Raw genomic sequence first — 115,343 nt, forward strand, 5'->3', positions numbered from 1 at the left:
TAATAAATGGTTATGTAAGAGATACTGTTACTACAAAAGAGTTTCAAACAGGTTTATTAGCAAAAGGAACTTGTCCTAGAAAATATATACCAGAACAAAATGCGCAAATGAATATACCTGTTGTTATTGATGGGGTTACTATAAATGAGGGTGATTATATTTATGCTGATCATGATGGAATTGTCGTTTCAAAAGAGAGTTTAGTATAATGTATCTTTTTGGATTTGGTTCACTTATAAACCTAAACAGTGCTCAAAAATCTTTTGAAAGAGAGCTTAGTTATGAGGATTTAATTCCTGTAACAATCAAAGGTTTTAAAAAAGTTTGGAATAGTATTGAGCATATACAGTTTGATGGAGTTGATGTAAATGGAGTATTTTTAAATCTTCAAAAAGATGAAAATACATCAACAAATGGAGTTATTGTGAAAATTACACCTCAAGAGTTTGAAGTTTTAAAACTTAGAGAAAAAAACTATTCTCAAGTTATTATAAAAGCTTGTGATGTAGTAGGTGCTTCACTTGATGAAGATGTAGTTGCTTTTATGACAACAAATGAAGAAAAAATTGCTAAAGTAGGGGATAAGAACTGTTTTATTCCTGCAAAATATATAGATATTCTTACGAATGCTTTTGAAAACTATGATGAAAGTTTTGTTAAGCAATTCAAAAAAGAGTGTTTAGAGAATTTGCCTTTTGAGTTAAAACAAGGAACTTATAGCTTTAGTGACCCAATGCAGCAAAAGCTTGCAAAACAAGGAATAAGAAAATAGATGGCTCAGAATTGTTGTAGTATTTTTACCTCAAAACTTTGTAATACAAAAAGACGAAGTATTGATGAAAACATAATTTCTAAACATAATAATGAACTTCATATAACTTTTTGCGAAAATGATAGTTTAGAAAAATTTGAAGAGGATTTAAACACTCTTACTGGAAACTCTTTTTTATATTTTTTAAAAAAAAGAGTTTCTAATACTTTTATTTCAATTGTTTCTGTTGTAGTTATCATGTTTGCACTGATATCTGCTTCTATTTATGAGGATTTATTAAAAAAAGTAATTTTTGAGCTTCCTTTTTCTTGGGAGGTTTCAGATACTGTTTCTATAATTTTTGTGATAATTTTCTTTTTAGGTTTGATGATGATGCCATCTATTTTAGATGGAGAGGGAAGTGAATTTAAAAGTATTTTAGCTTCTTGGTTTAATAAAGATATCAAAAAACTAAAAAGACTAAGACTAGCTTTTTCACTATTTGATAAAAAAATACCTATTCATATTTATAATCTGGATTTAGTAGATAAGAGGCATTGGGTTTTTAGGTTGTTATTGAAAGTTTTAGTAAAAAGATTTTCAAATCTAAATCTTTATATTAGAAATGATCAGATTAAAACTATCGAAAAAAGATTAAAGCAACTAGATGTTTTAAATATTGAAATTATAAAAGAAAAAAGAAAAAATAATACTTGTGATATTGATTTTCTTTTATCTTCAAAAGAACAAAGACTCTATTCTTTAATGCAATTAAGTTCAACTAATATTGTAAAAAGAAAAGATAATAAGATATTTGTATCTTTAGAGCTTTTCGAATATTGTGGTAGAAACTTTTTTGAAAATGAAAAAACTACTTCAAGTCAGCTTATTTCAGGTTTTCAAAACTTTGTAAATAGAAGTTTTGATGATTTTAGATTTTTAACACAAGAAAAATCTATGCAAATATATTTTACATCACAAGCAAAGATAAAAGAGCTTGAAGATGAACAAAGAAGACTTTCTTATTATCTTAGAAATCATATAGAAGAGTGTGTGAATTACTTTGATAATCCAATCTCACTACTTATTTTATACTATTATGTAAGAGATGTGGTTTTAGATGAAAAAAGAACAATCGCTATTTTAGAAAAATTTATTTTATCAGTATATAAAAAACAACAATATGAATTAATAGATGAGTTTTGGTTTCAAATAGCAGGGCAGATGTTTAATCCTTTAGATATAAACTCTTTTGAAATGTCAAATAATTCTTACTATAGAAAGCTTTCTATTGAGTCTTTAAATAAACTAATTTTCTTATTTGAAAGAAATGGACACTTTGAACAAGCTTTATTACTTGCTAAGTATTTATATGAAATTAATCCAAATAAATACTCTGTATCTATTTGTTCACTATATGAAAGAACAGGGCAGTTTGATAAAGCTTATAACTCATTACCAAAAAGCCTAAATATAGGGAAAAACAAAAAGCCAAGTGATATAGAAGTACGATATTTTCAAAGAAAAGCTTGGATTGTTGTAAGTCAAAGAAAAGATGACATTAAACAAGAAGGTTTAGATGCACTTCAAAGTCTACATGAGTTGATATTCTCTCATAATGATGATAATGAGCCTTTATGGTTATGGCACTATTATAATATAAAAGCTAACTATGAAGAATGGAATGAAAACTATTTAGGTGCAGTAAATAACTACAAAAAGTGTTTATCTATTCCAGCTTTAGGTGCATTTGAGTATGGTGCTACTTTTGTAAATATGGCAATAGCATATAGGTTTATGTACCTAACAGATAATACACAAAACTTTGATAATATTGATAAGTCTATTGAACTTGGAAAACTTGGAGTATTATTAAAAGAGTCAGTGGGAGATAGGGATGAAATGCCTGTTGTTCTTCACAATCAAGCCTTAAATGTTTTATATAAAATGAATTATAGTAGTATAGATGAAAAAGCATTGAAAGAGATTGTTTGTATAACTGATGATGCAATAAATATTTTAGATAGGACAAAATCTATAAAAAGACTTGGGATGCTTTTAATTGAAAATATTATTTCAAAACAGCTTTTAGGTTTGGACGTTTCATCTAATCTTGAAAGATTATCAAAACACTATTTATTAGTTGATGAGAATGAGTCTAAACAGATACAAAACCTATACAAAGAGTTTATAAAAACCAATAAGATAGCGAGAATTGAATTTTTAGATAATACATAATTAATAAAAGGAAAAAAATGGATTATATAAGGAATACTATTGATTTAAGCCAAGGTTCTGTTGAGGAAAAAAGAGAAGAGATAAAAAACTATTTTCTTCAAACTTATGAATTAGATGAAAAGTTGTTTGATTTGCTAAAAGATGAAAAAAGTATTTATGAACAACCAAATAGACTTAGACATCCATTGATTTTCTACTATGGACATACTGCTACATTTTTTATAAATAAATTAGTACTTGCTAATATCTTGTCAAATAGAGTAAATAAAGAGTATGAATCTATCTTTGCTATTGGTGTTGATGAAATGTCATGGGATGATTTAGAAGAGAAACACTATACTTGGCCAACACTTGAAGAAACAAAAGCTTATAGAGACAAAGTAAAACAAATAGTTTTAGATTTAATAGATAATATTGAGTTTACTATGCCTATTAACTGGGAGTCTCCTATGTGGATTATTTTGATGGGAATTGAACATGAAAATATTCATATAGAAACTTCATCTGTACTTTTAAGAGAACTTAAAATCAAATATATGAGTGATGATGAGCTTTTTGAGTATAAAAATGAAGAAAGCCATGACTATCCAACAAATGAGTTAGTTGGGGTAAAAGGTGGAGAAGTTGTACTTGAAAAAGATAGACAAAACCCTGTTTATTATGGTTGGGATAATGAGTTTTCATATCACAAAGCAAACATCAAAGATTTCAAAGCTTCAAAATATTTAGTATCAAATGGTGAGTTTTTAGAGTTTGTAAAAGAGGGTGGATATAATAAACCTGATTTATTTACAGAAGAAGGAAAAGAGTGGTTAGACTTCTCCCAAGCTAAACATCCTACTTTTTGGCTAAAAAAAGAGGGTAGATACTATCTTAGAGAAATAAATAGAGTTATACCTTTACCTTTAAACTATCCAGTTGATGTAAATGTTTATGAGGCAGAAGCGTTCTGTAAATACCTAAGTTCTAAACTTGGATATGAGGTAAGACTTCCAAGTGAAGATGAATACTACAGACTTTATGACTACACTAATGCAGGGCAAAAAGAAGCAAATATTGGACTTAAACAGTTTAATCAATCACCTGTAGATAAGTATAAGTTTGATGAGTTTTATGACGTGAAGGGAAATGTATGGCAATGGAGTATAACTCCTACATATCCTTATGATGATTTCCAAACACATCCTATTTATGATGATTTTACTACTCCTACTTTTGATGATAGACATGCTCTTATGAAAGGTGGGTCTTTTATCTCACTTGGAAATGAAACTCTAAAGAGTGCAAGATATGCTTTTAGAAAGCACTTCTTCCAACATGCAGGTTTTAGATATGTACAATCTGACAATGAATACAGAACAAAACTAAATGACAATGTATATGAAACAGATGATTTAATCTCTCAGTATTGTGAGTTCCACTATGGAGAAGAGAACTTTGGAGTTAAAAACTTCCCTAAAAACTCAGTGGATTTAATCAAGCCTTATTTAGATGGTGTAGATACAAAAAAAGCTATGGATTTAGGTTGTAGTGTAGGTAGAAGTACTTTTGAGTTAGCAAAAACTTTTGATGAAGTTCTAGGTATTGACTTTAGTGCAAACTTTATCAATGTAGGTGTAAAGCTTAAAAAGTATGACTCGCTTGTATTTAAAGTAAAAACAGAGGGTGAGCTTTTTGATGAAAAAAGCGTATCTTTAAAAGAGTTTGATTTAGAAGATACAAAAGAAAGAGTTACATTTATGCAAGGTGATGCTTGTAATCTAAAAGACTTATATACAGGATATGATTTAATATTTTGTTCAAATTTAATAGATAGACTTTATTATCCTCAAAAGTTCTTAGATGATGTACCAAATAGAGTAAATGACAATGGACTTTTAGTACTACTTTCACCATATACATGGCTAGAAGAGTACACACCAAAGAAAAACTGGCTTGGTGGATATATCAAAGACAATAAAGAAGTAAAAACACTTGACACACTAAAAGAAAACCTAGAAGATAGGTTCGAACTACTTGATACTATAGATGTTCCTTTTGTGATAAAAGAAACAAATAGAAAGTACCAACATACAGTATCTCAGATGAGTATCTGGAAAAAAAGATAGGAGTTTTCCTGTCTTTTTTAATATCTTAAATTTAAATACTTTTTCTGATCTATATGTAGTAAACTAATATAAATACAGTGGATTAATTGCTGTATAACAAAACTGTCAAATCAAAGCAATTAAATAAATATTTAAAATCAATAAAACAAAAAGATAAAGGTAAGGTCATGAATTTCCATTTTTAGAAAAATCAAATTCACAACTCAACACCTCGTATCTACATGATATAAAAACCACTATGAGATATATTTAAGCCTACTGATGAGAATTAAAAAAAATGTTTAGTTAGGTAGCAATATTTTTTAGTAACATTAATTATTTATTAGCTAATATATAATTTATTAAATTTTAGGATGTTATTTTGCAAAAACATAATGTTGAACATGGATTAGATTTTTCAAATGTAAATACTATTGCATTAGGAATTACAGAACTAAACACAGAATTAGAAATTAACTTTAACAAAAATATATTTTGTACACCAAGTGGTATAGCTATGTTTAGCTCTTTGGCTAATTATAAAAAAGATTTACTTGTATTTAATTATACTGATATTAAATTTATTCGATATCTATTAAGAAATAATTTCTTTTTAAATCTTAATATAGAGATTGAAGAAGATTTTAGAAGACATGATGCTACAGCTAATATGCTAGAATGTACAACAATTAAACAGGATGGTGACCCAGATTTAATAGATAGTAAATTAGAAAAAATATTAACAAGTCATATACATGGAAAAAAAAATTTGGTATTGGGTGTCTTATTGACAACATATGAAATAGTTGATAATATTTTAGAACATAGTATGGGAGATGACTTTGTTATTTCAAATAGATCACTTGATATTCCAGGTTATGTATCAGCTCAATACTATACTAAAAATAATATTGTAGAAATAGGAATATCAGATATGGGAAAGGGGATTGTAGATACAATGTCTTCAGAGTCTGAATATTTGCTTTTAGATAGAAAAGATATTTTGTTTAAAGCATTTGAATTAAATACTACAAGGCACAAGAAGATAATGCCTACAAGAGGAAATGGTTTAGCTAAATTAAAAGAATTTGTATTAGCGAGTAATGGAAGTATTCGTTGCAGAACAAATGAGTTTATAATATTTTTCAATAATGATTTTCCTGAAGGTAGAATACAATCAGTACAACCAGTACAAGGAACACATTTTGAGATTAAAATTGGTTGTAAGTGTGATATAGATACGAAACCAATTTTCAATACAGATATAAGTGATTATGAAGATAATGATGAGCTAGAAGATTTTTTTGATTAAAGGAAAGGTAATATAATGAAAACAATTTTTATGAAAGAATTTGCACCTTTAAATAGTCACCAAGTTGGAATAAAAATTCAAAATAAAATTATTGAGAATATAGAAAAGTCAGATGAAGTGATTATTTTAGATTTTAATGACGTTAACATTTGTACTGATTCTTTTTCTCAACAACTTACTACAATTTTAGCAACTAAAATAACATATAAAACTCTAAAAGAAAGAGTTAAATTTAGAAATTTAAATGATTTCTTAAAAGAATTAATAAAGGCTAACTTGATAAAAGCATCAAGAATATAAAATAAGTAAAATAAGGGTCAGGTCATCAGTTTCCACTAAAAAAATCAAATTAACAATTCAACACTTGACCTTCGTTCAATTAATATTAAGTTCATTCTTTAGTTCACAATAAAGTCTAATAAAATTTATTTAATAACACCCTGTCTTCCACAATAGAATTATTTTATTGAGTCTAAATTAGTTCATTTCTTAGTTCGTATAATAAAAAATCAATGGGTTGAAATTCTAATGCTCTCACAAAAAATTTAAGTATAAAATCAAAACTAAATAAATATATGTATAGAACAGATTTTCAAAAGATAAATTCTGATATAATATGTAATAAAAGTAATATTAAAGCTAAATAATCAATTTAATATGTAAAAAAGGTATAATTATGATTGAGTTTATGACTCCTTATGATATTATGGAAAAGTTTGTTGATATGATTGAAAATACAAGGGTTCAAAAAAATATGACTCAAGAAGAGTTGTATAAAGCTGCTGGTATGACTCAGCGATCTTATGCAAACTTTATCAAAACAAAAAGTACTAAGTTTGTGAATATCATAAATCTTCTAATTGCTCTTGATTTAACAGCAAAACTAGAAGAGCTTATTAAAAATGAATCATTTAATTCTCTTGATGAGATTAGAAAAAAGAACTCAAAAATTACAAAAAAAAGAGTTAGAAAATAAGGTGTAAAATATGAAAGAGATTGATGCTTATATCTATGGTAAAAAAATTGGGACTATGCTTGAATATGATGGTTTCATCTGGTTTGAGTATGATAAGAAGTTTAAACTTGATAGTTTAGAAATATCTCCTATTAAAATGCCAACAAAAAAGTTTTCTACACCTCAAACAAACCAAGAACATAAAGATTTATATAAAGGTATGTTTGGAGTTTTTTTTGACTCCTTGCCTGATAAACATGGTATGCCTTTTATAGATAGATACTTTGAAAAAAAAGATAAAAAACCTTACGAGATAAACTTATTAGATAAACTAGCTTTCATTGGCAATAGAGGAATGGGAGCTATAGAGTATATTCCTCAAGAAAAAGATGACACTATTTCATCTGATTTTATAGTAAACGCAAAAGAAGCATACGAACAAATGAAAGAAAATATACAGAGCAATAACTCTTCAATTCAATCTCTTATGAATATAAGAGATAATGTGTCTCCTATAGGTGGAGGAAGACCCAAAATGCTAATTCAATATAACTATAAAACAAATAAAATAAGACTAAATAGTTCTAATTTATATAAAGATTTCACAAGAGCTATTATAAAATTTGATGAGATATATGAAGGTGTAGGAAGTATTAGGCTTACTACTTTAGAGTATATTTTTATGACAATGGCAAAAAAAGCAGGTATCAACACAGCCCAATTTGAACTTATTTTTGAAAATAAAGCTAAACATCTTTTAGTAAAAAGATTTGATAGAGATGAAGATGATGAAAAAATACATATGTGTACAGCCTCAGGCTTAATGCATATTGACATAAGTATTCCCCAAGCAACATCGTATGAGTATTTATTTATACTTACTAGAAAGTTATGTAAAAATCAAAAAGATATAGAGGAACTTTATAAAAGAATGATATTTAATATCTTGATTTTTAACTTTGATGATCATGCTAAGAATTTTGCTTATTTGATGGATAAAGAAGGAAAATGGAGTTTATCTCCAGCTTATGATATTACATATTCAAAAGGACAAGCAAGACAACATCTTACTACTATTGCTGGCAAAGCTTTAGATATTACAAGGGCAGATGTATTAGAAATAGCAAAAAGACAAACTATAAGACTATCAATTGCAAAAAAGATTATTGATGATTGTATTGAAGTTGTGAAAACTTTTAAAGAGACTGCGCAAGCAGTAGGACTTGATGAAGAAGAGATTTCAAATTGTTGGCTAGATATACAAAGTCAAATTGAGTTGTTGAAGACAAAAAGTGAGTATTAGAATAAAATAGGATGTTAAGTGTATTTGTAAACAATAGCTTATGTATTGTAGTCTAATCTTTCAAGTTCATTCTTTAGTCCGTAAAAATGTCTACTATAATTTATTTTATAATACTTTAACTTCGATATTATAGGCATTTTCTTATAAAAAATAAGTTCATTTATTAGTTCGCATAATAGTGGAAAATTTATGTTTTTTTGTTATAATATCTAAAATAAAAAGGTTTTAATATGAACTTTACACCAATAATTCCTACAGAGCTTTCAACTAATGAAATTAAGCAAGAACTTTTAGTTCTAGCAGAAGAAGTTGTAATAAAAAGTGCAATGCTTGAAGCAAATTATAATCCAATTGTAATAAATGCTATTCGTGATATGTTAAGAAATGTTAATAGTTTTTATTCAAATCAAATTGAATCAGAAGGTACTCATCCTATAGATACAGAAAAAGCAATGAGAAAAGAGTACTCAAGTGATGATAAACAAAGAAAACTTCAAATGCTTTCTCTTTCACATATTAAAACACAAGAGTTATTAGAACAATCAATAAAAGATGGTGCTAATCCCCTTTCAAAAGAGTATATAAAAGATATTCATAAGGTGTTTTATACTCAAGAAGGAATGGAAGATTTTTTAACTGTATCGAATGAAAATAGGATAGTAGATATTGTTCCTGGTGAACTAAGGGATGATAATGTACAAGTTGGTGATCATATAGCACCAGTGTTTGAAGAAGTAGATTATTTAATGAATCAATTTGAAACTTTATATAAGGTCTATCCATATATGACTATTAGCCAAAAATTAATATATGTACTGTCTTCTCATCATAGATTAGTATGGGTACACCCTTTCTTAGATGGGAATGGTAGAGTTTCAAGACTTTTTTTAGATTCATTTTTAAATTATATTGGATTAAAAGGTTATGGTCTATGGAATATATCAAGAGGATTATCAAGGGATATAACTAATTATAAATTAAATCTAAAATACGCTGATATGACAAGGCAAGGTAGTCAGGATGGTAGAGGTTATCTTTCAAATAGAGGATTAGAGAATTTTGTTAAGTTTTTACTTAAAATAGCTTTAGATCAAGTTGACTATATGGGAACTTGTCTAAAATTAGATAGTTTATCTCAAAGAATTGAAAACTACTGCAATAGTGCTAATGCTACATTCTTAAGAATAGACCCATTACCTGAGGGTAGTGATAAACTATTTAAAGCTCTTTTGTTGAAAGGCGAGGTTCAAAGGGGCGAAGAAGTACAAGCTATAATTGGGAAGAAAAAAACTTATAGTTCAAAATTAGTTTCAGAATTATTAGATAGATATTATTTAACTTCTGATGGTCCTAGAAAACCTATAAAGTTAAAATTTAATGCACATTTCGCATCACAGTTATTTCCTGAATTAATGCCCCCTGAAAAGATATAATTAAAAATTATATTTTGAAGTTAGTGTTTAAGGGGAAGAGACTCTTTCCCTTTTTATTGATACTACTTAATCTCTACTGCTTCAAAGCCTGTAAAAGTTCAAGTTCTTCATGATTTTTTCTAAGCTCATTAACTTGTGCTTCATTTATAGTTTTATTTAGTTCATCGATATCATTTTGGGCTTTTTGGATTCTTTTTTGGAAGCCTGCTATATCTAAAGATATACTTTTACTCGTATCTGATTTATCCTCTTTTGAGATATTATTTACGTGTGAGTTTTCCATATCTATCACAGCTTCACCTTTTGCTCTTTTTTGAAGCTCTTTTATCATACGTTCTAATTTTTCCATCATAGAATCAATCTCTTTTATTTCATCAGAACTAAGTGGAGGTTTAGATTCTGAAACTTTCTTTTTTATTTCCTCAAGAAGTTTTTGAATCATTTCTAACTCTTCAACTGTAAGACCTGTTTTAAATAAAGACATAATATCCTTTAAAAGTTTATCAGCTATATCTTCCTCTTTCTTCTCTTCATTTGTTATTTCTGATGTGTTTTTTGTTTTTTCTAAATCTTTAGCAAAAGTTGAATTAGTTGGATTTTTTTCTTCAACAACTTCTTGTCCTGCTGCATTATAAGAGATAGTTTTAGTCTTATCAAAACTTACTTCCAAAATAAATCCTTTAAAATAAAATATTTATTATATTATCAATTATAGTTTTAGAGTTATATAAAAGGAAGAAAAATCTTCCTTTTTTTTAGTTATTATATATAATCATTAAGTTTGAGTTATCACTTTTCTTTTCTAAATAATCATCTATAAGTTTTGTATTACTATTATTTTTATTATCAAGAGCTAGTATTTCATTTCCTCCAAATTCTAAGGCAAAAGAGAAGTGAGTTCTATCTTTTGTAAGTAGAGTGTTGTTTTTTATAGTTCTTAATTGAAAAATTTCAAAGTATTTTTTAGAAGTACTGTTAAAAGCTTCATTTTTAAGAGTTTGGGGTTCATGCCACATTATCATAGTTGGGATACTTGCTAGGGCTAAAGACATTTTTTCATCACCAAGTTTTTCTATATATAGTCTTTCAAAAAAGTCATCAAGATTATCTTTTGACCAGTTTTGTATTTCTTTTATTTGAGATAGAACCTCATCATCTATTAGATTAAATTCATTTAAAATAAGCATTGAGTATGGTATATCTTTTTCTTCTAGTAGATTTGTATTTAAAAAATTTTCATAAGATTCAATTCCAAGTCTTGCTTTTTTCTTAGAAGAGGGAATATAAAATGACCAACATTTTCTTTTATGATTATCACTTACTAAACCTTCTTTTGTTTTTATAATATATGTAATATTATTGGCTTCTTTACTTAAGGGTATAGTAATTTCAGCTCTATATAGATAGCCAAACTTTAGATTTCCAAGTTTTTTGGCTTGTACTTGTTTTTCATCAAAAAAAACAGAGTATTTTTGGTTTGTTTTACTTAAAAAACACACAACATATTTATTATCATTTTCTAATGATAATAAAGGACCTAAAACTAGTTTTTCACTCATAAGGGCTCCTTTTGTGTTTTGTTAAAGCTAGAATTAAGATTATAGCATATAAGTTTGTTTTTGTATAATAATATTTATGATTATATACTATAAATATAAATACTATAATTATATAGTATTGACAACTTTTGTACTATCTGTGTTTTTTATAAATCTATCTATTGAGTATGCAAAATACCAAGAGTTAATCCATGAGGAAATTTATGAGTCAAAAGTTGAAGTTCAAAATATTTATGAAAAAGAAAACTATGATGTACTAAAATTGAAAAATAAAAATTTTACAATTTTTACAAATTTTGACAAAAATACACAAGTTTTGAAGTATGATATTTTAAATTTGGCGTTTATAACTATAGATATAACTTTTATAGATTTTTTAAAAGGTTTTTATGTAAAGAGTGTCTATTTTGATAAACTAGAAAAAAAAGATGGTTTTTCATCAAGACTTATAGACTATACAACTTCACAACATCATAACGAAATGATACAAGAACTCTTTTCTGCTTTGTTTTTTGCTAAGCCAATTTCAAAAGAGTTAAGAGAGGTTTGTACCAATTATGGTATTAGTCATCTCATCGCTCTGAGCGGTTTTCACCTTGCTGTTTTAAGTTTTATAATCTATGGTATTGTTTATTATCCTTATGCTTTTTTTCATTTAAGATATTTTCCGTATAGAAATAAAAGGTTTGATATATTGCTTATTACTTTAGCTTTACTATTTTTTTACCTCATCTTTACGGGTTTTGTGGCTTCTTTGACAAGAGCTTTTGTGATGATGGCTATGGGTATTTATCTTCTGCGGTGTAATATCAAGCTTTTTTCTTTTACTACCTTGTTTATAGTCTTAGCCTTTGTGCTTTCACTATTTCCTAAGTATATATTTTCACTTTCTTTATGGTTTTCTATTTTTGGAGTTTTTTATATCTTTTTGTATATACAGTATTTCAAAGATATAAAAAACAAACTTTTACATCTGCTTCTTTTTAATTTTTGGATTTATTTGGCTATGAATCCTTTGGTGCATTACTTTTTTCCTTTGACTACTTATGAGCAAATGCTTTCACCTTTTGTAACTATGGCTTTTACTTTATTTTATCCTTTGGAGCTTTTTGCTCACATCTTTTCTTTTGGTGGTTTTTTAGATGAGTATATTTTAATGTTTTTATCTTATGAATTTAAACCCTTTGATAAAATAACAAGCCTTTGGTTTTTGCTTATTTTTATGTTTTTTTCTTTTTACTCGATTTTTAATAAAAAGGCTTTTTATTTGTTAAATATTTTATTATTTGCTTTTACTGTGTATTTATATATCTAAGATATAATTTTACAAATCAAAAAAAGGCGAAACTTTGAAGATAGTTCATTTCTCAGATACTCACTTAGGTTACAATGATTTAGATATATTAGATGAAAATAATGTAAACCAAAGAGAAGCAGATTTTTATGATGCATTTACACAAGTAGTAGAGCAAATAAAACAAATAAAACCTGATTATATAATCCATACAGGAGATTTGTTTCATAGAGCAAGTCCTAGCAATAGAGCTATTACTTTTGCATTAGAAAAGATAAGAGAAATAAGCTCTTTAGATATACCTTTTGTTTTAATAGCAGGAAATCACTCAACACCTAGAACAAATCTAAGTAGTCCTATTTTAAAGATATTTGAAAACTATAAAAACATCTATGTTTCATATAATCAAAAGTATAAAAAAATAGAATTTGATGATATTGTATTTCACACCTTACCACACATGAACGATGAGACAATAGCCCAGAACCAAATAGAACTATGTGAGCAAAACATAGATGAAAATAGAAAAAATATCATGATGTTACACTGTAGTGTGGGAGCTTGGTATCTTATGCAAGAGTTTGGAGAGTGGGTATATCCTGCTTCAAAAGAGTATATCTTTGAAAAAATGGATTATGTAGCCCTTGGTCACTGGCATGGTTTTGGAAATGTTGGAAAACATGAAAATGTTTATTATAGTGGAAGTACAGAGAGAACTAGTCTAAATGACAAAAGAAACTCAAAAGGTTTTGTAGTAGTAACTTTAGAAGAGAAACTTCAAGTTGAATATAAAGAGATAAATATAAGATCAATTTTATCAAAACAGATTGATTGTACAAACTATGAGCAAAGTATAGAAAAACTTGATACAAGTGATATAAAAGACGCCATTGTAGAAGTAGTACTAAAAGATTTGACACCAATGCAGTCTATTGATATATCAAATAAAGATATAAAAGAGCTATTTAGTGAAGCTATGAGTGTAACTATAAAAAGAGAGTTTAAAAAAGATACAAATACACAAGACTTAGAAGAGATAGAAGCCATAAGCCTTGAAGAGTTTTTTATAGAACATATAAAAGAGGATAGTTTAGATGAGATAGAAAGTGATAGGCTCAAACAAAAAGTAAAAGAGTTATTTGCTAAGTATGAAGAAGAGGTAAGTGATGATATTAACTAAACTAAAACTAGAAAATTTTAAAAGATATGAGCAGTTTACCTTAGAGTTTAACCAAGGTTTAGTAGGAATAATAGGAAAAAATGGTAGTGGAAAATCTACTATCTTTGAAGCTATCTTCTTTGCTTTATATGGGGAGCTTAAAACAAAAGGTTATAAAGAAGTAGTAAGAAATGCAAACGCGACTTCAAAAGACCCAGTTGTAGTTGAGTTAGAGTTTGAGTATGAAAGTGTTGACTATAGTGTAAGAAGAGAGTTTAGAGGAAAGACCTTAAGTGCTAATGCTAAGTTTTTTAAAGCTGATGAGCTTATAACTTCTGGAGCAAAAGAAGTAACTACATCTATAGTAAATCTAATCAAGATGAGTAAAGATGCTTTTTTACATACACTATTTGCTTCACAAAAAGAGCTTACTAGTTTAAGTAGTCTAAAAAACGAAGATAGAAAAAAGATGATTAGAAAGCTTCTTGGTTTAGAAAAGATAGATTTTATTGAAAAAGAACTAATTGAAAAAAGCCGAGAGTTAAAAAGAGAGATAACTGCATTTGCTGAGTTTTTAATGCCACAAGATGAGGTAGAAGAAAAGAAAAAACAAAAAGAAGAGTATGAGCTTTTAGAAAAAGAGTTAAAACAAAAGCAAGATATAAAAATAAAACAGCTTGACGAAACTACTTTAAAAAGCCTTGATATTAAAAAAACTTTAGATTTCCTGCAAGAAACAAAAGATAAAAAACAAGATTTATTCTCTAAATGTGAGCTTTTAAAATCTACTATAAACTCACATATTCAAAACAGCAATAAACTAAAGCAAGAGTTAGATAACTTGGCTTTAAAACAAAAAGAGTTAAAGGGCTTAGAGTCTGTAAAACAAGAGTACACACAGCTTCATGAGGCTATTAAAATACAAGAAGAGTTAAAGTCTGCTAATATTAAAAAACAGTCACTTTTACAAGAACAAGAGAATTTAAGAGAGCACTATAAAAAATCAAGAGATACTATTTCAAGATTAGAGCATGAAACCTCTTCTTATGAGCAAGCAGTTGAAAAGCAAAAAAGTATGGAAACAACTTTAGAAGATTTATCTCAAAATATAAAGAAAAACCAACTAGAAATAAATAAACTAAGCTCACAAATAGCAGGGGAGCAAAAGTTAATAGAAGATATAAATAAAAAGATTGAAAAGATTCAGCTTTTAGGAAAAGACTCAGCTTGTCCTACTTGTACAAGACCTTTACTTGAAGAGTATGATTTGGTACTAAATTCACTTGAGCAAATAGTAAATAAAACTGAAAAAGAAAAGATTGATTTTTTAAAAGAGCAAAAAGACTTACTTGAAGCTCAGCTAAAAGAGTTTGATGAAGCTTATAAGAGTTTAAGTGAGGAAAATTTAGAACTTTCAAAAAAGATAAATCTTATGGAAAATCAAAAAAGAGATTTATTAAGTGAAAAAGAACATTTTGAGAAAGTAAAAGAGCAGGGCTTAAAAAATAAAGCACAGTTGGAAAAACTAGAAAACATAAACTATGTAGAAGAAGAACATAACTTATTACTTGAAAGACAAAAACTATTAAAACAAAAGTATGAGTATGTATTAAGTTTAGAAGCTATGCTTAAAAGAGTTGATAGTGTAAAAGAAGACTTGGCAAGTACAAATGAAAATATAAAAAAATATGAACTTGACTACAATGAAAAAGAGTTAGAATATAAAAGTGTAACCTATGATATAAAAGAGCATGAAGAGAAGAAAAAAGAGTATGAACAAATACTAAAATCAAAAGATGAGATTTCAAATGAGTTAAATGATATAAAAGTTCAAGTAGCTACTATCCAAGAACAAATAAAAAACATAAATCAAGCTTTAGATAACAATAATAAACAGTTAGAGAAACTAGGAACTAAACAAGATGATTTAAAAGATTATGACAAAATCAAAATAAGTCTAGCAAGTTTTAAAACAAAACTAAATGCAAAAGTAGCACCTAGAATTTCTGATATTGCTTCAAGTATGTATTCTCAAATCACAAAAGGAAAGTATCAGCATATAGAAGTGTCAAATGATTTTGATTTTTATATTTACGATGAAGGTAAAAAGTATCCTATTGAGAGGTTTAGTGGTGGGGAGGTTGATTTGGCAAACTTAGTTTTAAGAATAGCTATTTCAAAGACTTTGACTGAACTTAGTGGAAATAACTCAATAGGATTTTTAGCCTTTGATGAGGTGTTTGGAAGCCAAGATGAGAATAGAAGAATAGAAATACTAGAAGCTTTTCATACAATAAAAGAACAATATCGACAAATCTTTTTGATAAGTCATGAAATAGAAATAAAAGAAATGTTTGAAAATATTATAGAATTATAAATAAAAAACTTAAGAAGTACACAGCTTATAAACAAAGTTTTATTATAATTTGTTTATATTTTATTTAAAAAGGTATTTCCTTGTCAGCTAAAAAACTTACAGTTCAAGATTTATTAGATAAAAAAACAAGAATAATTTTATATTTATTCTCTTTGACATCATTGGCTTTTTTACAAACATTTTGTACTAATGTTTGTCCTTTTATTGATGGTTTGCAGCCAGAAAAACTATTTAGAAATTTATTCATTATTTTTCTTTTACATATAGTTTATAGAGAGTTTTTATATTATAAATTTAAAGAACCTAGGAAAAATATCTCTTTACCACGACAAGCTTATTATTTAAGTGTTATTTCTTGGGTTTTTGCAGGAATAACTGCTTTTTTTCTTCATAATTTTTTGTATCCAGATTTTCCTATATCAAGTCATTTAAAGATATTATCTAGTTATATTACTTTGGGTGCAGCTATTTTAGCCCAATTGGAATATATAATTTTTGAAAAAAGATATAAAAAAATCTGTAAAGAGTTACAATATACTATTTTTAATGAGAAGTTATCAAGAAGAATTATTGAGACGTTTTTGATTTTTACAATAGCACCAATTCTTACTCTTTTATTAGTAGTAAGAAGATTTAATTTAGATGGAGTAGTTGATAACCATGTAACATTAGAAGTATTTTATATAGGTGTGCTAATGCTTGTGTCATCAATAATTCTAGCAGTAGTCTTTGGTAGAGTTTTAAAAGAAGATACAAATATTATTATAAACAATATAAAATCAGTGCAAGAAGGCTCTTTTACAAATACTAAAACAATCAATAGACCTGATGAATTAGGTGAAATATCTTATGCTATAAAAGATATGTCAACTTCAATAAAAGAGGGGATAAATCAAATTGAGTCTTTAAATGATGAGATTACAAATACTCAAAAAGAAGTGATTTATACTATGGGTGAAATTGCTGAAACTAGAAGTAAAGAAACAGGGAACCATGTAAAAAGAGTTGCAGAATACTCAAAAGTGCTAGCTTTAAAATATGGTTTAGATGAAAAAGAAGCTGAACTATTAAAATTAGCTTCTCCTATGCACGATATAGGAAAGGTAGGAATTCCTGATAGTATTTTGAATAAACCAGGTAAATTAACATTTGATGAATTTGAGATTATGAAAACACACGCCCAGTTAGGTTATGATATGTTAAAGTATTCTTCAAAACCTATTTTAAAAGCAGCTTCTATAGTTGCATATTATCATCATGAAAAATATGATGGAAGTGGTTATCCACGGGGCTTAAAAGGTGAAGATATTCATATCTACGGAAGAATCACGGCAATTGCTGATGTTTTTGATGCTCTTGGAAGTGATAGAGTTTATAAAAAAGCTTGGGAAGATGAGCGAATATTTGAGTTATTTAAAGAAGAAAAAGGAAAACACTTTGATCCAAAATTAATAGATATTTTCTTTGAAAACTTAGATGAAATTTATAAAATAAGAAATATGTTTAAAGATATACAAAACTAAAAAAAGAGGCTTTTAAAAGCCTTTTTGCCTTTAACTTTTATTCAATATAATTACTATATAATAATATATAAATTGTATAAAGGTTTTTATGCTTACAACCCAAAATAATCCAGATTTTTTTAATGTTCTTACAGGTGCAAATGCTCATATAGTTGAGGCTTCAATAATAAGACTTTACTCTTCTTTGTATGGGAATGATTTTATTGTAGATGAAGTAATAGGTCGAAAAAAAGCAAGAGATATTATATACTCAGTTCTTCAAGAAAACCCTTGGCAAAATGATAATACTGATTCGAACTTTGACAATGAAAAAGATAAAGCTTCATATATTTTAAGAAGACTAAAAGATTGTGGTTGGATTGATTTTGTTATGGATAGAGCTTTATTAATCAAAACTTTTAATTTTACTAAAAATGGCAAAAAATTTGCTCAAACTTTATATGCAGCAAGTGATGAAGAGAATATTTCAACAAGACAAAGAAATGTAAGAGCTACAAAAGCCTCTTTAGAATCCTATAAAAAATCAGATGATCCAGCTGATTTAATTGATGCTATAAATTTCTCAAAATATATAGTTTCAGATTTAACTGATAATATAAATGATGTAAGGGAAGAAAAAAATCTTCTTATGAAGCTTGCCATGGAAGATGTAAAAGTTGCAGGTGGGAAGTTTATAGATTTTGTAAAAGAAAAGTTTGCTTCTGATATTGCTGTAAAGTTTGGTAAGGATTCAGCAAATAGATATATCTTAGATATTGAAGATATTGTAAGAGATTTAAGTATTGAAGGCTTAGAAAAAAGACAAAGAAAATTATTGGCTCACTTTCCTATGTACAAAAATAATCCAAATGCTTTAAAAAACATTTTAGATGCAATTGATTTTAGACTTAAAAATGCTTGTGATACGAAACTTCCTTTACTAAAGAGGGAAGTATCTTCTTATGTTCAAAGAGGAACTGTAATCTTTCGACAAACGAACTCTTTATTTTTTAACAAAAACAAAGAAATAAATGAAGTTGCTAAAATTATAAAAACTAAAAACAAGCAAGAAAAAGAGAAACTTTTAGAAGATATTGGAAAAGCAGTAAAATTCCCAAATCTAAAAATCTTAAATCTTTCAAATGTAAAAATCAGAAGAAAAGCTAAAAAAAATGAAATAGTAAGTTTTCTATCACCTGAGCTTACTATGCCAAAAGAAGCTTATATAAAAAGTACTTTTGAACAACAAAAACATTTAGCATTTTCATTTTCTCAAAAAGAAATAGATGAGTTTTTAAATAAGCACTTCAAAGAAGCAAATAAAACAAAAATATCAAATAATGCATTTGAAATAAATAGTGTAAAAGATTTACTTATTTCTTTATATGCAAGTGACATAATCAAACATGATAATGAAAAGTTTGAGGTAAGATATACAAAAAATAGAAGTAAAAACATATATTTTGAAACAGATGAATATATAATCACAAAAAAGGAAAATAGTGGCAAGTAGTATTTATAATGAATTTGTAGAGCTTATAAATGAAGCAGGACTTGATTTAGAAGATTTTCAAGATATTACATCATATCTTTTAGAAAATGGTGTGATTTGTAGAGAAGATTCGCAAAAAGAAGAGAAGTATTATGATAATTTTTTAAGATTAGAAAGTATTGTTAAAGACTATTTAAATCTTATAAATATAAATGTAGTACATGATGAAGATTTATTATCAATACGACTTTATGCTCCTGGTTCTGATTTTCCCCAATCTTATTTGGATGATGATATAAAATCAAATATGTCAATGTCTTTAAGTAGTGAAGAGAGTGCATATTTAATAGCTTTGGCAATTTTATATAATCAAAAATTCAATGAAGGACAAATAGAAGATGATGCAAGTGTAGAAGTAGAACTTGAAGAGTTTAATACAGCTTTAGCTTCATATCTTTCATATAGTGCAAATGAAAATAAATCTATAAGAGATGAGGCTTTAAGAACATTAAGAAGACTAAAGGTTCTAAACTATGCAAAAGGAGTTTTTGAAAGTGAAGACGCTCCTTTGATTATAAGACCATATATCAAACAAGTTATTTTACCTGATATGCTAAAACCTTTTTTAGAAGAAACAAAAATAGTAGAAGATAAGGATATCTCAAATGAAAATGAATAAATTAATTCTTGCTAATTGGTCAAATATTCCAAATAGAGAGTATGATTTATCTGATTTAGTTTTTTTAACAGGTGAAACAGGTGTAGGTAAAAGTACTATGCTTGATGCAATTCAAACTTTGATGACAGCTTCAAAAAATGGAATTGTAAAATACAATGCAGGGCAAGATGAAGCTCAAAATAAAAAGAGAAATAAAGAGTATAGAACTCTTCAAGGTTATTTTGCAGGTGAAGATAGGTTTAAATTTTCAAGACCAACTGGTTGTAGAAGTACTATTGCTTTGACTTTTCAAAACTCACCTAAAGAAGAAGAGGCTTGTTTTTCTGCTTTGATTACGGGAAGTGTAGATTTTGAAGAATCAAAGGGTGAAAAAAAACCAAAACTTGATAGTTTAAAGTTTTATATTATTAGAAATACTCAACTTGTAAAAGAAGATTTTTCAAATGAGAAAGGGCAGTTATTAAATCATACAGATTTATATAAAAGTCTTTGTAATAAATATGACAAAGACAATGTGATTCATTGTACAGATAAGATTGATTATTTAAATACTTTATATGGCACTTTATGGGGAAGATTAAAAACTATATCTTCACGGTCTACAAAAGCTGCAAAAGCTTTTGCTAATTTTATTCATGCAAGACCAGTTGAAAATATCAACAGTTTTGTAAGAAATGAGTTTTTATCTCCAAAAAATATGAAAGAAGAAGTAAACTCTTTATCAAATACTATTAGATCCTTAGATAAGTTAAAAAAAGATGCAAGAGAAATTGAAGACTCAATAGAGGTTTTAAATAAGTTGGACTCAAAGCTTTATGCTTTGGTTAAAAAATGGCAAGTTCTAGGGGAAGAGCATTTTACTTTTTGTCATTATGATGTTTTAAAACAGAAAAATAAGATTATACAAGATGAAAAAAAATATGAAAAACTTGAAAAACAAATCAAAAAATCCCAAAGAGCCTTAACTAAGCTAGATGAAGAACAAAAAAGTTTAGATGAAAAACTTATTGATTTAAATATCTCAAAACAAAGCAATGACAAGGTAAAAGAGCTTGAAAGTTTAGAGTTTAAACTTGATGAAGCACGAAAAAATTTCAATACAGCTTTTTCAAATAGCATGAGGCTTGTTGGAAAAATTGAGAGTATATCAAATGATATAAATATGGTTTTCAAAAATCCAGAACAGTTTGAAGAACTTTGTATTTTGTTATCTGAATTTAAAGTACTTTTAGAAGAGTTTGTTAATAACTCTTTTAATACATATTTCATAAATAGTAATATCGATACATCTGATATAAACTATGAAATCACGAACTTTAGAGTTATGCTTGAAAAATTAGAAGATAGTTATACAAGTTTAGTTGAATCTTTTGAGTTTAAAGAACAAAAAGAAAAACTAGAAGATGAGTATAAAAACCTTATTGTAAAAAATAATGACTTAGATGAAAAAATAACTACTTTAAAAAGTGAGATTAAGACACTAGAAGAAACAAGATATTATTGTCCTCAACATATTCAAAACTCAGTTGAAAACCTAAGAAAACTCCTTCCAAAAGCCAATGTTCATTTACTTTATGAATTTATTGAGCTTAAAGATGAAACTTGGAGAGAAGCTATAGAAGGTTATATAGCGAACAATAGGTTTGCAGTAATTGTATCAAGCCAATATGAAAGTCAAGCTATAGAAGTCGTAAAACAACATGATTTAAAACTTAAGATTATTCAAGGCAAAAAGGTTCTTGAGGAACTATCTTTTAGAGGAAAAGCTGTACATGAAGACTCTATAATTAATCTACTTGATGTATCAGATGAAAAAGCCTTAGCATATTTGATTTGTACATATTCAGAAGTTTTACAAGTAAATGACGCTTCTATTTTACCTATGATAAAAAGAGGAATTACACAAGATTGTAAGGCTGCTAGTTCTAATTTACTTTTTACTTGTAAGTTAAAAGATCAAAGATTTATTTTTGGACAAGAAGCCCAAAGAAAAACTCTTATGAAAATGAAAGATGAGTTAGAACTTTTAGAAAATGACTCGGATTCGATTACAAGTAAAATTGATATTTTAAATAAAGTAAAAAGAGTATTATCAACACTAAAAAGTGAGAATAAACTAGTAAATCTTGAAGATATTTCAAATATTTCTTACAATCATAAGATTTATCATGAAACAAAAGAGTTAAAAGCTTTAATAGATACTTCTGATTATGATGAAATAATAAAACAAATTCAAGAGTGTAATAAAAGAAAAGAGAGTATAAAGTACGAAATAAATGCTCTAAATCAAGAACTAGGAGCTAATACTAGGTCTTTAAATGAAAAAAATAGAGTAGAGCAAACAAACCAAAAAGATTTAGAAGATAAAATCAAAAAACTAGATGCTTCAAGATATATGTTTCAAATAATTTATAATAAATTAGTAGTAGAAACTAATATTGGTTTTGAAAATTATGAACAAAATATCTTAGATAAAATCGATATAAAAAATGATTATAATTTATCTGAAAATATTTCTGAGAGTTTAAAGAAATTACATCATAATTTTGATAACTATTTTACAAGTCAAAACCTGTTAGGAAAAGTGGCTTTACCCAAGCCTTTGAGTTTTGATGAACTTATAATTTGTGAAGAGCATTTTAATGAATTACTTACTTTTAGAAAAGATTTACTTGAAAAAATTGATGTTAAAAATAACTCTTTAACTTTTAAATATAAAAAAGATATTGAAAGTGCAGATAAGCAGTTTAAAAATATTTTTCTAAATGACTTTTGTAATGCTATTTATTCAAATATAAGACAAGGTGAGAATTCTATTGATAGGTTAAATGAAACTCTTAGAAAGCATAAGTTTGGAAATGAAACATACAAGATTAGAAGGTTTCCTGCTGATGAAGAGTTGAAGCAGTATGAAGAGTATTTTAAAGCAATTCATGAAACAAAAACTAATTTAGATGAAAACTCACTTTTTGAGGCTTTAGATAAGCAAGGCTTTGAACATATTTCAAAAGCACTTCTTGATAAGTTTATGGATAATGAAAAGCATATAAATGAGCTTATTAGAATTTCTGATTATAGAAACTATAACAATTATGATATTTACCAAGAAATAGATGGAAATAGTATTTCTTTAAGTAGAAATGGTAAAAATTCAGGTGGTCAAGGTGAAACTTCATACTATATAATCAGATCAATAAACCTACAATCTGCTTTAAAACCTTTTGAACCTGCAATTAGTTCTTTGGAGTCAATTATTATTGATGAGAGTTTTTTAAAATCAAATGAAAAAAGATCAAAAGAGATTTTAAGTTACTTAAATGAGAGTTTAGGTTTCCAAGTAATATGTGCAATGCCTACAAAAAATGTAGGGACTTTCTATGAAATAGAATCTACAAACTATCACTTTGTTCATCATCCAGGAAAATCAAATCCTTTAAGTGAACTTGATTATACAACTTACGCAGAGTTTAAAGTAAGAAATAATTCTATGGTAAAAAAGCTATTTGAAGAGGAAGAAAAAGACTTATTTGAAATAGCAAAACAAAAAGCAGAAAAAGTATATGAACAATAATCTTCTAAAAGCTTTTGAGAATCCACATATATCAAAAATACTAAATGAAGTTTTAGATAAGTTTGATAAACAAGCAAAAAGAGTAAAGAAAATTTCTTTTACTTTAGATGAGAAAAACTTTTTAGCTTTATATTTTCCTACTGAATTTAATGAAGATATTGATTTAGAATTTGATATAAAAGTTTTATTAGACAATGATATTTTTGAATTGAAAAATGCATCAAAAAAAGATGAATTTTTACCTTTAGTTGAAAAAAGAAATGCTAAATTAATTTTCAAAAATGAAAAAGAGGATTTACTAAGAGAGATTTATAAAAGACCAAAACTAAAGTCTCAAAAACAATTATGGAGTGAAGAGTTAAAAAACTATTTTGAAGAAAATAGTAGATTGTTTGAAATTTTAGAGAAGTCACCTTTTTTTATAAAGAAAAAAACAAATAAAGAAGTTTTAGAAAAACTAAAAGTTTGGGTAGAAACTAGGGATAAAACAAAACTTCAAAGACATGAATCAGCCAAATGTTTTTGGGGTATGTCAAAAATATTTGATAATAAAACAGATTTCTGTGAATATTTTGATTTAAAAGAAAAACCAGTCCTTCTTCAAGTTTTTGGAAAAAGTGTTAGTGCTTCAAAAATCCTTTTTATAGAAAACTTAGAAACTTTTACTACTTGTATAGAAAGCAAAAATAAAGTCTTTGATGAGTGTATTTTGATAAATGCCCATGGGTATAAAGCTACAGCTAAAAGGTTAAGAGTTCAAGATGGTTCAAAACTCTTTTTTAATAATGGTTGTAAATTAAACAAAGAAACAAAAGATGATTTTATATCTTGGTTTTATAGTAATCAAAATGATAAAGAGGTTTACTTTTGGGGAGATTTAGATTTTGAGGGTATTTCAATACTTGAAAAGCTTCAAAGAAACTTTACTTCTTTAAAAGCTTTTATTCCTGCTTATGATTTGATGATAAAAGAAGCTTTAGATGGAAACTCACACTTTTGTGAAGATACAAATAAACAAAATCAAAAGTTAGTTACAAGCACTTTATGTAAGTATACAAATGATGAGTTGATTCCATTTTTAAAAGAGAAAAAGCTATTTTTAGACCAAGAATTTATTGATGTCAATACTTTATAATAAATTATTTAATCATTTATTTGATAGTATGTATTTTTAATATTCTTAGAGTAAAGTGAGAAAATGATTTTTTATCCTAATTTAAAATCTTTAAAGCAAAAATTGAGAGTTAAACCTGTCAATACAGGTAAAAAATTCAACTATAGAGGGATTGAATATAGTGATATTGAAGGCTTATATGCTTTGGTAGGAATAAATGGTTGCTTACATTTTAAAAGTGGAATAAGTTTTGCTACGTTTCAATATAGAGGACAAATTGAGGATTTTGGAGTGTGTAATACAACTTTAGATAGGTGTAAATCAAATGCAGAACAGTTTTTAAGTATTTGTAGAACTATTGCATTTGAAGATATTTTAGAAGTGCATCCCTTTATAAAATATATTCAGTCGTTACCTCCGTTTGGTGAAAACTCTCTTTGTCTTAATCTTACAGGTCTTGCACAACACTACGAATTGCATACAAATTATCTAGATATTACAAATAGTTTTGATGTAGCTTCTTTTTTTGCTACATGCAAATATGTAGATGGAAAATATTATCCTATATTGAATTCTTCAAAACATGGAGTAATATATAGAATAAATGAGATGATGTTATCTCCTGCTATAAAAACCCTTGATAATGACATAGAACTAGAGTATTTAGGTTGGCAACCTTTGCCTAGACCAGAAGAACAAAAAGCAAGTGTTTTGAAATTGAGTAAAGGCACTAATTTAGATAATATTTTTGGAGTTGAAAAACATTATTTTAGACATTCCAGTAGCCAATCAAGAAAAATTTGGAAGCAATTTGATAAAGGTAAAGTTCTATTTCCAAATGATAGTGCGGCTGCTTTAGCAAATGAGTATAAAACTTTAACCTCTTTCACAGAAAATCAACTGAAAAAGGCTTTAAAAAGATTCAAAACTTGGAATGGTAGTGAGTTACAAAATAAAGAAGAAGTTTTAGATATTTTAAAAATCCAAATTGTGGAAGATAATAAACTATCATGGAATAACTTGGTTGAAACAGATTTTAAATATTGGGACAATAAGTTTCACCAAACTTTAAAAAAAGTAAAGTTTAGATGACAAAGAGGTTTAATCCTTCTTATATAAAAGTTTAAAATACTCTTCTCTTGGTATTTCATAAGCTCCAAGGCTTGCTAAGTGGTCATTATGTACTTGGCAGTCAATTAGTCTTATATCATTTTCTTTGGCTTGTTGGCACAAGTGATAAAAAGCAACTTTAGAAGCATCACTTACTTTAGCGAACATACTCTCTCCACAAAACACATCATCAATTAAAACCCCATATAAACCACCAACTAACTCATCATCTAAATAAGTCTCAATAGAGTAGGCATAACCTAATTTATATAGATTTGTATAAGCTTGAATAAAATCATCATTTATCCAGGTATCATCTTCATGTTTTCTTTTTGCTTGGGCACAGTTTTTTATAACTTCTTCAAAGTTTTCATTTGTTTTTATTATAAAGCCTTTATTTTTTATGGATTTTTTTAGGCTTTTTGATACTTTCATTTCACTTGGGTAAAGTATCATTCTTTTATTTGGACTATACCAATGAATATGATTGTATTCATCTATAAACCAAGGAAAAAGTCCATTTGAGTAAGCATTTATAAGTCTTTGAGGATGAAAATCACCTCCCACAGCAACTAAATCATCCTTCATCATGCTTAGTGTTGGAAACTCATAATTGTTTAAATCTAGTAAGTATATTCCATATTCTTTGTCTAATAGTTCCATTTATTTTAGCACTCATCCTTTTTAGTTACTGTCCAGTTTTTATATTTTGGGTTGTTTTTTATATTATCAATTTCTTTTTGACTTAAATCTAAGTATTTCATCATTTTACCATCCCAAATAATACAAGGAAATTTCTCTTCTTCTTTAAAAAACTCTTTGATTTTTTCAAACATTATATATCCTTTAAAAATTCAATTATATATTAGTTTTTTTAAAAAATAATAAACCAAAGTGTAAGTTGGAAGCTGATAAGATAAATTATTACTAAAATCCAAAAAAATAAAGAACTTATGAAGTTAAAACAAGAATTATACATCATTTTTGAAAATCCACGAAAGCATAAATATGGAACGATTATACAAGTAGCTATATTTTTAAATATTTTTATAAGTATTGCAGTTTTATTTTTACAAACTGAAAAAAGTTTATCCCAATATTTTAATATCTTAAGTACGATAAACTTTATAAATGTAGTGCTTTTTAGTATAGAATATCTTTTAAGAGTTTATAGTATTTCCTATAAAGCTAAAATAGTAAAATACCTATTTAGACCTTATATGATTATTGATTTAATAGCGATTTTGCCTTTTTATTTGTCTATGTTTAATCTTGATTTTGGATTTTTAAGAGCTTTACGAATTTTAAGAATATTTAAACTATTTAGATTGGCAAAATTTGGTGAATTTGATAATTTAATAAGTTCAATTATAAAAGAGAAAAAAGAAGAGTTTTTATTTATTACAGTAGTGCTTTTTGTATTACTTTTAACTATCACTCCTTTGGTTTACTATTTTGAAAAAGATGCTCAACCTGAGGTTTTTACAAGTATGATTACTGCTATGTGGTGGGCTGTTATTACTTTTACAACTGTAGGATATGGAGATATGTATCCAGTTACTGTTATGGGTAGAATTTTGACTACAATAGTGAGCTTTTTAGGAATAGCATTTTATGCAATTCCTGGCAGTATTTTTACATCTGCATTGTTAGAGAAAATAAATGAAAAAAAACATAATAAAAAAAGAGAAAAAGATGATTGATTATAATAATAAAATTACAATACATAGGCAAATGTATCCAATAAAAGATATAAATAATTCTTTTGAAAGTGATAGAGGACGTATATTATCAGCTCCTGCTTTAAGAAGATTACAGAAAAAAACACAAGTTTTTCCTTTAGAGTTAAATGCAGCTGTAAGAAGTAGACTTACTCACTCCCTTGAAGTTTCTCAAACATCAAGATATATAGCAAAAACTATTATAAAAAAACTTGATAAAAAACATGGTTTAGATGAATTAGGTGATGCTTTTGTTTCAACTGCTGAAATGACTAGTTTACTTCATGATATAGGTAATCCTCCTTTTGGACATTTTGCAGAAGTTGCTATAAATGATTGGATGAGAAATAAAGGTGTAAAGCTTCTTGATGATTTAGTTGATGTAGAAGAAGAAAATCAAGAGTTTAAAGAGATGTTAGTGGAAGATATTTGTAATTTTGATGGAAATGCCCAAGCTATAAGAGTTGTAACTAAACTTCAAAGATTAAATCTATCTTATACTCAAATAGCAGCAATTTTAAAATACTCAAGAGCAGCTTATGAAAAAAGACCATCCAAAGACCATCCATATAGTTATCTTATGAAAAAACCTGGATTTTACTATTCTGAAAAAGATATAGTAAAAGAAATATGTGAGACTTTAAATATAAAAAAAGGTTGTAGATTTCCAATAACTTATATCATGGAAGCTGCTGATGATATTTCTTATTTAAATGCAGATATGGAAGATGCAGTTGATAAAGGTATATTAAAATTTGAAGATGTTTATAGACTTATAAAAGAGCATTGTGAGAAAATAGGGGAGACTTATTTACATGATTTAGTTGAAGGCTTTTATAAAAAAGCAAAAGAGAATGAAGATGAACCTTATCAATTCAATCTTTTCTTAACTTTAACAAGAGCAAAACTTACTCATGCTTTAGTTGAACATGTATCAGATATTTATGTTCAAAATCATGAAAAAATCTTTAATGGTGAATTTAATGATGCTCTTTTAGAGTTTGATAAAAATAGTAAATATACAAAAGCTATTAATATTTTACAAGAAATATCTGTTAAGTATATTTATAGTAATAAGGATAAACAAACTTTAGAATTAAAAGGGCATAAGATATTAAGTTCACTACTTGATATATATACACCCTTATTAAAATTATCAAATACTGAATTTTTTGATTTAATTAGTGATAAAAATATTCCTTGTTTTCTTTCTCAGAGGTTAGTAAAGCGGTTATCTTCAAAACATATAGTAGCTTATAAAAATAGTTTAGATGATATAGAACATAGTAAAAATAGTGATAAATATAAGCTAGAAGAGTGGTATTTAAGGGCAAGACTACTTATTGACTATATCTCAGGTATGACAGATGATTTTGCTCTTGATGAATATAAAACATTAAATGCTTTAAAGTAACTAACCACTTTTAAGTTGCTTTTAAGTTAAAAAGATGTTATAATTACATTATCCGAAACAATATGGAGGTGTAAATGACGAAGGATTATCATTCTTAGTATTGTTGTAACAAACTTAAAATAATAAACATTCACTACATAGTGATTAAGATAAACAAAGATTGTTTATTCTTAAACTTGATAATATCAAAAAGGGGAAAAAGTTTAATCTTTTTCCCCTTTTTTGTTTTATGAAAGAATTCCTAATTTATTTAAAAATAGTATTATAATTGCGATTGGTACAATATATCTAATTAATATATACCAAATATTAAAAATAGTTTCATTTGTATGTTTAGTAAACTTTTCTTTTAACATATCTTTATCAACAAAATATCCTAAGAAAATACAAGTTAAAATAGCTGCCAATGGCATCATAATTGATGAAGTCATAAAGTCCATCCAATCAAAAGCATTTTTCCCAAAAAATGTTAATTCAGCCCCATAAGCTTTTGACATTGAAAGTAATGCAACTATTCCTAAACCGTAAAAAATTGAACCACAAAGAATAGTAGCTTTTCTTCTTGTAAAGCCAAATCTCTCAATAAAGAACTTTAAAGATGGTTCAATCATAGATACAGCAGAAGTTATTCCTGCAAATACTAAAGCTACAAAAAATGAAATAGCAATAACTTGACCTAAAACTCCCCATCCTGAAAAGATTACAGGAAGTGATATAAATACTAATCCAGGCCCAGCAGCACTTGGAGCTCCAGCTTCAAAAAGAAATGAGAAAATTATAAGACCTGCTACAATAGCGATAGTTGTATCAACAACTGCTACATAAAATGAAGATTTTACAAAGTTTGCTTCTTTTGGTAATGATGCAGAATAAGTCATAATAGTACCAACCCCAAGTGACAATGTGAAGAAAGCTTGACCTAGGGCAGCTAAAAGAGCATCACCATTTATTTTACTAAAGTCAGGGCTAAACATAAATGACACAGCTTGTGAAAATGAATCTAATGTTAAAGCGTAGATAAGTAATCCAGCTAAGATAAGACCTAAAAGAGGCATTAAGATTAAATTGATTTTTTCAATTCCTGCTTTTACACCTTTTAATACAATAAAAATAACAGAACCAGCAATAAGTGTATGATAAACTATTAAATTTCCAATATCATCACTAATAAGCTTCTCAAATGCAGCTCCTGCAACACTTGCTTCTGTTGGCAATGCTGAAAATGAAGTAATAACATAATCTAAAATCCATCCTAATACAACTGAATAAAATGATAAGATTAATAATCCACTTATAATCATAAAACCTGCAAACTTCCAATTTTCATTTTTAGACTTTGAAGTCTTAACAAATGAAGTTGCTACATCTGATTGTGCATTTTGTCCAATAACTGCTTCTGCTAAGAATACTGTTAAACCAATAAATAAAATGGCAAGAAGGTATACAAGTACGAATGCTCCCCCACCATACTCTCCTGTAACATAAGGAAATTTCCATATATTACCAAGACCAACAGCTGAACCCGCAGCTGCTAGAATAAATCCAATTCTAGAAAATTTGTTCAAGCTAAAACCCTTTAAAAAATTTTATGTAATTATAGTGAAATTAAATGAAACTTAAATGAAATAAAAAAGAATTTATAAATATTAACTGTTATATAGTAATAAAATATGTGTTTGATTTATATAATATTAACATTTCAAGATATATAATATGTTATATTGTTTGTTACTTAAAAACTAAATTAACTTAAAGTAGGAATAAATGAAAAAAATTATAACTTTTGGAACTTTTGATATCTTTCATTATGGACATTTAAAGATACTTGAAAGGGCAGCAAAACATGCAGATGAGTTGATTGTTGGTGTTTCTTCTGATAACCTTAATTTTAGTAAAAAAGGAAGAAAACCTATTTACTCACAAGATGAAAGAATGAAAATAGTTTCTTCTTTGGATTTTGTTACAGAAGTATTTTTAGAAGAGTCATTGGAATTGAAAAGAGAATATTTACTTAAACACAATGCTGATTGTTTGATTATGGGATGTGACTGGACAGGCAAGTTTGATGAGTTTAAAGATATTTGTGAAGTTATGTATCTTCCTAGAACTCCTGATATTTCAACTACAGAAATAATAGAAAAAATTAAAACATTATAAGAGGTAAATTTGAATTATAAGAATTGTAAAGTAATAGTATATTTTTGTGGAGGGATTAATTCCTACTACCAAATAAAACAATGGCAAATGCCTTTTGAAGAGTTAGATAAAAAAGAAAAGGTTTTATACGTCATAACAGATTATGAAGTTTATAATAAGTATATAAATGATGAACAAAGTATTGAAGTTGTTTATATAGAATCTTTTACTAATTTAATTGAATTTTATGATTTAAATGAGTTTGCTGTTATATTGTATATAAATAATTCTCTTAGAAATTTTCAATCTTTAAGAAATAGTAGAGCTTATCATATCCATTTAAATCATGGAGAAAGTGAAAAAGAGTCTATGCGCTCTAATCAATCACAGGCTTATGATTATGTATTTACAGTAGGGCAAAGAGGTATTGATAGATACAAAGAGTATTTACTTAATTTTAATGCAGACAAATTTATTCAAGTTGGACGACCACAACTTGATTATATAAATCAAATGAAAATCAAAAAAAGCGAAAACCAAAAAGTGATTTTGTATGCCCCTACTTGGGAGGCTACACATCCTTCAATGAACTATACCTCAGTTGCAAAGTATGGTTTGTTTTTAGTAAATACTATCTTAGAAAATGATAATTATATTCTGATTTATAAACCTCATTCTGCTTTAGGTACGAGATGTGAGAAAGCAAAAATTGCTCATGATGAAATCAAGAAAATAGTAAATAGTTCTCAAAAAGCTCATTATATGGAAGAGGAAAATATAAATGATGTATTCACTTTAGTGGATTTTGCTTTTTTTGATAATACTTCTGTGATGATTGATTATTTACATACTAATAAAGCTGCTGCATATTTAGAAATACTTGAAGATCAAAGTATAAATGAATTAGCGAAAGCTTTTAAAACAATAAATGATGAAAATTTTGAAAACCTTGGTGATATTTTAACAAATGAATTAACAATCGATTCAAATAAAGAAAAAAGAAAAAAAGTTAAAGAGTATTATTTAGGTGTATATAAAAAAGGTGAAAGTACACAAACTTTTATAAATAAAATTTCTGAATATATTATTCAAAGAAACAGTCTTATTAAAAATATAAAAAAATAAAAGGAATACAATGAGTAAAGATATTAACTATATTTCAAAAGAAGCAAAAGTTGGTAAAAATACAGTGTTAAATGCACCAGTTAGGCTTGTAGGAACTGCAAATGTTAAGCATTCTTGTAATGTTGGAAATTATACTTTTATAAATAGTGGAACAACACTTTTCCCAGGAACTAAAATGGGTAAATACTGTTCAATTGGAAAAAATTGTGAATTAGGTGCTTTTGATCATCCTACAACATGGCTTAGCTCTTCTGCTATACAATATAATTTAAAATTGCATTTTCCAGATTATATTGATGATTTTGAACAAAAAAAGATTGTAAGACCAAAAGAGACTATTTTTGGAAATGATGTTTGGGTTGGTTCTTTAGCCGTAGTAAAAAGAGGCTTAACAATAGGAAATGGAGCAATAGTAGCTGGTGGTTCAGTTGTTGTAAAAGATGTACCCCCTTATGCTATAGTAGGAGGTGTCCCTGCAAAAGTTTTAAAATACAGATTTGATGAAGAAACAATTCAAAGATTAGAAAAAGTTCAATGGTGGGATATGAAAGTAGAGGACTTAAAGGATATATCTTTTGATGATATAGAAAAAGCCTTAGATGAATTAGAGTCAAAAAAATAGTTTTATTATTTATATGTATTGTAACTTATATCTTAATTTAGATTTTTAAGTACAATACGTATTTCTTTTCTTATTTCATCTATGCTCTTAATTATTCTATTAGTTGCTTGTCTATCATTTTTCATTAAAGACCAATTTTTTTTCCAAATTTTTAATAAATTTTCAACAGCTTTATTTTTTTCTTTAAAAGATATAATACTTAAGTCTTGAATTATTCCAACTTTTACCCATCCTATTCTAGGGTTTCCAATTTTGTCATCTTTTTCATAGTGTGAGGCATAAACTATTTGTTCTAAGTTTGCTAATTCTTTTAGCATTTCAAAACTAGAAGTTCTAATATTACTATTTATTTCTGTTTGTTCTAATCTATATACATTATATGAAAAACCAACAAGAGTTAAAAGTATAGATAGTATTGAAGTAATTTGATAAATCTTAAGTCTTTTTTTTATTGAAGTTATTCTCATAATAAAACCTTTTTAGTTTATTATGAGAATATTGTATAGTAAGTTTGTAAAAACTTTGTTTATTAATATGTGTTAGTAGAACCTAAAACTTTATCTAATGTATATTTTAAATCTTCGTCTAAATCCATGTTTGACTTCATCCAGTTTAAATAACCTGAATCCTCTTTTGCTACTTCTGCTATATCTTTACCTTTGTGTTTACCAAATTTAAAAGTTTTTATATAAACAGGAGTTTTTGTAAGTTCTACTAATTTTTCCATGGGATTATAGTCTGGATAAACTTCTCTACACTTAGCTACAAGTTTTGTTAAGAAAAGTTTCATTACTAATACATCACCAATCGCATCGTGTGCTTTGATTGTTATATTATGTCTTGCTGCTTCTTCTTGTTCTGTTTTGTATAGTTCAAGGGCATATCTTAAATATTGTAGTCTATGATAAGGCATTTGTGGAAATAAATGTTTTGCACATCTTAAAGTATCAATAATTTTATATTGATTTTTAAAGCCTTCTTTTTCTATCATTCCCATATCAAAAGCAATATTATGGGCAATTAAATAGTTCTCAGGAGTGTTTAATTCTTCTAATCTTTTGTAAAAAGTAGTTTCAGTTGCTACTGGCTTACCTTCAATTAAATCAGGGGTGATATTATGAACTTCCATAGCTTCTATTTTTATTTCAATATCACTATGACAAAACTCATCATAAGCTTCAATTTGTCCTCTTTGGTCAACTATCATAGCTCCAAATTGAATTACTCTATCTTCTTCTTGGTTTCCTGTTGTTTCTGTATCAAATAACACATAATGTGGCATATTGTATTTCCTTTATAATATATTCAAATTTTTAGATTATTAACATACCATCACCATAAGAATAAAATCTATATTTTTCTTTTATGGCTGTATTGTATATTTCAAGTGTTTTTTCTAAACCTACAAATGATGCAATTAGCATAATAAGTGTAGATTTTGGAAGGTGGAAGTTTGTAAGTAGATGATCTACCTTTATTGGTTTGTTTGCTGGGTTCAAAAACAAGTCACATTCACCTTGTATTTTGTTTGTCCTTGCATAATATTCAACTGTTCTAGTAACAGTTGTACCAACTGCTAAAACACTTTTTGCTTTATCTAAAGCTTCTTTAGCTTTAGTTCCTATTTCAAAATACTCACTATGCATAGGGTGTTCTAAAATATCATCTGCATCTACCGGCTTAAAAGTACCAGCACCTACATGAAGTGTGAGGTAATTTACATCAAATTTGTTATTTATTTTTTGAAGTAACTCTTCTGTAAAGTGAAGTGAAGCTGTAGGTGCTGCTACTGCTCCATAGTTTTTGGCAAAAAGTGTTTGATAATCTTTTTCATCTTCTTGATTATCTTCTCTATTCATATAAGGAGGTAGAGGTAAATGTCCTATTTCATTTAAGATATTTACTAATTCTAAAAAGTCTATTTTTTCACCATTTTTAGTAAATTTTACAATCCTACTTCCATCTTCATTTAGTTCTAATACTTGAGCTTGTAAGTCTTTATCAAAAAAAATCTCAGTTCCTACTTTTACTCTTCCTCTTGTCATAACAAGATATCTATCTATAAATAAAGGTTTATTTAAAAGAAGTTCAACTTTTCCACCTGATTCTTTTTTTCCATATATTCTAGCTTTGATTACTTTTGTATCATTTAAAAATACAGAAATTTTATTAGGTAAAAAGTTCATTAGATTTTTAAAAGTTGTATGAGTTATAGTGTCAGTTTTTCTATCATAAACTAAAAGCCTAGCAGAGTCTGCTGGGCTTACAGGTTTTGTTGCTATGAGTTCATTTGGTAAATTATAATCATAGCTCGAAGTTTTTAATGGGTCAAGCATATATTTTACTCTTCTTCCTCTTCTTCTTTTGGTGCAGGGTTAAATATTTTTGCTATATAAATAGATACACCATAAAGTATAATTAATGGTCCTGCCATTAAGAATTGTGTTAATACATCAGGCGGAGTTAAAAGTGAAGCTAAAATAAAAATCAATACAACTGCATATTTAAAGAAATCTTTTAACATTTTATCATCAACTAAACCAATCTTAGCAAGGAAAAATGTAATTACAGGTAATTCAAATGCAATACCAAAACCAAATAATAATTTTGTAAAGAAACCTACATACTTACCAATACTTGGTAATACTGTAACAACAGCTGAACCGAAGTTTACAAGGAATTCAAAACCATAAGGAACAACAACCCAATAAGCAAATGCTGCACCACTTAAAAACATTAAAGTTGCAAAAAATACAAAAGGTACAACTAATTTTTTTTCATGATCATATAAACCAGGTGCTAAAAATAGCCACATTTGCCAAAAAATTACTGGTAATGAAAGTAAAAAACCAGAGAAGAAAGCTACTTTTAAAGCTGTAAAGAAAGTCTCTTGAATTTCAACTGCAACCATTTGTGAATTTGGTGGAAGAACTGCCTCTACAGGTACCATCATCCAACCTAAAATTGGTTCATAAAAGAAAAAACATCCAAAGAACATAACAATCAAACATGCTCCTGAAATCATTAACCTTTTTCTAAGATCCGCTATATGCGGTTTTAAATCATCTAACATTAAGCGTTATCCTCTTTTTTTTCATTTAAATCTACTTTAAATTTATTTGCAGCATTTTGCATAATCTCTTCATTGTTTTGCTCAACTGTTTTTTCTTCATTTACAGTTTCTTGTGAATTTTTTTCTTTCTTTTTCTTTTTTTTCTTGAAAGATACTTTTTCATCACTTGAAGAGTTTTCTTCAATACTTTGAGTTTCATTTTTTGATGAAGAATCAAGGTCATCATTTATTAACTTATCTAAACCTAAATCAACATGATTATTAAGATTTACACTTGACTTAGTATTTTCAATTTGTGCCTTGAATTTTTGAGCTTCTTCTTTCATCTCTTTTAAATTTAGCTCGCTATCAAGTGTAGATTTTGCATCTTCAACACCTGATTTGAATTTTTTCATAAATTTCGCTATTTCTACCATTGCTGTAGGTAGTTTATCGGGTCCTAGCGCAACAATTGCAATAATTGCAATTAGTAGTATTTCCATAAAGCCCATTCCAAACATAATATAACTCCAATGTATATTTAAGGTTAAGATTTTAACTAAAATTTGATAAAATCTAGCAAAATAACTGTAAACAATAAAAAGGATAATGATGAAAATAATAGTTTTACTAGTGATTGGGTTAATTCTATTTTTAATAGCAAGAAATTATAAAACAGAAAAATTTAAAAATATTAATTTAAATATAAAAGAGAAATTTGAAGGAGATTTATTATCTCATGAAGCAGGACTTTTAGTTGCTTTAATGGCAAAAGTAGCAAAAGCTGATGGAAAAGTATGTGAATTAGAAGCAGAACTTTTAAAGCATACATTAAATGATATTTCAAGACATTTTGAAAATCAAGAAGAAATAAGAGATAGATTAAAACAATTATACAATGAACAGAAAAAGAGTTTTAATAATACTATTAATATTTGTGAAAAATTATACAGCTTAACAAAATATGATTATACAAAGCGTGTTAAAATTATGGAGTATTTGTTAAATTTAGCTTTTATAGATAAAGATTTTTCAGATACAGAAAAAATGATTACAGAAGATATTTCTAACGCATTAAAAATCAAAAATAATGATTTTGAAAATCTTGTAAGTAATTTTAAAGCTTTTTATGAAAATACAGCTAAAAATGAGGCTTTTAGTATTGACAAAGCTTATGAACTTTTAGAATCTAGTGTTAATGATGATGATACTACTATTAAGAAAAACTATAGAAAACTTGTAAAGAAATATCATCCCGATATAGTTGCAGGGCAGGGAGCTTCTCAAAATATTATAGATGAAGCAACATCAAAATTACAAGAGATAAATGAAGCTTATGAACTAATCAAAAAAAATAGGGGAATTTAGTGTTTGGTTTTGATGACTCTTATGAAGTATGTAATTGTAAAAATGTTACAATTGATGATATAAAAAATGTAATAAATAATCAAAATGCTAAAACTTTAAGAGATCTTCAAGATATGACTAAAGCGGGTACTGAATGTAGACATTGTATTTTTCCAGAAGGAGATTTTGGAAAAATAAAAAAGAGTATTTATTGTAAACAAATTTTAAATGAACTGAAAAAGGATTAGTTTAATGGCAAGAAATTTCCATCACTCTTATGAGGTATGTAAATGTAAACATGTAACATTAGCTGAGTTAATACACTCTATTAAAGAAAGAGGAGCTAATACTTTAGAACAGATTGGGGAATTGACAGACGCTGGTACTTGTTGTAAATCTTGTAAAAGTCCAGAAGATGATATTGGTGCTGATAAAATGGAACTTTATTTAGTTGAAGTTTTAGAAAAATTTAAAAAGTAGTTGAATGAAAGAAGAATTAATACAAGAAATAAAAGAGCTTATAAAAACATCTAAAGAAGATAGTATAGAAATAAATCCAAACTATCTTGAGTATTTTGAACAAGAAGAATTAGAAGAGATTAAAAATCAACTTATGCAAAAAAAAGAAAAAGTAAATATTGATAATGCTGGTTATTTAGATGAACTTTATGAGAAAACAAAAAAAGATGAGTTATAATATATCTTCACAAAAGGATATGGATTGATAAATTGGGATAATGTAAAAGAACAATTAATTACTTTTTTACAAGATGAAGTAAAAAAAACAGGTTTAAAAAAAGTTACTGTAGGTTTATCAGGAGGCCTTGATTCAGCTGTTGTTGCTGTACTTTGTAAAGAGGCTTTTGGTGATAATTTGAATTGTGTTTTAATGCCATCACAATTTTCAAGTCAAAGTTCAACTGATCATGCGGTTGAATTATGCGAAAAGTTTGATATTAGATATGAAATTGTTTCTATAGCTCCTATGATAGAAGCTTTTATTGATAACATGGATGATGACAAATTAAGAATTGGAAATTTTAGTGCAAGAATGAGAATGTCAGTGCTTTATGATATTTCATCAAGAGAAAAATCAATTGTTGTTGGGACATCAAATAAAAGTGAGTTACTTTTAGGTTATGGGACTATTTTTGGAGATATTGCTTGTGCAATTAATCCAATTGGTGAAATGTATAAAAGTGATGAATTTGAATTTGCTAAGTTTTTAGGTGTAACTGATGCAATAGTAAATAAAGCTCCAAGTGCAGACCTATGGGAAGGTCAAAGTGATGAAAATGAATTAGGTTATTCATATAAACAAATGGATGATGTACTAAAACCTATGGTTGATGAAAATAAATCAAAAAATGAACTAATAGCTTTAGGTTTTGATGAGAAATTAATAGATATGTTAGATTATAGAATAAAAGCAAATGCTTTTAAAGGTAAACTACCTACAATAGCAAAAATTAAGTGGAGTTAAATTTATGAAAAGAGAAGTTGCAATTTATAAAGCATCTTTAGATAATGAAGAGTTAAATCAAATTAGAAGTGTTTTAGAATCAAAAGACGATTTATCAAAAGTACTTGAGTTTGAAGAAAGTATAAAAGATTTTGTAGGAGCTAAATATGCTGTTGCTACTGCAACATCTACAGCTGCTGTTCACCTTGCTTTAAGTGCTATAAAACTTAAAAGAGGAGACAAAATTTTAATGTCTGTAAACTCTTTTGTTAACTTACCTGAATGTGTTAGACATTTTGATGCTGAACCTGTTTTTATTGATATTAATAAGGAAGATATGAATATTGATGTTGATAAATTTGAAAAAGCATTAGAAGAAAATAGTTCTAAAAAGTTAAGAGGGGCAATAATTACTTTTGTAGGTGGACAAACTCCTGATTTAGATAGAATTTATGATATCGCAAAAAAGTATGGAATTATTTTAATTGAAGACTGTAGATCTTCTTTAGGTGCTACTTATAAGGGTAAATCAGTAGGTAATTTAAGAGCTGATATGACTATCTTTTCTACAAACCCATCAAACTCTAAATATGCTATTTCAAGATCAGGAATTATTGTAACAAATAATGAGGATATTGCTAATAGAGCAAAACTTCTAAGAACACATGCTTTAACAACTACTTATGATAATTATGGAAACTTAGACTATGTATATGATGTTGTAGATATTGGACATAAATATGATTTATCTGAACTAGATGCAGCTTATGCTTTAGCTCAATTAAATAAAACTAAGAAATTTATCAAAAGAAGAAAAGAAATTGCAGCTTTATATGAAAAAAGATTAACTGGTGTGAAACACATCACAATTCCACCACATAAAGATGAGCATATTTTCACTCAATTTATAGTAAAAATATCAAGAAATAGAGATGCTTTTGCTAGGGCTTTAAAAGATAGAGGAGTTGCTACTGGACTTAACTATATTCCATTACATCTTTTATCTTATTATAAAACAAAATATTCTATTAAAATTACAGCATTTTCAAATGCACTTAATAACTATCAACAAATACTTTCCTTGCCAATGTATGCAGGTCTTACAGATGATGAAGTAAACTATGTTTGTGACCAAGTAATTGAAGTTGCATCTGAGTGGATATAAGCTAACTTGAAACAAAAACTTTATACATGGATAGAAGAATACCTCTTCTATCCAAATACTTTCCAAAAATTTATATCATTTTTATTATTACCGCTAACTTTTATTTATATGCTAATAATATTATTTAAAAGAGTAATGGCAAAAGAAATAAATTTGGGTATTCCTGTAATATCTATAGGAAATATTATTGTAGGTGGAAGTGGTAAAACACCTATTACTATTAAACTTGCTTCCAAATATGAAAAAGTTTGTGTAGTTTTGAGAGGTTATGGAAGATCTTCAAAAGGCTTATATGTAGTTTCTCACAATGGTGAACTTTTAGAAGATGTGGAAACAGCAGGTGATGAAGCTATACTTTTAGCAAATTCTTTACCAAAAGCTACAATAATTGTAAGTGAAAATAGGGTAAAAGCGATACAAAAAGCAAAAGAGTTAGGTTGTAAAATAGTTTTTTTAGATGATGGGTTTTCTAAATATCATATAAAAAAATTTAATATCTTACTTAGACCAAAAAAAGAACCTACAAATATGTTTTGTTTGCCAAGTGGATGTTATAGAGAGCCTAAAGGTTTTTATTTTAATGCAGATTTAGAACTTAGAGAAGGTAAGGATTTTAAAAGAGTTATTACTTTTAAAAAGGCAAATAACTTAACTAAAGAAGTAAAACTTCCTTCAAAACTTTTATTGCTAACAGCTATTTCTAAACCAAAAAGATTATTAGAGTTTCTCCCAAAAGAAACTAAAATGGTGAGTTTTCCTGATCATTATTCTTTTACAAAAGAAGATATTAATAATATTTATCAACAGTATAAGGAATATAGTATTATTACAACAGGCAAAGACTTAGTAAAACTAAAAAAGTTTAATATAAAAGATTTATATTTGATGGATTTAGATATAAAATTTGATGAAAATATAGATTTTTCAATAATGCAAGAGTATATAAAATCAGATGAATAACATACATTATATAAATGATGAGCCTTTGGCTCATCTTGATAGTACAAGAAGATTAAATTCGTTTATTTGGAGAATAATGTATAAACGAGTTTGTAAAAATATTGACACTTCAATATTAAATATTAAAAATATTAAAAAAATATTATTTAATAAAAATGGTTTAAACCAAATGAAAATAGAAGCTACCTTGCCTTATGTAAGTATAAATAATGAAACTATGTGGTATTTAGCAGATGATCAAGAAGAGTATTATTTACCTTTAAGTATTAGTTTTACGGATTCTAATATGTTCTATGATATAGTTTTAATTGATGGTAAAATTGATATTAGAGTGAAAGATTTAAGAAAGAAAAGTCCTTATTTAAATCATAATCCTATTTTACTTTTAAGGGATTTAAAAAAAATACAAGCTAATTTTGAAGTATTACTTAATACTATTTAATTTTTCTTTTTTAAATTTTAAATAAGGTGTTATAATAGTATGGTTTCTTGCCATTTTAGAGAAATCTTCTTTTTTTGTAATCTTCTTAATAATCATCTCCATAGACTCTAGGTTTTTACTTTCTAGTTCTTCATCTAAGTTAGCATATTTATGTAATAGAGCATCTAAAGCAAAATGGTAATCATAGGCTAACTGTCCTTTATCATTTAGTACTTTTTTTATAAAAATCCAATTATCAAAAATTTTAGACCAAGATCTTTTTTGTTCACCTGTTTTACAAAGGTTCATAATAATGGCTTTGAATTTAAAAAGAGCAAAATAAGCTTGATGACTACTCCATAATTCTTGAATCCACCAGTCCTCATATTTAGGAAAACCTGTGAATTTTTTGATTTTTTCTTTTTTTTGATTTTCTTTTTTTTTATCTTCATTTAGAACAAAGTTATTTTGAATATTTTTTAATAAAACACTAAAATGTAATATAAGAATAGGGATTCTAAAATTTAATAGTTCTATTTCTTTTAGTTTTTCATCTTTACAATTTTTTAGATGGTTTTCAAAATCTTTTCTAATCTGACTTAATTCATCTTTTAGCTCTTTATGATCTCTTAGGTTTAATTCTAGGGATTTTTCTGCTACTTCAAACAGTTCATCGTCTTCAAAATTAACTTCTTGGGGAAGTTCATCTAAAATCATCATAGCTTCAAGTTTTTGATCATCACTTCTTTGATTATTGTTTTTTATTCTTAGATTTTGATTTTCAAAGTATTTTTTTCTTTTTATTGCTTCTTCAAGTTTCTCTTTTTCTTCAAGTTCTTTTAAGTCTTGTTTTAAGAGTTCTTCATACATGGCTTTATGTTTAGTTAGTTTTTCTCTTGTTTCTTCTAAGGTTGATTCAGTTGAAGCTAGGGCTAAACGTGAAAGCCTATTTTCTCCTGCCTCATGATTTGATAATTGTTTTTGAAGTAAACTTACTCTTTTTTCTTCTTCTTTTATCATTTCTTCAAGGGCTATCATACTATTCATAAAGGCTCCAATATGTTAAAAAGCTTAGGTTTTTATATTATAGCTTAATTTAATTATTTTAAGAAAGTATTAATTAATAACTAAGGCATTGCCTTAGTTATTTTATAACATGTCCTACAAATTTTGACATATTATTTAAGATTTTTTCACCTCTTCTAAAACCTAAACCAGAAGCTTCATAAGCATAAAATACTCCTGCTTGATATGAGTTTCCTTGACTATCTGTTGGAAGTTCTACATACTCTTGATAAATAGCTTTGTGTCCTTCATAATCACCTTGCGTCTCTACATCTATACTTCCATCTTCATTTATGATTTTAGTATTTGCTCCTTCTCTACCAAAACATCTCTTTTCAACTTGTTTTTTACCTTGTAGTGGTTCAAATGAAGTTTCAAGTAGAAGTGGGTGATTTGGATATAAATCCCAAAGAATTTTCATAAAGCCTTTTGATTGGAACATTAAAGTATAAGCAGGGTTGAAAATGATTGCTTTTTTTTCTTTAATGATTTCAGTTAAGATAAGTGCTAATTCACCTTCATCAATAGCTATATCTTCCCATGGAATAAGCTTAAACCAAAACTCAAATAGTTCATCTTCTTTGAAAATACCTTCATCATTAAATCCAACTTGGTCTATAAATTCAAAGTCTGTGTTAAAACCAGCTTCAGTTGCTATATGTTGTAGAAGTTTAGTTGTATTTTCGTCTTCTGGAAGTCCTGAAATAGATGTAAATAATATTTTCCATCCAAGTTTTGAATAGTATTCATCAAACTTTTCTAAGTCACTATCAAGTGTAATAATTCTTTTGAAGTTGTCTTTTAGTGCATCATATAGGTTGTTAAACTGGCTTGCTTCATCAAGTCCATTTTTCTTTAACATTGCCCATTGAATAATAGCTGTTTCAAAAAGTGAAGTTGGTGTATCTGCATTAAATTCGATAAGTTTAATAGGTTTACCATCAATCCCTCCTGCTAAATCAAATCTAGAATATAAATGCCAATGAACATCATTTTCCCATGACTCTTTTATCATTTCAACAAGATTAAAAGGTATATTTAATTCATGGAATAAATCATTTTCGACTACATACTCTCCAGCTTCACAAAACATATCATAAAGTTCATTTGTTGCTTCATAGTAAGCCTCTGCTTCTTCAGGAGTTATTTCTACTATTTCATCTGCTACATAAGAAGTATTATCTTCATCTGTATGCCATACAAATCCTATAGATTCTAAATATTCATCTGTTAATGGTTCTAGTTTTTGTAATTTCATTTATCATCCACCAAACGATCTTGAAGAACCAAATGAACTTTTAGAACTTGAACTAGATGATTTACTTCCAAAGAAACCACTTTTTTTACTTGAACTAGATGTTTTAGAACTAGTTGCATTTTTACTAAATGAGTTTTGCGATCTACTGTAAGTTTGAGGTGATTTATATTGAGCTTTTCTTTGATTTTGATAGTTTTGATTATTGAATAGTTTATTTCCTAACCAAGAACCAATCATAGCCCCTGCAATAGAAGATAGTAAAACTCCTCCTAGTCCCATTCCACCATTAGACATTTCTGGATTTGTAAGAGGTGATGTACCTGCATCGATTTTTGCTTCTTCTTGTTTAACTAATTTATCTATTTCTTCTTTAGTTAGAATTCTTTCACTTCCATCAGGTTTTCTTAAAACGATTGTTGTTTTTGAAGCAGGAAATTCATCTGCAATAGCATATCTTCCATCAGTTGATTGTTCAATAACTACAAAGGCACCTTGCTTTTGAGAAGCTTGTGAAAATGCGTCACTTTGACCTTGTTGCTGGTTATTATTTCCACCATCACTACAACCTACAAGTCCTGTAACTAAAATAGCACCAAGTCCTCCAACCATAGCATAATCTGATATTTTTTTAATATGATTTCTTTTCTTCAAACTAGTAATCCTTTTATACTTATATAAAATAATAAATTTTTAGGATATGATACTTAATTGTTGCTATAAAAAAGATGAAGAAAGACAAAAAAAGTCTTGATCTTTTTTCGTCTTTAGTTTTAAAATTAATTGTTAGTTAATTATTTTGATAAGTCTTCTGTAGTTTCTTCTTGTGATTCTTGAATTTTTTCTTTTTTCTCTTTAATACCATGAGTTGCTATAATCTCAAGATATAAAGTTTCAGCTTTACAAGATGCTGCCTCATCAATTGCTTTTGTAATATCTATAAATTCTAAATGTTGTGCTTCTTCGCCATTTATAGAACTTTTACAATCAAATTTCCAAAAGTCAACGTTTTCTGGTAGTTTTTTCTTTTTTTCTCTTTTGATATATTTTCTAACTTCGTGTTTTATTGCTTCAATAATTCTATCTGGATGTCTTTTCCCATCTTCAAGTTTAAACGTTTTTTTCAATTTTTCTCTTTCGTTTTAATTTAGAATGTAAGTATATCTAAAATTTGATTTATATGTAGTTTTTTTTCAGCTTTATTTTTTATAATCAATATTTCTTTTTCCACAACTAGGACATGGATTAGATTCATTTCTATAGCAAGTAAAACAATATAGAGTTTCACAGGATTTACATGTAAGTTTACAATGTTTACATACATATATTGGCTTTTTTTCTTTTTGCCACTCTTTTTTTTTAAATAGATTAAAAAACATTAAATATCCTAAAGTATTTTTATAATTGTAGTCAAAATTTTTTTTAAGTTTCTTGATATATATCAATGAGATGTTGTGAATGTATTGATATAGTTGAAAAAAAATTGGATAATTAGTATGAAAAAATTTCTTAAACAGTTTAAAAAAATTAATACTGAAAGTTTAGAGCGTTCAAATCTTATTTGGTCTTGGATAGGTGCATTTATTGGTATATTAAGCATTACATTATTTCATAGAGATATTTTAGGAGATAAGGACTTAGCTTTAGTTATTGGCTCTTTTGGTGCAAGTGCGGTTTTAGTTTATGGTGCAATTCATTCACCTTTAGCTCAACCTAGAAACTTTATAGGTGGACATATCTTATCAGCAGTTGTTGGAGTGGTTTCCTATAAACTTTTTTTTGATAATTTACTTTTATGTTCTGCTTTTGCAGTTGCTACTGCTATTTTAGTGATGCAGTTGACATTGACTTTACATCCACCAGGTGGTGCTACAGCTTTAATAGCTGTTATAGGAAGTGAAGATATACATAATCTTGGGTTTCTTTATATTTTATATCCTGTTGCTTCAGGTTCATTTATATTATTAATTATTGCATTAATAGTCAACAATATTTCAAAATATAGACATTATCCAGATGGAATAAAGTTCAATAAATTTATATTTAATCCAAAGAAAAAATCAAAATAAAGATAGAATAATTTCTATCTTTATAACATCGTAATTTCATCTTCTTTAGTAGTAATCATACATAAAAACTCATAATCACTTCCATAACAAGCTTCATAATAGTGATTTATTCCAGCAGGAATATATAAAAAATCACCTTCTTTAGCATGAAACTCTTCATTTCCTATAACAACTTTTGCTTCACCTTTTAAAACATACTGTTGATGTTGAATTTTATTTGTATGATTTGGCATAGAACCACCTGATGTAAGCTTGATTTTCCTAACTAAGAAATCCTTATCAACACTTGGAGTTAATACAGCAATTTGTGCTTTTTGAGTTTTTGGGATATCATTTTTTTCAATAGTATCTGAGTTTGTACAGTATGACATATATAATCCTTTTTTGTTTTTTAATATATTATATTTTATATTATAATCATTTATTTTGACTTATATTTTAATAAAGTATCAAAAGGTTAAGAGATAGTTGTTTTAGTTTTGGCTCTTGGAAAAGAGAAAATAATAAAGTCTATAACTTGTATGGTAAAATATACTAAAGGATTTAAAATAACTAGATAATGTAGCTTTAAATCAAAGGAAAAAGAAAAGTCAGATTATTACAGAAGCATTAACTAGTTATTTAAATATTGCTTCAAAAGAAAAAAAAGCAGAACGGTGGTATAAAGAGAATAAAGAAGCTATTGATGCTTATAACAAAGAGATTGAAAAAGAAGGACTGATATAAAAAGATAGTAGAATTTTTTAATAAAAAAATAATTATCATTAGTTATAATGTACTTTTATATATTTTTGTTACTAAATATGAAATTTATTAATTGAAATATTAAGAGAAATTTAAAAGGAATAAAATGAGTAGTATCTCAAACTGGGGACATGTTTACGGAATAATTTTTAATAAGTTTAAATATGAAAATGTAATTAAGTCTTTACAAGAAAGTAAGAAAAATAAAGAAGTTATTAGATTAGGGAATGAAGAAGGCGAATTACTTTTTATTTCTAATTATAAAGTAACTAATGATGGTTATTGTTTTTTAATTGGAAGAACAAATGAAGAAGTTAGTAAAACAAAATTCGATACTAAAACATTTAAAAGTGAAGATATTGATTTTTTAGAAAGTGAGCATATTAGTGACTATACACATATATTTATAAGTAGGAAAACAATTTCAAAAACAGGTAATAGTCATTATTTATTAGTAGAAAAAAATCAAAGAATACAAATAGGAAGTATAAAAAAACTAATTGGAGGAATAATAGGTTATAAGAGTTTAGATGATAAAGAGAAATCTAAACTTTTTATTGGTTCAATTTTACAAAGTGATTATATTAAAAAACTTTTAGAAAATGAAATAATAGGGAAACAAATAATTATTAATGAAACAAAAAAGGCGATAATAGATTTACCTGATAGCGAAAAACAAAAAACAGAAACAAAATTAACTCAAATTTCGAGGTTTGAAAATGGAGCTAAATTTTTAAACAGTCTAAATTTTTTGATAAATAATCCAAAATCTCATGAAGATAAAGATGTTTTACTGATTGTTGATGATGGAAAGACTAAAAATAAGAAAATTCCTTTACATACTGATTCTACAAAGTATGTACCTTTCTTTCAATTACCATTTTACATAAAGTCTGTTAATAAGGATATTCATGAGGAGATTGTTGATAAGTTTATAAATGTTATCAATACTGGAGATTACGAAACTATATAAAAGGATAAAGTATGAACTTTCAAATCCATAAAATCATTTTTGAATTAACAAAAAAAAGATTTGAAATAAGGAAAATATATAAAGATGGAATAGGAGCATCTTTTTTTACATTAAGATATTTATTCCCTGTTTTATCAATAGTATTATTTTACTTTATAGTAAAGTATTTAAATTTAGATAATCTTAAATTACTGGACTTAATAAAACAAATGAACAGCTTAATTGGAATAATTTTAGGTTTTAGTATTGCATCATTTGCAATTTTCATTTCAATTAATAATCAAAAGCTCGAAGAAAAGTCTCAAAATACAAACTTTACTTATAGAGAAATAGGAAGTTCTTTATTTTTTTATAATGTAGAAATATCATTGTTAACTTCAATAATTGGTATATTTTTAACTTTTATGATTATCCCAGATTTAACTAAAGATACATTATTCTTTTTAGTAGAAAATAATAAACTATTCATTATAAGTTTTTCTATTTATATAGTTTTGTTTTTTCAGTTAATTTATAATTTATTTTATTCTTCAATATTTTTAAATAGTTCTATAAAAAAGAAAGTATAAGAAGAGTAAGTTACTCTCCTTTTAACCCTTTTCTCATAGTCTCAACCACATCTTCATCAACTTTTTGTTTTGTGAAGTATTCAAAAGCTAAAACCCCTTGGAAAAGTAACATATCCTCACCGTCTTTTATCTCACAGCCATTCTTTTTAGCTAATGCTAAAAATGGTGTGATTTTTCCATATACACAGTCAAAAGCATAAGAGGCTTTTTTTAAAATTGGCTCTAGGATCTCTTTGTCGCATGGAAGATACTCATCTTTTAGTCCTGCACTTGTTGAGTTTACTACTAGATCATACTCTTCTGCTTTGAAATTTTCCCATGAGTATGAAGTGATACCTTCATTTTTGAAAAACTCTAGTTTTCTTGCACTTCTGTTTAGTACTGTTACTTTGATACCTTTTTCTTGTAAGGCAAGCGCAATTGCTTTTGCTGTTCCTCCTGCTCCTAAAAGTAGTACATTTTTTACCACTCCAAAAGATTCTATCGCTTTTAAGAAACCTGGTGCATCTGTATTGTATGCTATGATTTTTCCATTTTCATTTATATATGTGTTTACTGCTTGGATTTTATTTGCTAAACCTCTTACTTCATCGGCATTTTTATATGCAAACTCTTTATGTGGAACTGTGATATTTGCTCCTTTGTATGAGTTTTCTAAAAAGGTAGTTTTTATAGTTGCTCCATCTTCTAAGTGGTGTTTTTCATAAACACCATCATAATTTAGTGCTTCAAACCCTGCATTTTGCATTTGTGGTGATTTTGAGTGAGCTACTGGATTTCCAAATATTACGAATTTTTCTTTTGACATATATATTTCCTTAATTTAAAAATATGATTTTATCAAAACTCTGTTGATATATTCGTATATTCACTTTAAATACACAAAATTATTTTAAAGTAAATAAAAAATATAGGGATTATTATGAGTGACAAGAACAGTTTTTTTAGATTTATATGGAGAGTAAACTCTTTGATTATTTTGGCTATTGGTCTTCTTGGAGTGAGTTTATTGGCTTATGGGTTTATTCAAAATCAAAGTTATAAAGAAGTAAGTAATATTGTAAATATTCAAGATAATAAAGATTCAAAAGAAAATTACAAGCTTGAAGCAAATGCACAGTTTTTAAATGACAAATATCAAGTAACACCTCTTGTTTTAACGCAAGATTATGAACAATCATATTATTCAAAGCATACTTATTCTGTAAAAAACTATTTATTTACAGATTTAGAAAATAGCAAATCTTATTGGTTATTCAAAAAAAATGATAAACTTATTTTAGATTTATTTAGATTAGAAAAAAATAATTTAATATCAACATCAAAAGATACAAAGGCTTTGATGTATTTAGTAGTAAAAGAAGATACAAATAACGACGCAAGATTATCTATTCAAGATAGATTTTCTTTAGTTTTATCAACTCCTTCTGGAAAGAAATATATCGAATTATTTGAAAAGCTACAAAGTTTTGTATCATGGAGATTTATAGATGGCTCAGAGATTATAGTTCATTATAAAAAAGATGGTAAATATTTTAGTTCAAATATTGATATTGAAAAATTTAAGATAATTGATACAAGAACTATTGATATCAATCAATGATTATTTATACAAATTATGTAAAAATTCATAAAAAACAAAAAGGCTGATAATGCTTATAGATAAAAATAACTTACCATTAGTTGCAGAAGATTTTATGAATGATGTACATTTTGAAGATGTTGATATTATAAATGAACTATATGAAAAAGCAGTAGTTTATAAAAATACGAAAAAAGATGAAGATAGAAAAGATCTTATTGCTTGTTATGAAAAGTGGTATAATCATACAGTTAACCACTTTAAGGGGGAAGAAGCAAAAATGCTTGAGTTAAGATTTCCTCCTTATATGATGCATAAAGGTGAACATGATAGATGTTTAGAAAATATGGCTTATATATTGAATAGTTTTATAAATAGTGATGATATTGATTCTTTGATTTCTTATTTAGAAGGGGATTTACTAAGTTGGTTAGTAAATCATATTCAAACTATGGATACTGTTACAGCTAACTTTTTTAAGACTGGTATGAGTCCATGTAGTGCAATGCATTAAAAGGTAAGTTTATTTACCTTTTTTTGCGATTAGATTAAAAAGTGGATACTCCTTATCATTTCTTTCATGAATAAATACAGTATCAGACGAAATAATCTCAAAGCCTATTTTTTCAAAGATTTTACATACTTCTTCTTTTTCATAACCAAAGTGCTCAACTCCATCATTGTTGTGTTTTTTATGAAAAGTTCCATCTTCTTTTTCAAGGTCATTTATACATATAATACCATCTTTTTTTAAGGCATCAAAACATTTTTTAGCAAACATATTTGTATCTTTTATATGATGCATTGTCATTGAAGAGATTACTAAATCAAATTGTTCTTTTGGAAGTTCTTCTTCATTTATATTATGTCTTACAGCTGTAATATTATCAAAGTTTGATTGCTCAGCTTTTTCATTAAATTTTTCTACCATTCCCTCAGAATAATCCATACCTAAAATGTTATTAGTATTATTATTAAGTGCAAATGCAATAAATCCAGTACCACAACCATAGTCTAAAATATCAGCATTTTGTCTTAAGCTTATTTTTTCAAGAAGATTCTTTACACAAGCATTTGAGCTGTCTATACTTGATTGTTTTTTATCCCAAGTTTTTGCTGCTTCATCAAATCTATTCATTTATATCCTTTGTTTAAAAATAATATTATATCAAAATCAAACTTTTTACAGTACAATTATGAAAAATAATTAAAAGGTAGAAACTTATGAAGAATATATTAGCAGTTTTTACAGATAAAAGTGATGGAAACTTAGCTTATCATGTAGGCGATAAAAGACATAATGTAGATAAAAATCAAAAAGCTTTAGCTATAAAACATGGTTATAGATTTAGTGATTTACGATATATGAATCAAGTTCATAGAAATAAAGTAGCAATTGTAACACATGAATCTCCTAAATGTATAGATGATTGTGATGGTTTAATAACAAATGAAAAAAACTTACCTCTTATGGTTATGGTTGCTGATTGTATTCCTATTCTTTTACATGATAAAGAAGAAGGTGTCATAGCAGCACTTCATGCAGGAAGAAACTCTACTTTTTTAAAGATTGTACAAGTGGCACTTGATATTATGAAAAATCATTTTGGATGTAAAGGTGAAAATATAGAAGCTATTATGGGGCCTAGTATTCAAAAGTGTTGTTATGAGGTAAATGATGAGCTTTTAAAAATAGTAGAACAAAACTTTGGAGAAGAGTTTATAGAAGGAAAAAATATTGATCTTCAAGGAATAAATCGTTCAATTTTAGAACAAAATCAAGTAAAAAATATTAAAATTTCAAAAATTTGTACAAAATGTTCAGAAACTGAACATTATTCTTATAGAAAAGACCCAAAAACTGGTAGATTTGCAGGTATTATAAAACTTTAAAATAACATATTACAAAATTACTCAAAAATCAAGCAAAACTTAAAGAGTTTTAAGATTAAAAATTATCTAAAACCTATAAAAAACTTTTTAAGTTTGTATTTTATAATCTTATAAAAAGTACCATAAAAACAATATATTAAAAGCAAAAATACATCAAAGTAATTATTAAAGTTGTATTAAAAAAAGTAATTACTTATAGTAGTTTACATAAATTTTACATAACTAGCTTAAATGAAGCTTGGCTTTTAAATTAGTTTGTAAATTTATCTTTTTTAAGCTTTCTTCTGTTACTATTTTACCACATTTTAAAGAAAGCAGAAAATATAAGGATTAGAATGAGTACTAAAGTAACAAAAAATGAAGCATTAGATTACCATAAAGTTCCCAACCCAGGAAAGGTTGCTATTGCTACTACTACAAGATTAGAATCACAAAGAGATTTATCTCTTGCATACTCTCCAGGAGTTGCATACCCTTGTGAAGAAATAAAAGAAAACCCAGAGGCTGCATATACATATACATCAAAAAGAAATTTAGTTGCAGTTATTTCAAATGGTACAGCTGTACTTGGACTTGGTGATATTGGAGCATTAGCTTCAAAACCAGTTATGGAAGGTAAAGCTGTATTATTCAAAAAGTTTGCAGCAGTAGATTCTTTTGATATTGAAGTTGATGAAAAAGATATTGATAAGTTTTGTGAAACAGTAAAAGCAATTTCTCCAACATTTGGTGGAATTAATTTAGAAGATATTAAAGCACCTGAGTGTTTTGAAATTGAAAGAAGATTAGTTGATGAGTTAAATATTCCTGTTATGCACGATGACCAACATGGAACAGCTATTATTACAACAGCAGGACTTATGAATGCAGCTTCAATGATGGATAAAAAACCAGAAGACATGAAAGTAGTAGTTGTAGGTGCAGGGGCTTCGGCTATTTCTTGTTCTACAATGTACAAAGAATTAGGTGTTAAAAACTTAATTATGTGCGATTCAAAAGGCGTTATTCATAAAGGTAGAACAGATTTAAATAAATATAAAAAAGACTTTATGATTGATGATGCTATTACTATGAATGAAGCATTTACGGATGCTGATATGGTTCTAGGATTATCAAGACCAGGAACTTTTACAAAAGAGCATATTTCACTTATGAGTGAGAGACCTATTGTATTTACATTAGCAAACCCTACACCTGAACTTTTCCCTGAAGAAGTTAGAGAAGTAAGACCAAATGCAATTATTGGTACAGGAAGAAGTGATTTCCCAAATCAAGTAAATAATGTACTTGGATTCCCTTTCATTTTTAGAGGTGCATTAGATGTACAAACTAGAAAAATCAATATGAGTATGAAAATGGCTGCAGCAAAAGCTATTGCAGACTTAGCAAAAGAGCCTTTATATCCTGAATTGAAAGTTATGTTTGGTGATTTATCTTATGGTCCTGATTATATTATTCCTATTCCATTTGACAAAAGACTTATGGTTGAAGTAAGTGCAGCAGTTGCCAATGCAGCAGTGCAAACAGGAGTAGCAAGAATAAAAGAGTTTGATTTAGAATCATATAGAGAAAAACTTTCTCACATGGTATAGGTTAAATTATCTATTAATTAAGAAAAAGGTATTATTCTCATTTAATTTAAATGAGAATAATATTATAGGACGATAATGGAAGAGTATATACTTTTAATTGATACTGAAGATGCAAAAGGTTTAGTATACAATATTTCTAAAGTACTTTTTGCAAACAACTTAAACATAGAGCGAAATGCTGAATATGTTGACCCTGAAACTAACAAATTTTTTATGAGAACTAGAATCTCAGGAAATATCTCAAAAGACATTTTATTAAAAGAGTTAAAAGAGGTTTTACCACAAGGCTCAAGAATTAGACTAAATAAAAAAGCTAAAAAAGATGTAGTTATTTTAGTTACTAAAGAGTCTCATGTATTAGGTGATTTACTTATTAGATATATTGATGGTGAGTTAAATGCAAATATAAAAGCTGTTATTGGTAATCATGAGTATTTAAGAGATTTAGTTGAAAAATTTAATATTCCATTTACTTGTATTAGTGCCGAAGGAATGGACAGAGAAGCTCATGAAGACTTAATGATTGAAGAAATCAATAAATATGAACCAGAAGTAATTGTTTTAGCAAAATATATGAGAATTCTAACTCCTAAATTTGTACAACAATATCCACAAAAAGTGTTAAATATTCACCACTCATTTTTACCTGCATTTATTGGAGCAAACCCTTATAAGCAAGCTCATGAAAGAGGTGTGAAAATTATTGGTGCTACGGCTCATTATGTTACTGATGATTTAGATGAAGGTCCGATTATTTCTCAAGATGTTGTAACAGTTGATCATACTTTCTCTTGGCAAGATATGAGAAAAGCAGGAAGAAACGTAGAAAAAATCGTATTATCAAATGCTTTCCAGTTATTACTAGAAGATAGAGTATTTGTATACGGAAATAAAACGGTAATTTTATAATGTTTAATTTAGTATTACACGAACCAAGAATCCCAGGAAATGTTGGAACTATCGGGAGATTAGCTTTTGCTATGAACTGTAAACTTCACCTTATAAAACCTTATGGTTTTGGAGAGATTACAGAAAAGGAAGTAAGACGAGCTGGACTTGACTATTGGTATGATTTAGAAGTTTATGAGTATGAAAATATAGAAGAGTTTTGGGAAAAGAATCCAATTTCAAATAGACACTTCTTTGCTACTACAAAAACTGAAAAAGTTTATTTTGACGCTAAGTTTGAAACAGGAGATTTTTTCTATTTTGGAAGAGAAGATGCTGGATTACCTGAAAGTATTATGAATAAACATAAAGAAGGATGTATTACTATTCCTATGACAAATGATGCAAGAAGTTTAAATATCGCAAACTCTGTATCAATTGTAGCTTATGAAGCACTAAGACAAAACTTCAAAGATTTTAAATAATCTTTGAAGAATCCTATCTAATAAAAATAAATTAACAAAATTTTAACTATTACATAATATAATATAAACCTATAAAATTAAGGGAAATATTATTGTATAAAATACTACTACTTGAAGATGATAAACTTTTTGCATCTACACTTGAAGACTTTTTAGAAGATGAAGGTTTTGAAATTGATATTGCTTATGATGGAGAGCAGTGTTTAGATCTAAACTATGAAAATAAATATGATTTATATATTTTTGATATAAACGTACCTAAAATAAATGGTCTTGATGTATTAAAACAGCTAAGAGACTCAGGAGATACAACACCTTCTATTTTTTTAACATCCTACAAAGATAAAGAGACTTTACATGAGGGCTTTTTAAAAGGTTGTGATGATTATCTAAAAAAACCTGTAGATTTAGATGAACTTATACTTAGAATAAAAGCTTTATTTAAAAGAAATAAAAAAAGTTTTGAAGCTATCAAATTAAACGATATTTTAGAATTTGATTGTATCTCAAAAAGAGTTTATGAAAATGGAGCTGATTTAAATTTACCTATTAAAGTATTAGAATTGCTAGAGCTTTTTATAGAACATCGAGGAGAGATAGTTACTAAACAAATGATAATCTCTAAGCTTTGGTGTGCAGGAGAAGAGTATAGTGAAGGTTCTATTAGGGTTTATATAAACTCAATAAAGAAACTTTTAGGAAAAGAGTCATTATCAAATATAAAAGGTGTAGGGTATAAGATTGAATTCTAAAAAAAGAGATTTTTTAATATCAATATCTATTGTTTTCACTATTACAATAGTTTTAGTACTATATTTTAATTTTATGTTTATTTCTTTATTTGGATTAAATCAAGAAAATTTTATATTAATAATCTTGCCTTTAGTTTTACTAGGTTTAGTAATTTTTCTAAGTTTTACAAACAATATTTTAAAACCACTTTTTAAAAGTGATGAAGTCTTACAACAAAGTATAAAAGAGACAATTCATGAACTAAATATTCCTGTATCAACTATACAGATGAATACACAAATGCTTCAAAAGAAAATAGATGATGAAAAAAGTCTAAAAAGATTAGGGCGAATAAAACAAGCAAGTGATGATTTATTAAAACTTTATGAAAATATGGAATATGATATCAAAAAGCAAATAGACAAAATAGATAAACAAGAAGCAAATTTAAAAGAGATTATTAATCATTCTATTTCAAAGTTTGATGATATAAAAAAAGATATAAAAATAAACTCAAATATCCCAGATATAAATATTTCAACAGATATAAATGGTTTTGAAAAAGTAATAGACAACTTACTTTCAAATGCAATTAAATACAATCTTAAAGAGCAAGGTCAAGTAAATATATCTTTTGAAAATTCTATTTTAAGTATTTTTAATACAGGTGAGAATATAAATACAAAAAATCTATTTATTATTTTTGATAAATATTACCAAGAAAACTCTAAAAATGATGGCTTTGGTTTAGGTTTAAATATAGTAAAAGAGTTTTGTGATAAAAATAAAATCATTATAAATATTGATACTTTAGAAAATGGAAACTGTTTTAATCTTAATCTAAAAAAAATTCTTATAACTAATTGATAACATTTATCATAATTTAAATTCTTTTTTAAATGAATTATTATATTATAATAGAAATTTAATTAAAGGATTTTCATGATAGATGAAACACTTGTCTTTCCTCTTGCTATTATCATTTTTGTTTTGATTATTATTGCAAAAGGGGTGAGAATAGTACCCCAATCAGATTTATACGTAGTTGAAAGACTAGGGAAATTCCAGAAAATATTACATGGTGGTTTTCATGTAATTATTCCTATTGTTGATCAAGTAAGATCAAAACTTACATCAAGAGAACAGCTTGTAGATATTGCTAAACAATCAGTAATTACAAAAGACAATGTAAATATTTCGATTGATGGTATTGTATTTTGTAAAGTAGATGATGCAAAAGAAGCTACTTATAATGTGGTAAATTTTAAAAATGCAATAGCAAATCTTGCTATGACTACTTTAAGAGCCGAAATAGGTGGAATGGATTTAGATGATACTTTATCAAATAGAGAATCTCTAAATGCAAAACTTCAAACTGAACTTGGTAGTGCAGCAGCAAACTGGGGTATTAAAGTTACAAGAGTTGAAATCTCTGATATTTCTGTTCCAGCTGAAATTGAGCGAGCTATGAATATGCAAATGGAAGCTGAGCGAGAAAAAAGAGCTATTGAAACAAAAGCAAGAGCTGATAAAGAGGCTCAAATTAGAGAAGCAGAAGCATTTAAACAATCAGAAGTCTTAAAAGCAGAAGCAATTGAAAGAATGGCAGATGCTAAAAAATATGAACAAGAAAAAGTAGCAGCAGGTCAGCAAGAAGCTATGAAACTTATCAATGAAGCCATGGCAGAAAATAAAGAAGCAGCAGAATTCTTACTAGCAAAAGATAGAATACAAGCATTTAAAGCCTTAGCAGAATCTGATTCTAATGATAAAATGATTCTTCCTTATGAAGTATCACAAATGATTGGAAGTACAAGTGTACTAGGTGATGCGTTTTTTAAAGGTGTAAGCAATGGAAACACAAACAATAATGCTTCTTGATGTAATCAACCCTTATATTCTTTTAGGAATAGGGGTTGTTTTAATAGGACTTGAAGCTGTGATAGCTTCATTTATTATTATTTGGTTTGGTTTAGGATTTTTAATAACAGCATTTATTAGTTTAGCTTATGACTTTACAGATGGAATTTGGCAACTAGCAAGTGTATCTATAATCTCACTTTTATTTATATTAGTACTTAGAAAAAAAGTATTAGAAAAGTTTTTGAATTCTAGTGAGAAAATAAATGATAACTATTTACAAGAAGGTGGAATAGGACAAATCAAAAATCAAAAAGTCTTCTTCAAAGGAACTTACTGGGAAATTGATAGTGATATTGATGAAAAAGAGTTTGAAGAGGGTGAAAAAATAGAAGTTATAAAAACTTATAAAAATTTTGCGAAAATTAGGAAGAAAAACAATGGGAAGTAAATTAACACATTTATTTTTTTATCTAGTAGGGTTTATTATTTTAAAAATTATAACTTTAGGTAAATATCCTTCATTAAGTGACTTTATGCAAGATGAAGTAAATGATCCAGGAATGATATCTTCTGATTCTGCAATTATTTCAGGGTTTGGAGTATTAGTTAGTTTTGTTGGTTTTGGCTTTTTTCTTTATTATACAAATCCTTAAAAGTTAAATGTTACAAACTTAACAAAAACTTAACAAAAAATTAATTTTTTTTTAACACAAGCATTCTATTATCCCCTTTGACTTTATTTAAGGGAAAATATGAAAATAAAACACTCACTTTTTGCGATGGCGTGTCTTACGTCATTTGCATATTCAAATGACACAATCACACTTGATTCTATTTCAGTTACAGCAACAAAAGTTCAAAGAGCTACAAAAGAAGTAACTCAAAGTATATCAGTTGTAAGCAAAGAAGAGATAGATGATAAAAACATCATTAATATATCAGATGCAATAAATACAATACCAGGTGTAAATGTAGAAAGCTCAACAAATAGTTCAAGTCCTAGGCTTATTATAAGAGGTGCTGGACTTAAAGCAAGATATGGGGTTAGAGAAATCATGATTATAAAAGATGGGGTTCCTATGACTGATCCTGATGCTTTTACAAGATTTGATTTTATAGATATGCAAGATGTAAAATCTATAGAAGTTCAAAAAGGACCTGGTTCTATTCAAGCTGCAAATGCAACTGGTGGAGTGATACAGCTTATCACAAAATCTGTTTTTGATGAAGATGAAAATAGATTAAAATTTGGGTTTGGAACTTATGGGGCAAGTCAATCAAACTTTAGGTATTCAATGGCACTTGATGATAAAAACTATATTTCAATAAATGCAAGTACAACTAAAAATGATAATAGTTGGAGAGATAATAATGATATTGATTCAAGACAGTTAAGTTTAAAATATGGTTATTTATTTGAAAATGATTCAGTATTTGAGAGTGAAATAGCATATACTAAATCAAATATGCAATTACCTGCTTCCATGACACAAAGTGAGTTTGAAGAATTTAAACAAACAGGAAAACAAAAAAACACAAGCTCACCTTGGCAAAATAATGCAAGAAATTCTAAAATACTATTTTTAAATGCAAAATATGAAAAAACAATAGGCAATATTACTTATAAGCCTAGAGTTTATTTTAATACATGGGAGCATTTTCATCCTGTAACTTCAATGATAAATGATAGTGCAGATAATAATATCTATGGTACAGATTTAGAATTAAACTACAAACATAAGCTATTTTCAAATGATGCTACTTTAGTTGCAGGAATTACAGCAAAACAAGATGTAAGTAAAAATTCTAAAAAATATACTTATAAAGATTATACAGTAGTAGGTATGGGTAGAAGTAGTATTAAAAAGACATTATCCGAACAAAAAGGAGATTTAGCAAAAGTAGAAGATTCAAAAGCTACTCTTTATGGAATATATTTCCAAGAAAGTTTTAAACCCTCAGATAAAACTTTGGTTGATTTATCACTTAGAATTGATAAAGTAAAGTTTGATGTAGATGGAAATGAAATCTTAAAGTATAATTGGAGTGGTTTTGGAGGAAGTACATATAAAGCAGGTGATGGGAAATACTCTATTGATGAAGATTATACTTTGGTATCTCCTAAAATTGGTTTTTCTTATGCAATAAATGACACTACTAACCTTTATGCTTCTATTGCATCTGCAAATCAAGCACCAACAGATAACGAACTTAAAACAAACATAGTTGAGAATAAAGCAAGTTTAAAAAAGACTCAAAGTAGAAATTATGAAATAGGTTTAAAGTCAAGAACAAAAAAATACTCTTACGATTTAGCTATTTATCAAAATGATGTAAAAGATGAAGTTACAGCTGTAAAACAAAACTGGACTACCTCTTATGAAAATGCAGGGAAAACACAAAAAAGAGGTTTAGAACTTAACACAGCATATATCTTAAATAAAAACATCACTTTAGGTGCTTCTTATGCTTATAGTAATTTTAAATTCAAAGAGTTTAAAGAAGAGGGAACTTATGATAGAAATGGTAACTACTTACCTTATGTCCCAAAACATCAATACTCAATGTTTGCTATGTATAAAAATCAAGGTTTTAAAGCAAGAGTACAGTTTAGAACTTGGGGTAGTTATTATATGGATAATGCAAATTCACAAAAGTATGAAGGTTATGAGTTTGTAACAGATATGATGCTTGGATATAAAAAAAGAAATCATAATATTCAATTAAATGTAAATAACCTTTTTGATAAGCATTATGCAATGTCATCACAAAAAGACTTAGATGGTGATATCACTTACAAAGCAGCAGCTCCTAGAACTGCAATGCTTACATATACATATAAATTCTAAAAGGTTTAAAATGAAGCAGATTATAAAAAGAAAAAGAAATGATATTTTTTCATTTCCTCTTTTAGGGTTTATGTTAAAAAATGCTAAGTTTTTGTTTGTATTAAAGTTTATTGTTTTTTCATTGTTTATATATGCTATTTATTTTGGTTTTATATATGAAACTAAAAGTGAAAATAGATTTACAACGGGACTGTTTTGGAATCTATTTTGGCCTTTCTTTATGGTAGTTAGTTTAGCTACTTTAGGTAGAGTATTTTGTGGTATTTGTCCCCATGGGTTTTTAGGTAAGTATATTACAAAAATAGGTTTAAATAAAAAAATGCCTAAGTTTTTAGCAAATCCCTTTATCGGACTAGGAATTTTACTTTTTGGATGGTGGTTAGTTTACTATATGTATCCAAGTTTACTTAAAGCACCTATAGCAACAGCTATTATGTTTACGGTTATGACTATAATTGCTGTATTTGTATTTTATGTGTATGAAAATATGTCTTATTGTAAATATATCTGTCCTATTGGAACATTAACTAAAGTATTTTCAAAAGTTGGGTTTACAAAGTTAGAGACATATAAAAAAGGCTGTGCAACTTGTAAAACTTTTGATTGTGCAAGTGCCTGTAATTATGATTTAAAACCTTTTACGTTTGATAAAAAAAACTCTATGCAAGACTGTACTTTATGTATGGACTGTGCAAGTTCATGTGAAAATGTAGCTTTTTCTTTAAAAAAACCTTCTTCAAATTTATTTGGTAAATTTAAAACAAATAAAGCTGAGGTTTGGGCATTGATACTTATAACAGCAGTTATTTCTGTAACTATGAGCTTTCATCATGCACTTGGAAGGAGTGCAATAGTAGAAGAGTTCTTTTGGGTTAAGACTGCAAGATATTTTGAAAGTTTTATAAACTTTGGTTCAATTGACACGGTAGGGTTATCTGCTTTATTTTATGCAGTTATAATATGTGTGTTTTTAAGCATAAGTGGTATGTTTGTAGCCTCAAGAATTATGAAAGTCTCTTATGAAAAAACTTTTTATACTTTAGGTTATGCTTTTGCACCTTTATTTATAATAGGTGGATTATCTCATATTGGAGAGTTTTTCTTTTATTCTTATGCTTCAAATATTGTAAATGGTTTTATTCAAGCTTTTTCTTTAAACTATGAATATATAAAACCTCTTGCTAGTAGAAGAGATGAATGGGTACATATTTTTAAACTATTTAATCATATAGCTTATATTTGGGCATTTATTATTATGATTGGAAGATTAAAATTAATAGATACTAAAACATCACTAAAAGTTTTAGCATTTCCTTTTGCTAGTGCTTTAATCATATTTTATATGTGCTTGAAGTTTTATACTGGATATGTTTTTCAAACTTATGGAGCAAAAAAAGGTGGACATAATCACTCAACTATGATGAAGTCCAAGTAGTTATCTTTAGAAATTTAGAGTTTTATACTCTAAACTTCTCAAATATTTTTTCTTCCAATTCTTTCACTGTATGAATTGCATCTTTTTCATGATTTGAAAAGCCCCAATTTACAAGTACTGAATCAACCCCAGCATTTGTAGCTGCCATAATGTCTTTATGTGAATCACCAATAAGTTGTGCGTTATTATTTAGAATATTATGCTCATTTAATATCTTATGAACCATTTCAGGATGAGGTTTTGGATTTTTTACATCATTAAAACCTAAAATACTTGAAAAGTGTTTTTCTATTCCTACATGATCAAGCATTTTTCTAGCAAAATCAGAGCTAGCATTTGTGGCAACTGCTAGAGTAAAATCACCTTTTAAATCTTCAAGTAGTTGTGTAATCCCATCATAAATTTCTAAATCTAGTAAACAGTGTTCATTGTAATACTCTTCAAAAAGTTTTACTTGTTCATCTGTAAAATGTTTTGTTCCATAAAAAAATTCAGAAGAATTTATATTTGGATCATTTACTTTTTCTAAAATAAAATTTTTTTCTAAAGTTTCTAAGCCTATGTTTTGTCTTACATAGTTGATTGTATTTGTAATTGCATTTGAGCTATCAACTAGTGTTCCATCCATATCAAACATAATTAGTTTCATAAATTTATTCCTATATAATTGTTAAAATTTGATGTATTATATGATTATAATCTTAAAAAAGAATAGGTGATTTTATAAAAAAGTGTTACTTTTCTACAATTTATAAGAAATTTTTTAAAAAGAGGACAAAAAGTATCTTGATTTAACAATTAATTAACATATCCTTTGATAAACTTTTAAACATATAGGGTATTTATATTAAATCCTCCTACTACTAATCATATTTTAATTAGTATCCTATTATTAAATATTAAAATAAATTTGAATAATACAAAAGCTTCACAACTCCCTTTGTGAAGCTTTTTTTTTGCCCTAATTTTATCAATTAAAAGAAAAATTTATTATTAAATGAATATAATAACTACCTTGGAGTTAGATTATATGGAAACAGTTAGTATTTTAGCAATTATTTCAATTGCAGTTTTAGGTTCTTTTGGTCACTGTGTTGGAATGTGTGGTGGAATTGTAATGGCATATTCAAGTACAAAAATAAGAAGTGAATGGTCAAAAAAGCTTCAAGCGATAGCTCATCTTTTTTATTCATTTGGAAGAATCACTACTTATACTTTAATTGGGGCTGTAATAGGTTTTGCAGGAAGTGTTATAACTTTTAATAATTTAACAAACTCTATGCTATTGGTTTTTACAGGTGTTATGATGGTGTTAGTTGGTCTATCGTTACTTGGAAAAATTAAATTTTTGACTATTTTAGAACATACCTGTTCAAAGTCAACTCTTTACCAAAAAACATTTAAGAAACTACTTGGTTCTGATTCTTTAATAAGTTTTTATTTACTTGGTATGTTAAATGGACTTTTACCATGTGGTTTTGTTTATGCTTTTGCCATTATAGCTGCTGGAACTGCTAGTGCTTTTTGGGGTGCTGTTGTGATGTTTATCTTTGGACTTAGTACTTTACCTGCTCTTTTTTCTCTTGGATTTTTTATAGGACTTTTTAAACAATCTAATTTAAGAGATATATTTATAAAAGTTGCTTCAATTTTAGTGATAGCTTTTGGTTTTTATATGATGTACTTAGGATACCAATTTTACATAGATACAAATGCAGTTTTTACAAATATAAGCATATAATTCCTACTTTTTAACAAAAATTCTATATAATTCCGCATTTTAAAACTACAAAATTTTTTAAAGGAGGAATATTATGATTAGTAAATCAAAAAAATACTTCACGTTTTTTGGTGTCTTAGCTGCTACTGTTGATAGAAAAATGCACTCATTTTACTGTACTGTAAGCTCAATGCGAAGCAAAGATTTACCAAAAATTACAAAATTACTATTAAGTAAACAATTAAAACCAATCAAAATAAATTTAACAAATCACATATAGAAATAAAACAAGGGAAAATAATGAATAAAAAATTAACTACAAGCTTAGTTGCAAGCTTACTAATAGCAACAAACTTAACTGCAAATCAAACTTTAGATGCGATAACTGTTACAAGTGCTACAAAATCTGAACAATCAATCAAAGACGTTACTTCAAATATTGAGGTTATTACAAGTCAAGAAATAGAAGAGAGACATTTTACTACTGTAAATGAAGCTTTAAAATCCTTAAGTGGTATCTCTATAGTTTCAAATGGTGGATTAGGTAATAGTTCATCAGTTTTTTTAAGAGGAATGGATACTAGTAGAATATTAGTATTAATAGATGGTGTAAGATATCAAGACCCTTCAAATACAAGTGGAGCTTCGTTTGAAAACCTGATGATAAGTGATATTGAAAGAATAGAAGTATTAAAAGGAGCTCAATCTGGTATATGGGGTGCAGATGCAAGTGCAGGTGTAATTAATATTATAACTTCAGAAGCAAAAAAAGGTTTTTCAGCTTCAATTAATTCTGAAATTGGAAGTTTTCAAACAAAGAAGTTTGGTGCAAATATTTCTAATAAAACAGACAAGTATAGTGCTAAAATAAGTATTAATAGAGTTCTATCAGATGGGTTTTCTTCTCAGTTACCTTATGGAGACACTTTAGATGATTATGAAAAAGATAGTTATAGAAATACAACTATTAATGCTAAAACTACATTTAATATTACAGATTCTGATTTTATATCTCTTGGAATGAATCATATTAATTCTTTTGTTGAATATGATTCTTATAATAATCCTAATGGAGAAAAAGGAAGTTTTTCAAAAACTAATTTATATTCACTTAATTATAATAAGCTATATGCTAACCATAATATTAATATAAAATATCAGTTATCAGATTTTAACAAAGAATTAATGAATGTTACATCTGGAGTAGAAAAATATGATGGAGAAACAAAAGTTTTTGATATTATGGATAATATTGTGTATTATGATAATGGAAACTTATTGTTAGGTACATCTTATGAAGAAAATGAAGTTGAATATACAGAAGCAAATAGTAACATAGGAGTTAAAAGTAATAATAATAAAGTTATATATTTAACTAATACAAATGTATTTGATAAATTTGTTGCAACTCAATCTTTAAGAAGAGATGATTTTTCTAATTTTGGTTCAAAATTAACTGGTAAATTTGGTTTAAAATATAATTTAAATGAAGATTTATTTTTAAGTGGAAATTATGGTACAGCTTATAATGCACCTAATATTATTAGAATTTTAAATCCTTGGGGTTCAAAAAATGATAATTTAAAACCTGAAGAAACAAAAGGTTTTGATTTAACAGTTTCATATAAAAATTTTCAGCTAACATATTTTGATACTAAAGTAGAAAATTTAATTGATTGGTATGACCCAACACCTTCTAATTGGAGTAATAATGATGGTCACTATAGAAATATCAATGGCAAGTCAAAAATAAAAGGTTATGAACTATCTTACAAAAAAGATGTATTTGAGGATACAATAATGTCTTTAAATTATACTCATTTGAGTGCTAAAGATTCAGATAAGAAAGACTTAGCAAGAAGAGCTAAAAGAAATTTAAACTTTGCAGTTGATTACTATGGATTTTCTAAGACTCATATTAATGTAAATGGTTCGTATGTAGGTACAAGATTTAATAAAGATGATAAAAAAGGTAGACAAACAGGTAGATATACTTTATGGAATACTGTAGTTAATTATGAAGTAAATAAAAATTTATCAACATACTTAAAAGTTGATAATATTACAGATAAGTATTATCAAACTGTTGATGGGTATGCAACAGCAGGTAGAAGTGCTTATGTTGGTTTAAATTACAAGTTCTAATATGAAAAAACATATATTTATACTTCTATTTTTATGTATAAATTTATTTGGGAGCCATAGAGTAGTTACTTTGGCTCCTTCAATAAATGAGATTGTTTTTGCTTTAGGTATGGGGCAGAGTGTTGTTGCTAATACTCGGTATTGTGATTTTCCCGAAGAGTCTAAAAAAATACCTAAAGTAGGGGGATATGCAAATATCTCTTTAGAAAAGATTTTAAAAGCAAACCCTTCTGTTGTAATTGGTCAAGATTATGATGAGAAAATGCAACAAAATCTTAAAAATCTTGGAATTAAAAATCTTACTTTTAAAACTCAAACTATTGATGATATAAAAAATACAATTTCTACTTTAGGTAAGTATTTTAAAAAAGAAAAAAAAGCTAAAGAGTTAGTAAATGATATCAATAACTCTTTAAAAGCTTTAAAAAACATAGTAAAAAATAAAAAAATATTAATAGTTATAAGTCCACGAAATAGCTTATCAAATCAGATTTATGTAACAGGTAATTTTTTATATTTTGAAGATATTATAAAAGCCTCAGGAAATAAAAATGCTTTTTTTTCAACAAGTACTAGTCAACCTGTAGTAAATACAGAAAAAATTATAAATATGAATCCTGATATAATAGTGCTTTTAACTCCGTTTTTAGATGGAAAAAAGCAAGAGAGAGAAAAACTAAAAGGGCTTTGGAAAAGTTTGCCTATAAATGCAAGTAAAAATAGTGATATTTATACTGTTCATAAACTTTATGCTGGTATACCAAGTCAAAGGGTTATATATTTTATGAAAGATTTTAAAAAGATTTTAGAAAATGTTAGAGATAAGTAATTACAACAGTGATATTTTATATGATATAAGCTTTTCATTGAAAGAGAATGAAAATTTGATTATTTTAGGACAAAATGGTGCTGGAAAATCAACTCTAGCAAAAGTTCTGTCAAATCTAATCACAAACAACAATGTTAAACTTTTTGGAGAAAATATAAAAGATATAAGTGATGCTAAAAGAGCAAAACTTATAAATTATATACCTCCCAAATTATCAATTTTTGATGAATATATTACACTAAAAGAGTTTTTAGAATTATCTTCTATAGACTATGTAAACCCTAAAAAAGTAGATGAAGTTATAAATTTATTAAACTTAAAAAGATTAGAAAATAGATATTGTAAAGCTTTTAGTTCTGGTGAAAAACAACTTGTTCTTTTAGGCTCTAGTTTAATGCATGATGCAAATATTACGATTTTTGATGAGCTTACAGCAAACTTAGATATTAGTAGATTAAAAGAAGTATATGATATTTTTAAAGCAGATTATTTAAAACAAAAGATTGTTATAACTCACAATCTTGATTTAGCTTATGCTTTAAAATTTAAAGTTCTTTATTTAAAAGATGGGAAAATAGAATTTTTTGGGGAAAATGATGAGTTTTTTTCAAATAAAAATCTAGAAAAGTTTTACAATAAGTCTATTATAAAAGTAAATGAGCATTTGGTGGTGAACTTATGAAAATAGTTTTGTATATTTTAAGTTTTACAGCTTTAATTTTTGCTCCTTTTGTTGGTGAAATTTCATTAAATCTAAATGAACTTTTAGATAGCACTACTATGAGTTATAAGGTGTTTTGGGATTTAAGAGTGTCAAGAGTTTTACTTGCATTTTTTGTAGGTGGTATTTTAGCTTTAGGTGGTTTGGTTTTTCAGATTATTTTTAAAAATGCTTTGATAACTCCTTATACTTTAGGGATAGCAAGTGGTACTACACTTTTTACAGCTTTGTCTATAGTGTTCTTTCCTACTATGATACTCTCAGTTTCTGCTGCTTTTGGTTCACTTCTTACTATAATTATTTTATATTTTATTTCTAAGAATATAAATAAAAGTAGTATTGCTGTCTCTACAAATTCTATTTTATTAATAGGTATTGCATTATCTTATTTTTATTCATCTGCTTTAATGTTGGTATTTTATATGAGTGATTTACAGCAAAATTATTCAATTATTAGGTTTACTCTTGGTAGTTTAGATACTGTTGGATTTACTAGTTTTTGGGTGGTATTTGGTGTTGCTATTTTTATGTATTTTATAGTTTATAAAAATAAGGAAAATATAAAACTTCTTTTGATTTGTAACGATACTGCCTTTCTAAAAGGTCTAAATGTACATAAATTAAATTTACTTTTATTAGTAGTAATTTCTTTAAGTGTTGGAGTTTGTATAAGTTTTGTTGGACCTATTGGTTTTATAGGGTTAGTAGTACCTCATATAATCAAACTTATTTATAAAAAAAGTGCAGATAAATTAATATTTCCTGTTTTCTTTTTCGGGGGAATATTTTTAGTAGTTTCTGATATGATTGCTAGAAATTTAAATACAGCTTCAAGTTTACCTATTGGTGTTGTAACAGCATTTATTGGAGCGCCATTTTTTGTATATCTTCTTATAAAAAGAAACAAAAAGGCAAATGAAGGAAACTAAATCTTTATATGATTTAGTTTTTCTTCATCTAATATTATAAGTTCGTCATTTACTCTTTTGATTAAATCAGGAAAAAACTCTAAAAAATCTTCTTCAAGTTTATCTATTTTTTCACAAACTATTTCATAGTAAGAAATAGCACTATCTCTTTGGGCTAATTTAGGGGATAATCTCATATCAAGTCTTTGAAAAGCTTTTTTTAGATGAAGAAAGTCACTATAGTTTAGTAAATCCCTTGCTATCATATTTTCTACTATTTGATTTGCTCTTAGAGGATAACTATCTTTTTGAATATAAGCTCTTTCATAAAACTCTTGCGTAAAATCTTCAAGTTTTATATTGCAGTATTTATCCCAGTTTTTAGTAAGTAAATAATCATAAACAAAATCTATGATTATTCCTTTTAATAAACCTTTTTCTTTTAGTCTTTTTTTACTTCTTTTAAACGTTTCATGTTTATCAGAGTATGAATCAATGATTTTATGTATGTGCATACCATTTTTTAAATCATTACTTGCATTTTCCCAAGGTCTTGCTTTGTATGGGTCAGCTATAAAGTTTCCTATTTGAAAATCAATTGATTTTTTTGATAGAAGTATATGAGCAAGCCAGTTCATTAGGCTTCTTTTACTTTACCAGTTCTAAGAGCATAAGCCCAATCTTTTCTTCTGTTCTCTTGTGCTTTTTTGGCTGCTTTTTCATAATCATAAGCAACTCTTACATGATCCATAGAAAATTTATTATCTTCAATATTTAGTATCATATATGAAGCATTTGGAGTGTTGTTTTCTATCTTATGTTTGGGTTCATCTTTACTAAAAGCTTGTAATCCAACTGAACCAGGATTAATAGCAATTTGACCACTATTTAGTTTTTTGTAGTTTGGAATATGAGAGTTTCCACAGAAAATAAAAGGTGCTTCAATATCATCTGTAAGTTTTATGATTTGTTCATCTTCTCTTGGAACTAATTGTTCATCTTTTATATCTTCAAGTAAGTATTGTGTGTCATCAAAATAAGTTCCATGAATCATATAGTAAGTTCCACCAATTATTTTCTCAAAAGGTAGCTCTTGAATCCAGTATAAAACATCTTCACCTAAATCATTATAAACATATTTTAAAGTTTCATCTTCTTCTAGTTGTGCAAGTGAAGCTTCAAGGATTTTTCTATCTTCATCACCCATGATATTTATAAACTTATTTTCTCTTATTAACTCATAAGTAGCTCTTGGTTCTATTGGGCCATAAAACATATCACCTAGGTTTAAAACTACTTCTATATTTTTTGCTTTTATATCTTTTATTACTTCTTCTAGTGCGTAAACATTTGATTTTATATCTGAAATAATAGCAATTTTCATCTATTTCCTTATTTGAACTTTTTTTGGATTATATCAAATTGAAGGTTCTTTGTAAGTTAGGTAATTAAGAAAAAATAGTAAAATTTCATAAATAATAAAAAGGACAGATTATAAAAGCTTTATGTATTAGTGCAACTGCCTCAAACCAAGGAAAAACAATCCTTACAACTTCTTTACTTTATCACTACAAAAAAAGTGTAAGACCTTTTAAAATAGGACCTGATTTTATCGATCCTCAATTTCATGAAAAAATCTCTAAAACACCAAGTGTAAACTTAGATATAAATATATGTAAAAAAGAGGGTGTTAAATGGTTGTTTTCAAATTATAGTAATAAAGAGTTTTCTATTTTAGAAGGGGTTATGGGCTTTTATGATGGAATGGATAAAAACTCATCAGCTTATGATGTAACAAAACTTTTAAATATCCCAACAATCATTATTTTAGATGCAAGTGGTTCATATATCACTTTAAGTGCAATTATAAAAGGCTTAAAAGAGTACAGAAAAGATAATACCATAAAAGCAGTTGTATTTAATCATATATCATCCCAAGGGCATTATGAACTTATCAAAAAACAAATTGAAAAAGATTTTGATGATGTAGCTTGTTTAGGTTATATCCCAAAAGACTTAGAAGCTTTAAGTTCAACTCATCTAGGTTTAGACTTAAAAGATTGTGAAGAAGATAAGATAGAAGAACTTTCAAAGGAAGTGCTTAAAAACATAGATTTACAAAAGCTTGAAGAGATAACTAAATATGAAAAAGAAGAAATAATCTATCCTTTTGAAAAAGTAGAGAAAATAGATAAACACATAGCAGTTGTTTATGATAAAAACTTCTCTTTTTTATATCATGATAATTTAGAGTTTTTAAAAGAGCACTTTACAAAAGTAAGTATTGTAAATAGTGTAAATGATGAGATTATTCCAAGTGATGCAAATAGTGTGTTTATTTGTGGTGGTTATATCGAAACGAAAGAGTCTTATGAAAGATTTGAAAACTCTAAAAACTTTCAAGCTTCACTAAAAGAACATGCAAAAACAAAAAAAGTTTATGGTGAGTGTGCTGGTCTTATAGTTTTAGGTGAAGTTTGTGATGATAAGAAAATGTTGGGTTTGCTTCCTTTAGATTTTACATTAAATAAAAGATTTATTCGAATGGGATATTATGATAATGATTTAGGTATTACAGGTCATGCTTTTCATTATACAAGTGTAAGTAGCAAAATAAAAGGTGAATATACTTTATATAAGAAAAAAGGTGAGTATGAAAAAGACGCAGCTTTTAAAAACAACAATGTTTTTGGAACATATTTACATACAATGTTTAGGCCAAATTTAAAAAAAATAAAAAGATATTTAGTATAATATAATCAAAACTTATACATAAGTAAAGTTTATTTAAAATAAATAAGATATAATTATAATTGTGGTTAGAAAAGAGGATTTAGTTTAGCTTTAAGCTTTTTTGGTAAGTGGGCAAAAACAATCGTATCATTTTTTAAAAATTGATTTTTTTCATAGATTTGAACATCTAAAGTCATTGAAGAAGTTTTGAAACTTTGAAGTTTTATTTTATAGTTTCTTTCTTCATAAGATAGATTCATATTTTTTAAATCTATGATTGTTTTTTTGCTCTTTGCCATTTAGAATTCCTAATTTTTTTCTAATTATAATAAATTTTTCTTAATAGGATTTAATAGATGCAAAATAGTGAATCAATTAAAGCAATTCCATCAAATAGACTTCAATTTTTCCCTATCATGATGTTTGCCATAATCATGGGACTTTCAGGCTTGTCTTTAGTTTTTTATAAATTTAGTGAGGCTTTTTCTATTTCAAAAATATTTGGTTTATCTTTAGGGCTTTTTTCAACAGGTTTATTTTTAATAATAGTAGTAACATATTTATTCAAGATTTTTTTATATTCTAAAGAAGTAAAAGCAGAGATATCGCATCCAATTAGAGTTAATTTTTTTGCGGCTTCGTCAATTTCTACTCTTCTTATATCAATGTTTTTTAGACATATTGATATTGATATTTCAGAAGTATTATTTTATATAGGAGCTTTTGCTCATATATTTTTTACTTTTTATACTATAAAATTTTGGATAAATAATAATCTTGAAATAGCCCACTCAAATCCAGCTTGGTTTATTCCTATTGTTGGAAATTTAATAGTACCAATTTCAGGTGAAGGCTTTATCCATAGTTCGGTTTTATATTTTTATTTTTCAATTGGAATTTTCTTTTGGATTATTCTTTTTTCGATTATTTTAAATAGAATAATTTTTCACAAACAATTTGCTGCAAAATTTATGCCAACACTTTTTATACTTATAGCTCCACCTGCTATAGGGTTTATAGCTTATATAAAACTTACTTTAAGTTTAGATTTTTTTGCTCATATTTTATATAGTTTAGGTCTATTTTTTACAATTTTGGTTTTTGTAATGTATAAAAACTATATGAATATAAAATTTTTTATTTCATGGTGGGCATTTACTTTTCCAATGGCTGCAATAACTCTTGCTACAATTTTAATGTATGAATTAACAAAAGTAGAACTTTATGCTTATATTTCTTATATACTAGCTTTTATTACAACTATAATAGTGCTTTTAGTAGCTAAAGAGACTATTATTCATATAAGTAAAAAAGAGATTTGTATAATGGAATAGTTTAAACTTTTCAAGATATAATAAAAAAATATTTTTAAAAATTTGAAGGAATTATTATGGATTTTAGATATATCGGGAAAAGTGGATTAAGAGTATCTTCTATTTGTATGGGAACAATGACATTTGGTTCTACTACATCTAAAGAAGAGGCTTTTAAAATAATGGATAAAGCTTATGACAATGGAATAAACTTTTATGATACAGCAGAGCTTTATCCAGTTCCACCAAAAGCAAATACAGCAGGAATTACTGAGCAATGGGTAGGTGAGTGGTTAAAAACAAAAGATAGAGACTCAATAATCTTAGCCACAAAAGTTGCAGGAGCAGCTTCTGGGTGGTTTGTGCCACCTATTAGACATGGTCTTACAGCAATTGATTCTTTTCATATTAAAAGAGCAGTTGAGGGAAGTTTAAAGAAACTTGATACAGATTATATTGATTTATACCAAATGCACTGGCCTGATACAATAGTGCCTATTGAAGAGTCATTAAGAGCTTTTGATGATTTAGTAAAAGAGGGAAAAGTAAGATACATAGGAACATCAAATGATAGTGCTTATGGACTTACAAAAGCAAATGAAACTGCAAAAAATAATAAATTAGCTAGATTTGAATCAATACAAAATAATTTCTCATTACTAAATCCAAGATTTTTAGATGAATTAGCTACTGTATGTAGAAATGAAAATATCTCACTTCTTCCATACTCTCCAATTGCTGGAGGGGTTTTAGCTGGAAAATATAACAATGGTTTATATCCTGATGGATGTAGATTTACAGCTTATATCAAAAATAAAAGTCCAAGAGTTCAGGCAATGGCAAATAGATTTGTAAATGAGAAGACTATTGAAGCCACAAAAAAATATATGCAATTAGCAAAAGAGTATGGGATATCACCTGTAACACTAGCAGTTGCCTATTCAAAACACTTTGATTTTGTAGCTTCTACTATTATTGGGGCTAGAACATTAAATCAAGTAGATGAATCTCTAGCAGCCTTTGATTTTAAAATAGATGATGAACTTATGAAAAAAATAGAAGAAGTTCAAAAAGAGATTTTATACCCAATGGGGTAATTGAATATTTGATTCTCTAAGTTTTAAATTTTAAACTTAGAGAATTAATTTATTGTTTTATTTAGCTACTACTTTATTTTTTCCACTTTGTTTTGCTTCATACATTGCAGTGTCAACCCTTGTTATAGCTGTATCAATATCTTCATTAGTTTTTAATTCAGTTACCCCAAAACTTGCTGTTACAGGTTTTTTAATTAAATTAATTAGAACAAGATTGCTTTGTATTTTTTTGCGTAGTTTTTCTGCTGTTTTTAAAGCTTCATTTATATTAGTATCGTTAAGTCCAATTATAAACTCCTCTCCACCCCATCTACACTTTAAATCAGCTTCTCTTAATTCTTCTTTTAAAAGTTTTGAAACTTCTTTTAGAACTTCATCTCCTATTTTATGTCCATAAGTATCATTTATATTTTTAAAATTATCAATATCAAAAAATAGAAGACTAAAAGGCTTTCTATTTCTTTTTACAACTTTATGGAAGTTATTTAAATTATTATTAAAGGATCTTCTATTTAATAAATCTGTTAAAGAGTCATTATGAGCTAAATATGCTAGTTTTTTATTAAAACCTTTTATACTATATATTATAAGAATAGTTATAATAAAAGTAGCTAATAGTGATACAAGTAAATTTGCATAAAAAGTATTGTATTCAGTCTTCATAAAGTCATCAATTTTTGCTTCAACTATTAGATGTAAATTTAATTCAGGCACGTATTTTGTATTTATTAGATAGTTTTCATTGTTTCTTGTATATTCAAATACTTTTGTTTTTTTAGAAAGGATTTGCTCTTGTATCTTAGCTAAACTAGGTATATCACTCAGCTTTTTTATAGAATCTATTTTTCTTTCTGATAATACTACTTTTCCATTTTCATCTACAAAGTAAACAGTAAACTTATAGTTTTGTCTAAAATGTTTAAGCATTTTATTAACATAAGAGATTTTTAATCCTATTCCTGTAGTTCCTATAAGCTGATAGTCTAAATCAAAGATTTTATAATTTATGAACATAATAAGAGAATTATCCAAGTTCTCATTATAATCTAAATTTATTTCATGTTTATCTTGAATAGATTTAAATCTATAGTACCATTTATCTTCTTGATTATTTTTTTCTAAAGTTTTCAATAATCCATCTTGTGTATAATATTTTTGAGTTTTTTCAGAAACTAAAAAAGCAACAAACATACTGTATTTATTTTTTATCATTTGTAAATAACGTCTAATTTTTTCACTATTTTCTTCTTCATTTAATAGCCAGTCTTTTAAAAAAGTATCATTTGACATCATAGAGGAAATAAGATTTGGTTTTATTATTTGAGTTTGTATTTCAGAATATATGTTGTCTACTGATAAAGGTAAGGAGTAATTTTTTAAATCTTTTTGCGTACTTTCAAGAGATACTAAAAAGTTAATAAATGATACTGTTATTGATAAAAATATCAATAAAAAAGAAATTGTAGCTATTATTTTCAAGTCATTTTTCATGGTAAAACTTTCAAATTGTTATATGTTTTTTATGATAGCTTAAATGTATTTAAAGGCTAATGAATATGATAAACCATAAAAAATAATAATATATGAAGTAAAATAATCATTAAATATAACATATATTAATATAGAAAATTGTAAAATATATAACTTTTTATTATAAAGGATTTAAATGAAAGACTTGAGTATATCAAAAAAAATTTCTTTGATAACAATAATGGTTACATTGCTGATGTTAGTTATTGGATATGTTGTTTTAAACTATTACAAAAAAGGTTTAACCCTTGAAGTATATAATAATGTACAAAAAGATTTAACAACTTTATCAAAACTCAAAATCAAAGGAAAGCTTGATGTAGGTATCTCAAATGCAATTTCAATATCAAATGATGGAGAAATAAAAAAAGCTTTATCTTTAAATGACAGAGATTTAGCAATAAATGCCTTAAGTAATTTATCAAAGAGTATGAAAAAATCAACTCCTTTTAAAAACATTAAAGTACATATTCACACAAAAGATACTCACTCATTTTTAAGATCTTGGAAAATAGATAAATTTGGAGATGATTTAAACTCTTTTAGACATAGTGTTGTTAAGGTTAATAATACAAAAAAAGTTGTAAATACCTTTGAAGTAGGGAAAGCAGGACTTAGTATCAGGGCTGTTGTTCCTGTATTTGACTTAGATAATAATCATTTGGGTTCATTAGAGTTTATGCAAGGGATAAATTCTGTTGCTAAGTCTTTTGATAAAATTGGAGATGCTTTTTTACTTTTAATGGATAGTTCTTTAGCTGTAGCTAAAGTTGCTGAAGATAAAAAACTTGGAAATTATATAATATCTCAAAAGTTTGTAAATGAAGCATTTTTACAAGATGCTAAAACGATAGACTTTAAAAAATTAAAAGACAATAAATATTTAATATCTGATAAATATTTTTACTCTTTTGTTGAGATAAAAGATTTTAATAACAAAAGTTTAGGTTTAGCTTTATCTGCTAGACCTATTAATATTGTAATGAAATCTGTTGAACATACTTCATCAATAATTTGGAGTGCTTTAATAATTTTAGTTATAGCTTTAATTTTAACTATGATAGTTTCACTAATAAATATGAAAAATAATATATTAAGACCACTTTTAAGCTTAAAAGATTCTATTGATACAATTAAAGATAATAAAAATTCAGAAACTAAAAAACTTGAAATAACTTCAAATGATGAAATAGGAGATTTAGTAAAAAGTTTTAATGGATATTTGGATTTTATTCAAGAAGGTGTTAAGCAAGATAGAAAAGTTATTGAAGAAACTAAGCTTATTATTGAAAAAGTAAATGCAGGTTTATTAAATGATACTATAAAAGGAACAGCTCATTCAAAAGAAGTAGATTCTTTAGTAAAAGAAATCAATAGTATGATAAAAACTTTACAAAATAATTTACTTATTTTATCTGATTCTTTAGTTGCATTAGCAAATGCAAACTATGATTATAAAATACCTCATATTAAAGGTTTAACTGGTATTTTAGCTTCTTTAATGAGTGGTACAAAAGTAACACAATCAACAATTAATGAAGTGATGTGTTTAATTGATAAGTCAAATAAAGAACTAACAAAAAGTGCAAATGATTTAACAATTTCATCGAGAAAATTAAGTGATTCTTCAAATTCTCAAGCTGCATCTTTAGAACAAACAGCAGCAGCTATTGAAGAAGTTTCAGCAACTGTAAATAAAAGTAGCCAAAGTGCTGCAAAAATGGCAAATTATGCACAAAGTGTGATGAAGTCAAATGATAAAGGAAGAGAGTTAGCTTCAAGAACTTCAAAATCTATGGATGAATTAAGTATGGAAGTAAATGATATTTATGAATCTATTTCAATAATTGATCAAATAGCATTCCAAACAAATATTCTATCATTGAATGCAGCAGTAGAAGCAGCAACAGCAGGTGAAGCTGGAAAAGGTTTTGCAGTTGTTGCTCAAGAAGTAAGAAATCTAGCAAATAGAAGTGCAGATGCTGCAAAAGAGATAAAAGATTTAGTGGAAAGTGCTACAAATAAGGCTAAAACAGGAAAGACAGTAGCAACAGAAATGATAGATGGATATAATGAACTAGATGAAAATATTAATGCAACTATTGAACTTATAAATGATGTAGCAACTGCTTCAAAAGAACAACAATTAGCAATGAATCAAATTAATGATACAGTAAACTCTTTAGATCAAGCAACCCAGCAAAATGCTTCTTTAGCATCAAATATTAGTATGATGGCTGAAAACACTACTTCTCTTGCTGTGCAGTTACAAGGAGTTGTAAATAAAACTAGTTTTGATGATAATGCAAGAAAAAGAATCTGTAATACTGATATGATTTTTGATTTAAATAAATTAAAGTCAGATCATATTGTCTTTAAAAATACAAACTTTTCGCAATGTAAAGAAGGTTTTAAATTTAATGTAAAAAACCATCATGAATGTAATTTAGGAAAATGGATTGATGAAAATGAAAATTCATCTTTTGCTAATTCTCAAGAATGGAAAGATTTAAAAATTGCTCATGAAAAAGTACATACAATGGTACAAGATACAGTTGATTTATATGCAGAAGATTATGATAATGGTCAGATTTTTGCAGTAACTCAAAATATAGAGAAAAATATTGATCAAGTTTTTCATTTATTAAATAGAGTAAGAGAGATTAACTGTGGACATTAATTAGAACACAGATTTTCTGTGTTCTTTATCTTATCAAATTCTAATTTTTTTTACTTTTTATATACATCAATGATTATTAAAGAAAGTCAAATGTATAATTACTCAATAATATTTATCAATAGAAAATTAATATGAAAGACAAAGTTAATATGAAAAAAATTAAAAAATTAAATGAACTTGCCAAATTTGCTGATTATTCTTTACTTAGTACTTTAAATAGTGATCCTTCCTCAAATGAAGATGGGCAAAATCAATTTCCAAAAGAGGTTTTTAATGGTCATTATGTACCTGTAAATCCTACACCAATTAAAGATCCAATATATATAGCACATAGTAAGAATTTTTTTGAAGAATTAGGTTTTGATGATACTATAGCTACATCAGAAGATTTTATAAAAATGTTTTCAGGAAATACTTCAAATTTACCTCTTCCTCTAAAAAAAACTGGATGGGCTTGTGGCTATGCCTTATCTATTTATGGTACTGAGTATTATCAACAATGCCCTTTTCAAACTGGAAATGGATATGGAGATGGAAGAGCAATTTCTATTCTAGAAGCAGTTTTAAATGGTAAACGCTGGGAAATGCAACTAAAGGGTGCTGGACGAACTCCATATTGTAGAGGTGCTGATGGACGGGCAGTTTTACGTTCTAGTATAAGAGAATTTCTAGCACAAGAACAAATGTATAAGTTAGGAATACCTACTTCAAGATCTTTATGTCTTTTTTCTTCTAAAAGTGAAACAGTAAAAAGACCATGGTTTACAAAAGGTTCATATTCAAAAGATCCTGAACTTATGATAGATGAAAAAGTTGCTATTTTAACACGTGTTGCCCCTTCTTTTTTAAGAGTAGGTCAATTAGAGCTGTTTGGCAGACGAGCAAGGAAAAATGAACACTTAAAAGCAAAAGAAGAGTTGGAGCAAATAGTTTTATATTCTATTAAAAGAGAATATCCAGAAATAAGTGAAGATTTAACTTTAGAAGATAAAATAATATTATTTGCTAAAAGTTTTAGAAATAGACTTACTTCACTAGTAGCAGATTGGATAAGAGTTGGATACTGCCAAGGTAATTTTAATAGTGATAATTGTTCAGTTGGTGGTTTTACTCTTGATTATGGCCCTTTTGGGTTTATAGATAATTTTCATCCAAGGTATCAACCTTGGACTGGAGGGGGAGTTCACTTCTCTTTTTTCAATCAGCCAGAAGCAGCGAAACAAAACTTTAAGATGTTTTGTCTTTCTTTAAAGCCTTTACTTGAAGATAATAAAAAATATTTAGAAAAACTAGAAGAAATAGAAATAGGCTTTGCTGATATTATGCAAGAGAAGATGGAAGTAATGTGGTCAAAAAAACTTGGAGTTGATAAGTTTGATGAAAATCTATTTAAAGAATTAATAATTCTTATGATTGAAACACAAGTTGATTATACTATATTTTTTAGAGAATTATCTTCTTTGCCAAATGATATGCAAACACTTAAAAAAAGTTTCTATAAGAAAATAGATGATAATCAAAGCTTAAAAGATAGATGGAAAAAATGGCTTGAAAAATGGAATTTGCATATATGTAGTTCTTTAAAATCAAAAGATGAAATTTCTAAGGAAATGAAAAGCATTAATCCTAAATATACACTAAGAGAATGGTTTTTAGTACCTGCTTATGAAAAAGCAAATGAAGGTGATTATAGTTTAATTCATGAACTGCAAGAAATAATGAATAATCCATATTCAGAACAATCAAAAGAAGTAGAAAAAAAATACTATAGATTAAAGCCTTCTGAGCTTTTTGATATAGCAGGAATATCTCATGTAAGTTGTTCTTCTTAATAAAATTTAATAAATATTATTCTAAAAACAGTTATTTATTATTTTATTGCTACTTTTATATAGTATTATATAACAAAATATAAAAGGAGCGACTATGAGTCAAGTAACACAAGAACAGCAAATTAAGAACCAACAATCTAAAATAAATGATTTAGAAAACGAATTGGCTGGATCTAAATTTGATATACCTTTATTAAAAATTGCAGAATCGGTACTAATGATACCTTTAGTTGGCACAATGGATTCTACAAAGTCTCAAAAAATTATGGAAGATATTCTTTTAAATATAAAAATCAATGAAACAAAAGTAGTTGTTATTGATATAGCAGGAATTACAGTAGTTGATAGTTCTGTTGCATCACATTTAATAAAAATAGCTAAAGCAACTAATCTTATGGGATGTCGTTCAATTATATCTGGTATTTCTCCTGTAATTGCTACAAATATTGTTAACTTAGGAGTTGATACCTCAGATATTGAAACAACAAATACTTTAAAAGATTCGATGATAAAAGCTTATGAATATATTGGTTATGAATTAGTAAAGAAAAAGTAATGTTAAAAAGTAATACCTCTATATTTGATGATATTATTGTTATTGATATCGATATTGAAGATTTATATATTCAAAATTATTATTTTGAGTTTTCAAAATTAATTTCAGAGAATGAAATTTTAAAAGTTGTCTTTAACTTTGAAAATATTGATGTTTTAACAAGTAGTGATATTCAAAGTGTTCAAAAAATAGTTGATACATTACACTTAAATGGAGTAAAATCCATTGTATGTGGAATAAACCCTTATAGTGCATCTTTAATTTATACTTTTATAGATAAAATAAAATTTACTACGACTTTAGATGTAAAAGGCGCAATTGATGCATTTTCAATTAAATAAATCGACAGATATACAATCTATAATTTCGCAAATTGAAAAATTTGTTTTGTCTAAGACTAAAAATAAAATCATTGTATCAGAAGTAGTTATTATATCTTCTGAGATTATATATAATATTATTAAGTTTGCACCTTTAGGAGATTTTTCAATAGCTTCACAAAATAATATGTTTATAATAAATGCAAATGATACAGGAAAAGGTTTTTCATTAACTTTAGAAGACAGCTTAAAAGAAGGGTTTAGTACAGCGAATAGTTTAGGGCTTGGACTTCCTTCTCTTTTTAGAATGTGTGATGATATAAAAATTACAACTTCAAATATAGGGACAAAGATTTGTTGTTTTAAGGAGTTTTAAATGATGGAATATTCAAAATCTGTAAAACCTTTTATTTCTGAAAAAAATTGTGGAGATTTTGCATTTTTACTAGACTGTGAAGATTCTTATCTAATTTGTGTTGGGGATATTGGAGGACATGGTAATTTCAAGATATATGAGCTAGCTTTAAAAATAGAAAAAGAAGTAACCTTAAATAAAGAAAATAAGATATTTGATTTATTTAATCATATTAGTTCTATGAAGTCTGTAAAAGAATATGGTATGACTTTATTTATTGGAAGAGTTAATAAAGAACTCCCTGTGTTACATTATATTTGTATTGGAAATCTAAAACTTCATCTAATCAAAAAAAATCATGTAAATATATTAAAAAAACAAAATGGTGTTATAGGTTTAGAGATTCCTTCAACTATAGAACATAATCTTATAAAATTATCAGATAACACAAGTATTATAATTTCCACTGATGGTATAAATGACTATAGCAATTATTTATCTGAAATTGTTAATATTGATGATTTAAAAACAATAAGCGATACATTAATAAATAATTTTGCATTAAAAGATGATGATGCACTCTGTTTTGTCTTTAAATATAGTGGCAATAATATACAAGTAAGAAAAAAGATACATAATAATACTTTTATAAATAATGAAAAGATAGATATTCCAAACTATGAAGAAATAGTCGAAACTTCTAATGATGTATCAAATTCACAATCTGAAGTTTTTGCTTTAGAAAAAAAATACTTATTTGTTTCTATAAATAATTCTTTATTATCAAGAACAAAAGTTAATACTATGGTTGAATATTTGCAGTTTGATAAAATGACATCAATAAGAGTTCAAACAATAATTTTAGAATTATTAAAATTTGATATTGTACATTTAGATGTTTATGTAAATGAATATACTTTTCAAATACATACACCTTTAAATGAAGAGTTAGTAAAAAAAATAATACCTCTTTTTTATGATGCTAAATTTAATTATATAAAAGATAAATTTATTATCGAGTTTAAAATTTTGAAATATATTAACATAAATGATGATGAATATAAAGAACTAAAGCAAATGTTATTTGTTGGTTTAGATAAAAAGAACTATGAAATATATAAAAAAGAAAAAGAAAAAGATAAAATGCTTACAAATCAATCAAAATTAGCTTCAATGGGTGAAATGATAGGATCAATTGCACATCAATGGAGACAACCTTTAAATGAAATAGGAATAAAGGTTCAGAAACTAAAATACTATTATAGAAAAAATAAAATTGATGAAGATTTTATAGATAATCATATAAAAAGTAGTATGAATACGATAAAGTTTATGTCCCAAACAATTGATGATTTTAGAAACTTTTTTAGAGTTGATAAGAAGAAAACTATATTTCAAATTCAAAGTTCTATAGAAGAGATAATTAATATTCAAAAAGCACAATTGAAAAATCATGATATTGAAGTTGAGATTAAAGGTAAAGATTTTAACTTTTTAGGTTTAAAAACTGAATTTCAGCAAGTTATTTTAAATCTTATAAGTAATTCAAAAGATGCTTTTATCAAAAATAAAGTATCTAAAGCAAAAATAAAAATAGAGTTAAAAGAAAATAAAATTGAGATAAAAGATAATGCTGGAGGCATTAAAGATAGTATAATTGATAGAGTTTTTGAACCGTACTTTACTACTAAAGAACAAGGTGAGGGTACTGGTATGGGACTTTATATGTCAAAAATGATTATTGAAGATAATTTAAATGGTAAAATTAATATATCTAATATTAATAATGGCATTAAAGTTAGTATATTTTTAGGGATTTAGTTATAATTAATCCCCAAAATTAGCAAAAGCACTCTCAACATTTGGGATGTTTTTGTAATGGGTTTTAGATAATCTTACTTTTTTTGTTTTAAGATTACAAACAGCAATTCTAAAACTAGCACCCATGTAAGGTTCAACTACACATACAATATTGTCATTTATTTGTCTAGTTACGTGGATAGTACCTTGTAGTGAATTAAAAAAATACTTTGGATAACTCAAAGGAGTAATTTCAACAATATCAATACTTTCAGGCGTTTGTAAAGTCTCCACAATCAAAGCAGCATCTTCATAGCTATCAAATTGAATACACCAATCATCAAAATATTTATTAAAATGTTCTAAATCTTCATCAAGAAACCCACCAGCTAAAGACTGCAACGCAAAAATAGACACAAAACCACCTTGTATATGAAAAGTTTTAAAAATTGATTTTAGCATATTTTGCTTTTAAAAATATATATCAAAGAAACACAGATGTATAATTACAAAATTATAGATTATTACTAGGAAGTTTATGTGCTAAATATAAAAGTATATTATGAGGACACGGATGTAGGTGGGGTTGTTTATTATGCCAACTATTTGAAGTTTTGTGAGAGAGCTAGGTCTGAGCTTTTTTTCAAAAAAGGTTTATCTCCTCATCAAGATGATGAGTTTTTTGTGGTTAAACATGTTGAGGCTGATTATATAAAGTCAGCTGTATTTGGGAATGATTTAGTTGTTACTTGTAAGCTTACAGAGAAAAAGGCTGCATCAGTTGTGATGTACCAAGAAGTTTTAAGAGATGGGGAAGTTTTATTTAAAGGCTCATTTAAATTGGCTTATTTAAAAAACTTTAAACCTACAAAAATACCAAAAGAGATGTTCGAGGTTTTAGATGATGAAAAATAGTATAGTTTTAAAATGTTTAGTTTTATTAGTTCTAGTTAATGGTTTTGCTTTTTCAAAAGATGCTTTTGAGTTAAAAGATACAAATGAAATTTACTTTCTACCAAAGCACGCAGATAAAACAAAAGATAAAATTATAGATTTGATAAAGCAATCAAAAGATAGTATTTATATTTCTATGTATAATTTTTCATATAAAAAGTTTGCTAAACAATTAGTAGAAAAGTCAAAAGAAAAAACTAAAATTACAGTTATTTTTGACAAATCTAAAGTAAAAAAAGATGATAAAATATATAAATTACTAAAGAAAAATGGTATTAAAACAATAATTGCAGATAAGAAACTACATACTAAAATAGCAATCTTTGATGAAAAAATTTTAGTTTTAGGTAGTACAAACTGGACAAAGGATTCTTTTAAAGACAACTATGAAGTTATTTTATTTACAAGAGATAATAAAATAATTCAAAAGTCTAAAAGCTTTATAAAAAAGTTTGATTAAAAGCAAAAAAAAACTCTAAAAGTCATATATAGTTTTAAAAATTAATTAGCTAATATTTCAGAATCGGAGATTAAGATGAAATATATAATAGCTTGTATTGATAATGATTTAATGATGTTAGATGAGCTTTACAATAAGCTTTCAAGGATTGTAGATAGTGATTATATTATTGAAAGTTATATTAATGCAGAACAGGCTTTAATAGGATGCTTCAATGATATAATTGCAGGTAATGAAATTTTAATCACCATAAATGGAAAAAATAATTCATCTTTAAAGTATGATGAATTTCTTTTAGAACTTTATAAAAACTCACCAAATACTAAAAACATAATTTTCCAAGATACTATAGATATAAAAAGTTTAGAAAAAGTTATTAATGAAGCTTCTGTTTATAAGATTATTCCTCGTACTTTAAAAAGAGTTGATTTTGAATTAATGATTTTAGAAGCTATTAAATTAAATGCACAAGAACGAAGATTAAAAGAATATCAAAAAGTTTTAGAGTCAGCTGTTGATAAAAGAACAAAAGAGCTAAATAATATTAATGTAAAACTAAATGTATTAGCTACTACTGATTCTTTGACAGGTGTTAAAAATAGAAGAAGTTTTTTTGAATCTTGTGGACCAATGATATCTTATAATCGTAGAGAAAAAAAGAGTTTAAGTACCTTAATGATTGATATTGATAAATTTAAATTAATAAATGACAATTATAGTCATAAAGTTGGAGATGAAGTAATAAAACTTATGGCTCAAACTACCCAATCACTTTTAAGAAAGAGTGATGTCTTTGGTAGACTTGGAGGAGAAGAATTTGGTGTTGTTTTACCAAATACTTCTTTAAGGGGAGCAAAAAAAGTTGCAGAACATATAAGAAGTGAAATTGAATCATTAGAGTTTGTAACTTCAAATAAATCAAAAGTTAAGTTTACTATTTCTATAGGAGTTAGTGTTTTAACTCCAAATGAGAATGATTTGAATAGTTTATTACATAAAGCAGATTTAGCTTTATATGAGGCTAAAAAGAATGGAAGAAATAGAGTTGAAGTATATTGTGAAGATATTGATAATGAGTGAGAATATCTTTACTAAAATAAAAGTAATAAAATAGTAATATAAGACTATATTATATAGAAGGATTATACGTGTTAGAGATTTTTGTGATGGGATATTGTTTATATTTTGCATTAAATATTTATACATCATTTATGCAAGTAGGTTATATTAAAAATGCAAGAAATTTAGAACCTATTATATTAGAAAAAAACAAATATTATGAAGCAGCAAATTATGCTGTAGAAAAAGAAAAACTAGCGATTGTTTCATCATTTTACGATTTTATTATTTTCTTTATGTGGATTGGTTTTGGATTATCTTTTTTAGATTCATTAGTTACTGTTGAGCAAACATGGTTAAAAGCTGTAGTTTTTGTAGATTTATTTATAATAGTAAACTGGGTTTTAACTTTACCTTTTGATTTATATAAGACTTTCAAGTTAGATAAAAAGTATGGTTTTTCAAATATGACAAGTTCATTATTTATAAAAGACACTATAAAAACTGGTATTTTGTTTTTAATTTTTGGATCAATTGTAATAGCTGGAATTTCATTTATCATTGAAAATTTACCTTCATGGTGGATTTGGGGATTTGCTTTTATTTTTGCTGTGATTATTATCATAAATATGGTTTATCCTTTAGTTAGAGATAAAATGTTTGATAAGTTCGAGCCTTTAAAAGACAAAGATTTAGAAAGTAAAATTGAAAAATTACTTGATGAAGTTGGATTTAAAAGTTCAGGAGTTTTCTCAGTTGATGCAAGTAAAAGAGATAACAGATTAAACGCATATTTTGGTGGATTAGGTAGTACAAAAAGGGTTGTATTATTTGACACTTTAGTTGAAAAGCTAACTCACAATGAATTGCTAGCTGTATTAGGCCATGAATTAGGACACTTTAAAAATGGAGATATTCTAAAAAACATCGGAATTATGGGTGTTGTTATGTTTGTTTTCTTTGGTATTTTTGGTAATCTACCAGAAGAGTTATTTTTAGGTTTATCACTAAATCAAGAACCTGCAACAATAATTGCTATTTTTATGATTTTCTCACCAATTCTATCATTTTTTTTAATGCCACTTATTTCTCTTATTTCAAGACATAATGAGTATGCAGCAGATGAATTTGGTTCAAATTTACAATCTAAAAATGATTTAGTAAATGCACTTTTAAAGCTTGCAAATGAAAATAAATCATTTCCTTTATCTCATCCTATTTATATTTTCTTTTATTACTCTCACCCACCTTTAGTGGAGAGATTTAAAGAGTTGGGATATGATGTACACAACAGCTCAAAAAATGCCTTAAAAGAGGAATTAAATATAGATGAATAGTGTTATTGAGGTAAATACACTCACACTTACTTTAGCTATAATAGCCATAACTTTAATAGTTATGGCTATTTTGCATTTTATTAAACAAAAATATGAAGACAAACTTCAAAATTTACAAGATGAAATATTCTTGAAGTTAAATACAGCAAATGAAAAAATAGAACTTACAAGCTCTTTTTATGAAGATAAAATCAAAACTATTCAAAATCAATCTGATCAAATTCAAGAAAATCTTATTGAAACTTATGAATTGAGATTAGAAAATTTAGCAAATGAATATAAAATAAAAGAAGACTCTTTTAATGAAAAAATTAATCTTCTTGAAGAATCAAAAGAAAAAATGAAATTAGAGTTTGAATCTTTAGCTACAAAAGTTTTCGAACAAAGCCAAAAAAAATCAAATGTCACTTTAAATCAGTTACTAACTCCTTTTAAAGAGCAGTTAAACTCTTTTGGGAAAAGAGTAAATGATATTTATAACGAAGAAACAAAACAAAGAAGTTCATTACTTACAGAAATAAAAAATCTAAAAGAGCTAAATCAACAAATCTCAACAGATGCCGTAAATCTTACAAAAGCCCTAAAAGGTGACAACAAAACTCAAGGGGATTGGGGTGAAATGATTTTATCTTCTATCTTAGAACAAACGGGTTTAAGAGAAGGAAAAGAATATTCAACTCAAGGCTCTTTTACCGATGAACATGGAAAGAGATTAAGACCTGATGTTATTGTTCATTTACCTTCAAATAAGGATATTATTATAGATTCAAAGGTTTCACTAAAATCATATATTGATTATACAAATAGTGAAGATGAAGGCAAAAAAGTCCTTGCTAAAAAAGAATTAGTTAAATCAATAACAACACATATAAAAGGACTTAGTTCTAAGAAATATGAAGAGATTGAGGGAGTTAGAACTTTAGATTTTGTGCTTTTATTTATTCCTATTGAAGGTGCTTTTTTACTTGCTAGTACAGAAGAAGAAAATTTATTTAAATTAGCTTTTGAACATAATATTATGTTAGTTTCTCCTTCAACTTTATTTGTTACTTTAAGAACCATAGAAAATATTTGGAGAAATGAACAACAACATGAAAATGCCTTACTTATTGCAAAAAAAGCTGGATATTTGTATGATAAGTTTGCTTTATTTGTAAAAGACTTAGATGAAGTTGGAACACATATAAATAGAACACAAAAATCCTATGATAGTGCGATGAAAAAGCTATCAACTGGAAATGGAAATTTACTTAAAAGATCACAAGAGTTTATAGATCTAGGAGTAAAACCTAAAAAACAAATTGATAATAAAAATTTATTGGAAGAAGAATAATATGGAATTAGCTCACGATTTTGCACAAAACTTTTTAACACTTTTAGATGCTTTTGCTCTTTATATAATAGTAGGACTTTTTATTGCTGGTATTTTAAAACAAATAGTACCAGCAGATTTTGTATCAAGACATTTAGGTAAAGACTCAACAAGTTCTGTAGTAAAAGCTACATTATTTGGAATACCTTTGCCTGTGTGTTCTTGTTCCGTTATTCCTTTAGCTCAAGGACTTAGAAAAGAAGGTGCTAGTAAAGGTGCTGTTCAAAGTTTTTTAATTTCAACTCCTATTACTGGTGTTGATTCTATTTTAGCAACATTTTCACTTTTTGGTTTGGTTTTTACTGCTTTTAGAGTGATTTCTTCAATTCTTATAGCTATTAGTGTTGGTTTAATTCAAAATCTTTTTGAAAAAAATGAACAAGTTAATAATAAAATAAAACCAGCTTTTAGTGTAAATCCTATAACTACAAAGTCTCAAGTTAACTTTGCCCAAAATTTCTCTACAACAATGAAAGAAGCAAAAGATGAAGTAGAAAGTTGTTGTAGTAGTACAAATGAAAATAAAAAAGGTTTTTCAATAAAAGCCGTATTTACTTATGCTTATATTACACTTTTTTCAGATATGGCAAAGGCTTTATTAGTAGGTCTTATTTTAGGGAGCTTGTTCATTACTTTTATTCCAAAAGAGTATAGTAGTATGCTCTTTGATAATCAATTTCTAACATATTTTGTAATAATGCTTTTTGCTATTCCTTTATATACTTGTGCAACAGCATCCCTTCCAATAGCAGCAGCTTTAATGATTCAAGGTATGAGTGGTGGTGCTGCTTTTATTTTTCTTACAGCAGGTCCTGCAACTAGTGCAGTTACTATGAGTATTGTTTATAAAATGCTAGGGAAAACATCTCTTATTATATATGTATCAACAATATCTATATTAGCTTTAGTTTTTGGGATTTTATTTGATTTATTTTTTGATAATTTGGAAATATTAAGAGTTTCAATGGAACATGAGGGTAGTTCTTTTGTTGAAAGTATTGCTTCACTAGCTGTTTTACTTTTAATTTTTTATCATTTATTTAAAGATAAGTTTTCAAAAAAAGAGCAAACAAAATCTTGTTGCTCTTAAAGTTTTAAATGAACTATTATTTTAGTTCATTTAAAAGTAAAATATCTACTAAATCACCTTTTTTAATATCTTCACTATCTTCTTTTTGAATAAGTAGAGCAGGGCTTTCAAGCATATTTGTTAAAATAGCACTTGTTCCTTTTTTCTTACCATCAAAGTTAATAGTATATTCGCCATTTGTGTACTCAACATTACAAGCTGTAAATACTGTTTTTGGCATTCTTCTTGGGAAGTTTTCATTTATTCTAGCTTTCACTATTGGAAGCTTTTCATTTGAACCTCTAAGTTTATAAATAAGTGGTAATACATATAAAATAGCACAAACAGTTGAAGAGTAAGCAAAACCAGGTAAAGCAATAATAGTTTTACCATCTTTAACAGCTGCAAGTAAGTGCATACCAGGTTTTATAGTTACCCCATGAAATAAAACTTCTGCTTGAAGTTTATCTTTTATAACATCTTGTACAAAATCATAATCTCCAACTGATACACCACCAGTTGTTACAACTATATCAGATTTTGATAGAGCAGTTTCTAGCATATTAGTAATTGAATCAATATCATCTTTTACAATCCCCAGTTGAAGAGTTGAAGCACCTGCTTTTTTACATAAAGCTTCAATAGTTAGATGGTTTGAACTTCTAATTTGTGAAGCATTAGTTTGTGTTTCTCCAAGATCTAAAATCTCACTTCCTGTACTAGCAATCGCAACTGTTGGGTTTACAACCACTGGAATTTGAGCTATATTCAATGAAGCTAATACTCCAACTTCAGCAAATCCAACAACAGTACCTTTTTTGATTAAAACTTCATCTTTTGCATAGTTTTCACCAATCGCTCTTGTGGCAAATCCAAATGGCACTTCTTTTATAATAGTGATTTCATCACCATTTACTTCTACATTTTCAATAGGTATTAATGTATCACTACCTTGTGGCATAAGTGAACCTGTAAATGTTTTAATACAAACACCATTTTCAACTTTTGATTCTACTACAGTTCCTGCTGGGTTTTTATCAATAATTTTAATTGTTTTTAAAGTTTGGTCTTCATGTTTGATAGCATATCCATCCATTCCCGATGTAGGAAACTCAGGTGAGTTATGATCAGCTATAATATCACTTGCTATTACTTTTCCAATAGCATTTATTAAAAACTCTTTTTCTGTAGTGATTTGTGGTAGTTTTATATTATTTAGTATTTCTAAAGATTTATCATAGTTTATAAATTGTCTCATTTCATTCTCCTAATAGGTAAATGAAATATTACCAAAAAATAAAAAATACTTACTTAATGCAAAGTATTTTACTTTGCATTTTGTTCGATAAATTCTTTGTATTTTAAAGCAGTGTTGTAGCTTACTTGTGCTTCTTTTGACACAGAATAAACTGTAATTTTCTGATTAAACATTCTCATCATATTTACAGAAGCTTCAATTTTTCGTTTAGCTGTTTCTTGTCTAGTTTTAGTAGCTTTTTTAGTAGCTTTACTTTTCTTTTCAGTTAAACTTTTTTGATACTTCTCTTCTTCTAAATGAAGTTTTTTGTATAGTTCTGCTTGACCATGGTCTTTACAAAGCTCTTGTAATATTTTTAAGTCTTTTACTGAAACTGTAATTCTTATTTTTAAGCCTTTAAATTTATTTTTGGGGCGAAATTATAACGACACATAATTAAAATTTGCTAAATTTGGTTTTATCCAAATGAATTAACAGTTAATTATTTGAGTTTTTATTATTTAAATTATATTTGTAAACCATGATTTGTTCAAATAACATATCACCAAAAGCAGGATTTATCTCTTCATTGTCTTTTAATACATTTAAAATTACTATTCTAATTTGCTCTTCTGTCATATTTACTGCAACTGGTAAAATAGTTTCGGCAATTTTTTGTTTAAACTCTTCTTGTTCTTCTAGTGTCATTTTATTTCCTAATGAGTGAAAGTATCTGAAATTATAATGAATTTTTCTAAATGTTTAGTAAAATATAGACAATTTATATAATTAATATAAAATTTATAAATATAAAACAAAAATTTGAGAACTTTTTCGATATACTTTCAAAAAAATTTAACTAGGATATATATCTTGATTGAACTAAGTAAAAAAATATCTAAACTAGTAGGAAAAACAAATGCTGAATATAGCCTTATTAAAGAAGGTGATAGAGTATTAGTTGGTTTTTCTGGTGGTAAAGATTCAACTACCCTAATTCATGCATTAAAAAGACTACAAAGTGTTGCTCCATATAATTTTGAATTTAAAGCTGTTACTGTAACTTATGGAATGGGTGAGCAAGTACAGTTTTTAGCAGATCATTGTAAAGAACACGGTATTGATCATGAGATTGTTGATACGGAAATCTTTGAATTAGCTGGTGAAAAAATTAGAAAAAACTCTTCATTTTGTTCATTCTTTTCAAGAATGAGAAGAGGATATTTATATTCTACTGCATTAGAGCAAGGATATAATAAAGTTGCATTAGGACATCATTTAGATGACGCAATGGAATCATTCTTTATGAATTTCTTTTATAATGGGACTATGAGATCAATGCCTCCTGTTTATAAAGCTGAAAATGGATTAGAAGTTATTAGACCTTTAATTTTTTGTAGAGAAAGACAATTAAGAGCATTTGCTGATAGTAATGAAATAAGCGTTATTGGTGATGAGGCTTGTCCTGGTCTTAGATTTGATGTTAAAATGCCTTATGCAAGAGCAAAAACAAAAGAGTTATTAGCTAAATTAGAAGAAGATAATCCTCAAATTTTTGTATCAATGAAAGCGGCATTTAATAATATCCAATTATCTACATTTTTTACAAAAGATGAGCTAGATAGAATAGATCCAATAGATGAGGAAGCTTAATATATGAAGCTTCTAATTTCTTCATGTTTATTAGGAGAAGATGTAAGATATGATGGAGGTAATTCATCAATTGCGATGGGTGCTTCTTTTAGCTTCTCTCAAAAAGAGTTATTCATGGATATATTATGTGAAAATGAAATATATTCTTTTTGTCCAGAAGTATCAGGTGGTTTAACAACACCAAGACAAGCAGCAGAATTAGTAAGTTCTAATAAACCTTTTAAAGTATTAACTAAAGAAGAAGATGACGTGACTATAAACTTTTTACTTGGAGCAAAGAATGCTTTAGATCTTTGCGTAAATGAAGATATTAAAGTGGCTTTATTAAAATCAAAATCTCCATCATGTGGAAATAGTTTAATATATGATGGAACATTTTCTGATAAATTAGTTGAAGGTAAAGGTTTAACAGCTAGATTATTAGAAGAAAATGGCGTTGTTGTTTTTAATGAAACACAATTAAAAGATTTAAACAAATTTATAAAAACTAATTCTTAGTTTTTATAAATTCTCATTTACTAAATTTGAAAGTCTTAATGGATCTAAAGCACCACTAACTCTTTTTACTTCATTTCCTGCTTTATATACTACTAGTGTTGGAATAGATCTAATTGCATATTTTGCACCTAAAGCTTGATGTTCTTCTGTATTTACTTTTACAAATAAAGCTTTTAGAGGATACTTTGTTGCTGTTTCATTAAAAATAGGTGTCATCATTTTACAAGGTCCACACCAAGGTGCCCAAAAATCTACAATAACTGGAATATCTGAATTTACTATTACATGATCAAAATTTTCTTCATTTAATTCAATTGGATGAGTTTCTAATAATGAATTTTTACATGAACCACAATTTGCTTTAGAATATGAATCTTTTTTTGGAATAGCATTAACTTTTAAACATGATGGACATACAACATTTATTTTACTCATTTATTTAAGCCTTTATATCTAAAAGTGAATCTACAACTTGTTGTTGTGTAACAATTCCTTGTGCATTTGCTTCATAAGCTATAACTTGTGGAATTTGATTAACTATTGAATTTATAAAATCAGCTGTTACTTCTTGAGTTGCAGGATCACCAGTGATATTGGCAACTTGTGCTAGGTTTGAAGCTGTTTGAGTTACTTGTGCCTGTGCGGCTAACATACCATTTAAACTATTACTGTCTGTTATTTGCATCATTTACTCCTTCATTTTCTTGGCTACTTAAAAGTAGCATTTTATTTAAGTTTGCAGCTCTTGCTATTGAAGCATCTGCACTACTTAATTCACTTGGTGCTCCTGCAGACCTTGAAAGTTTAGCAAGCTTAGCAAGTGCTGCATCTTTATCTTGTGGTAGAGATGTATCAAGTCTTACATGACCTCCTGTAGCATAAAGTTTACCATCGGGTCCTACTTGATAGTTATATGAAATTGCACTTTTTGTATCACCTAAACTTGCATGTTGTTGTTCATGTGCTTTAGTTTGTGCATCAAGTCTTTTGAACTTTTCTAATACTCGTTGATAGTCATTTTCATCATAGTTTTTTCCAGAAATATCAACAGTATCATTTTTTTCAAAGGATGATTTTTGCTCCTCTTTTTTATCAATTGCTGCAAGTTGTGCTTTTTTAACTGCGATTTGTTGATTTATAGAAGAGGCAGATTGATATCTATCAAAAATTTCCATAATACACCTCAAATTTATATATGTAATAATTTTAGCTAATTTTTAAGATTAAGTAAATAAGAGAAATTAAGTCCCATTAATTGGGACTTAATATAAGAGAAGTATTTAATAGTTGATAGCAACTTTATAGTTTGGATCATCTTCTTCATAAGTACAAAATGGTCCAGCATTTTTAAGAATTTTTTTACAATCTTTACTTAAATGTCTAATAACAAGCTTTTTATTTGCATCAGCATATTTTTTTGTAATTGCATCAATTGCTTCTACTCCTGAAATATCCATAACTCTAGCATCTTTAAAGTCTAATACAATATTTTCAGGATCATTTTCAATATCAAAGTTTTCATTAAAAGATGTAACACTTCCAAAAAATAAAGGTCCATCAAATTCATATACTTTTGAACCATCTTCTTCTACGTGTTTGTTAGCTGTAACTTTTGCGTGATTCCATGCAAAAACTAAAGCAGAAATAATTACACCAGAAATTACTGCAATAGCTAAATCTTCAACAATTGTAATACCTGTTACTGTTACAAGTACAAAAGCATCACTTTTCGGCATTTTTGTAATTCTAGCAAAAGAACTCCATTCAAAAGTTCCGATTGAAACCATGAACATGATACCCACTAAAATAGCAACAGGAATAATATTTAAAAGATCAGTTAATGTAGCAACTAATAAAATAAGTCCAATAGAAGCTACAACACCTGATAACCTTCCAAGACCTCCTGATGTGTAGTTGATAATAGATTGACCAATCATTGCACATCCTGGCATTGCACCAAAGAAACCACAAGTAATGTTTCCAGTACCTTGAGCAATACACTCTTGATTTGCACTACCTCTTGTATTACTAATCTCATCTAAAACTGATAAAGTCAGTAATGATTCAATAACACCAACAAGTGCAACAATAACCGCATAAGGAAGTACAAGCATAAATGCATCTAAATCTAAAATTACATCAGGAACATGAAATTGTGGTAATAAACCTTTAAATTCTGTTAAGTTTGCTAAATCACCTACAAGTTTAGTATCAGCCCCTGTAAAATAAACAACAAGAGTAAATAAAATAATAGCCACTAAACCACCTGGAACAGCAGATGTAAGTTTAGGTAAAAAGTACATAATAGCCATTGTTCCGATGATAATCCCATACATAATCATTCCAGCACCATCTAAAAATTTAAATTGACTAGTAGCAATAACGACAGCTAAGCCATTTACAAATCCATGAAGTGCAGGTTGAGGAACTAAACGAATAAATTTACCCATTTTAAAAGCACCAATTAAAATTTGAATAGTCCCTGCAACTATACCTGTAAGAGTAATATATTGAATTATTCCAAATGAAAGTGCATCACCTGTTAATCCTTGAGCAATTAAAATCTCTTTTGATGCAATACTAACACCTACTAAAACAATCGCAACAGCACCTGTAGCACCAGATATCATACCTGGTTTTCCACCCATTAAAGCAGTAATTAATCCAAGAATAAATGCAGCATAAAGACCAACTATAGGACTTACTTGTGCAATAAATGAAAATGCAATAGCTTCAGGTACCAATGCAACTGCTACAACAAGTCCAGATAAAATATCACTTTTAGGGTTTTTCCCTATAAAAGTATCTTTTATGTTTAACAAATTTTTAACCTTTGTGTTTGTATTAATTCGCGATGATACCTAAGATGTACTTAATCTTAGTTAAATGATTTTTTCAATAAAATAATGCGATGAAATATAATTTTTTTAAATCAGTTACTTTTAAATTGATAATGTTAGTTTTTATTGTAATGTTTGCTTTAATAACTGCATCGTTGATATTTAACTCACATATTGATAAATTAAAAAATCAAATTGATAATATCTATTTTGGGAATTTTATACCTATTGTAAAATTAGAAAAAATTCAAGATAATTATAGAAAAATTATTTCATGTCGAACTCTAAGATATATTTGTGATTTTAAAAAAGAACAAGCAACTATTGAGAAAGAGTGGGCTTACTATTTTAGTGCTTACAAAAATACAAAAGAAAAAGAAGTAGTTAAAAGTGTTGATAAATCAATAAAAGAAACATTTAAAGTAAATAAACTTCATATTTTTAAAAGAGTAGTAAAAAAAATTGACTATTTAATAGAGTATGAAACTCAAATGGCATTTAAACAAAGAAAATTGTTTTTAGTTGATTATCAAAGTATGAAAAGCTATTTACTTTATAGTGTTATTTCTATTATAATTTTATCTTTTGGATTAATCGGATTTATTATTTTACAAGTAGTGAAAAAAGATAACCAATTAAGAATTCTTAACAAGAAATATAAAATAGATTCTATTACAGATGGAATGACTAAATTATATAATAGAAAATATTTTGATACAATTTTTGATAATATGCCATTTATTGCCAATGCAAATAACTGGCAATGTGCTTTTATAATTTTAGATATTGATTTTTTCAAACAATATAATGATACTTATGGCCATGATTTAGGTGATGAAACACTTAAAAAAGTAGCTAGTACTTTAAAAGATTATTTTAATCAAAAATACGAATTTGTATTTAGATTAGGTGGAGAAGAGTTTGGTGTAGTACTGTTTGATATAGATGAGACTACTTTAGAAAGCTGTTTGGAAGATATTAATAGAAGAATTATTGATTTGAAAATTGAACATAAAGGTAGTAAAATACTTGATGTTGTTTCAGTATCAATTGGAGCTATAATGTATCAAGCAAATAGTTATATTTCAGCTAATAAATTATATAAATTAGCTGATGAATGTTTATATAAATCAAAGCAAAATGGTAGAAATCAATACCATATTCATAAAGGGGAACAATGACATTTTTGTTTAATAAAAACAATCATTTCAATTTAGCAAATATTGTAACATTTTTTAATATTACAGCAGGAATATTCGCAATTTATTTTATAACTCATCAAGAGTTTTTTGCAGCAGCACTTTTTGCATGGCTTGCAGGGGGTTTTGATATTATTGATGGAAAAATTGCTAGAAAATATAATCTATCTACGGAGTTTGGAATACAATTAGACTCTTATGCAGACTTTTTATCTTTTGTTATTGTTCCTACAATGTATATTTATTTTGCAGTAATTGATACAAAAGAGTTAGAATTAAATACTGTATTAGTAATTTTTGCATTTGTTTATTATGTAATTTCAGGTCTTAGAAGATTAATTCAATTTAATATTAATTCAAATGAAGGTGAAGTTTCAAAATATTTTACTGGAGTTCCAACACCACTTGGTGCAATTTTATTATGGCTTACATATCTTGTATATTTAACAGGATTTATAAGTGAAACTATAGTTTTAATATTAATGATTATAATAGGTTTTTTATTAAATTCAAAAATCAAAATTCCTCATCCTTAAGTAGCATAGTTAATGAATGAAATTGTAAGTATTGATTTAGGATCAAACTCTTTTAGAGTTTTGAAATATAATTGTAAAGACGAAAAGATTATTGCAGAGTATAATGAAGTAGTAGGTATGGCAGATGGTTTAGTTGATACAGGACTAATCTCAAATGAAGCCATGCAAAGAGTAATTGATGCTATAAATAAATCTATTGAAATAGTTGAATATGATACAAAAAAAGCAGTTGCAGTAACAACAGCTGCTATGAGAAAAGCTAGTAATAATCAAGAAGTATTGAAATATTTAAAAGAAAAAACTGGTGTTGCTTTTACAATTATTGATGGAGAAGAAGAAGCTAGATTAACTTTATTGGCTGTAAAATATGCCTTAAAAAGAGAAAAAATTAACTCATCAAAATTTATACTTTTAGATATTGGTGGAGGTTCTACAGAAATAATAGTAAATACAAATGATACTTATCAAGCTCATAGTTTTGATTTTGGAATTGTAACTATGACACAAGAGTATTTACATTATCATGATTTAAATAGTGATTTAGAAAAAAGAAAAAAAGAAATAAAAAAGTATTTAGATTCTTTAGAAATAAATTTAGATGAATATACTTTTGTAGCAACAGCTGGCACACCTACTACTGTTGCTGCTGTAAAATTAGGTCAAGACTTTTTCTCTTATGATAAAGATATTGTAAATGGAACGATTGTAAACTTAGATGATTTACAAACTTGCTTAACTTTACTTTCTAACTCTTCAAAAGAAGAGATTACTAAACTTGTTGGTCGAGGTAGAGTTGAATTTATAGAAGTTGGTATTTTTATTTATCAAGCTATTTATGAGGTTTTAGAGAAAACTGAATCTATTGTTTTAGATGATGGTTTAAGAGAAGGTGTAGCTATAAATGCCTGTTTAGTGTAAGACTTAAGATAAAAGTCTTACACTTTGTTCTTGTACTATGTTCGCTTGAGATGCTGCTAAATATCCACTGTTTGCATTTACATTTGTTTTATTAAAGTCTGTTGATTCTTTTCCAAAATCTCTATTTTGGTTAGCTTTATTTTGATTATATAAATTCTGTTGTTCTATTATGTTTTCTTTAGCACTACTTTCTAATCTATTTCCAAATTCAGTAAATTCAGAAGTAATACTTTGTAGTTGTCTTGAGGCTTCTTCAACTTGTTTTGAAACTCTTTGTAAATCTTCAGGGTTATTTAGATTTGCTTCATTCAATTCTCCAAAAATATCATTTGCTATTTGTGGCGTATTTGGTTTTTCTATAGAAAAATTGTTGTTACTTGTATTTATTTCAATATTAGTTGATTCATCATTTAATTCTTGATTTAATAAAGTTTTATTATTAAATTTTGTTTCATAAGCAATTTGATTGAAGTTTTTTAAATCTTCATTTATTTCTTGTTTTATATCATTTTTATCTCTTGCTTCATATTCATAGTTCTCTACTTTTTGTAAATTATCTTGAATATTTGAAAGAAATTCATTTTGTTTATTTAAAGCATTTTCAGAAATTTTACTAATAGCAAGACCTTCATTTATTGATTGAATATTTAATGATAACTCATCTCTTTTTTGATTATATTGATTTACAGATAATACTAAAGATGCATTTTCTACATTTTCAATCTTTTCACTTTGGTGGGTTCTCCCACTTTGAAGGGAGGTAGGGGTATTATTAAGGGTATTTATATTGTTATTAATATTATTTACATCCATAATCACTCCTTACTATTTATCTAATTCTTAAATTATATTTAAACTTAACTAAAAAAATGATAAAACAAATAATTTAGGTTTTTATATCTAAAGGTTAATTAATATAATTTTCTATATAATATCCACTTATTTTAAAACGGAGAATTATTATGAAAATGACGGGCGCACAAATGGTTGTAGAATCATTACATCAAGAAGGGGTTGAAGTAGTATTTGGATACCCTGGAGGCGCTATTATGAACGTCTACGATGAAATATACAAACAAAATTATTTTCAACACATTTTAAATAGACATGAACAAGCATCTATCATAGCTGCACAAGGTTATGCAAGATCAACTGGAAAAGTTGGTGTTGCTATTGTTACATCAGGGCCAGGTTTTACAAATGCAGTTACTGGTTTAGCAGATGCTTATATGGATTCTATTCCTTTGGTTGTTATTTCAGGGCAAGTTCCTACTACTATTATTGGAACTGATGGATTTCAAGAAATAGACGCTGTTGGTATTTCAAGACCATGTACAAAGCATAATTATTTAGTAAATAATATTGATGATTTACCAAGAATTATTAATGAGGCATTTCATATCGCAAGTACAGGAAGACCAGGTCCTGTACATATTGATATTCCAAAAGATATTACAGCTGAGATATCAAGTTTTAAATATCCAGCTAAACTTCATTTGCCAACTTATAAGCCAACTGTCAACTACAATAAAAGACAGTTGAAAAAAGCAATGGATGCAATATCTAAAGCAAAAAAACCATTATTATATATTGGTGGAGGTGCTGTTTTATCTAACTGTGGATATGAAATCAGAGAGTTTGCTAAAAAAGCAAATATACCTGCTGTTGAAACACTAATGGCTAGAGGTGTAATGGGTCACGATAATCCATTATTCTTTGGTATGCTTGGTATGCATGGTGAGTTTGCAGCTAATATGGCTGCTTATGAAACAGATCTTTTGATTTCTTTAGGTGCAAGATTTGATGATAGGGTAACTGGAAGACTTGATGAATTTGCTTCAAAAGCAAAAGTAATTCATGTTGATATTGATCCAACAAGTATTGGAAAATTAGTTACTCCTGATTATCCAATTGTAGGAGATTTAAAACTTACTGTAGAAGCTATGATTGAAGCAGCAAATGAAGCTGATTTTAATGATTATTCTAATTGGGTTGAATTATTAACTGATTATAGAGAAAAAGAACCTTTAAGATATAATGATTCTAATGAGGTTATTAAGCCACAATGGCCAATTGAAAGAGTAGGGCAATTACTAGGTGAAAGAGCTGTTGTTTCAACAGACGTTGGACAACATCAAATGTGGACAGCACAGTTTTATCCTTTTGCATATCCAAGACAATGGATTACATCTGGTGGATTAGGAACTATGGGATTTGGACTTCCTGCAGCTTTAGGTGTTGCAAGAGCTATGAAAGGAACAGATAAAGTTTCTGTTAACTTTACAGGTGATGGTTCAATTTTAATGAATATTCAAGAATTAATGACTTGTGTAGAGTATGAATTACCAGTAATTAATATCATTTTAAATAACAATTATTTAGGTATGGTAAGACAATGGCAAACAATGTTCTATGATAATAGACTTTCTGAAACAGATTTATCTGCACAGCCTGATTTCCCAAAATTAATTGAAGCATTTGGAGGACTTGGATATAGAGTTACAACTAAAGAAGAGTTCGATGCAGCATTAAATGATGCAGTTGAAAAAGGTAAACCTGCAATGATTGAAGTAATTGTTGCAAGAGATGAGGAAGTATTGCCTATGGTACCAAATGGTCATGCTTTAAATGAAATGACATTAATCGAAGGAGCAAAATAATGTTTAAAGATAATCACTATTACGATACAGAAGAAATCAGACAGGTTATATCTGTTATTGTTATGAATGAAAACAGTGTTTTATCTAGAATTGTTGGACTATTCTCTGCAAGAGGTTATAATATAGATTCTTTAACTGTTGCCCCTATAGAAGGAAGTGAATACTCAAGAATGACAATTGTAACAACAGGTGATAAAAGAGTAATTGATCAAATTGTAAAACAATTAAATAAATTGATACCTGTTTTAAAAGTAAACGAACATAGAAATGTTGTCGAAAAAGATACTGTAATTATGAAGTTTTCATTAGATAATAATTTATCAGATATTGATGTAATAGCAAGAGCTTATCATGGTTCTATTCAAAATGTAACTAGTGAAGCTATTATTGTATCAGCTACTGATTCTAGTTCAAGAATCATGAACTTTATTAAAATTATGCAAAAATTTAATCCACTTGAAGTAGTAAGAAGTGGTATTGTAGCAATGGAAAGATAAGAGAATATTCTCTTATCTTTTTTACTATATAACTCTATAAGGATACTTATGACATTACAAGAAATAGCGAAAACTTTAGAGTTAGAGTGTGACAGTAAGATTGAAATATCTGGATTAAATACTCTTAAAGACTCAAATAAAAATGAACTAACTTTCTTAGAAAATAAAAAATATATAAATGATTTAGAAAATACAAAAGCCTCAGTAGTATTAGTAAAAGAAGAGTATGCTACAAGTGTACCAGATGGTACAATAGCTTTAATTTGTGAAGAGCCTTATTTAGCATTGGCAAAAATTAGTAAACTTTTTGCACCTAATATTATAGAAATAGATGGAGAAAAACCTAAAATTGGTGATGGAACAAAAGTAATGCCAAATGTTTATATTGGTAAAAATTCATCTATTGGTAAAAACTGTACTATTATGGCAGGAGTTTTTATTGGTGATAATGTTATTGTAGGAGATAATACAGTTTTATATCCTAATACAGTTGTTTATAGAGATTGTAAAATAGGAAATGATTGTATTATACACGCTGGAACTATTATAGGTAGTGATGGTTTTGGTTTTGCTAATACTAAAGATGGAAAATATATTAAAATCTATCAAAATGGAAATGTAGAAATTGGAAGTGATGTAGAAATTGGTGCAAATTGTACTATTGACAGAGCAGTATTTAAATCAACTATAATTGAAGACGGAGTAAGACTTGATAATTTAGTTCATATTGCACATAATTGTAAGATTGGAATGGGTTCTATTCTTGTTTCTCAAGTTGGTTTATCAGGTTCTACTACTTTAGGTCACTATGTTGTAATGGGTGGTCAAAGTGGTACAGCAGGACACTTAGAAATTGCACCATTTACAACGATTGCTGCACGTGGTGGAGTTACTAAAACAATTACTGAGCCTAAAAAGTCATGGGCTGGATTTCCTTTAATGGACCATAGAACATGGTTAAAATTACAAGGAAGAATAGCAAAATTATTAAAATAAGGGATATAAAATAGCTAAAAAAATTATTTCACTAATTGTATTATTTATCTTAGTATATTTTGAATATGCTACTTTTTTTAGTAGTAAAGAAATAGTAGGTGAATTTGGATCTACTTTCGCAAAGTATTCATTAGAATATTTTGGTTTTTTATCATACATATATCTATTTTTATTTATTTATACTTTGTATGTTGTTAATTTCAAAAAAGATTTTGATGTAAAAGATTTTATTGTAAATCTTTCAGTTGTATTACTTATACTTTTTGTTTCTTTGACACTACAAGCCTTACTTGTTGAAGGAAAATTTAGTGGTAAAATAGGAAATATACTAATAGAATCATTAAGTCCTTTTATTGGTAGAGCAGGGCTATTTATTTTTGTACTTGTAGGATATGTTATTTCATTTATGGTTGCTTTTGAAAATAGTGAAATGGATTTTCAAAAAGTTAAAAACATAAAACAAAGACTTAAATTAAGAAGTTCTCAAAATGAAGCAAAAAAAATTGAAAATAAAAGAAGAACAAAAAGAAAAGAACAAAAAGTAAGAGTTAAAGAAACAGGTAATGTTGCTGAAATTACTTTAGAAAAAGAAGTAAAACAAAATGATTTTAATACAAATGATTTTGCTGTAAAACCTGATATGTATGAAGTTATTGAAGAAGTAAAAGATGAAACTTTAAATGCACAAGTTGATAATGTAGAAACTCAAAATAATGCTAATATAGAAGAACCACCTGTTATTGAAGAAGTTGCAGTTGAATCTCATGGCGTAATAGTTGATGAACTTGAAGAAAATAAAAAGCTTCTTGATGATATTGAACTAGGCCAAACAGAAAAACCTAAAGATTTTAAGTTACCTCCAACAAAGTTTTTTCAAAAAGCACCAAAAGATAATAAATCAAAAGTTTCTGAAAGTGTAATTGATCAAAAAATTTGTGATCTATTAGATAAGCTTTCAATGTTTAAAATTGAAGGAGATGTTGTTAGAACTTATACAGGACCAGTTGTAACTACTTTTGAATTTAAACCAGCTCCAAATGTAAAAGTTTCAAAAATTCTAAATCTTCAAGATGATTTAGCAATGGCTCTAAAAGCACAGACTATTAGAATTCAAGCTCCAATTCCAGGGAAAGATGTAGTAGGAATTGAAGTTCCAAATGAAGATAGTCAAATTATTTATTTAAGAGATATGTTAGATAGTGAACTTTTCCAAAATGCAAAATCACCTTTAACAATGATTTTAGGTAAAGATATAGTTGGAAAACCATTTGTAACTGATTTAAAGAAATTACCACATTTACTTATTGCAGGAACTACAGGTTCTGGTAAATCAGTTGGTATTAATTCTATGATATTATCTTTATTATATAAAAACTCACCAGATAGTTTAAAGCTTGTTATGATTGATCCAAAGATGCTAGAATTTTCTATGTATAATGATATTCCTCATCTTTTGACTCCTGTTATTACAAAAGCAGGTGATGCAATAAATGCCTTATCAAATATGGTAAGTGAGATGGAGCGAAGATATACTTTAATGTCTCAAACTAAAACTAAAAATATTGAAAACTTTAATGAAAAAGCTGCAAAACATGGACATGAAAAAATGCCATATATTGTCGTTGTTATTGATGAGTTAGCTGATCTTATGATGACAAGTGGTAAAGATGTTGAGTATTCAATAGCAAGACTTGCTCAAATGGCAAGAGCTGCAGGAATTCACCTAATAGTTGCTACTCAAAGACCATCTGTTGATGTTGTAACAGGCCTTATTAAAGCAAATTTACCTAGTAGATTATCATATAAAGTTGGTCAAAAAGTAGATTCTAAAATAATTCTTGATTCTATGGGTGCTGAGTCTCTTCTTGGTAGAGGAGATATGTTATTTACCCCTCCTGGAACTTCAGGTCTTGTAAGGATTCATGCTCCTTGGTCAAAAGAGGAAGAAATCGAAGAAGTTGTTGAGTTTTTAAAAGCCCAAAGAGAAGTTGAATATGATATGAATTTTATTAAAGATTCAAACTCTTCTAGTTTAGGTGCTACATCATCAGATGCAGAACTTGGAGACTTAGATGAATTATATGAAGATGCTAAACAAGTTGTTTTAAGTGATAGAAAAACTTCAATTTCATATATTCAAAGAAAACTTAGAATTGGATATAACAGAGCAGCTACAATTGTAGAGCAATTAGAGCAAACAGGTGTACTTTCAGAGGCAAATACTAAAGGAAATAGAGAAATTTTAGTATAAGCCAATATTTTTATTGTATAGCTTAATTTTAACAGACTCTTTTTTTATTTTATTTATGTTAGAATAAATAAATTATTATTAAGGAGTTTGTTATGAATACAAGTATTGTAGGAAGACACATAGATTTAACTGAGCCAATAAAAGATTATATTAATAGCTCTGTAGAAATATTCAAAAAATATAACTTAGATATTATTTCTGTTAATTCGATTATTTCTCAAGAAGAAAAACATGGTAAAAAAGCATTTTCTTTTGAATTTACATTAAATGTAGCACATTTAGATACTATTGTTGTAAAACAAAAAGATAAAGATTTATATTCTGCAATTGATATTGCAGTAGATAGAGTTTCGAAAGTTTTAAGAAGACACCATGATAAAATCACTGGACATAAAGCTACAAAACTAACTGAAGTAGAATCACAAGTAATAGAAGATCAAATTGCTAATGAATTAGAAAAATTTGAAGAAGAGATTACTCCTGTTAGATTAACTTCATACAAACCAATAGATATTGAAGAAGCATTAGCTGACTTAAAAAGTTCAGATGCTCAATTTAAAGTATTCTATGATAAAGATGATAACATGAGAGTACTTTACAGAACTAAAGAAGAAGGAAAATTTGGATTATACTAATCCTTTTTTTCAACAAAAAAAAGAGGTATTAGCTATAGCTAATACCTTTTTTTATTTATTTAAAATTATAGGAGTTCATAAAAATGAATACTGAACTAAAAAAAATTGCATTAATTGGTCAACCAAATGTAGGTAAATCTTCACTTTTTAATAGAATTGCAAAGCAAAGAATTGCTATTGTATCGGATTTGGCAGGAACTACAAGAGATATTAGAAAACATGAAATCGAGATTTTTGATAGATCTGCAATGATGCTAGACACTGGTGGTATTGATGAAACTAATGATGCGATATTTTCTAATGTAAAAAGAAAAGCTATTGAAACTGCAAAAGAGGCTGATATAATACTTTTTATGGTTGATGGTAAGAAAATACCTGATGATAAAGATAAAGAATTATTTTATGAGCTTCAAGCATTAGGTAAGGAATTAGCTTTAGTTGTAAATAAAATTGATAATGACAAAGAAAATGAAAGATTATGGGAATTTTTTGAGTTTGGAATTTCAGATGAAAACTTATTTGGAATTTCTGTATCTCATAATAGAGGTACTAAATCTTTGTTTGAATGGATTTATAATCATCTTCCTGAAACAATTGAACCAGAACTTACAGAAGAAGAACAAAATAAACTTGAAGAAGCATTGAAAAGTGAAGACTCTTTAGAGAAAGCTAAAAGAGAAGAAGTTGATGAGAAAAATATCAAAGTAGCTATTATTGGTAGAGTAAATGTAGGTAAATCATCTACTTTAAATGCAATAATTGGAGAAGAGCGATCAGTTGTATCTGAAATAGCTGGAACAACTATTGACCCAGTTGATGAATCTTTTGAATATAAAGATAAAAATATTACCTTTGTTGATACCGCTGGTCTTAGAAGAAGAGGTAAAATTGAAGGCATTGAAAAATTTGCTTTAATGAGAACTAAAGATATGCTAGAAAAAGCAAATGTTGCTTTAGTTGTACTTGATGCTTCAGATGTTTTTAGTGATTTAGATGAAAAAATTGCAGGTTTAGTTGATCAATATGGTTTAGGAACGATTATTGTATTAAATAAATGGGATGAAAATATGGATACCTTCCAAAAACTTGAATCAGAAATTAGAAGAAGATTTAGATTTTTAGAATATGCTCCAATTATCGCAATTTCTGCTAAAACAGGTAGATCGGTTGAAAGATTAAAAGATAAAATTATTGAAGTACATGAAAACTATACTAGAAGAATCCCAACATCTGCTTTAAATAGAGTAATTGAGCAAGCAGTTATTAGACATGCCCTTCCAAGTCCTGCTGGTAATTATTTGAGAATTTATTATGCAACACAGTTTAGTGCACAACCTCCAAAAGTTGCATTAGTTATGAATAAACCAAGAATGCTTCATTTCTCTTATAAAAGATATTTAATTAATTTCTTAAGAGATAACTTTAATTTTGAAGGTACACCTATTCATTTAATCGCAAGAGGTAAAAATGATAAAATTGGTGATGAAGAGTATTTAGAAGAGAATAATTAACGTTTAAAATGTAGAGTTTAATTTTGCAAAGAAAAATATATTTACTTAATAATCTTAAATATGATAATGTTGAAAATATTGAAGTATTTAAGATTGAGTATCTAAAAAAAGAAATTGATTTTACTAAATATGATGCATTAGTTTTTACATCAAAAAATGCAATTTATGCTCTTGAAAATAGCTGTTCTAAATGGAAAGATATTCCATCTTATGTTATAGCTTCAAAGACAGCAAAAATATTAGAAAAATATAATGGAAAATTAAAATTTGTTGGAAATTCAGGTCATGGAAATGATTTTGCCAAAGAATTAATACCTCTTTTAAAAAATAAAAGAACTTTGTATTTAAAAGCAGAAAAAACAGTTTCAAATTTAGTTGAAATTCTTAAAAGCAATAATATTGATATTGATGATATTGTAGTTTATAGAACATACTGTAATAAAATAGATATGGAACTTGAAAAAAACAGTGTAATTATTTTTACCTCTCCATCTAGTGTACAATGTTTTTTTAAAAATTTCCAATGGGATGAAAGTTTTAAAGCAGTTGCTATTGGTAAAACTACATTAAAATACTTGCCTTTTGATATAAAAACACATTTAAGTTCTAAAACTTCTGTAGAAGAGTGCATAAAAGTAGCTTTAACTCTATAAGTTTAAACTCAAATTTAATAAGTTTTGATAAAATAAAGAATATCTAAACAGTTCGGGATTTCCATCGTTGAGGGTCCGATACTGTGTTTTTGTATGTAATCGTAATCGTATGGTGTGCAGCAATTTACCATTTGGTATTTTTGCTCCTAAAGTACAATTCTTACGTGCAGTTATTGGCTTTTGTGGGCCATTTGATGGTTAACGGCTGTTTGGATAACTTAACATAACTTAAAAAACTAATAATACAAGGAATTATCGTGAATATATTGATACTAGGAAGTGGTGGTAGAGAATACTCTATTGGATTAGCAATATATAATGAAAATGCTCATAATTTATTTTTCATGCCAGGAAATGGTGCAACTTCGCAATTAGGTACAAATATTAATATTAAAGATTATAATGAATTAGCACTATGGGCAAAAGATAATTCTATTGATTTAACAATTGTAGGACCAGAGGCTCCATTAGTAGATGGTGTTGTTGATATATTTAAAAGCAATGATTTAACAATTTTTGGACCAAGTGCAGCAGCAGCTCAACTTGAAGGTTCAAAAGTTTATATGAAAAATATACTTAAAAAGTACAACATACCAACAGCAGCGTTTATTGAAACAACTTCTGAAGAAGAAGCTCATAATTTTATTGATACTATGAATGAACCGATTGTTGTTAAAGCAGATGGTTTATGTGCTGGTAAAGGTGTAATTATTGCACAAACAAAACAAGAAGCAAAAGAAGCTGCAAGTGATATGTTATCTGGTTCATCTTTCGGTGATGCAGGTACTTCTATCGTAGTAGAAGAGTTTTTAGATGGTTATGAATTATCTATTTTTGCTATTTGTGATGGAGATAACTATAAAGTACTTCCAGCAGCACAAGATCATAAAAGAATAGGTGACGGTGATACAGGACCAAATACAGGTGGTATGGGTGCTTATGCACCAACTCCTTTAGTAAATGATGATATTTATAAAAAAGTAGAAGAAAGAGTTATAAAACCAACACTTGAGGGTATGAAACAAGAAGGTGCTCCTTTTGAAGGTGTATTATTTATAGGTGTTATGGTTGTAAAAGGTGAACCAATTATTTTAGAATATAATGTAAGATTTGGAGATCCAGAATGTGAGATTCTAATGCCATTACTTGAAACGCCAGTGTCAGAATTATTTTATAAAGGTGCAACTAAACAGTTAGATAAATTAGATATTAAAATCAAAAATGAATTTGGAGTAGGAGTTGTAATTGCTAGTGAAAATTATCCTTACTCTTCTTCTAAACCTGCTGAAATAATTGTAGATGAAATAATTGATGGAGACTTAAAAGCTAATTCTCATATTTCTTATGCAGGTGTTTCTAATGAAGATGGTAAATTAATGGCTACAGGTGGTAGAGTATTAGTTTGTGTAGGTTTTGGTAAGACGATAAAAGAAGCAAGAGATAGAGCTTATGATTTATGTGGGCAAGTTCACTTTGCTGGTAAAAAATGTAGATCAGATATTGCATATCAAGCATTAAAATAGAGATTAAATAATGCAAGAAAATAGTTCAAATGATCTTCAATTAGCAACACTTAGTTCAAGAGCAATGGCTTTTATAATTGATGATTTGCTTGTTACTTTTTTAATTATTGCTATGTTTTGGGATAAGATAATTAATGCAGGCAATAGTATGGAATCAATGGTTTATTTAATGAAAGTAGAGATTGTAGGTCCACTGATTATGTTAAAAGTTATATATCATACTTTTTTTGTTTGGTATTATGGTGCTACAATTGGTAAAATAATTACTAAAATTAGAATTATTGATTATAAGAGTTTAGGAAGAGTTTCAATATTTTCTTCATTTCTTAGAGCTGTTGGTAGAGTTTTCTCTGAATGGTTTGTTTATATAGGTTTTATATTTGCATTCTTTAATGATGGAAAAAGAACTTTTCATGATTTTACTGGTAAGACGTTGGTTGTAAATGCTTAGAAGTGTAGTAGCCCCATTAATATTATTATCAGTATTTTCTTATTCAAAGGAACTAAATAATGAAAAGTTCCAGCTTCTTGCAAAAAATATTGATACAAAAAATAGTACTGTTATTGCAAATGGTGATGTAGTAGTTTTTTCAAAAAGTTATTATATAACAGCTGATAAAATTATTTATGATAAAGAAAAAGAAACTTTTGAATTATTTGATAATGTATTAATTTTAAAAGATAACAATATCCAAACACAAAGTGATTATGCTTTTTTAGATATTAATGATGATACATACAATCAATCACCTGTTTTACTTATGGAAAAACAAAGTAATTTATGGATTAATTCAAAATCTTCTAAAAAAAATAAAACTGAAATTGAATTAGAAGATTCTATTATCTCTTCATGTGATTGTATAGATCCTGTTTGGAGTATAAAAGTATCATCTGCTTCTTTTGATACAGAAAATAAATGGTTACATGCATATAATACAAGATTATATATAAAAGATGTTCCAGTGTTTTATACACCTTATTTAGGGTTTCCTACAGATAAAACAAGAAGATCAGGTCTTTTAATACCCACTATTGGTTACTCAAAAAATGATGGAGGTTTTTATTCTCAACCTATATATTTTGCTCCTGCAAAAAATTATGATATTGAATTAATACCACAAATTAGAACAAAAAGGGGATCAGGGCTTTATGCATATTATAGATTGGCTGATTCTCCTTATTCTTTATTAAAATTAAAAACTGGTTATTTTGAAGAAAAAGATGAGTATAGAAAAAAATTTGATTTAAAAAATGAAAAACATTATGGTTGGAGTATTGATTATGAAAGAACAAAACTTTTTTCTGAAAAAAACTCTCATCAAGATGGTTTATATGCATCAATTAATTGGTTAAATGATATTGAATACAAAACAGTTGAAGATGAAGAAAATATTATATCTACAGAGAAAAAAGTTGAGTCAAAATTAAACTATTTCTATAATACACCGGAGTATTATGGTGGTTTGTATGCAAGGTACTATATTGATACAGATTTAGATTCAAATGATACAACATTACAAGAATTACCACAAGTACAGTTACATTCATATAATAAAGATTTAGGACTTAAAAACTTAATTTATTCAATAGATGCTAAAGCAATAAACTATGAAAGACAAAAAGGTTTAAATGCAACTATTTATGAAATGAGTTTGCCAATTAGTTATACTAAATATTTTTTAGATGATTTTTTATATATTAATTTAGAAAATAAAAGTGTAATTAGTAGATATCAATATTCAAACTCTAATGCAACTTCTTTTGATGACGGTACTTTAGTTCAAAATGAATCATCTATTACTCTAGGTACAGATTTAATTAAACCTTATAAAGATTATTTGCATACTATTAATTTAAGTGCAAAATATTCATATCCAAAAAATATGCAAAAAGATGGAGATTTATATAATATTACAGTAGAAAAGGGTGATTCTAAGTATAATGCTTTAGAACCTTTTCCTATAGTTCAAGGGAAAAAGAATATTAAATTACAATTGAATCAATCTTTATATTCAAAAAATAATTTTAAGCAAATTATAAATCATAAAGTATCACAGTCAATTTTATATGATGAAAGTGATAATGCCAAGTTTATGGATTTAGAAAACTTTGTTAAATATAACTATTCTTATGGAACAATTACAAATAAAATAATTTATAATGTTGAAGATAAACATTTTACAGAAAATACTTCAAGCTTTACTTATAATTATGAGAATTTCAAGTTATCTTTAGGTTATTATAAATCAAAAGAGACACTTAATTCAAATAAAGAAGAGTTAGAATCATATAGAATTAAAACTTCTTATGATATTTCAAATGATTATAGAATTTCATATTATGAAAATTACAACTTAAAAGATGAAGTAAGAAATAAGCAAGGTATTGGATTTGATATTTTTGATAGATGTTGGGCATTAGGTTTAAAATTTGAAAAAGAAGTTGTTCCTTCAACAAGTACTAATACAGAAGGAATTAATCAAAATATTTTATATTTAAATCTTGAACTAAAACCTCTTGGTGGGATTAAGCAGAAATATAACTTTAAGGATAGAAATGAATCCTGAAAGTAATATCTATTTTAAAAATAGAGAAGTAGCAGCTTATAGATTACTTGATGTGATGCCCATAGATAAAATGAAACTTGAAAACTGGACTGTTATATCTAGTTCTTGTAGTGGTTATGAAATTGCAAAGATTATTGCAGATACATTAAATGCTAAACTTGATATAATGATTAGTGAAAAAATTGATGCACCTTCAAATGATGAGTGTGAAGTCGCTATTGTAACTGAACATGAAGAAGTTGTTATTCATGAAGAATTAGTAAAATGTTTTGATATTAGTTTAGACTATATCTATGCTAAATCAAAACAGGTTTACGAAAACGTAGTGTTAAATAAAGTCAATAGATTAAGACATGGTAATCAAATAGCTACATTAGAATATAAAAATGTTTTAATCGTTGATGAAGGAATAAATACAGGTCTTACTATGATGGCTTGTATAAAAACAGCAATTAATTTAGGTGCAAAATCTATTTCAGTAGCAACACCTATATTGCCAACTGCAAGTATTCAAACAATTGAATCTATTGCAGACGATTTGTATTATGTTAAAAAACTAGATCATTTTATATCAATTGATTTTTATTATGACAGTTTAGAAGATGTAAAGTTTGAAGATTTAGAAAAAATAAAAAAGGATAAGTAAGTATGTCAACAGTTTGTGAATTTGTATTAAATGAAAAAGAAGAAATTTTTGAATTTGGAAAGGTTGCTAAGCAGGCAAATGGCTCTGTATTAGCAAAATTAGGGAAAGCTGTGGTTTTAGCTACAGTAGTTAGTGAGTTTGATAACCCAGTAGATGAGGATTTCACTCCATTAACTGTACAATATGTTGAAAAAACTTATGCAGCTGCAAAATTACCTGGTGGTTTTATTAAAAGAGAAGCAAAACCAAGTGAATTTGAAACTTTAACATCAAGAGTAATTGATAGAAGTTTAAGACCATTATTCCCAAAAGGTTATGTTTATCCTACTACAATTACTGTGATGGTTTTAAGTGCTGATAAAGATGTTGATTTACAAATGTTAGCTTTAAATGCTGCTAATGCTGCTTTATATACTTCTAATCTTCCTATAAAAAAATCTGTATGTGGTGTAAGGGTTGGTAGAATCGAAGGGGAATATGTAATTAACCCTACTTCTACACAATTAGAGGAATCTACATTAGATTTATATGTAGCTGGTTCTAAAGATGAATTATTAATGATTGAAATGAAATCAATTTCTTCATCAGAATTAGTAGAAGTTGATATTGAAGCTTTTACAAAAGTTCATAATGCAAATGAAATGGATGAAGCACAATTAGTAGAAGCAATCGATGTTGCACAAAAAGCATTATATGAATCAAATACTACTTATGAAGAAGGTTTTGAAAGTGTGTGTGCTCCAATAAAAGAAGTAGAATTAGTAGAGTTTAGTATTGATGAAGAAGTTATTAATTATGTAAGAGATAACTATAGTTCAAATATTAAAGAAGCTATTAAAAAACTGGCAAAAAGTGAAAGAGCAACAGAACTTAAAGATGTAGCTAAACTTATTGCACAAGATGAAAATTGTGTTTCAAAAGAGATTGAGTATAGTATAATTTATGAAGCAGTTTCAATTGTAAAAAGAGAATTAGTAAGAGATATGATTGTAAAAGAAAAAGTAAGAGCAGATGGTAGAGGTCTTAAAGATGTAAGACCTATATCAATTGATACAAATATTTTACCCTCAGCACACTCTTCTTGTTTATTTACAAGAGGTGAAACACAAGCTTTAGTTGTAGGAACAATTGCAGGTTTAAAAGATGGGCAAATGTATGAAGTTTTAACAGATAAATCAACATCAATGGAAAACTTCATGGTTCACTATAATTTCCCAGGTTTCTCTGTAGGTGAAGCGAAACCTATGTTTGGTGTAGGTAGAAGAGAATTAGGACATGGTAACTTAGGGAAAAAAGCGCTTGAAGCTACTATTGACAAAGATTATACAGAAACAGTAAGACTTGTATCAGAAATTTTAGAATCGAATGGTTCTTCTTCAATGGCTACAGTTTGTGGTGGTTCATTGGCTCTTAAAGCAGCAGGTGTTCCTATATCTGGTTTAGTTGCAGGTGTTGCTATGGGTATGGTTGTAGAAGGTAATGAATATTCTGTTCTTACAGATATTATGGGACTTGAAGATCATGATGGAGATATGGACTTTAAAGTTGCAGGAACTAAAGATGGAATTACAGCTTTACAAATGGATATTAAACTTGGAGGAATTGAGCTTTCTGTATTAAAAGAAGCTTTACTTCAAGCAAAAGAGGGTAGAGAACACATCTTAGGAATTATGGAAGAAGCAGCCCAAGAGATTGTTCCAAGTGAAGCTTTACCTTTAGTTGAACAGTTTGCAATTGATCCAAGTAAAATGATGGTTGTAATTGGAAAAGCTGGTGCTACTATTAAAGAAATAATTGAGAAGTTCTCAGTTGCTATTGATTTAGATAGAAATTCAGGTAATGTAAAAGTAAGTGGAGAGTCTAAACAAAATGTTTTAGATGCTTGTGAACATATTAAAACAATTTCAAATAACGCAACTTCAAGAAAAGAACCAAAAAGTGTAAATTTTGAAGATTTATATAAACCAGAAGATATTTTAACTGGAAAAGTTGAAAGAATAGTAGACTTTGGTGCTTTTGTATCTTTACCAAAAGGTGGTGAAGGATTATTACATATTTCAAAAATCTCTAAAAAAAGAGTAAACAATGTTTCTGATGTTTTCTCAGTAGGAGATAATGTAGAAATCAAAGTATTAAATGTAAAGAAAGATAGAATAGAATTATCTTCAGCTTCTCTATAAAAACAAAATAAAAAGACTTAGGTCTTTTTATTTAACTCTTTAAACAATAAATAATTTTAAACCTTACCTCTATAGTAATAAAAAGTAACACATAATGTTTATTATTTATAACTTTTATGATATAATAAACAACTATGCAATAGCAATATATTCTAAAGTTTGCTATTCAAATGTAATATACTAAGAATTATTTATAATTATAAACTTACATTAATAATTCTTACGATAGTATAGTAAAAATAATTTTTTTAAAAAACTAAGGGGTTTTATAATGGCTAAGCTTTTAATTGTAGATGATTCTACTATGCTAAGAGATATGCTGAACTACGCATTAAATGAAGGTGGATACACTGATGTAACAGAAGGTGTTGACGGTGTCGATGGTTTGGCTAAAGCTAAGGCTGAAGAGTTTGATTTGATCATAACAGATGTTAACATGCCAAATATGGATGGATTAACGCTAATAGGTGAATTAAGAAAACTTCCACAATATTCAAAAAAGCCTATTTTAGTTCTTACAACTGAAAGAAGCGATGAAATGAAAGCAAAAGGTAAAGCAGCTGGTGCTACTGGTTGGATTGTTAAACCTTTTGTTCCAGATCAATTACTAAAAGCTGTTAATATAGTTTTAAGTAGATAATAAAAAGGGGTTGCCATGTCATTTGATATTTCTAAATACAGAGAAATGTTTCTAGAAGAAGCTGAAGAGCTTTTTGAATCTGCTGATAATGTATTATTAGAAGCAGAAAATAATGGAACATTAACTGATGATGAAATGGGTCAATTATTTAGAGATGTACATACACTTAAAGGTAGTGGTGCATCTGTAGAATTGACTATGTTTGCTGAATTTACTCATGATGTTGAAAACATGATGGATAAATTAAGGAATCACGAAATAGAATTTATTCCAGAAATGGCAAGTACTCTTATTGATGGTTTAGACGTAATGAGAGAGATTCTTGATTTAGAAGTTGCTGAGGATTTAAATAGAGAAACATTTGAAGAAATGACAGCTGCTCTTTTAGAAGAAATTAGAGCATACTCTAGTGGAAATACTCCTGTTACTAAGGAAGAGCCGAAAGTTGAAGCAAAAATAGTTACTCCTGAACCAGAAAAAGAGATTAAATCTGTAGATCATATAGAAATTGATAATGACAATATTGGGTTTTTTGATGATGATTTAAATGACCAAAGAAATAGTAATGCTTATGGTATTTTCGAGGATGATTCAATTGACGAGGAACATAAAAATTATGGTTTCTTTGATGATGATTTAGAAGAATTAGCTCAAAGTATAAATGATTCAGATGATGACATGGTTGACACAGATGATGATAGAGAAAACTTTGGTTTCTTTGATGATGTTCCTTCAATTACTCCTGATGCTGTTATGGAAACAAGCAATGTTATTGAAGAAGTAAAAAAAGAAGAATCTTCTGTTCCTTCAAAAGAAGAAAAAACTGAACAAAGTAAGTCAAATACACAAGCTCAAGCAAGTGTAGAAGATAAAAAAGCAGTAAGAAAACCAAGAGAACAAAAAGAAGGTACAAAAAAAGCAGCAGCAAGTAGTAATATTAGAGTAAATCTTGATAAAATTGATTTACTTATGAATAATGTGGGGGATTTAGTAATTACTAATGCTATGTTAACTCAATTTGCTACTACTATAGAAGCTGCAAAAACAAGAAATGCAGTACTTGAGAGATTAGAACTACTTGAAAGACATATTAGAGATATGCAAGATTCAATTATGAGTATCAGAATGGTTCCAATGGAATCAATTTATTCAAAGTTCCCTAAAGTTGTGAGAGATATTTCAAGAAAACTTGGTAAAAAAGTAGAGTTTATTCACTATGGTGATAATGTTGAGATTGATAAAGCAATGATTGAGGGATTAACAGATCCTTTAATGCACATTATTAGAAACTCACTTGATCATGGATTAGAAACTACAGAAGAAAGAATAGAAGCTGGTAAGTCAGAAGTAGGTTCTATTACTATTTCAGCTGAACAAGCAAATGGGCAAATGATTATTACTATTGATGATGATGGTAGAGGAATTAATGCTCAAAAAGTTGCTCAAAAAGCTTTAGATAATGGACAAATTGATGAGAATCAATTTAATACTATGAGTGATAAAGAAAAAGCTATGCTTGTATTTGGTGCAGGAGTTTCAACAGCAGATCAAATTACTG

The 115,343-nt window shown here is 27.2% G+C and carries 117 protein-coding genes and 2 pseudogenes (2 of these 119 only partly in view); 89 read left to right on the forward strand and 30 right to left on the reverse strand.

The window, feature by feature from the left end:
* The 9 genes from rraA to ACH5BH_RS01435 all read left to right on the forward strand — a co-directional run.
* Positions 1–209, forward strand: partial view of a ribonuclease E activity regulator RraA gene (gene rraA / locus ACH5BH_RS01395; RefSeq protein ID WP_404304243.1) — the 3' portion only. The gene continues 271 nt to the left of window position 1, outside the view; the window shows 209 of its 480 coding nt (coding positions 272–480); the start codon falls outside the window, past its left edge; it ends in the stop codon at positions 207–209.
* Complete coding sequence (locus tag ACH5BH_RS01400; RefSeq protein ID WP_423297208.1) at positions 209–772, forward strand: gamma-glutamylcyclotransferase family protein; 564 nt, start codon at positions 209–211, stop codon at positions 770–772. Before rraA ends, ACH5BH_RS01400 begins: the two co-directional genes overlap by 1 nt.
* A complete protein-coding gene (locus ACH5BH_RS01405) occupies positions 773–2,989 on the forward strand; it encodes a tetratricopeptide repeat protein (RefSeq protein ID WP_423297209.1) in 2,217 nt (738 codons plus the stop codon).
* Between the two features lie 17 nt (positions 2,990–3,006).
* Positions 3,007–5,097, forward strand: a complete 2,091-nt coding sequence (ovoA, locus tag ACH5BH_RS01410) for a 5-histidylcysteine sulfoxide synthase (RefSeq protein WP_423297210.1) — start codon at positions 3,007–3,009, stop codon at positions 5,095–5,097.
* Between the two features lie 361 nt (positions 5,098–5,458).
* Positions 5,459–6,388, forward strand: a complete 930-nt coding sequence (locus ACH5BH_RS01415; RefSeq protein ID WP_423297211.1) for a hypothetical protein — start codon at positions 5,459–5,461, stop codon at positions 6,386–6,388.
* Between the two features lie 15 nt (positions 6,389–6,403).
* Positions 6,404–6,688 (forward strand): STAS-like domain-containing protein, encoded by a 285-nt coding sequence (locus ACH5BH_RS01420; protein ID WP_423297212.1) that lies wholly within the window; start codon positions 6,404–6,406, stop codon positions 6,686–6,688.
* 376 nt (positions 6,689–7,064) lie between these two features.
* On the forward strand, positions 7,065–7,364 hold the full coding sequence (locus tag ACH5BH_RS01425) for a helix-turn-helix domain-containing protein (protein ID WP_423297213.1): 300 nt from the start codon (positions 7,065–7,067) through the stop codon (positions 7,362–7,364).
* Between the two features lie 10 nt (positions 7,365–7,374).
* The gene (locus ACH5BH_RS01430; RefSeq protein ID WP_423297214.1) at positions 7,375–8,646 is read left to right on the forward strand and encodes a type II toxin-antitoxin system HipA family toxin; all 1,272 of its coding nucleotides are present in this window, start codon (positions 7,375–7,377) and stop codon (positions 8,644–8,646) included.
* A gap of 230 nt (positions 8,647–8,876) precedes the next feature.
* Positions 8,877–10,079, forward strand: a complete 1,203-nt coding sequence (locus ACH5BH_RS01435) for a Fic family protein (RefSeq protein ID WP_423297215.1) — start codon at positions 8,877–8,879, stop codon at positions 10,077–10,079.
* 73 nt (positions 10,080–10,152) lie between these two features.
* Here ACH5BH_RS01435 and ACH5BH_RS01440 read toward each other — a convergent pair whose 3' ends face one another.
* Positions 10,153–10,749, reverse strand: a complete 597-nt coding sequence (locus ACH5BH_RS01440; protein WP_423297216.1) for a hypothetical protein — start codon at positions 10,747–10,749, stop codon at positions 10,153–10,155.
* 85 nt (positions 10,750–10,834) lie between these two features.
* Positions 10,835–11,638 (reverse strand): hypothetical protein, encoded by an 804-nt coding sequence (locus tag ACH5BH_RS01445; RefSeq protein WP_404304235.1) that lies wholly within the window; start codon positions 11,636–11,638, stop codon positions 10,835–10,837.
* Between the two features lie 76 nt (positions 11,639–11,714).
* On the opposite strand from ACH5BH_RS01445, the gene ACH5BH_RS01450 reads away from it, so the two are divergent.
* The 10 genes and pseudogenes from ACH5BH_RS01450 to ACH5BH_RS01495 all read left to right on the forward strand — a co-directional run bounded on the left by ACH5BH_RS01450 (position 11,715) and on the right by ACH5BH_RS01495 (position 25,918).
* The gene (locus tag ACH5BH_RS01450; protein ID WP_423297217.1) at positions 11,715–12,953 is read left to right on the forward strand and encodes a ComEC/Rec2 family competence protein; all 1,239 of its coding nucleotides are present in this window, start codon (positions 11,715–11,717) and stop codon (positions 12,951–12,953) included.
* Positions 12,954–12,987: 34 nt separating this feature from the next.
* Positions 12,988–14,112, forward strand: coding sequence for a metallophosphoesterase family protein (locus tag ACH5BH_RS01455; RefSeq protein WP_423297218.1), 1,125 nt, complete (start codon positions 12,988–12,990; stop codon positions 14,110–14,112).
* Entirely contained in the window at positions 14,099–16,468 is a 2,370-nt protein-coding gene (locus ACH5BH_RS01460) for an AAA family ATPase (protein WP_423297219.1), read from the forward strand. The genes ACH5BH_RS01455 and ACH5BH_RS01460 overlap by 14 nt, the downstream gene beginning before the upstream one ends.
* Positions 16,469–16,629: 161 nt before the next feature.
* A pseudogene (locus tag ACH5BH_RS01465) lies at positions 16,630–17,127 on the forward strand (hypothetical protein); the annotation flags it as partial.
* 216 nt (positions 17,128–17,343) lie between these two features.
* A pseudogene (locus tag ACH5BH_RS01470) lies at positions 17,344–17,991 on the forward strand (HD-GYP domain-containing protein); the annotation flags it as partial.
* 88 nt (positions 17,992–18,079) lie between these two features.
* Positions 18,080–19,483 (forward strand): Wadjet anti-phage system protein JetA family protein, encoded by a 1,404-nt coding sequence (locus tag ACH5BH_RS01475; protein ID WP_423297220.1) that lies wholly within the window; start codon positions 18,080–18,082, stop codon positions 19,481–19,483.
* Positions 19,473–20,141 carry a DUF4194 domain-containing protein gene (locus ACH5BH_RS01480; protein WP_423297221.1) on the forward strand — a complete coding sequence of 223 codons (669 nt, stop codon included), beginning with the start codon at positions 19,473–19,475 and terminating at the stop codon, positions 20,139–20,141. The genes ACH5BH_RS01475 and ACH5BH_RS01480 overlap by 11 nt, the downstream gene beginning before the upstream one ends.
* A complete protein-coding gene (locus ACH5BH_RS01485) occupies positions 20,128–23,712 on the forward strand; it encodes an ATP-binding protein (protein ID WP_423297222.1) in 3,585 nt (1,194 codons plus the stop codon). Before ACH5BH_RS01480 ends, ACH5BH_RS01485 begins: the two co-directional genes overlap by 14 nt.
* Positions 23,702–24,847: a Wadjet anti-phage system protein JetD domain-containing protein gene (locus ACH5BH_RS01490; protein WP_423297223.1), complete on the forward strand. Its 1,146-nt coding sequence runs from the start codon at positions 23,702–23,704 to the stop codon at positions 24,845–24,847. Before ACH5BH_RS01485 ends, ACH5BH_RS01490 begins: the two co-directional genes overlap by 11 nt.
* Before the next feature lie 63 nt (positions 24,848–24,910).
* Positions 24,911–25,918, forward strand: coding sequence for an FRG domain-containing protein (locus ACH5BH_RS01495; protein ID WP_423297224.1), 1,008 nt, complete (start codon positions 24,911–24,913; stop codon positions 25,916–25,918).
* A gap of 9 nt (positions 25,919–25,927) precedes the next feature.
* On the opposite strand, the gene aat is transcribed toward ACH5BH_RS01495, so the two are convergent.
* Together aat and ACH5BH_RS01505 are read right to left on the reverse strand one after the other, a co-directional pair.
* Positions 25,928–26,599 carry a leucyl/phenylalanyl-tRNA--protein transferase gene (gene aat, locus ACH5BH_RS01500; RefSeq protein ID WP_423297225.1) on the reverse strand — a complete coding sequence of 224 codons (672 nt, stop codon included), beginning with the start codon at positions 26,597–26,599 and terminating at the stop codon, positions 25,928–25,930.
* A 5-nt stretch (positions 26,600–26,604) separates the two neighbouring features.
* Positions 26,605–26,772, reverse strand: a complete 168-nt coding sequence (locus tag ACH5BH_RS01505; protein ID WP_404304226.1) for a hypothetical protein — start codon at positions 26,770–26,772, stop codon at positions 26,605–26,607.
* Positions 26,773–26,889: 117 nt separating this feature from the next.
* Between ACH5BH_RS01505 and ACH5BH_RS01510 the strand changes: the two genes are divergently transcribed.
* On the forward strand, positions 26,890–27,639 hold the full coding sequence (locus ACH5BH_RS01510; protein ID WP_404304225.1) for an ion transporter: 750 nt from the start codon (positions 26,890–26,892) through the stop codon (positions 27,637–27,639).
* Positions 27,599–29,071 carry a dGTPase gene (gene dgt / locus ACH5BH_RS01515; protein ID WP_404304224.1) on the forward strand — a complete coding sequence of 491 codons (1,473 nt, stop codon included), beginning with the start codon at positions 27,599–27,601 and terminating at the stop codon, positions 29,069–29,071. The genes ACH5BH_RS01510 and dgt overlap by 41 nt, the downstream gene beginning before the upstream one ends.
* 227 nt (positions 29,072–29,298) lie before the next feature.
* Here the strand turns inward: dgt and ACH5BH_RS01520 are convergent, their stop codons facing one another.
* Entirely contained in the window at positions 29,299–30,636 is a 1,338-nt protein-coding gene (locus ACH5BH_RS01520) for a sodium-dependent transporter (protein WP_404304223.1), read from the reverse strand.
* 199 nt (positions 30,637–30,835) lie between these two features.
* Here ACH5BH_RS01520 and ACH5BH_RS01525 point away from each other — a divergent pair, with 199 nt between their 5' ends.
* From ACH5BH_RS01525 to ACH5BH_RS01535, 3 genes are read left to right on the forward strand one after another with little or no spacing between them, the layout of a single operon-like run.
* Positions 30,836–31,228, forward strand: coding sequence for an FAD synthase family protein (locus ACH5BH_RS01525; protein WP_404304222.1), 393 nt, complete (start codon positions 30,836–30,838; stop codon positions 31,226–31,228).
* A gap of 9 nt (positions 31,229–31,237) precedes the next feature.
* Entirely contained in the window at positions 31,238–32,332 is a 1,095-nt protein-coding gene (locus ACH5BH_RS01530) for a CDP-glycerol glycerophosphotransferase family protein (protein ID WP_423297226.1), read from the forward strand.
* Between the two features lie 10 nt (positions 32,333–32,342).
* A complete protein-coding gene (locus ACH5BH_RS01535) occupies positions 32,343–32,954 on the forward strand; it encodes a CatB-related O-acetyltransferase (RefSeq protein ID WP_423297227.1) in 612 nt (203 codons plus the stop codon).
* A gap of 32 nt (positions 32,955–32,986) precedes the next feature.
* On the opposite strand, the gene ACH5BH_RS01540 is transcribed toward ACH5BH_RS01535, so the two are convergent.
* The 5 genes from ACH5BH_RS01540 to tatB all read right to left on the reverse strand — a co-directional run bounded on the left by ACH5BH_RS01540 (position 32,987) and on the right by tatB (position 36,509).
* On the reverse strand, positions 32,987–33,421 hold the full coding sequence (locus tag ACH5BH_RS01540) for a hypothetical protein (protein ID WP_423297228.1): 435 nt from the start codon (positions 33,419–33,421) through the stop codon (positions 32,987–32,989).
* 62 nt (positions 33,422–33,483) lie between these two features.
* The gene (locus tag ACH5BH_RS01545; RefSeq protein WP_423297229.1) at positions 33,484–34,236 is read right to left on the reverse strand and encodes an exonuclease domain-containing protein; all 753 of its coding nucleotides are present in this window, start codon (positions 34,234–34,236) and stop codon (positions 33,484–33,486) included.
* Between the two features lie 31 nt (positions 34,237–34,267).
* Positions 34,268–35,290 carry a tRNA preQ1(34) S-adenosylmethionine ribosyltransferase-isomerase QueA gene (gene queA / locus ACH5BH_RS01550; RefSeq protein ID WP_423297230.1) on the reverse strand — a complete coding sequence of 341 codons (1,023 nt, stop codon included), beginning with the start codon at positions 35,288–35,290 and terminating at the stop codon, positions 34,268–34,270.
* 5 nt (positions 35,291–35,295) lie between these two features.
* Positions 35,296–36,027 (reverse strand): twin-arginine translocase subunit TatC, encoded by a 732-nt coding sequence (gene tatC / locus ACH5BH_RS01555; protein WP_404304216.1) that lies wholly within the window; start codon positions 36,025–36,027, stop codon positions 35,296–35,298.
* On the reverse strand, positions 36,027–36,509 hold the full coding sequence (gene tatB / locus ACH5BH_RS01560) for a Sec-independent protein translocase protein TatB (RefSeq protein WP_404304215.1): 483 nt from the start codon (positions 36,507–36,509) through the stop codon (positions 36,027–36,029). The genes tatC and tatB overlap by 1 nt, the downstream gene beginning before the upstream one ends.
* Before the next feature lie 109 nt (positions 36,510–36,618).
* On the opposite strand from tatB, the gene ACH5BH_RS01565 reads away from it, so the two are divergent.
* From ACH5BH_RS01565 to ACH5BH_RS01600, 8 genes are read left to right on the forward strand one after another with little or no spacing between them, the layout of a single operon-like run.
* Positions 36,619–37,374, forward strand: a complete 756-nt coding sequence (locus tag ACH5BH_RS01565) for a TerB family tellurite resistance protein (protein WP_423297231.1) — start codon at positions 36,619–36,621, stop codon at positions 37,372–37,374.
* Positions 37,374–37,601, forward strand: a complete 228-nt coding sequence (locus tag ACH5BH_RS01570) for a (2Fe-2S)-binding protein (RefSeq protein ID WP_404304213.1) — start codon at positions 37,374–37,376, stop codon at positions 37,599–37,601. The genes ACH5BH_RS01565 and ACH5BH_RS01570 overlap by 1 nt, the downstream gene beginning before the upstream one ends.
* Positions 37,602–37,605: 4 nt before the next feature.
* Complete coding sequence (locus tag ACH5BH_RS01575) at positions 37,606–37,833, forward strand: (2Fe-2S)-binding protein (protein WP_404304212.1); 228 nt, start codon at positions 37,606–37,608, stop codon at positions 37,831–37,833.
* 4 nt (positions 37,834–37,837) lie between these two features.
* On the forward strand, positions 37,838–38,050 hold the full coding sequence (locus tag ACH5BH_RS01580) for a hypothetical protein (RefSeq protein WP_404304211.1): 213 nt from the start codon (positions 37,838–37,840) through the stop codon (positions 38,048–38,050).
* A 24-nt stretch (positions 38,051–38,074) separates the two neighbouring features.
* Complete coding sequence (locus tag ACH5BH_RS01585; protein ID WP_423297232.1) at positions 38,075–38,836, forward strand: NAD+ synthase; 762 nt, start codon at positions 38,075–38,077, stop codon at positions 38,834–38,836.
* A gap of 4 nt (positions 38,837–38,840) precedes the next feature.
* Entirely contained in the window at positions 38,841–39,980 is a 1,140-nt protein-coding gene (locus ACH5BH_RS01590) for a DegT/DnrJ/EryC1/StrS family aminotransferase (RefSeq protein WP_404304209.1), read from the forward strand.
* A 6-nt stretch (positions 39,981–39,986) separates the two neighbouring features.
* Positions 39,987–40,940, forward strand: coding sequence for a tetraacyldisaccharide 4'-kinase (locus ACH5BH_RS01595; RefSeq protein ID WP_423297233.1), 954 nt, complete (start codon positions 39,987–39,989; stop codon positions 40,938–40,940).
* Complete coding sequence (locus ACH5BH_RS01600; RefSeq protein WP_423297234.1) at positions 40,933–41,382, forward strand: hypothetical protein; 450 nt, start codon at positions 40,933–40,935, stop codon at positions 41,380–41,382. Before ACH5BH_RS01595 ends, ACH5BH_RS01600 begins: the two co-directional genes overlap by 8 nt.
* On the opposite strand, the gene ACH5BH_RS01605 is transcribed toward ACH5BH_RS01600, so the two are convergent.
* The 4 genes from ACH5BH_RS01605 to ACH5BH_RS01620 all read right to left on the reverse strand — a co-directional run bounded on the left by ACH5BH_RS01605 (position 41,365) and on the right by ACH5BH_RS01620 (position 44,808).
* On the reverse strand, positions 41,365–42,408 hold the full coding sequence (locus ACH5BH_RS01605; protein ID WP_423297235.1) for a hypothetical protein: 1,044 nt from the start codon (positions 42,406–42,408) through the stop codon (positions 41,365–41,367). The two genes, ACH5BH_RS01600 and ACH5BH_RS01605, sit on opposite strands and share 18 nt — an antisense overlap.
* Positions 42,409–42,505: 97 nt before the next feature.
* On the reverse strand, positions 42,506–43,684 hold the full coding sequence (locus ACH5BH_RS01610) for a glutathionylspermidine synthase family protein (protein WP_423297236.1): 1,179 nt from the start codon (positions 43,682–43,684) through the stop codon (positions 42,506–42,508).
* A gap of 3 nt (positions 43,685–43,687) precedes the next feature.
* Entirely contained in the window at positions 43,688–44,335 is a 648-nt protein-coding gene (locus ACH5BH_RS01615) for a UPF0323 family lipoprotein (RefSeq protein WP_404304204.1), read from the reverse strand.
* Positions 44,336–44,475: 140 nt separating this feature from the next.
* Complete coding sequence (locus ACH5BH_RS01620) at positions 44,476–44,808, reverse strand: DUF6172 family protein (RefSeq protein ID WP_404304203.1); 333 nt, start codon at positions 44,806–44,808, stop codon at positions 44,476–44,478.
* A gap of 369 nt (positions 44,809–45,177) precedes the next feature.
* Here ACH5BH_RS01620 and ACH5BH_RS01625 point away from each other — a divergent pair, with 369 nt between their 5' ends.
* Complete coding sequence (locus tag ACH5BH_RS01625; RefSeq protein WP_404304190.1) at positions 45,178–45,750, forward strand: HPP family protein; 573 nt, start codon at positions 45,178–45,180, stop codon at positions 45,748–45,750.
* A gap of 20 nt (positions 45,751–45,770) precedes the next feature.
* Here the strand turns inward: ACH5BH_RS01625 and ACH5BH_RS01630 are convergent, their stop codons facing one another.
* Positions 45,771–46,121, reverse strand: a complete 351-nt coding sequence (locus tag ACH5BH_RS01630) for a cupin domain-containing protein (RefSeq protein WP_404304189.1) — start codon at positions 46,119–46,121, stop codon at positions 45,771–45,773.
* A gap of 226 nt (positions 46,122–46,347) precedes the next feature.
* Here ACH5BH_RS01630 and ACH5BH_RS01635 point away from each other — a divergent pair, with 226 nt between their 5' ends.
* The 3 genes from ACH5BH_RS01635 (at position 46,348) to ACH5BH_RS01645 (ending at position 48,036) form a co-directional block, all read left to right on the forward strand.
* Entirely contained in the window at positions 46,348–46,476 is a 129-nt protein-coding gene (locus tag ACH5BH_RS01635) for a type II toxin-antitoxin system CcdA family antitoxin (protein ID WP_423297410.1), read from the forward strand.
* Positions 46,477–46,600: 124 nt separating this feature from the next.
* Entirely contained in the window at positions 46,601–47,467 is an 867-nt protein-coding gene (locus ACH5BH_RS01640; protein ID WP_423297237.1) for a hypothetical protein, read from the forward strand.
* Positions 47,468–47,478: 11 nt separating this feature from the next.
* Positions 47,479–48,036: a hypothetical protein gene (locus ACH5BH_RS01645; protein WP_423297238.1), complete on the forward strand. Its 558-nt coding sequence runs from the start codon at positions 47,479–47,481 to the stop codon at positions 48,034–48,036.
* A 10-nt stretch (positions 48,037–48,046) separates the two neighbouring features.
* Here ACH5BH_RS01645 and ACH5BH_RS01650 read toward each other — a convergent pair whose 3' ends face one another.
* Positions 48,047–48,844, reverse strand: coding sequence for a shikimate dehydrogenase (locus ACH5BH_RS01650; RefSeq protein ID WP_423297239.1), 798 nt, complete (start codon positions 48,842–48,844; stop codon positions 48,047–48,049).
* A gap of 114 nt (positions 48,845–48,958) precedes the next feature.
* On the opposite strand from ACH5BH_RS01650, the gene ACH5BH_RS01655 reads away from it, so the two are divergent.
* Complete coding sequence (locus ACH5BH_RS01655; protein ID WP_423297240.1) at positions 48,959–49,639, forward strand: hypothetical protein; 681 nt, start codon at positions 48,959–48,961, stop codon at positions 49,637–49,639.
* A gap of 49 nt (positions 49,640–49,688) precedes the next feature.
* Positions 49,689–50,132 carry a hemerythrin family protein gene (locus ACH5BH_RS01660; RefSeq protein ID WP_423297241.1) on the forward strand — a complete coding sequence of 148 codons (444 nt, stop codon included), beginning with the start codon at positions 49,689–49,691 and terminating at the stop codon, positions 50,130–50,132.
* A 9-nt stretch (positions 50,133–50,141) separates the two neighbouring features.
* Here the strand turns inward: ACH5BH_RS01660 and ACH5BH_RS01665 are convergent, their stop codons facing one another.
* The gene (locus ACH5BH_RS01665) at positions 50,142–50,756 is read right to left on the reverse strand and encodes a class I SAM-dependent methyltransferase (RefSeq protein WP_423297242.1); all 615 of its coding nucleotides are present in this window, start codon (positions 50,754–50,756) and stop codon (positions 50,142–50,144) included.
* 86 nt (positions 50,757–50,842) lie between these two features.
* On the opposite strand from ACH5BH_RS01665, the gene pgeF reads away from it, so the two are divergent.
* The 11 genes from pgeF to ACH5BH_RS01720 all read left to right on the forward strand — a co-directional run bounded on the left by pgeF (position 50,843) and on the right by ACH5BH_RS01720 (position 61,355).
* Positions 50,843–51,511 (forward strand): peptidoglycan editing factor PgeF, encoded by a 669-nt coding sequence (gene pgeF / locus ACH5BH_RS01670; RefSeq protein ID WP_423297243.1) that lies wholly within the window; start codon positions 50,843–50,845, stop codon positions 51,509–51,511.
* A 335-nt stretch (positions 51,512–51,846) separates the two neighbouring features.
* Entirely contained in the window at positions 51,847–53,103 is a 1,257-nt protein-coding gene (locus ACH5BH_RS01675; protein WP_423297244.1) for a malic enzyme-like NAD(P)-binding protein, read from the forward strand.
* 75 nt (positions 53,104–53,178) lie between these two features.
* On the forward strand, positions 53,179–54,012 hold the full coding sequence (gene purU, locus ACH5BH_RS01680) for a formyltetrahydrofolate deformylase (protein WP_404304181.1): 834 nt from the start codon (positions 53,179–53,181) through the stop codon (positions 54,010–54,012).
* Positions 54,012–54,476, forward strand: coding sequence for a tRNA (cytidine(34)-2'-O)-methyltransferase (locus ACH5BH_RS01685; protein WP_404304180.1), 465 nt, complete (start codon positions 54,012–54,014; stop codon positions 54,474–54,476). Before purU ends, ACH5BH_RS01685 begins: the two co-directional genes overlap by 1 nt.
* A 92-nt stretch (positions 54,477–54,568) precedes the next feature.
* On the forward strand, positions 54,569–55,228 hold the full coding sequence (locus tag ACH5BH_RS01690) for a response regulator transcription factor (RefSeq protein WP_423297245.1): 660 nt from the start codon (positions 54,569–54,571) through the stop codon (positions 55,226–55,228).
* Positions 55,218–56,075, forward strand: coding sequence for a sensor histidine kinase (locus ACH5BH_RS01695; RefSeq protein WP_423297246.1), 858 nt, complete (start codon positions 55,218–55,220; stop codon positions 56,073–56,075). The genes ACH5BH_RS01690 and ACH5BH_RS01695 overlap by 11 nt, the downstream gene beginning before the upstream one ends.
* Before the next feature lie 75 nt (positions 56,076–56,150).
* Entirely contained in the window at positions 56,151–57,089 is a 939-nt protein-coding gene (locus tag ACH5BH_RS01700) for an SPFH domain-containing protein (RefSeq protein WP_404304177.1), read from the forward strand.
* Positions 57,061–57,519, forward strand: coding sequence for an NfeD family protein (locus tag ACH5BH_RS01705; protein WP_423297247.1), 459 nt, complete (start codon positions 57,061–57,063; stop codon positions 57,517–57,519). The genes ACH5BH_RS01700 and ACH5BH_RS01705 overlap by 29 nt, the downstream gene beginning before the upstream one ends.
* Positions 57,509–57,724 (forward strand): hypothetical protein, encoded by a 216-nt coding sequence (locus tag ACH5BH_RS01710; protein WP_404304175.1) that lies wholly within the window; start codon positions 57,509–57,511, stop codon positions 57,722–57,724. The genes ACH5BH_RS01705 and ACH5BH_RS01710 overlap by 11 nt, the downstream gene beginning before the upstream one ends.
* 99 nt (positions 57,725–57,823) lie before the next feature.
* Positions 57,824–59,920 carry a TonB-dependent receptor gene (locus ACH5BH_RS01715; RefSeq protein ID WP_423297248.1) on the forward strand — a complete coding sequence of 699 codons (2,097 nt, stop codon included), beginning with the start codon at positions 57,824–57,826 and terminating at the stop codon, positions 59,918–59,920.
* Positions 59,921–59,930: 10 nt separating this feature from the next.
* On the forward strand, positions 59,931–61,355 hold the full coding sequence (locus ACH5BH_RS01720; protein WP_423297249.1) for a 4Fe-4S binding protein: 1,425 nt from the start codon (positions 59,931–59,933) through the stop codon (positions 61,353–61,355).
* A 22-nt stretch (positions 61,356–61,377) separates the two neighbouring features.
* Here the strand turns inward: ACH5BH_RS01720 and ACH5BH_RS01725 are convergent, their stop codons facing one another.
* Entirely contained in the window at positions 61,378–62,004 is a 627-nt protein-coding gene (locus ACH5BH_RS01725; RefSeq protein WP_423297250.1) for an HAD family hydrolase, read from the reverse strand.
* 381 nt (positions 62,005–62,385) lie between these two features.
* On the opposite strand from ACH5BH_RS01725, the gene ACH5BH_RS01730 reads away from it, so the two are divergent.
* The 6 genes from ACH5BH_RS01730 (at position 62,386) to ACH5BH_RS01755 (ending at position 67,699) form a co-directional block, all read left to right on the forward strand.
* The gene (locus ACH5BH_RS01730; RefSeq protein WP_404304171.1) at positions 62,386–63,096 is read left to right on the forward strand and encodes a sulfite exporter TauE/SafE family protein; all 711 of its coding nucleotides are present in this window, start codon (positions 62,386–62,388) and stop codon (positions 63,094–63,096) included.
* A 73-nt stretch (positions 63,097–63,169) separates the two neighbouring features.
* Positions 63,170–63,355: a hypothetical protein gene (locus ACH5BH_RS01735; protein ID WP_404304170.1), complete on the forward strand. Its 186-nt coding sequence runs from the start codon at positions 63,170–63,172 to the stop codon at positions 63,353–63,355.
* A gap of 20 nt (positions 63,356–63,375) precedes the next feature.
* Positions 63,376–65,220, forward strand: coding sequence for a TonB-dependent receptor plug domain-containing protein (locus ACH5BH_RS01740; RefSeq protein WP_404304169.1), 1,845 nt, complete (start codon positions 63,376–63,378; stop codon positions 65,218–65,220).
* Between the two features lies 1 nt (position 65,221).
* On the forward strand, positions 65,222–66,049 hold the full coding sequence (locus ACH5BH_RS01745) for an ABC transporter substrate-binding protein (RefSeq protein WP_423297251.1): 828 nt from the start codon (positions 65,222–65,224) through the stop codon (positions 66,047–66,049).
* Positions 66,033–66,731 carry an ATP-binding cassette domain-containing protein gene (locus tag ACH5BH_RS01750; RefSeq protein ID WP_423297252.1) on the forward strand — a complete coding sequence of 233 codons (699 nt, stop codon included), beginning with the start codon at positions 66,033–66,035 and terminating at the stop codon, positions 66,729–66,731. Before ACH5BH_RS01745 ends, ACH5BH_RS01750 begins: the two co-directional genes overlap by 17 nt.
* Complete coding sequence (locus ACH5BH_RS01755; RefSeq protein WP_423297253.1) at positions 66,728–67,699, forward strand: FecCD family ABC transporter permease; 972 nt, start codon at positions 66,728–66,730, stop codon at positions 67,697–67,699. Before ACH5BH_RS01750 ends, ACH5BH_RS01755 begins: the two co-directional genes overlap by 4 nt.
* Here ACH5BH_RS01755 and ACH5BH_RS01760 read toward each other — a convergent pair.
* The gene (locus ACH5BH_RS01760) at positions 67,696–68,316 is read right to left on the reverse strand and encodes an acyl carrier protein phosphodiesterase (protein ID WP_423297254.1); all 621 of its coding nucleotides are present in this window, start codon (positions 68,314–68,316) and stop codon (positions 67,696–67,698) included. The genes ACH5BH_RS01755 and ACH5BH_RS01760 overlap by 4 nt on opposite strands.
* The gene (locus ACH5BH_RS01765) at positions 68,316–69,062 is read right to left on the reverse strand and encodes a metallophosphoesterase family protein (RefSeq protein ID WP_423297255.1); all 747 of its coding nucleotides are present in this window, start codon (positions 69,060–69,062) and stop codon (positions 68,316–68,318) included. Before ACH5BH_RS01765 ends, ACH5BH_RS01760 begins: the two co-directional genes overlap by 1 nt.
* 125 nt (positions 69,063–69,187) lie before the next feature.
* Here ACH5BH_RS01765 and ACH5BH_RS01770 point away from each other — a divergent pair, with 125 nt between their 5' ends.
* A complete protein-coding gene (locus tag ACH5BH_RS01770; RefSeq protein ID WP_423297411.1) occupies positions 69,188–70,432 on the forward strand; it encodes a cobyrinic acid a,c-diamide synthase CobB in 1,245 nt (414 codons plus the stop codon).
* Between the two features lie 65 nt (positions 70,433–70,497).
* Here ACH5BH_RS01770 and ACH5BH_RS01775 read toward each other — a convergent pair whose 3' ends face one another.
* Positions 70,498–70,710 carry a malate dehydrogenase gene (locus ACH5BH_RS01775; protein ID WP_423297256.1) on the reverse strand — a complete coding sequence of 71 codons (213 nt, stop codon included), beginning with the start codon at positions 70,708–70,710 and terminating at the stop codon, positions 70,498–70,500.
* Between the two features lie 57 nt (positions 70,711–70,767).
* On the opposite strand from ACH5BH_RS01775, the gene ACH5BH_RS01780 reads away from it, so the two are divergent.
* Both ACH5BH_RS01780 and ACH5BH_RS01785 read left to right on the forward strand, forming a co-directional pair.
* Entirely contained in the window at positions 70,768–71,745 is a 978-nt protein-coding gene (locus tag ACH5BH_RS01780) for an SLAC1 anion channel family protein (RefSeq protein WP_423297257.1), read from the forward strand.
* Between the two features lie 56 nt (positions 71,746–71,801).
* Positions 71,802–72,821 carry an aldo/keto reductase gene (locus tag ACH5BH_RS01785; protein ID WP_423297258.1) on the forward strand — a complete coding sequence of 340 codons (1,020 nt, stop codon included), beginning with the start codon at positions 71,802–71,804 and terminating at the stop codon, positions 72,819–72,821.
* A gap of 57 nt (positions 72,822–72,878) precedes the next feature.
* Here ACH5BH_RS01785 and ACH5BH_RS01790 read toward each other — a convergent pair whose 3' ends face one another.
* A complete protein-coding gene (locus tag ACH5BH_RS01790) occupies positions 72,879–74,312 on the reverse strand; it encodes a sensor domain-containing diguanylate cyclase (RefSeq protein WP_404304160.1) in 1,434 nt (477 codons plus the stop codon).
* A gap of 175 nt (positions 74,313–74,487) precedes the next feature.
* Here ACH5BH_RS01790 and ACH5BH_RS01795 point away from each other — a divergent pair, with 175 nt between their 5' ends.
* The 6 genes from ACH5BH_RS01795 to ACH5BH_RS01820 all read left to right on the forward strand — a co-directional run bounded on the left by ACH5BH_RS01795 (position 74,488) and on the right by ACH5BH_RS01820 (position 81,915).
* Positions 74,488–77,031 (forward strand): methyl-accepting chemotaxis protein, encoded by a 2,544-nt coding sequence (locus tag ACH5BH_RS01795; RefSeq protein WP_423297259.1) that lies wholly within the window; start codon positions 74,488–74,490, stop codon positions 77,029–77,031.
* 149 nt (positions 77,032–77,180) lie between these two features.
* On the forward strand, positions 77,181–78,863 hold the full coding sequence (locus tag ACH5BH_RS01800) for a protein adenylyltransferase SelO (protein WP_423297260.1): 1,683 nt from the start codon (positions 77,181–77,183) through the stop codon (positions 78,861–78,863).
* A gap of 94 nt (positions 78,864–78,957) precedes the next feature.
* A complete protein-coding gene (locus tag ACH5BH_RS01805) occupies positions 78,958–79,419 on the forward strand; it encodes an STAS domain-containing protein (protein ID WP_404304157.1) in 462 nt (153 codons plus the stop codon).
* Complete coding sequence (locus ACH5BH_RS01810; RefSeq protein ID WP_423297261.1) at positions 79,419–79,760, forward strand: hypothetical protein; 342 nt, start codon at positions 79,419–79,421, stop codon at positions 79,758–79,760. The genes ACH5BH_RS01805 and ACH5BH_RS01810 overlap by 1 nt, the downstream gene beginning before the upstream one ends.
* Positions 79,741–80,115, forward strand: a complete 375-nt coding sequence (locus ACH5BH_RS01815; protein ID WP_423297262.1) for a hypothetical protein — start codon at positions 79,741–79,743, stop codon at positions 80,113–80,115. Before ACH5BH_RS01810 ends, ACH5BH_RS01815 begins: the two co-directional genes overlap by 20 nt.
* Positions 80,116–81,915, forward strand: a complete 1,800-nt coding sequence (locus ACH5BH_RS01820) for a sensor histidine kinase (protein WP_423297263.1) — start codon at positions 80,116–80,118, stop codon at positions 81,913–81,915. It begins immediately after the preceding gene.
* 6 nt (positions 81,916–81,921) lie between these two features.
* Here ACH5BH_RS01820 and ACH5BH_RS01825 read toward each other — a convergent pair whose 3' ends face one another.
* Positions 81,922–82,311, reverse strand: coding sequence for a hypothetical protein (locus ACH5BH_RS01825; protein WP_404304650.1), 390 nt, complete (start codon positions 82,309–82,311; stop codon positions 81,922–81,924).
* A gap of 123 nt (positions 82,312–82,434) precedes the next feature.
* On the opposite strand from ACH5BH_RS01825, the gene ACH5BH_RS01830 reads away from it, so the two are divergent.
* The 6 genes from ACH5BH_RS01830 to ACH5BH_RS01855 all read left to right on the forward strand — a co-directional run bounded on the left by ACH5BH_RS01830 (position 82,435) and on the right by ACH5BH_RS01855 (position 88,166).
* Positions 82,435–82,809, forward strand: a complete 375-nt coding sequence (locus tag ACH5BH_RS01830; RefSeq protein WP_423297264.1) for a YbgC/FadM family acyl-CoA thioesterase — start codon at positions 82,435–82,437, stop codon at positions 82,807–82,809.
* Positions 82,796–83,308 carry a phospholipase D-like domain-containing protein gene (locus ACH5BH_RS01835; protein WP_423297265.1) on the forward strand — a complete coding sequence of 171 codons (513 nt, stop codon included), beginning with the start codon at positions 82,796–82,798 and terminating at the stop codon, positions 83,306–83,308. Before ACH5BH_RS01830 ends, ACH5BH_RS01835 begins: the two co-directional genes overlap by 14 nt.
* A gap of 75 nt (positions 83,309–83,383) precedes the next feature.
* Entirely contained in the window at positions 83,384–84,388 is a 1,005-nt protein-coding gene (locus ACH5BH_RS01840) for a GGDEF domain-containing protein (RefSeq protein WP_423297266.1), read from the forward strand.
* Between the two features lie 68 nt (positions 84,389–84,456).
* Positions 84,457–85,704 carry a M48 family metallopeptidase gene (locus ACH5BH_RS01845; RefSeq protein WP_423297267.1) on the forward strand — a complete coding sequence of 416 codons (1,248 nt, stop codon included), beginning with the start codon at positions 84,457–84,459 and terminating at the stop codon, positions 85,702–85,704.
* The gene (locus ACH5BH_RS01850) at positions 85,697–87,037 is read left to right on the forward strand and encodes a DNA recombination protein RmuC (RefSeq protein ID WP_404304149.1); all 1,341 of its coding nucleotides are present in this window, start codon (positions 85,697–85,699) and stop codon (positions 87,035–87,037) included. The genes ACH5BH_RS01845 and ACH5BH_RS01850 overlap by 8 nt, the downstream gene beginning before the upstream one ends.
* Position 87,038: 1 nt before the next feature.
* Positions 87,039–88,166, forward strand: coding sequence for an SO_0444 family Cu/Zn efflux transporter (locus ACH5BH_RS01855; RefSeq protein ID WP_423297268.1), 1,128 nt, complete (start codon positions 87,039–87,041; stop codon positions 88,164–88,166).
* A 16-nt stretch (positions 88,167–88,182) separates the two neighbouring features.
* Here the strand turns inward: ACH5BH_RS01855 and ACH5BH_RS01860 are convergent, their stop codons facing one another.
* Positions 88,183–89,403 (reverse strand): molybdopterin molybdotransferase MoeA, encoded by a 1,221-nt coding sequence (locus ACH5BH_RS01860; RefSeq protein ID WP_423297269.1) that lies wholly within the window; start codon positions 89,401–89,403, stop codon positions 88,183–88,185.
* Positions 89,404–89,880: 477 nt separating this feature from the next.
* On the reverse strand, positions 89,881–90,090 hold the full coding sequence (locus ACH5BH_RS01865) for a hypothetical protein (RefSeq protein WP_404304146.1): 210 nt from the start codon (positions 90,088–90,090) through the stop codon (positions 89,881–89,883).
* A gap of 165 nt (positions 90,091–90,255) precedes the next feature.
* Between ACH5BH_RS01865 and ACH5BH_RS01870 the strand changes: the two genes are divergently transcribed.
* Both ACH5BH_RS01870 and ACH5BH_RS01875 read left to right on the forward strand, forming a co-directional pair.
* Positions 90,256–91,035, forward strand: a complete 780-nt coding sequence (locus ACH5BH_RS01870; protein ID WP_404304145.1) for a tRNA 2-thiocytidine biosynthesis TtcA family protein — start codon at positions 90,256–90,258, stop codon at positions 91,033–91,035.
* Positions 91,036–91,038: 3 nt separating this feature from the next.
* A complete protein-coding gene (locus tag ACH5BH_RS01875) occupies positions 91,039–91,533 on the forward strand; it encodes a 2-thiouracil desulfurase family protein (RefSeq protein WP_423297270.1) in 495 nt (164 codons plus the stop codon).
* A gap of 3 nt (positions 91,534–91,536) precedes the next feature.
* On the opposite strand, the gene trxC is transcribed toward ACH5BH_RS01875, so the two are convergent.
* From trxC to ACH5BH_RS01895, 4 genes are all read right to left on the reverse strand, one after another.
* The gene (gene trxC / locus ACH5BH_RS01880; RefSeq protein ID WP_423297271.1) at positions 91,537–91,968 is read right to left on the reverse strand and encodes a thioredoxin TrxC; all 432 of its coding nucleotides are present in this window, start codon (positions 91,966–91,968) and stop codon (positions 91,537–91,539) included.
* Between the two features lie 4 nt (positions 91,969–91,972).
* Positions 91,973–92,218 carry a hypothetical protein gene (locus ACH5BH_RS01885; protein ID WP_404304142.1) on the reverse strand — a complete coding sequence of 82 codons (246 nt, stop codon included), beginning with the start codon at positions 92,216–92,218 and terminating at the stop codon, positions 91,973–91,975.
* Complete coding sequence (locus ACH5BH_RS01890; protein WP_404304141.1) at positions 92,199–92,708, reverse strand: putative metalloprotease CJM1_0395 family protein; 510 nt, start codon at positions 92,706–92,708, stop codon at positions 92,199–92,201. The genes ACH5BH_RS01885 and ACH5BH_RS01890 overlap by 20 nt, the downstream gene beginning before the upstream one ends.
* Before the next feature lie 105 nt (positions 92,709–92,813).
* Positions 92,814–94,355, reverse strand: a complete 1,542-nt coding sequence (locus ACH5BH_RS01895) for a SulP family inorganic anion transporter (RefSeq protein WP_404304140.1) — start codon at positions 94,353–94,355, stop codon at positions 92,814–92,816.
* 89 nt (positions 94,356–94,444) lie between these two features.
* Here ACH5BH_RS01895 and ACH5BH_RS01900 point away from each other — a divergent pair, with 89 nt between their 5' ends.
* Genes ACH5BH_RS01900 through ACH5BH_RS01910 form a run of 3 tightly spaced genes read left to right on the forward strand, consistent with a single transcriptional unit; the run spans position 94,445 to position 97,026 of the window.
* Entirely contained in the window at positions 94,445–95,554 is a 1,110-nt protein-coding gene (locus ACH5BH_RS01900; RefSeq protein ID WP_404304139.1) for a GGDEF domain-containing protein, read from the forward strand.
* Positions 95,551–96,108 carry a CDP-alcohol phosphatidyltransferase family protein gene (locus ACH5BH_RS01905; RefSeq protein ID WP_404304138.1) on the forward strand — a complete coding sequence of 186 codons (558 nt, stop codon included), beginning with the start codon at positions 95,551–95,553 and terminating at the stop codon, positions 96,106–96,108. Before ACH5BH_RS01900 ends, ACH5BH_RS01905 begins: the two co-directional genes overlap by 4 nt.
* 12 nt (positions 96,109–96,120) lie before the next feature.
* Positions 96,121–97,026, forward strand: coding sequence for a Ppx/GppA phosphatase family protein (locus ACH5BH_RS01910; protein WP_423297272.1), 906 nt, complete (start codon positions 96,121–96,123; stop codon positions 97,024–97,026).
* Between the two features lie 3 nt (positions 97,027–97,029).
* Here ACH5BH_RS01910 and ACH5BH_RS01915 read toward each other — a convergent pair whose 3' ends face one another.
* Positions 97,030–97,839, reverse strand: coding sequence for a flagellin N-terminal helical domain-containing protein (locus ACH5BH_RS01915; protein WP_404304136.1), 810 nt, complete (start codon positions 97,837–97,839; stop codon positions 97,030–97,032).
* A gap of 149 nt (positions 97,840–97,988) precedes the next feature.
* On the opposite strand from ACH5BH_RS01915, the gene ACH5BH_RS01920 reads away from it, so the two are divergent.
* The 14 genes from ACH5BH_RS01920 to ACH5BH_RS01985 form a co-directional block, all read left to right on the forward strand.
* Complete coding sequence (locus ACH5BH_RS01920) at positions 97,989–99,686, forward strand: acetolactate synthase large subunit (protein WP_404304135.1); 1,698 nt, start codon at positions 97,989–97,991, stop codon at positions 99,684–99,686.
* Entirely contained in the window at positions 99,686–100,183 is a 498-nt protein-coding gene (gene ilvN, locus ACH5BH_RS01925; RefSeq protein ID WP_404304134.1) for an acetolactate synthase small subunit, read from the forward strand. The genes ACH5BH_RS01920 and ilvN overlap by 1 nt, the downstream gene beginning before the upstream one ends.
* A 48-nt stretch (positions 100,184–100,231) precedes the next feature.
* On the forward strand, positions 100,232–101,179 hold the full coding sequence (lpxD, locus tag ACH5BH_RS01930) for a UDP-3-O-(3-hydroxymyristoyl)glucosamine N-acyltransferase (protein ID WP_423297273.1): 948 nt from the start codon (positions 100,232–100,234) through the stop codon (positions 101,177–101,179).
* A gap of 10 nt (positions 101,180–101,189) precedes the next feature.
* Positions 101,190–103,430 (forward strand): DNA translocase FtsK 4TM domain-containing protein, encoded by a 2,241-nt coding sequence (locus ACH5BH_RS01935; RefSeq protein ID WP_423297412.1) that lies wholly within the window; start codon positions 101,190–101,192, stop codon positions 103,428–103,430.
* Positions 103,431–103,522: 92 nt separating this feature from the next.
* On the forward strand, positions 103,523–104,065 hold the full coding sequence (hpf, locus tag ACH5BH_RS01940) for a ribosome hibernation-promoting factor, HPF/YfiA family (RefSeq protein ID WP_404304131.1): 543 nt from the start codon (positions 103,523–103,525) through the stop codon (positions 104,063–104,065).
* Positions 104,066–104,148: 83 nt separating this feature from the next.
* Positions 104,149–105,576, forward strand: a complete 1,428-nt coding sequence (gene der, locus ACH5BH_RS01945; protein ID WP_423297274.1) for a ribosome biogenesis GTPase Der — start codon at positions 104,149–104,151, stop codon at positions 105,574–105,576.
* 23 nt (positions 105,577–105,599) lie between these two features.
* Entirely contained in the window at positions 105,600–106,229 is a 630-nt protein-coding gene (locus ACH5BH_RS01950) for a uroporphyrinogen-III synthase (RefSeq protein WP_423297275.1), read from the forward strand.
* 257 nt (positions 106,230–106,486) lie between these two features.
* Entirely contained in the window at positions 106,487–107,752 is a 1,266-nt protein-coding gene (gene purD / locus ACH5BH_RS01955; protein ID WP_423297276.1) for a phosphoribosylamine--glycine ligase, read from the forward strand.
* Between the two features lie 10 nt (positions 107,753–107,762).
* Entirely contained in the window at positions 107,763–108,203 is a 441-nt protein-coding gene (locus ACH5BH_RS01960; RefSeq protein ID WP_404304127.1) for an RDD family protein, read from the forward strand.
* Positions 108,196–110,319 (forward strand): LPS-assembly protein LptD, encoded by a 2,124-nt coding sequence (locus ACH5BH_RS01965; protein ID WP_423297277.1) that lies wholly within the window; start codon positions 108,196–108,198, stop codon positions 110,317–110,319. Before ACH5BH_RS01960 ends, ACH5BH_RS01965 begins: the two co-directional genes overlap by 8 nt.
* Positions 110,309–110,965, forward strand: a complete 657-nt coding sequence (locus ACH5BH_RS01970; protein ID WP_404304125.1) for a phosphoribosyltransferase family protein — start codon at positions 110,309–110,311, stop codon at positions 110,963–110,965. Before ACH5BH_RS01965 ends, ACH5BH_RS01970 begins: the two co-directional genes overlap by 11 nt.
* Before the next feature lie 2 nt (positions 110,966–110,967).
* Positions 110,968–113,145: a polyribonucleotide nucleotidyltransferase gene (locus tag ACH5BH_RS01975; protein ID WP_423297278.1), complete on the forward strand. Its 2,178-nt coding sequence runs from the start codon at positions 110,968–110,970 to the stop codon at positions 113,143–113,145.
* Positions 113,146–113,416: 271 nt separating this feature from the next.
* The gene (locus tag ACH5BH_RS01980) at positions 113,417–113,785 is read left to right on the forward strand and encodes a response regulator (protein ID WP_404304123.1); all 369 of its coding nucleotides are present in this window, start codon (positions 113,417–113,419) and stop codon (positions 113,783–113,785) included.
* A 15-nt stretch (positions 113,786–113,800) separates the two neighbouring features.
* A protein-coding gene (locus ACH5BH_RS01985; RefSeq protein ID WP_423297279.1) for a chemotaxis protein CheA crosses the window boundary here: on the forward strand, positions 113,801–115,343 show its 5' portion. It continues 581 nt past the right edge of the window; 1,543 of the gene's 2,124 nt are visible here — the first part of the coding sequence; its start codon is at positions 113,801–113,803; its stop codon lies beyond the right edge, outside the window.

Source organism: Arcobacter rhizosphaerae (assembly GCF_049472155.1).
In the GTDB taxonomy this organism is placed as follows: domain Bacteria; phylum Campylobacterota; class Campylobacteria; order Campylobacterales; family Arcobacteraceae; genus Arcobacter_B.

Bases quoted from the DNA above. Each gene is read 5' to 3' on its own strand.
- ACH5BH_RS01400 (WP_423297208.1), top strand. From the start codon at position 209: ATGTATCTTTTTGGATTTGGTTCACTTATAAACCTAAACAGTGCTCAA.
- ACH5BH_RS01405 (WP_423297209.1), top strand. From the start codon at position 773: ATGGCTCAGAATTGTTGTAGTATTTTTACCTCAAAACTTTGTAATACA.
- ovoA (WP_423297210.1), top strand. From the start codon at position 3,007: ATGGATTATATAAGGAATACTATTGATTTAAGCCAAGGTTCTGTTGAG.
- ACH5BH_RS01420 (WP_423297212.1), top strand. From the start codon at position 6,404: ATGAAAACAATTTTTATGAAAGAATTTGCACCTTTAAATAGTCACCAA.
- ACH5BH_RS01425 (WP_423297213.1), top strand. From the start codon at position 7,065: ATGATTGAGTTTATGACTCCTTATGATATTATGGAAAAGTTTGTTGAT.
- ACH5BH_RS01430 (WP_423297214.1), top strand. From the start codon at position 7,375: ATGAAAGAGATTGATGCTTATATCTATGGTAAAAAAATTGGGACTATG.
- ACH5BH_RS01435 (WP_423297215.1), top strand. From the start codon at position 8,877: ATGAACTTTACACCAATAATTCCTACAGAGCTTTCAACTAATGAAATT.
- ACH5BH_RS01445 (WP_404304235.1), bottom strand. From the start codon at position 11,638: ATGAGTGAAAAACTAGTTTTAGGTCCTTTATTATCATTAGAAAATGAT.
- ACH5BH_RS01450 (WP_423297217.1), top strand. From the start codon at position 11,715: ATGATTATATACTATAAATATAAATACTATAATTATATAGTATTGACA.
- ACH5BH_RS01460 (WP_423297219.1), top strand. From the start codon at position 14,099: ATGATATTAACTAAACTAAAACTAGAAAATTTTAAAAGATATGAGCAG.
- ACH5BH_RS01475 (WP_423297220.1), top strand. From the start codon at position 18,080: ATGCTTACAACCCAAAATAATCCAGATTTTTTTAATGTTCTTACAGGT.
- ACH5BH_RS01485 (WP_423297222.1), top strand. From the start codon at position 20,128: ATGAAAATGAATAAATTAATTCTTGCTAATTGGTCAAATATTCCAAAT.
- ACH5BH_RS01490 (WP_423297223.1), top strand. From the start codon at position 23,702: ATGAACAATAATCTTCTAAAAGCTTTTGAGAATCCACATATATCAAAA.
- ACH5BH_RS01495 (WP_423297224.1), top strand. From the start codon at position 24,911: ATGATTTTTTATCCTAATTTAAAATCTTTAAAGCAAAAATTGAGAGTT.
- aat (WP_423297225.1), bottom strand. From the start codon at position 26,599: ATGGAACTATTAGACAAAGAATATGGAATATACTTACTAGATTTAAAC.
- ACH5BH_RS01505 (WP_404304226.1), bottom strand. From the start codon at position 26,772: ATGTTTGAAAAAATCAAAGAGTTTTTTAAAGAAGAAGAGAAATTTCCT.
- ACH5BH_RS01510 (WP_404304225.1), top strand. From the start codon at position 26,890: ATGAAGTTAAAACAAGAATTATACATCATTTTTGAAAATCCACGAAAG.
- dgt (WP_404304224.1), top strand. From the start codon at position 27,599: ATGAAAAAAAACATAATAAAAAAAGAGAAAAAGATGATTGATTATAAT.
- ACH5BH_RS01525 (WP_404304222.1), top strand. From the start codon at position 30,836: ATGAAAAAAATTATAACTTTTGGAACTTTTGATATCTTTCATTATGGA.
- ACH5BH_RS01535 (WP_423297227.1), top strand. From the start codon at position 32,343: ATGAGTAAAGATATTAACTATATTTCAAAAGAAGCAAAAGTTGGTAAA.
- ACH5BH_RS01540 (WP_423297228.1), bottom strand. From the start codon at position 33,421: ATGAGAATAACTTCAATAAAAAAAAGACTTAAGATTTATCAAATTACT.
- ACH5BH_RS01545 (WP_423297229.1), bottom strand. From the start codon at position 34,236: ATGCCACATTATGTGTTATTTGATACAGAAACAACAGGAAACCAAGAA.
- queA (WP_423297230.1), bottom strand. From the start codon at position 35,290: ATGCTTGACCCATTAAAAACTTCGAGCTATGATTATAATTTACCAAAT.
- tatC (WP_404304216.1), bottom strand. From the start codon at position 36,027: ATGTTAGATGATTTAAAACCGCATATAGCGGATCTTAGAAAAAGGTTA.
- tatB (WP_404304215.1), bottom strand. From the start codon at position 36,509: ATGGAAATACTACTAATTGCAATTATTGCAATTGTTGCGCTAGGACCC.
- ACH5BH_RS01565 (WP_423297231.1), top strand. From the start codon at position 36,619: ATGAAAATAATAGTTTTACTAGTGATTGGGTTAATTCTATTTTTAATA.
- ACH5BH_RS01575 (WP_404304212.1), top strand. From the start codon at position 37,606: ATGGCAAGAAATTTCCATCACTCTTATGAGGTATGTAAATGTAAACAT.
- ACH5BH_RS01580 (WP_404304211.1), top strand. From the start codon at position 37,838: ATGAAAGAAGAATTAATACAAGAAATAAAAGAGCTTATAAAAACATCT.
- ACH5BH_RS01590 (WP_404304209.1), top strand. From the start codon at position 38,841: ATGAAAAGAGAAGTTGCAATTTATAAAGCATCTTTAGATAATGAAGAG.
- ACH5BH_RS01600 (WP_423297234.1), top strand. From the start codon at position 40,933: ATGAATAACATACATTATATAAATGATGAGCCTTTGGCTCATCTTGAT.
- ACH5BH_RS01605 (WP_423297235.1), bottom strand. From the start codon at position 42,408: ATGAATAGTATGATAGCCCTTGAAGAAATGATAAAAGAAGAAGAAAAA.
- ACH5BH_RS01610 (WP_423297236.1), bottom strand. From the start codon at position 43,684: ATGAAATTACAAAAACTAGAACCATTAACAGATGAATATTTAGAATCT.
- ACH5BH_RS01625 (WP_404304190.1), top strand. From the start codon at position 45,178: ATGAAAAAATTTCTTAAACAGTTTAAAAAAATTAATACTGAAAGTTTA.
- ACH5BH_RS01630 (WP_404304189.1), bottom strand. From the start codon at position 46,121: ATGTCATACTGTACAAACTCAGATACTATTGAAAAAAATGATATCCCA.
- ACH5BH_RS01640 (WP_423297237.1), top strand. From the start codon at position 46,601: ATGAGTAGTATCTCAAACTGGGGACATGTTTACGGAATAATTTTTAAT.
- ACH5BH_RS01645 (WP_423297238.1), top strand. From the start codon at position 47,479: ATGAACTTTCAAATCCATAAAATCATTTTTGAATTAACAAAAAAAAGA.
- ACH5BH_RS01650 (WP_423297239.1), bottom strand. From the start codon at position 48,844: ATGTCAAAAGAAAAATTCGTAATATTTGGAAATCCAGTAGCTCACTCA.
- ACH5BH_RS01655 (WP_423297240.1), top strand. From the start codon at position 48,959: ATGAGTGACAAGAACAGTTTTTTTAGATTTATATGGAGAGTAAACTCT.
- ACH5BH_RS01660 (WP_423297241.1), top strand. From the start codon at position 49,689: ATGCTTATAGATAAAAATAACTTACCATTAGTTGCAGAAGATTTTATG.
- ACH5BH_RS01665 (WP_423297242.1), bottom strand. From the start codon at position 50,756: ATGAATAGATTTGATGAAGCAGCAAAAACTTGGGATAAAAAACAATCA.
- pgeF (WP_423297243.1), top strand. From the start codon at position 50,843: ATGAAGAATATATTAGCAGTTTTTACAGATAAAAGTGATGGAAACTTA.
- ACH5BH_RS01675 (WP_423297244.1), top strand. From the start codon at position 51,847: ATGAGTACTAAAGTAACAAAAAATGAAGCATTAGATTACCATAAAGTT.
- purU (WP_404304181.1), top strand. From the start codon at position 53,179: ATGGAAGAGTATATACTTTTAATTGATACTGAAGATGCAAAAGGTTTA.
- ACH5BH_RS01685 (WP_404304180.1), top strand. From the start codon at position 54,012: ATGTTTAATTTAGTATTACACGAACCAAGAATCCCAGGAAATGTTGGA.
- ACH5BH_RS01700 (WP_404304177.1), top strand. From the start codon at position 56,151: ATGATAGATGAAACACTTGTCTTTCCTCTTGCTATTATCATTTTTGTT.
- ACH5BH_RS01705 (WP_423297247.1), top strand. From the start codon at position 57,061: ATGGAAACACAAACAATAATGCTTCTTGATGTAATCAACCCTTATATT.
- ACH5BH_RS01710 (WP_404304175.1), top strand. From the start codon at position 57,509: ATGGGAAGTAAATTAACACATTTATTTTTTTATCTAGTAGGGTTTATT.
- ACH5BH_RS01715 (WP_423297248.1), top strand. From the start codon at position 57,824: ATGAAAATAAAACACTCACTTTTTGCGATGGCGTGTCTTACGTCATTT.
- ACH5BH_RS01720 (WP_423297249.1), top strand. From the start codon at position 59,931: ATGAAGCAGATTATAAAAAGAAAAAGAAATGATATTTTTTCATTTCCT.
- ACH5BH_RS01725 (WP_423297250.1), bottom strand. From the start codon at position 62,004: ATGAAACTAATTATGTTTGATATGGATGGAACACTAGTTGATAGCTCA.
- ACH5BH_RS01730 (WP_404304171.1), top strand. From the start codon at position 62,386: ATGGAAACAGTTAGTATTTTAGCAATTATTTCAATTGCAGTTTTAGGT.
- ACH5BH_RS01735 (WP_404304170.1), top strand. From the start codon at position 63,170: ATGATTAGTAAATCAAAAAAATACTTCACGTTTTTTGGTGTCTTAGCT.
- ACH5BH_RS01740 (WP_404304169.1), top strand. From the start codon at position 63,376: ATGAATAAAAAATTAACTACAAGCTTAGTTGCAAGCTTACTAATAGCA.
- ACH5BH_RS01745 (WP_423297251.1), top strand. From the start codon at position 65,222: ATGAAAAAACATATATTTATACTTCTATTTTTATGTATAAATTTATTT.
- ACH5BH_RS01750 (WP_423297252.1), top strand. From the start codon at position 66,033: ATGTTAGAGATAAGTAATTACAACAGTGATATTTTATATGATATAAGC.
- ACH5BH_RS01755 (WP_423297253.1), top strand. From the start codon at position 66,728: ATGAAAATAGTTTTGTATATTTTAAGTTTTACAGCTTTAATTTTTGCT.
- ACH5BH_RS01760 (WP_423297254.1), bottom strand. From the start codon at position 68,316: ATGAACTGGCTTGCTCATATACTTCTATCAAAAAAATCAATTGATTTT.
- ACH5BH_RS01765 (WP_423297255.1), bottom strand. From the start codon at position 69,062: ATGAAAATTGCTATTATTTCAGATATAAAATCAAATGTTTACGCACTA.
- ACH5BH_RS01775 (WP_423297256.1), bottom strand. From the start codon at position 70,710: ATGGCAAAGAGCAAAAAAACAATCATAGATTTAAAAAATATGAATCTA.
- ACH5BH_RS01780 (WP_423297257.1), top strand. From the start codon at position 70,768: ATGCAAAATAGTGAATCAATTAAAGCAATTCCATCAAATAGACTTCAA.
- ACH5BH_RS01785 (WP_423297258.1), top strand. From the start codon at position 71,802: ATGGATTTTAGATATATCGGGAAAAGTGGATTAAGAGTATCTTCTATT.
- ACH5BH_RS01790 (WP_404304160.1), bottom strand. From the start codon at position 74,312: ATGAAAAATGACTTGAAAATAATAGCTACAATTTCTTTTTTATTGATA.
- ACH5BH_RS01795 (WP_423297259.1), top strand. From the start codon at position 74,488: ATGAAAGACTTGAGTATATCAAAAAAAATTTCTTTGATAACAATAATG.
- ACH5BH_RS01800 (WP_423297260.1), top strand. From the start codon at position 77,181: ATGAAAAAAATTAAAAAATTAAATGAACTTGCCAAATTTGCTGATTAT.
- ACH5BH_RS01805 (WP_404304157.1), top strand. From the start codon at position 78,958: ATGAGTCAAGTAACACAAGAACAGCAAATTAAGAACCAACAATCTAAA.
- ACH5BH_RS01810 (WP_423297261.1), top strand. From the start codon at position 79,419: ATGTTAAAAAGTAATACCTCTATATTTGATGATATTATTGTTATTGAT.
- ACH5BH_RS01815 (WP_423297262.1), top strand. From the start codon at position 79,741: ATGCATTTTCAATTAAATAAATCGACAGATATACAATCTATAATTTCG.
- ACH5BH_RS01820 (WP_423297263.1), top strand. From the start codon at position 80,116: ATGATGGAATATTCAAAATCTGTAAAACCTTTTATTTCTGAAAAAAAT.
- ACH5BH_RS01835 (WP_423297265.1), top strand. From the start codon at position 82,796: ATGATGAAAAATAGTATAGTTTTAAAATGTTTAGTTTTATTAGTTCTA.
- ACH5BH_RS01840 (WP_423297266.1), top strand. From the start codon at position 83,384: ATGAAATATATAATAGCTTGTATTGATAATGATTTAATGATGTTAGAT.
- ACH5BH_RS01850 (WP_404304149.1), top strand. From the start codon at position 85,697: ATGAATAGTGTTATTGAGGTAAATACACTCACACTTACTTTAGCTATA.
- ACH5BH_RS01855 (WP_423297268.1), top strand. From the start codon at position 87,039: ATGGAATTAGCTCACGATTTTGCACAAAACTTTTTAACACTTTTAGAT.
- ACH5BH_RS01860 (WP_423297269.1), bottom strand. From the start codon at position 89,403: ATGAGACAATTTATAAACTATGATAAATCTTTAGAAATACTAAATAAT.
- ACH5BH_RS01865 (WP_404304146.1), bottom strand. From the start codon at position 90,090: ATGACACTAGAAGAACAAGAAGAGTTTAAACAAAAAATTGCCGAAACT.
- ACH5BH_RS01875 (WP_423297270.1), top strand. From the start codon at position 91,039: ATGAAGCTTCTAATTTCTTCATGTTTATTAGGAGAAGATGTAAGATAT.
- trxC (WP_423297271.1), bottom strand. From the start codon at position 91,968: ATGAGTAAAATAAATGTTGTATGTCCATCATGTTTAAAAGTTAATGCT.
- ACH5BH_RS01885 (WP_404304142.1), bottom strand. From the start codon at position 92,218: ATGCAAATAACAGACAGTAATAGTTTAAATGGTATGTTAGCCGCACAG.
- ACH5BH_RS01890 (WP_404304141.1), bottom strand. From the start codon at position 92,708: ATGGAAATTTTTGATAGATATCAATCTGCCTCTTCTATAAATCAACAA.
- ACH5BH_RS01900 (WP_404304139.1), top strand. From the start codon at position 94,445: ATGAAATATAATTTTTTTAAATCAGTTACTTTTAAATTGATAATGTTA.
- ACH5BH_RS01905 (WP_404304138.1), top strand. From the start codon at position 95,551: ATGACATTTTTGTTTAATAAAAACAATCATTTCAATTTAGCAAATATT.
- ACH5BH_RS01910 (WP_423297272.1), top strand. From the start codon at position 96,121: ATGAATGAAATTGTAAGTATTGATTTAGGATCAAACTCTTTTAGAGTT.
- ACH5BH_RS01915 (WP_404304136.1), bottom strand. From the start codon at position 97,839: ATGGATGTAAATAATATTAATAACAATATAAATACCCTTAATAATACC.
- ACH5BH_RS01920 (WP_404304135.1), top strand. From the start codon at position 97,989: ATGAAAATGACGGGCGCACAAATGGTTGTAGAATCATTACATCAAGAA.
- ilvN (WP_404304134.1), top strand. From the start codon at position 99,686: ATGTTTAAAGATAATCACTATTACGATACAGAAGAAATCAGACAGGTT.
- lpxD (WP_423297273.1), top strand. From the start codon at position 100,232: ATGACATTACAAGAAATAGCGAAAACTTTAGAGTTAGAGTGTGACAGT.
- hpf (WP_404304131.1), top strand. From the start codon at position 103,523: ATGAATACAAGTATTGTAGGAAGACACATAGATTTAACTGAGCCAATA.
- der (WP_423297274.1), top strand. From the start codon at position 104,149: ATGAATACTGAACTAAAAAAAATTGCATTAATTGGTCAACCAAATGTA.
- ACH5BH_RS01960 (WP_404304127.1), top strand. From the start codon at position 107,763: ATGCAAGAAAATAGTTCAAATGATCTTCAATTAGCAACACTTAGTTCA.
- ACH5BH_RS01965 (WP_423297277.1), top strand. From the start codon at position 108,196: ATGCTTAGAAGTGTAGTAGCCCCATTAATATTATTATCAGTATTTTCT.
- ACH5BH_RS01970 (WP_404304125.1), top strand. From the start codon at position 110,309: ATGAATCCTGAAAGTAATATCTATTTTAAAAATAGAGAAGTAGCAGCT.
- ACH5BH_RS01975 (WP_423297278.1), top strand. From the start codon at position 110,968: ATGTCAACAGTTTGTGAATTTGTATTAAATGAAAAAGAAGAAATTTTT.
- ACH5BH_RS01980 (WP_404304123.1), top strand. From the start codon at position 113,417: ATGGCTAAGCTTTTAATTGTAGATGATTCTACTATGCTAAGAGATATG.